General features: G+C 46.8%; 90 protein-coding genes and 1 other annotated feature (2 of these 91 cut by a window edge). Of the genes, 16 read left to right on the plus strand and 74 right to left on the minus strand.

From position 1 onward, the window contains the following. The 5 genes from NST33_RS22110 to NST33_RS22130 all read right to left on the minus strand — a co-directional run. On the minus strand, nt 1–1,376 hold the beginning of the coding sequence (locus NST33_RS22110; protein WP_339305073.1) for an SMC family ATPase. Its footprint begins 2,044 nt before the window's first position; the window shows 1,376 of its 3,420 coding nt (coding positions 1–1,376); the start codon lies at nt 1,374–1,376; its stop codon lies off the left edge, out of view. Further along, nucleotides 1,373–2,557, minus strand: a complete 1,185-nt coding sequence (locus tag NST33_RS22115) for an exonuclease SbcCD subunit D (protein WP_339178058.1) — start codon at nt 2,555–2,557, stop codon at nt 1,373–1,375. The genes NST33_RS22110 and NST33_RS22115 overlap by 4 nt, the downstream gene beginning before the upstream one ends. Nucleotides 2,558–2,616: 59 nt before the next feature. After that, nucleotides 2,617–7,044 carry a helicase-exonuclease AddAB subunit AddA gene (gene addA, locus NST33_RS22120; protein WP_221821976.1) on the minus strand — a complete coding sequence of 1,476 codons (4,428 nt, stop codon included), beginning with the start codon at nt 7,042–7,044 and terminating at the stop codon, nt 2,617–2,619. Next, nucleotides 7,041–10,544 (minus strand): helicase-exonuclease AddAB subunit AddB, encoded by a 3,504-nt coding sequence (gene addB, locus NST33_RS22125; RefSeq protein ID WP_221821975.1) that lies wholly within the window; start codon nt 10,542–10,544, stop codon nt 7,041–7,043. Before addB ends, addA begins: the two co-directional genes overlap by 4 nt. A 232-nt stretch (nt 10,545–10,776) precedes the next feature. After that, the gene (locus NST33_RS22130) at nt 10,777–12,153 is read right to left on the minus strand and encodes a class I SAM-dependent rRNA methyltransferase (protein ID WP_221821974.1); all 1,377 of its coding nucleotides are present in this window, start codon (nt 12,151–12,153) and stop codon (nt 10,777–10,779) included. A gap of 328 nt (nt 12,154–12,481) precedes the next feature. Here NST33_RS22130 and NST33_RS22135 point away from each other — a divergent pair, with 328 nt between their 5' ends. Next, on the plus strand, nt 12,482–13,483 hold the full coding sequence (locus tag NST33_RS22135; protein ID WP_339305079.1) for a Na/Pi symporter: 1,002 nt from the start codon (nt 12,482–12,484) through the stop codon (nt 13,481–13,483). Between the two features lie 63 nt (nt 13,484–13,546). Here NST33_RS22135 and NST33_RS22140 read toward each other — a convergent pair whose 3' ends face one another. From NST33_RS22140 to gpr, 18 genes are all read right to left on the minus strand, one after another. Further along, a complete protein-coding gene (locus NST33_RS22140; RefSeq protein WP_221821973.1) occupies nt 13,547–13,981 on the minus strand; it encodes an NUDIX domain-containing protein in 435 nt (144 codons plus the stop codon). Nucleotides 13,982–14,094: 113 nt separating this feature from the next. Continuing rightward, on the minus strand, nt 14,095–15,441 hold the full coding sequence (mtaB, locus tag NST33_RS22145; protein ID WP_237174351.1) for a tRNA (N(6)-L-threonylcarbamoyladenosine(37)-C(2))-methylthiotransferase MtaB: 1,347 nt from the start codon (nt 15,439–15,441) through the stop codon (nt 14,095–14,097). Nucleotides 15,442–15,443: 2 nt separating this feature from the next. Continuing rightward, nucleotides 15,444–16,208, minus strand: coding sequence for a 16S rRNA (uracil(1498)-N(3))-methyltransferase (locus NST33_RS22150; protein WP_221821969.1), 765 nt, complete (start codon nt 16,206–16,208; stop codon nt 15,444–15,446). A gap of 138 nt (nt 16,209–16,346) precedes the next feature. Further along, nucleotides 16,347–17,027: a site-2 protease family protein gene (locus tag NST33_RS22155; RefSeq protein WP_074095894.1), complete on the minus strand. Its 681-nt coding sequence runs from the start codon at nt 17,025–17,027 to the stop codon at nt 16,347–16,349. 3 nt (nt 17,028–17,030) lie between these two features. Further along, nucleotides 17,031–17,996, minus strand: coding sequence for a 50S ribosomal protein L11 methyltransferase (prmA, locus tag NST33_RS22160; RefSeq protein WP_221821968.1), 966 nt, complete (start codon nt 17,994–17,996; stop codon nt 17,031–17,033). Between the two features lie 190 nt (nt 17,997–18,186). Then, entirely contained in the window at nt 18,187–18,579 is a 393-nt protein-coding gene (locus tag NST33_RS22165) for a hypothetical protein (protein ID WP_221821967.1), read from the minus strand. Continuing rightward, nucleotides 18,572–18,751: a YfhD family protein gene (locus NST33_RS22170; protein WP_339178079.1), complete on the minus strand. Its 180-nt coding sequence runs from the start codon at nt 18,749–18,751 to the stop codon at nt 18,572–18,574. The genes NST33_RS22165 and NST33_RS22170 overlap by 8 nt, the downstream gene beginning before the upstream one ends. A gap of 222 nt (nt 18,752–18,973) precedes the next feature. Further along, the gene (locus NST33_RS22175) at nt 18,974–19,342 is read right to left on the minus strand and encodes a hypothetical protein (protein WP_017687219.1); all 369 of its coding nucleotides are present in this window, start codon (nt 19,340–19,342) and stop codon (nt 18,974–18,976) included. A 239-nt stretch (nt 19,343–19,581) separates the two neighbouring features. Beyond that, the gene (gene dnaJ / locus NST33_RS22180; RefSeq protein ID WP_062835521.1) at nt 19,582–20,706 is read right to left on the minus strand and encodes a molecular chaperone DnaJ; all 1,125 of its coding nucleotides are present in this window, start codon (nt 20,704–20,706) and stop codon (nt 19,582–19,584) included. 129 nt (nt 20,707–20,835) lie between these two features. Continuing rightward, a complete protein-coding gene (gene dnaK / locus NST33_RS22185; protein WP_221821964.1) occupies nt 20,836–22,680 on the minus strand; it encodes a molecular chaperone DnaK in 1,845 nt (614 codons plus the stop codon). 160 nt (nt 22,681–22,840) lie between these two features. After that, a complete protein-coding gene (grpE, locus tag NST33_RS22190) occupies nt 22,841–23,404 on the minus strand; it encodes a nucleotide exchange factor GrpE (protein WP_221821963.1) in 564 nt (187 codons plus the stop codon). Between the two features lie 44 nt (nt 23,405–23,448). After that, nucleotides 23,449–24,480, minus strand: coding sequence for a heat-inducible transcriptional repressor HrcA (gene hrcA / locus NST33_RS22195; RefSeq protein WP_076211670.1), 1,032 nt, complete (start codon nt 24,478–24,480; stop codon nt 23,449–23,451). A 255-nt stretch (nt 24,481–24,735) separates the two neighbouring features. Continuing rightward, nucleotides 24,736–25,206 (minus strand): N-acetyltransferase, encoded by a 471-nt coding sequence (locus NST33_RS22200; RefSeq protein WP_017687214.1) that lies wholly within the window; start codon nt 25,204–25,206, stop codon nt 24,736–24,738. 118 nt (nt 25,207–25,324) lie between these two features. Next, a complete protein-coding gene (gene hemW, locus NST33_RS22205; RefSeq protein ID WP_036668565.1) occupies nt 25,325–26,509 on the minus strand; it encodes a radical SAM family heme chaperone HemW in 1,185 nt (394 codons plus the stop codon). Nucleotides 26,510–26,716: 207 nt separating this feature from the next. Then, a complete protein-coding gene (gene lepA / locus NST33_RS22210) occupies nt 26,717–28,531 on the minus strand; it encodes a translation elongation factor 4 (protein ID WP_215076479.1) in 1,815 nt (604 codons plus the stop codon). A 145-nt stretch (nt 28,532–28,676) separates the two neighbouring features. After that, on the minus strand, nt 28,677–29,036 hold the full coding sequence (locus NST33_RS22215; protein WP_076211674.1) for a hypothetical protein: 360 nt from the start codon (nt 29,034–29,036) through the stop codon (nt 28,677–28,679). 53 nt (nt 29,037–29,089) lie between these two features. After that, nucleotides 29,090–30,385, minus strand: coding sequence for a stage II sporulation protein P (locus NST33_RS22220; protein WP_339305087.1), 1,296 nt, complete (start codon nt 30,383–30,385; stop codon nt 29,090–29,092). A 148-nt stretch (nt 30,386–30,533) separates the two neighbouring features. Next, complete coding sequence (gpr, locus tag NST33_RS22225; RefSeq protein WP_339305089.1) at nt 30,534–31,535, minus strand: GPR endopeptidase; 1,002 nt, start codon at nt 31,533–31,535, stop codon at nt 30,534–30,536. Between the two features lie 175 nt (nt 31,536–31,710). Between gpr and rpsT the strand changes: the two genes are divergently transcribed. After that, nucleotides 31,711–31,983 (plus strand): 30S ribosomal protein S20, encoded by a 273-nt coding sequence (rpsT, locus tag NST33_RS22230; RefSeq protein ID WP_024628504.1) that lies wholly within the window; start codon nt 31,711–31,713, stop codon nt 31,981–31,983. Between the two features lie 189 nt (nt 31,984–32,172). Here rpsT and holA read toward each other — a convergent pair whose 3' ends face one another. From holA to NST33_RS22245, 3 genes are all read right to left on the minus strand, one after another. After that, nucleotides 32,173–33,189: a DNA polymerase III subunit delta gene (holA, locus tag NST33_RS22235; RefSeq protein ID WP_339305091.1), complete on the minus strand. Its 1,017-nt coding sequence runs from the start codon at nt 33,187–33,189 to the stop codon at nt 32,173–32,175. Nucleotides 33,190–33,445: 256 nt separating this feature from the next. Continuing rightward, a complete protein-coding gene (locus tag NST33_RS22240; RefSeq protein WP_339305093.1) occupies nt 33,446–34,729 on the minus strand; it encodes a zf-HC2 domain-containing protein in 1,284 nt (427 codons plus the stop codon). Continuing rightward, nucleotides 34,726–35,274, minus strand: a complete 549-nt coding sequence (locus NST33_RS22245; protein WP_017687205.1) for a sigma-70 family RNA polymerase sigma factor — start codon at nt 35,272–35,274, stop codon at nt 34,726–34,728. The genes NST33_RS22240 and NST33_RS22245 overlap by 4 nt, the downstream gene beginning before the upstream one ends. 351 nt (nt 35,275–35,625) lie before the next feature. Here NST33_RS22245 and NST33_RS22250 point away from each other — a divergent pair, with 351 nt between their 5' ends. Next, nucleotides 35,626–35,928, plus strand: a complete 303-nt coding sequence (locus tag NST33_RS22250) for a hypothetical protein (protein ID WP_145323317.1) — start codon at nt 35,626–35,628, stop codon at nt 35,926–35,928. A gap of 136 nt (nt 35,929–36,064) precedes the next feature. Here NST33_RS22250 and NST33_RS22255 read toward each other — a convergent pair whose 3' ends face one another. Next, nucleotides 36,065–36,454 carry a hypothetical protein gene (locus tag NST33_RS22255; RefSeq protein WP_339178092.1) on the minus strand — a complete coding sequence of 130 codons (390 nt, stop codon included), beginning with the start codon at nt 36,452–36,454 and terminating at the stop codon, nt 36,065–36,067. A 670-nt stretch (nt 36,455–37,124) separates the two neighbouring features. Here NST33_RS22255 and NST33_RS22260 point away from each other — a divergent pair. Further along, entirely contained in the window at nt 37,125–37,577 is a 453-nt protein-coding gene (locus tag NST33_RS22260) for a hypothetical protein (protein ID WP_339305095.1), read from the plus strand. 15 nt (nt 37,578–37,592) lie between these two features. Here the strand turns inward: NST33_RS22260 and NST33_RS22265 are convergent, their stop codons facing one another. From NST33_RS22265 to NST33_RS22275, 3 genes are all read right to left on the minus strand, one after another. Next, nucleotides 37,593–40,463, minus strand: a complete 2,871-nt coding sequence (locus NST33_RS22265) for a ComEC/Rec2 family competence protein (protein ID WP_339305097.1) — start codon at nt 40,461–40,463, stop codon at nt 37,593–37,595. A 100-nt stretch (nt 40,464–40,563) separates the two neighbouring features. Further along, nucleotides 40,564–41,082 (minus strand): cytidine/deoxycytidylate deaminase family protein, encoded by a 519-nt coding sequence (locus NST33_RS22270; RefSeq protein ID WP_017687196.1) that lies wholly within the window; start codon nt 41,080–41,082, stop codon nt 40,564–40,566. Nucleotides 41,083–41,123: 41 nt separating this feature from the next. After that, complete coding sequence (locus NST33_RS22275) at nt 41,124–41,762, minus strand: ComEA family DNA-binding protein (protein WP_339305099.1); 639 nt, start codon at nt 41,760–41,762, stop codon at nt 41,124–41,126. A gap of 186 nt (nt 41,763–41,948) precedes the next feature. Here NST33_RS22275 and comER point away from each other — a divergent pair, with 186 nt between their 5' ends. Beyond that, on the plus strand, nt 41,949–42,794 hold the full coding sequence (gene comER, locus NST33_RS22280) for a late competence protein ComER (RefSeq protein WP_036615122.1): 846 nt from the start codon (nt 41,949–41,951) through the stop codon (nt 42,792–42,794). Here comER and leuS read toward each other — a convergent pair. The 17 genes from leuS to spoVAC form a co-directional block, all read right to left on the minus strand. After that, nucleotides 42,775–45,219 (minus strand): leucine--tRNA ligase, encoded by a 2,445-nt coding sequence (gene leuS, locus NST33_RS22285; RefSeq protein WP_339305101.1) that lies wholly within the window; start codon nt 45,217–45,219, stop codon nt 42,775–42,777. The genes comER and leuS overlap by 20 nt on opposite strands. 78 nt (nt 45,220–45,297) lie before the next feature. Continuing rightward, nucleotides 45,298–45,567: a binding site (T-box leader), on the minus strand. A gap of 111 nt (nt 45,568–45,678) precedes the next feature. After that, nucleotides 45,679–46,635 (minus strand): aminoglycoside phosphotransferase family protein, encoded by a 957-nt coding sequence (locus NST33_RS22290; protein WP_221821948.1) that lies wholly within the window; start codon nt 46,633–46,635, stop codon nt 45,679–45,681. Nucleotides 46,636–46,858: 223 nt separating this feature from the next. After that, complete coding sequence (locus tag NST33_RS22295; RefSeq protein WP_221821947.1) at nt 46,859–47,629, minus strand: class I SAM-dependent methyltransferase; 771 nt, start codon at nt 47,627–47,629, stop codon at nt 46,859–46,861. Nucleotides 47,630–47,758: 129 nt separating this feature from the next. Beyond that, nucleotides 47,759–48,664, minus strand: coding sequence for a S1-like domain-containing RNA-binding protein (locus tag NST33_RS22300; protein ID WP_221821946.1), 906 nt, complete (start codon nt 48,662–48,664; stop codon nt 47,759–47,761). After that, nucleotides 48,661–49,008, minus strand: coding sequence for a ribosome silencing factor (gene rsfS, locus NST33_RS22305; protein WP_221821945.1), 348 nt, complete (start codon nt 49,006–49,008; stop codon nt 48,661–48,663). The genes NST33_RS22300 and rsfS overlap by 4 nt, the downstream gene beginning before the upstream one ends. 200 nt (nt 49,009–49,208) lie before the next feature. Then, nucleotides 49,209–49,775 carry a bis(5'-nucleosyl)-tetraphosphatase (symmetrical) YqeK gene (gene yqeK, locus NST33_RS22310; protein ID WP_221821943.1) on the minus strand — a complete coding sequence of 189 codons (567 nt, stop codon included), beginning with the start codon at nt 49,773–49,775 and terminating at the stop codon, nt 49,209–49,211. After that, complete coding sequence (locus tag NST33_RS22315) at nt 49,759–50,349, minus strand: nicotinate-nucleotide adenylyltransferase (RefSeq protein WP_074095918.1); 591 nt, start codon at nt 50,347–50,349, stop codon at nt 49,759–49,761. Before NST33_RS22315 ends, yqeK begins: the two co-directional genes overlap by 17 nt. Before the next feature lie 15 nt (nt 50,350–50,364). Continuing rightward, nucleotides 50,365–50,658, minus strand: coding sequence for a ribosome assembly RNA-binding protein YhbY (gene yhbY / locus NST33_RS22320; RefSeq protein ID WP_017687186.1), 294 nt, complete (start codon nt 50,656–50,658; stop codon nt 50,365–50,367). 82 nt (nt 50,659–50,740) lie between these two features. Then, nucleotides 50,741–51,610: a shikimate dehydrogenase gene (gene aroE, locus NST33_RS22325; RefSeq protein WP_221821941.1), complete on the minus strand. Its 870-nt coding sequence runs from the start codon at nt 51,608–51,610 to the stop codon at nt 50,741–50,743. A 45-nt stretch (nt 51,611–51,655) separates the two neighbouring features. Continuing rightward, entirely contained in the window at nt 51,656–52,783 is a 1,128-nt protein-coding gene (yqeH, locus tag NST33_RS22330; RefSeq protein ID WP_017687184.1) for a ribosome biogenesis GTPase YqeH, read from the minus strand. Next, nucleotides 52,780–53,307 carry a YqeG family HAD IIIA-type phosphatase gene (locus tag NST33_RS22335; protein WP_221822062.1) on the minus strand — a complete coding sequence of 176 codons (528 nt, stop codon included), beginning with the start codon at nt 53,305–53,307 and terminating at the stop codon, nt 52,780–52,782. Before NST33_RS22335 ends, yqeH begins: the two co-directional genes overlap by 4 nt. Before the next feature lie 110 nt (nt 53,308–53,417). Beyond that, nucleotides 53,418–55,631, minus strand: coding sequence for a transglutaminase domain-containing protein (locus NST33_RS22340; protein WP_339305105.1), 2,214 nt, complete (start codon nt 55,629–55,631; stop codon nt 53,418–53,420). Next, on the minus strand, nt 55,628–56,812 hold the full coding sequence (locus NST33_RS22345; RefSeq protein ID WP_339185431.1) for a DUF58 domain-containing protein: 1,185 nt from the start codon (nt 56,810–56,812) through the stop codon (nt 55,628–55,630). Before NST33_RS22345 ends, NST33_RS22340 begins: the two co-directional genes overlap by 4 nt. Before the next feature lie 66 nt (nt 56,813–56,878). Continuing rightward, a complete protein-coding gene (locus tag NST33_RS22350; protein ID WP_221821935.1) occupies nt 56,879–57,835 on the minus strand; it encodes a MoxR family ATPase in 957 nt (318 codons plus the stop codon). 208 nt (nt 57,836–58,043) lie between these two features. Continuing rightward, entirely contained in the window at nt 58,044–58,394 is a 351-nt protein-coding gene (spoVAE, locus tag NST33_RS22355) for a stage V sporulation protein AE (protein WP_036615159.1), read from the minus strand. Between the two features lie 5 nt (nt 58,395–58,399). Further along, nucleotides 58,400–59,416 carry a stage V sporulation protein AD gene (gene spoVAD / locus NST33_RS22360; protein ID WP_076214289.1) on the minus strand — a complete coding sequence of 339 codons (1,017 nt, stop codon included), beginning with the start codon at nt 59,414–59,416 and terminating at the stop codon, nt 58,400–58,402. After that, nucleotides 59,413–59,865 carry a stage V sporulation protein AC gene (spoVAC, locus tag NST33_RS22365; RefSeq protein ID WP_047844446.1) on the minus strand — a complete coding sequence of 151 codons (453 nt, stop codon included), beginning with the start codon at nt 59,863–59,865 and terminating at the stop codon, nt 59,413–59,415. Before spoVAC ends, spoVAD begins: the two co-directional genes overlap by 4 nt. Before the next feature lie 630 nt (nt 59,866–60,495). On the opposite strand from spoVAC, the gene NST33_RS22370 reads away from it, so the two are divergent. Both NST33_RS22370 and NST33_RS22375 read left to right on the plus strand, forming a co-directional pair. Further along, nucleotides 60,496–61,569: a M42 family metallopeptidase gene (locus NST33_RS22370; protein ID WP_076214286.1), complete on the plus strand. Its 1,074-nt coding sequence runs from the start codon at nt 60,496–60,498 to the stop codon at nt 61,567–61,569. 159 nt (nt 61,570–61,728) lie between these two features. Beyond that, entirely contained in the window at nt 61,729–62,049 is a 321-nt protein-coding gene (locus NST33_RS22375; RefSeq protein ID WP_221821934.1) for a hypothetical protein, read from the plus strand. A gap of 240 nt (nt 62,050–62,289) precedes the next feature. On the opposite strand, the gene NST33_RS22380 is transcribed toward NST33_RS22375, so the two are convergent. Further along, nucleotides 62,290–62,997 carry a metal-dependent hydrolase gene (locus tag NST33_RS22380; protein ID WP_036615169.1) on the minus strand — a complete coding sequence of 236 codons (708 nt, stop codon included), beginning with the start codon at nt 62,995–62,997 and terminating at the stop codon, nt 62,290–62,292. Nucleotides 62,998–63,272: 275 nt separating this feature from the next. Here NST33_RS22380 and nirB point away from each other — a divergent pair, with 275 nt between their 5' ends. The 4 genes from nirB to NST33_RS22400 all read left to right on the plus strand — a co-directional run bounded on the left by nirB (nt 63,273) and on the right by NST33_RS22400 (nt 67,757). Further along, nucleotides 63,273–65,702 carry a nitrite reductase large subunit NirB gene (nirB, locus tag NST33_RS22385; protein ID WP_339305108.1) on the plus strand — a complete coding sequence of 810 codons (2,430 nt, stop codon included), beginning with the start codon at nt 63,273–63,275 and terminating at the stop codon, nt 65,700–65,702. Nucleotides 65,703–65,760: 58 nt separating this feature from the next. Further along, nucleotides 65,761–66,087, plus strand: coding sequence for a nitrite reductase small subunit NirD (gene nirD, locus NST33_RS22390; protein ID WP_076214275.1), 327 nt, complete (start codon nt 65,761–65,763; stop codon nt 66,085–66,087). Nucleotides 66,088–66,136: 49 nt separating this feature from the next. Beyond that, nucleotides 66,137–66,919 (plus strand): formate/nitrite transporter family protein, encoded by a 783-nt coding sequence (locus NST33_RS22395; RefSeq protein ID WP_339305110.1) that lies wholly within the window; start codon nt 66,137–66,139, stop codon nt 66,917–66,919. A gap of 208 nt (nt 66,920–67,127) precedes the next feature. After that, entirely contained in the window at nt 67,128–67,757 is a 630-nt protein-coding gene (locus NST33_RS22400) for a YfbR-like 5'-deoxynucleotidase (RefSeq protein WP_221821926.1), read from the plus strand. Here NST33_RS22400 and NST33_RS22405 read toward each other — a convergent pair whose 3' ends face one another. Both NST33_RS22405 and NST33_RS22410 read right to left on the minus strand, forming a co-directional pair. Then, complete coding sequence (locus NST33_RS22405; protein ID WP_083677409.1) at nt 67,758–68,567, minus strand: response regulator; 810 nt, start codon at nt 68,565–68,567, stop codon at nt 67,758–67,760. It lies immediately after the preceding gene. Nucleotides 68,568–68,571: 4 nt separating this feature from the next. Then, complete coding sequence (locus tag NST33_RS22410; protein ID WP_339305112.1) at nt 68,572–70,485, minus strand: histidine kinase; 1,914 nt, start codon at nt 70,483–70,485, stop codon at nt 68,572–68,574. A 141-nt stretch (nt 70,486–70,626) separates the two neighbouring features. Here NST33_RS22410 and NST33_RS22415 point away from each other — a divergent pair, with 141 nt between their 5' ends. The 3 genes from NST33_RS22415 (at nt 70,627) to NST33_RS22425 (ending at nt 73,730) form a co-directional block, all read left to right on the plus strand. Beyond that, complete coding sequence (locus NST33_RS22415) at nt 70,627–71,931, plus strand: ABC transporter substrate-binding protein (RefSeq protein WP_339305114.1); 1,305 nt, start codon at nt 70,627–70,629, stop codon at nt 71,929–71,931. Nucleotides 71,932–72,031: 100 nt separating this feature from the next. Then, nucleotides 72,032–72,904 carry a sugar ABC transporter permease gene (locus NST33_RS22420; protein WP_017687164.1) on the plus strand — a complete coding sequence of 291 codons (873 nt, stop codon included), beginning with the start codon at nt 72,032–72,034 and terminating at the stop codon, nt 72,902–72,904. Nucleotide 72,905: 1 nt separating this feature from the next. Continuing rightward, the gene (locus tag NST33_RS22425) at nt 72,906–73,730 is read left to right on the plus strand and encodes a carbohydrate ABC transporter permease (RefSeq protein WP_076214249.1); all 825 of its coding nucleotides are present in this window, start codon (nt 72,906–72,908) and stop codon (nt 73,728–73,730) included. A gap of 161 nt (nt 73,731–73,891) precedes the next feature. Here the strand turns inward: NST33_RS22425 and NST33_RS22430 are convergent, their stop codons facing one another. The 16 genes from NST33_RS22430 to NST33_RS22505 form a co-directional block, all read right to left on the minus strand. Next, nucleotides 73,892–75,220 carry an MFS transporter gene (locus NST33_RS22430; protein WP_036615192.1) on the minus strand — a complete coding sequence of 443 codons (1,329 nt, stop codon included), beginning with the start codon at nt 75,218–75,220 and terminating at the stop codon, nt 73,892–73,894. A gap of 20 nt (nt 75,221–75,240) precedes the next feature. After that, nucleotides 75,241–75,876, minus strand: a complete 636-nt coding sequence (locus NST33_RS22435; protein WP_076214243.1) for a TetR/AcrR family transcriptional regulator — start codon at nt 75,874–75,876, stop codon at nt 75,241–75,243. Nucleotides 75,877–75,936: 60 nt separating this feature from the next. Further along, on the minus strand, nt 75,937–76,704 hold the full coding sequence (locus tag NST33_RS22440) for an ABC transporter ATP-binding protein (RefSeq protein ID WP_047843824.1): 768 nt from the start codon (nt 76,702–76,704) through the stop codon (nt 75,937–75,939). 12 nt (nt 76,705–76,716) lie between these two features. Then, nucleotides 76,717–79,038, minus strand: coding sequence for an FtsX-like permease family protein (locus NST33_RS22445; protein WP_339305117.1), 2,322 nt, complete (start codon nt 79,036–79,038; stop codon nt 76,717–76,719). A 47-nt stretch (nt 79,039–79,085) separates the two neighbouring features. Next, complete coding sequence (locus tag NST33_RS22450) at nt 79,086–79,826, minus strand: alpha/beta fold hydrolase (protein ID WP_339305119.1); 741 nt, start codon at nt 79,824–79,826, stop codon at nt 79,086–79,088. Nucleotides 79,827–79,851: 25 nt separating this feature from the next. Continuing rightward, nucleotides 79,852–80,736 carry a hypothetical protein gene (locus NST33_RS22455; RefSeq protein ID WP_339305121.1) on the minus strand — a complete coding sequence of 295 codons (885 nt, stop codon included), beginning with the start codon at nt 80,734–80,736 and terminating at the stop codon, nt 79,852–79,854. After that, a complete protein-coding gene (locus NST33_RS22460; protein WP_017687156.1) occupies nt 80,733–80,996 on the minus strand; it encodes an acyl carrier protein in 264 nt (87 codons plus the stop codon). The genes NST33_RS22455 and NST33_RS22460 overlap by 4 nt, the downstream gene beginning before the upstream one ends. A 15-nt stretch (nt 80,997–81,011) precedes the next feature. Continuing rightward, nucleotides 81,012–82,061 carry an HAD-IIIC family phosphatase gene (locus NST33_RS22465; RefSeq protein ID WP_237174322.1) on the minus strand — a complete coding sequence of 350 codons (1,050 nt, stop codon included), beginning with the start codon at nt 82,059–82,061 and terminating at the stop codon, nt 81,012–81,014. A gap of 19 nt (nt 82,062–82,080) precedes the next feature. After that, the gene (locus tag NST33_RS22470) at nt 82,081–82,932 is read right to left on the minus strand and encodes a 3-hydroxyacyl-CoA dehydrogenase family protein (RefSeq protein WP_100526999.1); all 852 of its coding nucleotides are present in this window, start codon (nt 82,930–82,932) and stop codon (nt 82,081–82,083) included. A gap of 28 nt (nt 82,933–82,960) precedes the next feature. Next, the gene (locus NST33_RS22475; RefSeq protein ID WP_339305124.1) at nt 82,961–84,280 is read right to left on the minus strand and encodes an aminotransferase class III-fold pyridoxal phosphate-dependent enzyme; all 1,320 of its coding nucleotides are present in this window, start codon (nt 84,278–84,280) and stop codon (nt 82,961–82,963) included. Further along, nucleotides 84,277–85,257 carry an acyltransferase domain-containing protein gene (locus NST33_RS22480; protein ID WP_339305126.1) on the minus strand — a complete coding sequence of 327 codons (981 nt, stop codon included), beginning with the start codon at nt 85,255–85,257 and terminating at the stop codon, nt 84,277–84,279. The genes NST33_RS22475 and NST33_RS22480 overlap by 4 nt, the downstream gene beginning before the upstream one ends. Beyond that, on the minus strand, nt 85,254–86,405 hold the full coding sequence (locus NST33_RS22485) for an acyl-CoA dehydrogenase family protein (protein ID WP_339305128.1): 1,152 nt from the start codon (nt 86,403–86,405) through the stop codon (nt 85,254–85,256). The genes NST33_RS22480 and NST33_RS22485 overlap by 4 nt, the downstream gene beginning before the upstream one ends. Next, a complete protein-coding gene (locus NST33_RS22490; RefSeq protein WP_036668520.1) occupies nt 86,402–86,659 on the minus strand; it encodes an acyl carrier protein in 258 nt (85 codons plus the stop codon). Before NST33_RS22490 ends, NST33_RS22485 begins: the two co-directional genes overlap by 4 nt. Further along, complete coding sequence (locus tag NST33_RS22495; RefSeq protein ID WP_339305130.1) at nt 86,656–90,852, minus strand: beta-ketoacyl synthase N-terminal-like domain-containing protein; 4,197 nt, start codon at nt 90,850–90,852, stop codon at nt 86,656–86,658. The genes NST33_RS22490 and NST33_RS22495 overlap by 4 nt, the downstream gene beginning before the upstream one ends. Further along, complete coding sequence (locus NST33_RS22500) at nt 90,842–107,620, minus strand: amino acid adenylation domain-containing protein (RefSeq protein ID WP_339308746.1); 16,779 nt, start codon at nt 107,618–107,620, stop codon at nt 90,842–90,844. The genes NST33_RS22495 and NST33_RS22500 overlap by 11 nt, the downstream gene beginning before the upstream one ends. Before the next feature lie 63 nt (nt 107,621–107,683). Beyond that, nucleotides 107,684–108,160, minus strand: a complete 477-nt coding sequence (locus NST33_RS22505) for a DUF6790 family protein (protein ID WP_026080959.1) — start codon at nt 108,158–108,160, stop codon at nt 107,684–107,686. A gap of 423 nt (nt 108,161–108,583) precedes the next feature. Here NST33_RS22505 and NST33_RS22510 point away from each other — a divergent pair, with 423 nt between their 5' ends. Together NST33_RS22510 and NST33_RS22515 are read left to right on the plus strand one after the other, a co-directional pair. After that, nucleotides 108,584–109,009 (plus strand): Rrf2 family transcriptional regulator, encoded by a 426-nt coding sequence (locus NST33_RS22510; RefSeq protein ID WP_047843833.1) that lies wholly within the window; start codon nt 108,584–108,586, stop codon nt 109,007–109,009. Nucleotides 109,010–109,119: 110 nt separating this feature from the next. Beyond that, nucleotides 109,120–109,977 (plus strand): SDR family oxidoreductase, encoded by an 858-nt coding sequence (locus NST33_RS22515; RefSeq protein WP_339305132.1) that lies wholly within the window; start codon nt 109,120–109,122, stop codon nt 109,975–109,977. Nucleotides 109,978–110,166: 189 nt separating this feature from the next. Here the strand turns inward: NST33_RS22515 and NST33_RS22520 are convergent, their stop codons facing one another. From NST33_RS22520 to NST33_RS22555, 8 genes are all read right to left on the minus strand, one after another. Beyond that, nucleotides 110,167–110,706 carry an RNA 2'-phosphotransferase gene (locus tag NST33_RS22520; protein WP_076214213.1) on the minus strand — a complete coding sequence of 180 codons (540 nt, stop codon included), beginning with the start codon at nt 110,704–110,706 and terminating at the stop codon, nt 110,167–110,169. A 31-nt stretch (nt 110,707–110,737) separates the two neighbouring features. Then, complete coding sequence (gene imm48, locus NST33_RS22525; protein ID WP_221822061.1) at nt 110,738–111,178, minus strand: Imm48 family immunity protein; 441 nt, start codon at nt 111,176–111,178, stop codon at nt 110,738–110,740. Between the two features lie 179 nt (nt 111,179–111,357). Continuing rightward, a complete protein-coding gene (locus NST33_RS22530; protein WP_313771467.1) occupies nt 111,358–112,254 on the minus strand; it encodes a nucleotidyl transferase AbiEii/AbiGii toxin family protein in 897 nt (298 codons plus the stop codon). A 37-nt stretch (nt 112,255–112,291) separates the two neighbouring features. Then, a complete protein-coding gene (locus NST33_RS22535) occupies nt 112,292–112,873 on the minus strand; it encodes a hypothetical protein (protein ID WP_221821904.1) in 582 nt (193 codons plus the stop codon). Nucleotides 112,874–113,076: 203 nt separating this feature from the next. Continuing rightward, on the minus strand, nt 113,077–113,550 hold the full coding sequence (locus NST33_RS22540; RefSeq protein WP_100528557.1) for an SMI1/KNR4 family protein: 474 nt from the start codon (nt 113,548–113,550) through the stop codon (nt 113,077–113,079). 378 nt (nt 113,551–113,928) lie between these two features. Then, nucleotides 113,929–114,405 (minus strand): SMI1/KNR4 family protein, encoded by a 477-nt coding sequence (locus NST33_RS22545; protein ID WP_221821902.1) that lies wholly within the window; start codon nt 114,403–114,405, stop codon nt 113,929–113,931. A gap of 247 nt (nt 114,406–114,652) precedes the next feature. Next, the gene (locus NST33_RS22550; RefSeq protein WP_221821901.1) at nt 114,653–114,862 is read right to left on the minus strand and encodes a hypothetical protein; all 210 of its coding nucleotides are present in this window, start codon (nt 114,860–114,862) and stop codon (nt 114,653–114,655) included. A gap of 140 nt (nt 114,863–115,002) precedes the next feature. Further along, nucleotides 115,003–115,343: the 3' portion of a DUF2004 domain-containing protein gene (locus tag NST33_RS22555; protein WP_133385600.1), read on the minus strand. 127 nt of this gene lie beyond the right edge of the window; only the last 341 of its 468 coding nucleotides appear in the window; its start codon lies beyond the right edge, outside the window; the stop codon is at nt 115,003–115,005.

Below are 115,343 nucleotides of genomic sequence, written 5' to 3' on the forward strand. Positions count from 1 at the left end.
TGTTCTGCCGATTGCTTATAGGCCAGCATGTCAGCCTTGTTTTGTTGCAACTGCTCCGCGGCAGTATCCACACGATGTTTCAGTTCAAGCGCAGCTTGAAGTTGCCTGCGTTCCTCTGACTTCACTTCATTTGGCTTAAGGCTCTCCTGTAGTTCCTCACGCCGTTTGCGTCCACGCTGTTGCAATTCCTTTTCTTTCTCAAGCTGCTGTCCCAGCGCAGTCTGTTCGCTCTGCCCCTGTTCCAGCAGCTGCGCGAGGCGCGAGCAATCGGCCTGAAGCCCGTCCCGTTCCCGTTGCAGCTCTTTTGCTTGTTCGAGTTGCTCCAGGCGCAGCAAAAGTTTCGGTTCTTCCTCAGTCATTTGCTTGCGTGCCGTCTCAGCCATCTCCGCTTCCTGAACAGCCAGACGCTCATGTTCCAGTGCTTGCTGATGAGCTGTCTCGGCGGTGTCCTGCCGCTGTTTCTGTGTAGCCGTGGCATCTCGAACCGTCTGCAATGCAGGCAGTATTACATCTGCCGCAACGGATTGTTTCAGCCGTTGTTCGCCTGCCTCAACCTGTGGTTCCAGCGCTTTTAGCTTCTGCTGTTCATCCGTACGCGCCTGCCGTTCGTTACTTAACTCACGAATTTTACCCAGTTGTTCAGCTTCCTTCGCAGCTTCATCCAGCGCTTTGCGGGATAATGCAGACTGCTGAACAGCGGTTTGAAGAAGACGTTTCGTTTCTTGCAGCGTCTCCTTGCTGGCATTGCCAAGTCCCTGTTGCTCCGCAGCGAGAGATTGGTGAACCATGTCATTATCCTTGACCCGCCGACTTAATTTGATGGCCAATTGGTCCCCATACTTCTCCAGATGGAATAATCGTTGCAACATTTGGCGACGTTCACTGCCTTTGAGTGACAAAAACTCGGCAAACTTCCCTTGCGGAAGCACCACTGCCCGTGTAAAATCATCCATCTTCAAACCGATCACATCTTCAACACAGCGATTCACATCTGCCAATTTGTCGGCAAGTACCTGTTCTTCGCCATTAACCGTCTCTATGAATTTGCTGATCGTGTTACTCACCGACACTTCATTATTTCGTTTGAAACGTCGCTCTACCCGGAACCTTCGAGTGCCTTCCGCCGACATCAGTTCAAATGTAAAAGCAACCGACAACGAATCCTCTGCATGATTCATAATGCCTTGTGTCCCGTTCACCGCACGTTCCACTTTTCCGTACATGGCGAGTGTGATGGCATCGAGCAAGGAAGATTTACCACTACCCGTTGGACCGAAAATACCGAATAGCCCCGTCTCTGTAAGCACGGTAAAATCAATCTCCTGCATCTCCCGATAACTTTGCAGTCCGGCAACTTTTAATAGAATCGGCTTCATCTTTCCTCGACCTCCTCACGCACTCCCGGCTCATCTTCATCCACAAGTTCCAGAAAAAGCTGTACCAAACTGTCTTCCGGTTGTGCACCACCCGTCTGACGCTGATAGAATTTACGGAACAGTTCGTGGACCGGCAGTTCCGATCGTTGCTCCAAAAGTCCTGCTGCAGCCATCTCGGGATACACCGGGCGAATATGAATGATACCTTCATGTGATTTTCGCAGCTGCTGAATCTCCTTCAGGGACATCGCCTCGTCCAGCCATACTTCCATGTCGATAAAAGCCTGTGGATCACGTCCCTCATCCAGCCAGCGATATACTTCTGCCAGACCACCACGGGCCTGCCAACGCACAAGCGGACGCCCGGACGTTAACAAAACTTCCTCTACCTGTGCAGCTCCGCCCGGTGCCAGATCAACCATCGTGACAGACTTGCTCTGCCCTGCTTCCGAGAAGCTGTAAGCGAGAGGAGAACCGCTATATCGAATCACACCGTCTCCTTTGACAGCCTGTGCACGATGAAGATGCCCGAGTGCCGTGTATTGCGCACCAGTCGATAAAGACGAAGGGTCCACCGTGTAGGCCCCACCGATCTGAATCGGACGTTCCGAATCACTCTCAAGACCGCCGAGCACATAGATATGACTCATGGCCAAGTTCACGGTATCCGGGCGGAAAGAAGCTGCCAGACGCTGCATTAACATGCCCACCCGGTGGCTATATGCCTGACGAAGCACATTTTCATCCCCATCTGTTGTCAGCAGTTCATTCAATCTGGCTTCAGAAGGATAAGGCAATGCGGCAATCTGTGCAATCTCTCCGGTCCGTTGTGCATGGATGGTTACTGCTTCTGAAGTAGGCATGCCTACGAGTGTGATGCCCTGTCTGTTCACAAGCGGAGTCACAGAAGCCACCCGCTCTGGCTGATCATGATTTCCTGCAATCACCACGAGGGGTCTTCCATGCTCCGTCAGACGCGCTGCCGCTTCATAAAAAAGTTGTTCCGCCGCTGCGGGAGGATTCACCGAATCATACACATCTCCAGCCATTAATATGGCATCCGCCTGCTGCTCATCAGCCAACCTGACGAGTTCATCAACGAAATCTTCCTGTTCACGCAGTCGGCTTCGTCCTTCAAGCGTTTTTCCCAAATGCCAGTCCCCTGTATGCAAAATACGCATCGTCCGTTCCACCCCTCTCCCATATGAAATCCATGGTTTACAATTCCGATCCAGTTCTTTTACAATTCCACTGCATGTCCACCATCAAAAAAGTACAGCCATTTCCGATCAACTTTCCGTCCCAATATATCTTCAATGGCCCGTCCATACAGATCTAGCTGGAAGCGATAATTTTTGGTGAGTTCACCCAAACCACCACGATGCTCCAATACCCGATCCGTCTTGTAATCAAGCAAGACAAGCTCGCCGTCCACCTCATACAGACAATCGATAATCCCCTGTACAAGCACGGTTTCATTTTCAATCGTTGCCTGCATTTTGCTATCTTCTTTTAACATCTGTATATCTGAGTTCGTCGCCCGTTCATGTAGCCATTCCACTGGAGACTGATGTGCCGGAAGTCCATACACAAACGGAATTTCCCGTTTCACCCACTTTGCACGCAATAATTCTTTCCCTGGTTCTGTATTGAAAAATCCGGCCAGTTCTTCAGGTTCGATAGCCGCAGCATGATGGGGCAGCAAAATCTGAAGCTTAATCAACCGCTCAATCGTCTGTTCAATAAGCTGTGAATCAACGGATGATCCATCTATAGGAAGATGCTGCATCAACGTATGATACACATTCCCCCGTTCTGCCCCTGTCAGCTGCGTTGCCTCCATGAATTTCGGACGACGCAGGTGCAGTTTGAAAGACGTACCCACAGATCCCGCATCCGGAACGTTCACCGTAGGGTTTGAATCTGACCCTGATCCAGTCTCGCGCTCGTTAAATTCATCGGATACGCCACGTAGTACATGGCCTGCTTCATCTTTGGTGTAATTGATTCCTGGGGTGTTGTGAGCCAATAATTTCTCGGACTGTTCTCCCAGTTCCTCCATCACCTCTACGGACTGGATATCCTGCATCGCAAGTAACGTTTTCAACTCCGTGACAGATGTACTGGCTGCTACTTGAGTTGCTGCTTCGTAGGGGTACGTCCATGAAAGCCGTTGATCAACCTCGTGGATCAGTTCTGTCTCCTCTAGTTGAAGAGCTACTGTATCGGCACCTTCATCTTCAATGTTTTGGTTAGCCGTATCTTGTGCACTCTTCGTCAGCTCTTCTACCGTTGAAGATGTAACCAACTTCACGGGTTGAACCGCTTTTAGTGCAGCAATTCGCTCTTTCCGAACCGCAGTCATCCCGTCTTCTTCTCCGAGTGTCTGATCCACCACATGGTCACGGGACACCTGATCGGCGGAAATAATAGAGATTGCCCATCGTGATTGATCATCTGCAAGACAAGCTGAGAACGAATCATTGCTTCCAGCAAGTTCACGCAGCACAACCGCATCTGGATGTCTCATCAGGGATGGTCCAATCCAGTCCAGGTAACTCCGTCCAGCAGCAAGCAGATAGTCTGGCAATGCCAGTTCAGGGCTGTCCTTGACCTGAGACCACGCGAGCGCTTTTTTCGCGGCATCTTTTACAGTACCCAGCAAAATCATTTTCTCTTTGGGACGGGTCAACGCAACATACAGCACACGCATCTCTTCAGCAAGCAGTTCAAATTGCGCACGACGACGAATCGCCAGATTGGCTAATGTAGGATAGGCAACCCGGTTCACACGATCCACAAACCTCGGACCAAATCCCAGTTCCTTATGCATTAGAAACGGTGCGTTCAAGTCCTGCTGATTGAACATCTTGGATATGCCACCGACAAAGACAATTGGAAACTCCAAACCCTTACTCCGGTGAATCGTCATGATACGTACGGCGTTGTCCTGCTCCCCAGAACTACTTGTTACAGTCCCGAGGTCTCCCCCGTTTTCCCGCAGTCTGGAAACATAGGTCAGGAAACGGAACAAGCCGCGATTCGCAGTTGATTCCTCATATTGTCGTGCGCGATCGTACAATGCCTTAAGATTACTTTGACGTTGCAGTCCTCCTGGAAGACCACCAACCCAGTCCAAATAACCGGTTTCCCGATACATACGCCAGATCAGTTCACTTAGACTGCCTTGTCTTGCCTCAAGTCTCCACTGCTCCAATTGACGCATAAAACGAATTAATTTTTGCTGTAACTCCGAGCCTGAGATCTCCGTTATGCCCAGATCCTCACTTACATGTCCAGTAACACCAGCATCCTGCATTCCATCTGTATGCCCTGTATGCACATCGAATTCATACCCATTCTCCAGGATCTCTGCCTCGACTGAAGCTGCTGTCTCCCGCTGTCCCTGTTCCATCTCTGACCAGGCTTCCGGCCACTGTAACTGGACGATATTGGAATCAGGATCGTTATCCTGACGGGATTGCGGTACGGCATTAGTGGAGGAATTGTTCCATTCACCAGCAGCAGATACAACCGCATCATAGAATGACTGTCTTTTGTCACCAAGCCGAATCTGTGCCAGTTCCTCTTCATCCAGTCCGACAATCGGAGAACGAAGCACGGAAGCAAGCGGAATATCCTGCCTTGGATTATCAACAAGCTGAAGCAGAGACATCATGATTTCCACTTCTGTAGCCTGGAAGTAGCCCTTGCTCTGTTCTCCTCCAGCAGGAATTCCCTGCTGTCTGAATTCCTCAATCATGAGCGGAGCCCACATCAAGGTTGAACGCAACAAGATGACCATGTCACCGTAACGTGCCGGGCGCATCGTTTGCAGGGCTTTGTCATATACATGGAGGGCAGGTTTGTCCGTATCCCCAACCATCTCACGAATACGCCTTGCGATCGCCCTCGCTTCCAACTGGGCTGTTTCAAGCTCGGCACTCTCCAGTTCTGCGGAGATCGATGCATCCCCATTCTCATCCGTACTCTCTGTCAGATCAGGACCACCACCCTGACGATCGATCAGCATGAGTTCAGGTGTATACGCCTCATCGCCAAGCGTCTCTGACGGGAACGTAGCCCCATATGCCAGTTGCGCTCGTTCATCGTAAGCAATCTCTGCCACACCTTCGTTCATGAGTTGCCGGAATAACATATTGACCGAATGCACGACTTCCGCACGACTGCGGAAATTCCGTGCAAGATCAATACGTTGACCTGTACGATACAGACGATCTTCCACCATTCCATCCTCACGTGCGCTTGCTCCATACTGGCGATACTTGTTCATAAATAATCCCGGCTCGGCCAACCGGAAACGATAAATACTCTGCTTGACATCACCGACCATGAATCGGTTACCCGGGTTTTCTCTGGAGATGAGCTTCACGATATCTTCCTGAACCGTATTGGTGTCCTGATATTCATCAAGCAACACTTCATCGAATCGCGAACGGTACTCCATAGCCGCATCGGAAGGCATCGACAGTTCAGGCGTTGAATCCTCATGTCGCAAAATGTGAAGGCAGTAGTGCTCCAGATCACTGAAGTCAACTTGCCCCCGTTCCTGTTTGGCCTGTCGATAACGTTCTCCAAATGTACTAACCAGCCTCGACAGTTCCTGCATGAGTGGTGCCGCTTGCTCCAGCTCCTGCCAGAACGAAAAAGCACTTCTTCCAAACAATGAACCTTTCAGGTCGGTAACTGCCTTTTTCGCAGCCTCACGGAGTTCTTTCACCTGATCCTGTAAAGCCGGGTCCGTTTGATCCTTTTTGCAGGGTTTCAGTTTGCCAAATGCAGCGGGTTGAAACACTTCAGGCAACCTCTCCCATGGCATAATCTCAACCGCAGACAGCAGCTCTTCCACCATCACCAGATCTTCTTTTAACGTATCTGCATAAGGTGCCGGACCTTCAGGCTGCATGGAAATATGAATGCCTTGACGGAGTAGTCCTGCTGCACCACTCAAAGCAAGAGCCGCATCACGCAAAATACTCTGAACCCATGCTGAATGTCCAAGTGCCTCCACACTTTCCACCTGAAAAGCAGATGCCATCTCTGAGAGCCAATGATCCGGCCAGGAATGACTGCGGGAGAAATCATACAATCGTTGCACCAGTCGATGCATCGCATCATCATTTCGTTCTCCACTGAACCAGTCGACCAATTCGCGGAATGTACTACCTTCATCTTCTTCGCCATACTTTTCCTCAAATAGTTCTTCAAGCAGTTCCTGGCGCATGATTTCCGCTTCATTTTCATTCAATATACGAAAAGCCGGGTTCAACGGAATTTGCTGATAATAACGGCGAATGACTTCCATACAGAATGAATGCAGCGTTGTAATAGATGCCCGTCCAAGCAGCGACAGCTGTTTACGCAGATGCTCTTCTCCAGGCCGTTCTTCAAGCGCACGTTCCAGCGCTTCCCGAATCCGTTGTTTCATCTCGGCGGCGGCCGCTTTGGTAAACGTGGCTACAAGTAAACGATCCACACTGAATCCTTGGGAGGGATCTGCGATCTTGCGAATAATTCGTTCAACCAGCACGGCTGTCTTGCCTGATCCCGCAGCTGCGGCAACAAGGATGTCTTCTCCGCTTTCCGAGATGGCACTCCACTGGTCATCACTCCAGAAGCTTCCTTCCGGTTTTGGCATATTCGTCATGATGTTTCCCCTCCCTTGGTGTGAGATAACATATCCCAGATTTGCTGTTTGCCCGGTTTGGACAACAGGTTATATTCATTTCCTTCAATATTCTCATCAAACTGACAAACAGGTTTATACGGACAGAACGTGCACGCCACTTCCTGCTGAATACGATAAGGCTCAATGGCCACATCCCCATCCGTAATCCGGGTACCAATCTCGCGGATATTACTGCGAACCGAAGCAAGCAGCGTATCCCATTGCTCTGGCGTAGCTACAGCGGCGCTGCTATAAAAGCTTCCGTCCGCCTTAAGAGCAACTGGAATAATCGCTGAATACCCCTTATCCAGGGTGTTGTCCATTTGTGCGATTGCATCCCGGTCCGCGAGCAGCAAACCTTTCATTTTGAACCGTTTCAACAGTTCTTGTCCGGCCTGCTCCGATGTCATGCCATTTGCAGATTGCAACAGCGGGTTATGCACATGGAAATACAACGTTCCTCCCGGCATCGCCGTTTCTCCAAGCCATTCCTCGGCAGCACTAAGCAGCACCTCCAGATAGGTGAGCATCTGCAATGACAGACCATAATACACTTCATGAAGCTTGAGGTCCGTTTGGCTTGATTTATAGTCAATGACACGCAGGAGCAGACCATTCTCTCCTTCTGCGACATCCACACGGTCAATCCGACCCACGATCTCCATCACACAGCCGTTTTCCAGTTCAAAACGTAGTGGCGGCAACGTTTTATCCGGTCCAAAATCAAGCTCCAATCCAATCGGTTCAAAACTTCCGCGTCTGGACTGTTCACCGAGAATAACGGATGCCCGGCTCACGATGTCCTTCAATTTGCGGAAAATATAACCGTATCGCTTGGTGCTTAGCAAAATCTCCCCTTGCAGCTGTGGTGCAATCTGCTCCACGGTTTGCTCGGCTTCCTGACGACATTGGTCTGGAGTCAAGCTGCCCCAACTACGATTTTCTTCACGCAACCGCATAGCCAGTTGGCTAAGTGCAGCATGAAACAGTTGTCCGATATCAGGAGCCTGAAGGCGGTACAATTGCCGTTCTTTGAGACGCAACCCGTGCGAAGCAAAATGGGAGAACGGACAAGCGACGAAACGCTCCATTCGCGAAACACTCGTCCTCACCTCTGTGCCATACAATCTGCGACTGGTAGCTGTACGTAGTGGCAATGCCCGATTACGATAAAAGATCGATCCCATCAACCGCTCCAGCTGAGGTCTGCTTGTCTCTCGAGATACATGCCAATTGTAGACCGCCCACCACATTTCAGGGATGTCTTCTCCGCGGCGCCATTTGCGCAATTGTCCAATGAGCGCAGACAGACTCTGACCTGGATGGGTGACATAGGACCAATGCGCTTCTTCAGAGTTCGCAACCGGTGGTTGAGCGAGTAATGGCTGTTCTTGTAAACCAAACATCTTCCGTACATGGCGGACAATCTCGGAAGGAAACAGTGCTTTCCCCTCATCATCAGCAACCGGGTAACTCAGCCACAACTGGCTGCTTGCGGCTGTAAGTGCCGTATAGATCAGGAAACGTTCATCCAGCATCTGCCTTGTTGCACCTGGTCCAAGCGCCATGCCACGTTCCGTCAGTAACGCTCTCTCCAGTTCCGTTAATAAGCCATCATCCTGAGGTACGGCGGGTAATTCACCATCAACGGCGCCAAGGATAAATACGTATTTGATGTCCTGAAGTCGTGTACGGTCCATGGAACCCACCAAAACCTGATCAAGTGCCGGTGGTACCAGACCCAGCTTCAGTTCCGTCAATCCGGTCTCGATCATCCCGGCAAACAGCGTGATATCCAGCCGTTCATTCCCCATCATATCGACCATCTGATCCAATAAATCCAGCACAGCTCCCCACATCTGCCGATGTTCTCTCGAACGTTCGGGGTCCCCCTGAGCTTTAGCTTCAGCAGACATATTCTCCAGCTTCCATGGAATCTCAGCATCTTCCAGCAGTCTGTATAGTGCCTCGCACTGGGCTTTGGCTGTCTTTGCCTTTTTCATTCGTTTCTCAAAAACACCCAAGGAATCTGTAATGACCGTTCGGCAGTTCTCCATTAAAGAAAGCATCTGGTCCCGTCCTCGACTACGGCCATCCTGACCGTTGTCTTCCAGCGACAGGCTTGGTACATACTTCCATGGTTTGCCGTCGGTCCAGCGATACCCGTGAATACCACAAGCCAGTACATAATTCTCAAGCTGGTCCATATCTTCACGAGTGATGGAACCATCACGCGGAAGCAGCAGATCCGTTTTGACACAGCGAAATACATCCTCGTAACGCCAGTGGCGACGAACAATATCCAATGCGGAACGGATAAACTCGGATAATGGATGATGAAGTTCATTTCTTCTGCGGTCCAGAAAGACGGGTACGTCATAATCCCTGAATAGAGGTTCAGCTATATCGGCGTAGGTATCCAACTGACGAACAAGTACCGCCATATCCCGATAACGCGCACCTTCGTTTTGCGCCAAACGCCGCATCTCACGCAGTGCCCCCTCCATCTCAGCTCGTCGGTTCTCCGCTGCAACCAGTCGGATTCCGGAATCAAGGCCTTCACTTTTCCAACGAATTCGCCGGTCGAAACCAGCCTCCAGATGAGCAAGTCCCGGACGATCCTTGTATCTCGGTGGAATCTCCGAATCTAGCACGGTTATATCGCTCAGTATACCCAGTTCGTCAGCCATCCCTTTCAGGCGCGCATAGGCACTTGCCGTGGGATAGAACAGTTCCAGTTCCCCAGGCAGTGCGCCGTGATCATAAGGACGATCCAATGTCAGTGCAATCGTCACGGAAGAGGACTGCAACATCAGTCGACCAATCACACTCATCTCCTGTGGTGTGAATCCCTGAAAACCATCAATCCAGATCTGGGCATCCTGCAGCAATGCACTTTCCGACAAACGATCTGTCAGCTCAGTCAACGTGTCTTCATCATCAATATATAAATGGGTCAGTTCCTGTTCATAGTCACGATATATCAGATTCAAGTCATGCAACTTGTCCTCCAGAATCGGCGAAGTGGATGAGGTATTCCCTCCAGACAGCCCGTCTTCCAGCAATGATGGATCAACTTCATAACGTTTAAATTCACTATATAACTCATTTAATTCGCCTATAAAACCCAGCTGGCTGCCGGATGCACCAAACAGCTTCAATTCTTCCTTACGGCGCTGGATTACTTTGTAGAGCAGCATCTTTTTGCCTTCGGCTCCGATCGGAATACGAGCAGAACCGCCTGCTTCCTGCATTACGCGATAGGCTAGACGGCGAAAGCCCAGCACTTCTGCACGCATCGTACCTTTAATTGCTCCAGAAGACACCAACGCTTGCTCTGTTCGAAAGGAACTCTGTTCTGGAACGAGTAAAATCAAAGGTTTACCTTGCGGTTCTTGTTGAAGCAAGGTTGTAATTTCCCGGGTAATCAGCGAGCTTTTGCCGCTGCCTGCCCGGCCAATAACAAAACGAACGGACATGTCTAATCCTCCAAACTACACGTACAAGATTTTAATTCCCAGTATAACATATCTGACTTGGTTCGGAACATACGTTTGCCACTATCCGGTAAAAACGGAGATCATCTCCGTTAACACAGCCAAACAGCAAAAAGCCCGCAGCTATCACACTGTGGACTTTTTGCCAAAAGTATCATTTATTTAAACTTCACTTTATCTCACGAGAAATTAAAAAAAGTGAAACGAGACTCTTCTAATTCTTTTTACTGCGCACTTCGAAAATAGCAAATTTCAGGTAATGTCCTTCATCCACGCCCAAAATTTGCGGGTGGTCCTTACCTGCTGCCTTCCAGTCAATTAGACGCAGCACTTTGCCTGCATCTTCGGCTGCATCGGCAATCGTATCCAGGAAAAGGTCAGGACGCATGTGATACGAACAGCTGGCTGTTACCAAATATCCGCCCTCATTGACCAGTTTCATTCCTTGCAGGTTGATATCCTTATATCCACGGCATGCACCTTTGACTGCTGATTTCGTTTTGGCAAATGCAGGAGGATCAAGGATGACCACATCAAATGTTTTACCGCCAGCTGCAAGCGCTTTGGATGTATCCACTTTCTGTTCGCCTGCACGTGCACGTGCGGTACGTTCATCCAGCCCTTTCACTTGTTCACGCAAGTACTGGAATGCATCAGCAACTACGAATTCGACCCGGTCGGTGAAACCGTTCAGCTCCACATTTGTTCGTGCACTCTCAATGGCATGTTCCGAAATATCTAGACAAGTCACTTTCTTGGCTCCATACTTGCAAGCATTCAACGTAAAGCTTCCCGTGTGTGAGAAACACTCCAGTACGGTGGCACCGTCCCAATAAGGGAATGTAACTACCTTACCGCTTTTATTCACAGGCAACATCTGCTGTGTGCCATCCTGCTCGGTCGTTTGTAGTGTGATTCCACTCTTGTAGCCCCAACCCTTCATGAGCGGTTCGATGGCTGCACGATTCTCGCGTTGGTCGAAGAAGTAACCTGTCTTCTGCCCTTCCACGATATCCACTTTAATGAGTAGTCCATTCTCTGTAACCGTGAGATGTCTTGGGCAATCTCCGTACAGTGGACCTTTGGTCTGCTCCAAACCTTCCAGTTCACGAATCGAGACATCACTGCGCTCATATATGCCTTCCGGCTGCATTACTTCAATGAGTGCCTGTACGATGGCTTCACGGCAACGATCCATGCCAAGTGTAAGCAACTGTACAACGAGGATGCTGCCGAATCGGTCAACGATCAAGCCTGGCAGAAAATCAGCTTCGCCGTAAACGAGACGGTATGCCTCTCCATCCTGGATAAAACGTTCACGGTGACGCAAGCAATCGCGGAAACGCGCTGCAAAAAACGCGGTGTCCATCTGTTCGGACTCCAGCGGTTGATACGCTACAACTCTTACAGTGATCTGAGATGCGGGATTGTAATATCCTGTCGCCAGATAGCGACCTTGATGATTCAATACATTGACCAGATCTCCCGGTTCCGGGTTTCCGTCAACAGAGGCAATTTCATTGTTAAATATCCATGGATGTGCATGTTCAAGCCGCTTTTTGCGACTGCGTTCGAGTGTAACTGATGGCAAGGTAGATCCACTTCTTTCATAGTTAGTTGAAAACTAGGTTTGGTGCAAAGGAGACGCTACGGCGACGAATTGTTCCTCTGATCGCTGTTATCCCCAGATTTTTTTGATTCCCTTTCTTAAAGGGAAAACCCGGGGATAAAGGCGAGCGCTTCGCTTCTTCGGCAACAATTTCGTCTTCTTCGCTACGTTTGCACGAATCATCGTATCTTTCGAATTGGGGTGGGGTAGTTTAGGTAACTTCCCTCTGAATTCCTTTAGGCTTGTCATGGTTGTCTTTTCTTACTCATAGGATGAGTTAAGGAACCCGGACGGAAGGAATGATATTTCTATGTTTAGAGATGTGATACTGCCCCTACTCTATGGGCTTATTATCTTTTTTGGTGGCATGAAGTTGATGGAAACCGCCTTGCAGCGCATGGCAGGGCCCATGTTGGCAGGTTGGCTCAATCGCGCCACCTCTGCTCCTTGGAAAGGCATGGCCTTCAGTGCGGGCGCAACAGCCCTGTTACAGAGCAGTACTGCGGTCACCGTACTCACCATTGGACTGGCTAATGCCAGATTAATTACCTATGGACGCACACTCGGCATCATCCTCGGCACCAACATCGGGACATGCCTGACAACGGAGCTGGTGGGACTGCAGATCGGACGTGCTTCCCTGCCGCTACTCATCCTGTCTCTAACGGGCTGGGCCATGTTTGTTGTTCTTGGTGAACGCAATCTGGCCGCTCCTGAACGCACGCGCCAGACTCTGTTTAACATCCAGTACAGCTTCCTCGCAGCTGCGGGATTTGCACTTGTTATGACAGGCATTCAAGTGATGCAATCCATTGCCTTACCCTTGCGGAGCATGGGCGTATTTCAATGGTTTCTCGACCGCTCGGCCGACAGCTTGTGGTGGGGCTTTCTGGCAGGTGCCTGTCTGACAGCGCTCATTCACAGCAGCGCAGCTGTCATTAGCATGGCGATTACGCTCGCTGCCACAGGGGTATTGCCTGTGGAGATCGGCATCGCCATTGTGATCGGGTCCAATGTCGGGACCTGCATCACCGCTGTGATTGCTGCCGCGGGTGGAGCATCCGCAGGCAAATTTGTCGCAGCCTCCCATGTTGTATTAAACATTGCGGGAGCGCTGCTGTTTATGCCGCTGATCGGCCAGCTGCATGCAGCTTCGGCCTGGCTGTCAGCGGATAACGGGGCACAGATTGCGCATGCCCAGACCCTTTTTAACATCACCAGTTCACTTCTTGCTTTGCCATTCTGTTACTTGCCAATCTGGCACAAAAAACCACCGGTTCACGCCCCCGCGGCGAAGTCACCCGTGGCTTGATGGTCTGCCTATGCAGACCCACAGAACTCGCGGCTAACTGACTCGAACTAGAACTATACCTCGTTATACGTTAAAGCCTAACTTGTTCAGGGCTACACGTAAGATATCATCGTTATTATCATATCCGCTCTGCTGCTGTAAGGACCATGCTTCTTCTGGAGCATACCAATCCACACCCTTGATTTCTTCAATCTGAGGCTGTAGATCACCACTCTCGGCTTCAACGAGATAATAATGAACTTCCTTGTCCACCGGGCCAAAATCTGCATGTTGGTACGTGTAAGCAATGATATCAACCGGCTCTACAATGCGACCCACCATACCTGTCTCTTCCAAAATCTCGCGCAGTGCCGTCTGTTCGATTGTTTCTCCATCTTCCATCTTGCCCTTGGCGAGAGTTGTTTTACCATAACGATCTACGATAAGCTGAATTTGAAGACGTCCGTCTTCCCCTGTTCTATAAACAACTCCGCCTGCTGAAATTTCTTTTTTGTTCATCGTGCTCTCCCCCATCAACTTCGATATCTTTATCTTATTTTTTGCAAAAGAAGGACCTCATCTCCCCGGGTAAGCTCCCCAAGGAAATGAAATCCTTGTTTCTGACGCCTCGATCACATCGCGGCGGACTTAAGATTCTCTTCCAACACACGTACCAGCGTAGCCTGACTCTCGTTGACGCCGGCTTCAACCACTTTGACTCGGCACACTTTACCGACCATATCCATCGTTCCGTCAAAGACCAGTTGAATGTAGTTGTCGCTATAACCGTGCAGCTTGCCACTTCCCTCGCGGCCTTTGGCTTCACCTTCGGGAATAACATCCAGTACCTGTCCGACAAACTGCCCAGCGTACTCCAGTTGCATCTGCTCAGACAAGTCAATCAGTTCATGCACACGTGCATTTTTGACCTCTTCGTCCACCTGATCTTCCATCCGTGCTGCTGGTGTACCCGTACGCTTGGAATAAGGGAATACGTGCATTTCGGAAAAACCGATCTTCCGCATCAACTCATAGCCATTACGGTACATCTCATCCGTCTCACCTGGAAATCCAACAATAATGTCTGTTGTAATCGCTACATCCGGCATTGCTTCCCGAATGCGAAGCATCTTGTTGTAAAACTCTTCTGTCGTATATTTGCGGCGCATGCGTTTCAATACCGTATCATCACCCGCTTGCAGCGGAATATGGAAGTGGCGAACGAGTTTGTCCGAACGTTTGATCACGTCGAGCATACGGTCGTCAATCTGACTGGCTTCAATCGAGCTGATTCGAATACGCTCCAGCCCCTCTACCTTGTCCAGGTCCCACAGCAGATCGGTGAGATCATAATTCTCCATGTCATCACCATACCCACCTGTATGAATACCGGTCAGAACAATCTCCTTGTATCCGGCGTGTACGAGCTGATGCGCCTGTTGAATAATGCTATTCGCCTCACGGCTGCGTGAGAGACCACGAGACCACGGAATGATGCAGAATGTGCAAAAGTTATTGCATCCATCCTGAATTTTCAGGAATGCTCGGGTACGATCAGCAAAATCAGGTACATCCATCTCTTCAAACACACGGGTTTTCATAATATTACGCACCGCATTAACCGGTTGACGGGACTCCTGAATTTCATTAACATATGGCAAAATCTTGTCACGGTCCTGTGTACCGATAACCAGATCCACCCCTGGGATGTCCAGAATCTCTGCCGGAGAAGTCTGCGCGTAGCAGCCTGTAACGGCCACAATCGCCTCCGGGTTGCGCCGAATGGCACGCCGAATAATTTGACGGCTCTTTTTGTCGCCGGTATTGGTTACTGTACAAGTATTAATCAAGTATACATCCGCTGTCTGTTCATCAAAGTCCACTTGATCGTAACCTTCATTTTTGAACAATTGCCAAATCGCCTCTGTATCATAGAAATTAACTTTGCAGCCTAAGGTGTAAAACGCCACGGATGGCATAATTACATTCCTCCCATTTCTCCGGATTCATATAGCACGCAAGTTAGTGCTGCCATTCCAGCTGTCTCAGCACGCAAAATGCGTTTGCCCAGTCCAACAGATACAGCACCTGCCTGATCAGCCTCTGCCGTCTCCTTCTCAGAAAATCCACCTTCCGGTCCAACCACGATCAAAACTTCTGCACTTGCATCAGGTGCAAGCTTCTCTATAAACGGCTTCAGTGCATCTCTCAGCTGTTTACCATTTTCTTTCTCATAACAATAACATACCAGGCTATAGCCCTCAAAAGAAGATAACAGCCCTTTCCAGGAAAGCGGCTGCTCAACGGATGGAATACGATTCCGGTGACTCTGTTCTGCAGCTTCCTTGGCAATTTTCCGCCACCGCTCCAACCGTTTGCCTTCTTTCTTGGCATCATATTGCACAATCGTACGCTCTGATAGGAAGGGTACAAATGATACCGCCCCAATCTCAGTACACCTCTGGATGACTGTTTCCATCTTGTCGCCCTTGGGCAAACTCTGTGCCACGGTTACACGAATCCGTGCTTCACGGTCCATAGCCAAAGACTCTACAATATTTGCAGTAACTTGGCCAACTTCAATGGTCTCAATTTCCACGAGTGCTTCTCTGGAGTTTCCGTCACTGACAATCAGTTTATCTCCAGGTTTACCACGCATAACCTTGCCGATATGGCGTGCATCATCACCTGTGATGATCACAGCGTGTTCATTAAACTGTTCTGCAGATACAAAATATCGCTGCATTAGTCAATCCACCCATTCTGTCCTGTTATGACTGGAATTCACCCCGCCTAATGACAAGCGTGAATCCAATCGCCACAGATGATCATACAACTTTTACGTGTTTCTGACCAGTATATCAGCCCAAAACACGAAGTGCTTTTAGCGATATAATTCAATAACCAGCTTTGCCAGATCCACATACATCGTTTGCGCAAACTCATACAAAGGTTGAATCGTCACATTTTGCAACGGAGGTATAACAAGAATCAACAGGAAGATAAAAATGGACCATTGCTCCACACCTTGCAGCTTGCGGCTGATTGAAGGTGGCACTACATCTTCCAGAATTCGATAACCATCCAGCGGGGGCAACGGAATCAAGTTAAACAGGAACAGGAAAAAGTTGGTTAAGTTAAAGATAGCAAAGAACGTTGTGATGGCTGTCAGCAACCGCTCATTATCGATGCCGCCGAGCGCTCCCGAACCAACCAGTGAAGCATAGATGATTGTACCGATGATCGCCAGCAACAGATTGCTCAGAGGCCCTGCTGCGGATACGATGATGCCCATCAATCTAGGTTTGTCGAAGTTAGCCCGATTAACCGGAACTGGACGTGCCCAACCAAAGCCGGCAATAATGAGCAGCAGCACACCAAACAAGTCAAAGTGTACAACCGGATTCAGCGTGACCCGACCCAACAGCTTGGCTGTCGGATCACCGAATTTGTTGGCAAAATACGCATGCGAGAATTCATGCACCGTAAATGCGATCAGGATGGTCAGCAGGAAAAACGGAAGCTGATCGATCGGATAACGAAAGAACGAATTCCAAAAGTCCATACGTTACCCCTTTCTGGCTACAAACGCCAGCCAATCCTCATCACGGTGGATCGCACTCACTTCAAACCCGGAGGATACCAGCGCATCATGTACAACCTGCTCTTTGTTCTTCCAAATGCCGGATACAATATAGGTACCACCAGACTCAAGCGCATGATAGACATCGTCTACGAACAACAAAATGATCTCAGCCAGAATGTTCGCCACGACAACCTTAACTGGCAGTTGCACACCTAGCGCAGGGTCCTGACTCCCGAGGACGGACAACAGATCACTCTCTTTAACCGTAATTTGTTGCTCCAGCCCATTCAGTTCCACATTCTCTCTGGCACTGATTACCGCAACTGGATCAAGATCGAGCGCCAGTACATGTTTTGCTCCAAGTTTTATTGCTCCTATAGCCAAAATACCAGAACCTGTACCTACGTCAATGACTTCCTCGCCGCCCTGAATAACCGTTTCCAGTGTGCGCAAGCAGAGGGAGGTCGTTGGATGTGTTCCTGTACCAAAGGCCATGCCTGGATCAAGCTCAATAATTTTCTCATCCGGACTTTCTGGTGTATACTCTTCCCACGTTGGTTTAATCGTCAGACGTTCCGATACACGTACCGGCTTGAAATATTGCTTCCAGGCTGTTGCCCAGTCATTTTCATCCACTGTACGCGTCTCATAACGAACTTCACCTGTATCAATTCCGAATTCGGGGAGTTCCTCAATTCTCGGATTAACTTCGGACTGCAATGCAACCATATCGGTACCTTCGGAGAAGTACCCTTTGATGACCGCAAAGCCTTCCGGAATATCATTCAAAGGAACGTCGTATAACTCCCCATATGTTGTGTCCCGTTTTTTATTTAAAGTACCGGACTCTTCAATCGAAACCCCTCCAGCACCCGCTTCATGTAAAAAATTCGAAATCATCTCCACAGCTTCTTCTGTGGTATGTATTGTTAGTTCATGCCATAACATACTTGGTTTTTCCTCCTCATTTTTCAAACATCCCAACTATTGTACTACACAAGCTAGCCGGAGCACAAAGCCGCACCAGTAAAAGAAAAACAAAACAGGATATCCGCAGCCTGACTGCTCGAATATCCTGTCATCTATTCATACATATCTGTTTCATTTACTTCAGCATTTTGTATAATTCGAATCTCACTTAGCAAAAACGCCCACCATTCTGTGTGATCATCTCTGCAGCTTGCGGGAGCGAATCGTTGGATACGGACACGGTCAGCAAAATTTCTTGTTTCAGCCTGTTTGCCGAGTCCTCTTTGGGTGAATCATACACCTGACCATTGGACAACATTTCCGTTTCATCACTAATCAGGGCAAGTACATTCAGTTCGCCACTAAACCCTCCGACAACGGCCGTAGGAGAATTATCGAAGCTCTTAACATCGTTTGAGTCCAATGCAGACGCTTCATTGCCAAGGCTCTCAATACTCAATTGGTTCGGGTGCAACAATTCGAGGGCTCTGCGTGCAGACTCGGCCTCAGTCCAGCTTGTAAAAACAGCTTCGAGGGTCACTGCCGAGCGATCTTCAGTCATTAAGCTCCCGTCCCTGTCGTCGATCAGCCGCTTCACTGCGGCGTAGTGCTTCAACATCTTCATGATCCGCAGCTTCAGCGCTGAATTCCACGTCCTCATTTTTTGCGGATTGCATACGTTTCATCTTTTCCGTTTTCGTTAAAATCTTGCCTGGACGTTCATGTTCTGCCATTGTAATGCTCCTCCTTCAAATTAAAATGAACTAATATTTGTTACACCTGTAAGACTCCGATTGTAGTCCCATCCTCCGATCGCTGTTATCCCCAGATTTCTTAAACTCCCTCCTTAAAGGGAGAAATCCGGGGATAAAGGCGCACGCTTCGCTTCTTCAGATTGGTTCTACACTCTCCGTTAAAGTGTAATTATCTGTCCATCTTATATATATTTCTTAAAACTAGATCATTCCACCGGCTTGTTCGATAATAGACATAGCGCGGTGATGTACCGATTCATCTACGATGACCGTTAGTAATACATCTCTTCCTGTAGGGCCACCCTGTCCACCATCACTCATGCCGCTTGCAGAAGGGTCCGCCGCCGCCATGATTCCAGCACTGGCATTTGTTTGCATCGAATCGGGCACCCATGATGAAAAACTACCGGAAACGCCCGGCTTGTAGGAAGCCCCACTTGGTCCTACACCCGCATAACGGCTGAATCGATTAATTGACAGGTCCTCCACTCGCAATGCCTCCAGTTTTTTGGCTGCCCCTTGAGCCTGCTCCGGGCTGTGAAAGTACGCCAAAATATTTTTCTCGGTCATCCGCTTCACCTGCTTCCCTAATTTCTCGCATATCAGCTATGCATATCATTCTCGCCATGCTATCTTTCCGCAAGTTCGCTCAGAATATACCGAAATGCTCCCACAAATTACTGTCGTTCTTTGTAGCATAGATCCATGAATTTTGCCAAAATCACTGAAACACAAAAAAGGCGTACAAAAAAAGGACACCCTACGGTAAAAACCGCTGTGGTGTCCTTTTGGGCTTGCTTTATTTATTCTCAGTCGCCGCGGAAGGCGCGTTTCACTCTGTCAAAGAAAGATTGTTCATGCTCATGTGTTTGCTCTCCATCCAGCGCAGCAATTTGGCGAAGCAGATCTTTCTGCTCGTCATTCAGCTTACTAGGTGTAACCACAACCACTTTCACATGTTGATCTCCTTGCCCCATACCGCGCAGGCGTGGTACGCCTTTGCCTTTGAGTCGGAAATACGTTCCCGTTTGTGTACCAGCTGGTACTTTCAATTTCACTTTCTCGGTCAGCGTCGGGATTTCAACTTCATCTCCCAGAGCTGCCTGAGCAAAGGTAAGTGGAATTTCGCAATAAATATCGTCACCTTCACGCTCGAAGAAATCATGTGATTTCACGCGAATGACAATATACAGATCCCCCGCTGGTCCGCCACGCAGGCCGCCCTCGCCCTCACCTGTCATACGCAGTTGCGCACCATCATCTACACCCGCTGGAATGCGGACATGGATTTTGCGTTGCTTGCGGACTTTACCGCTACCACTACACGTTGTACATTTTTCTTTGATAATTTGGCCCGAACCGCTACAGTTCGAACATGCACGACGATTAACCATACGACCAAACGGTGTATTTTGCACGACTTCCTGCTGACCGCTACCTTGGCAGACCGAGCAGGTTTCCGGTTTCGTTCCAGGTTTGGCACCTGAGCCATGACAGGTATCACAGCCTTCGGTACGCGGAATCGTAATATCCGTTTCTTTACCGAATACAGCTTCCTTGAACTCAATCGTCATCGTGTACTGCAGATCATTCCCCCGTTGCGGAGCATTTGGATCACGTCGTCCACCGCCACCGCCGCCAAAGAACATGTCGAAGATGTCGCCAAATCCGCCGCCGCCAAAATCACCGCCACCACCGAATCCACCTTGATTCGGATCGACATGACCATATTGATCATATTGTGCACGCTTCTGACCGTCACTCACTACGTCGTAAGCTTCTTTAACTTCTTTAAATTTAGCTTCCGCATCAGCAGCCTTGTTTACGTCAGGGTGATACTGACGGGCAAGCTTACGGTAAGCCTTTTTAATCTCATCGTCGTTAGCCGTTTTACTAACGCCAAGCACCTCATAATAATCACGCTTTTCAGCCACTCTTCCACCCCCATATCATTCACCTTATCGCACATCGTGACAAAAGGAAAGCCAAAGCGCGGGAGCCCCGGCTATGACTTTCCCTCTAATTCGAACGTCACCGATGTTTAATTCGCGTAGAACTACGAATTAGTTTTGTTTTTTATCTTCATCCACAACTTCGTAATCAGCGTCTACGACGTTATCACGTTTAGCGGAACCTTGTTGCTCTTCAGCACCTTGTGCTTCTTGCTCTTGCGCCTGAGCTTGCTCATACAGTTTCACGGACAGTTGTTGAACGATCTCTGTCAGCTCTTCTGTAGCTGCTTTAATGTCTTCCAGGTTGTCGGAAGCCAGAACGCCTTGCAATTTTTCTTTGGCAGCATTTGCTTTTTCAACTTCGCCAGCATCTGCTTTTTCGCCAAGATCTTTGATCGTTTTGTCAACAGAGTAGATCAATTGATCTGCACTGTTTTTCGCTTCAACGAGTTCTCTACGTTTTTTATCTTCTTCAGCGTGCAACTCAGCATCTTTCATCATTTGCTCAACTTCAGCATCGCTCAAACCGCTGGAAGAAGTGATTGTGATTTTTTGAGTTTTGTTAGTACCTTTATCTGTTGCAGATACGTTAACGATACCGTTGGCATCAATATCGAAGCTAACTTCGATCTGTGGAACGCCACGTGGAGCTGGTGGAATATCACCCAACATGAAACGTCCAAGCGATTTGTTACCTGCTGCCATCTCACGCTCACCTTGCAGAACATGAATCTCAACGCTTGGTTGATTGTCTGCATATGTGGAGAATACTTGAGATTTGCTTGTAGGGATCGTTGTGTTACGCTCGATCATTTTTGTGAATACGCCACCCGCAGTTTCGATACCCAGGGACAATGGAGTTACGTCAAGCAATACAACGTCTTTCACATCACCTGTCAGTACGCCCGCTTGTACAGCAGCACCCAAAGCTACAACTTCATCGGGGTTAACGCCTTTGTGTGGATCTTTACCCGTCAGTTTTTTGATTGCTTCTTGTACTGCAGGAATACGTGTGGAACCACCAACCAATACGATCTTGTCGATATCGTTAGCTGTCATACCCGCATCACTCAATGCACGACGAGTTGGTTCAAGCGTACGCTCAACCAGACCTGCAGAGATTTCTTCAAATTTCGCACGGCTCAGGTTCAACTCCAAATGCTGTGGAACGCCATCAGCAACCGTGATGAACGGCAAGGAGATTGTTGTAGTCAATACACCGGAAAGTTCTTTTTTCGCTTTTTCCGCTGCATCTTTCAAACGTTGAACAGCTGCTTTATCTTTACTCAAGTCAATGCCTTGATCTTTTTTGAATTCACTTACGAGATAATCAATGATTACTTGGTCGAAGTCATCCCCGCCCAATTTATTGTCCCCGCTAGTTGCTTTAACTTCGAAGAAGCCGTCACCCAGTTCAAGAATGGATACGTCGAACGTACCGCCACCCAGGTCATATACGAGAATCGTTTGGTCTTCGGATTTCTCCATACCGTATGCCAAAGCTGCTGCTGTAGGCTCGTTGACGATACGCAGAACTTCCAAACCTGCAATTTTACCCGCATCTTTAGTCGCTTGACGCTGACTGTCATTGAAGTAAGCTGGTACAGTGATAACAGCTTGAGTTACCGTTTGACCCAGATAAGCTTCAGCATCAGTTTTCAATTTTTGCAGGATGATTGCAGAGATCTCTTGTGCAGAGTAGTCTTTGCCATCAATTGTTTCCTTGTGGGAAGTACCCATGTGACGTTTGATCGACATGATGGTACGATCCGGATTGGTGATCGCTTGACGTTTTGCAGTTTCACCAACAACGCGCTCTCCATCTTTTTTGAAACCAACTACGGATGGAGTTGTACGTGCGCCCTCCGGATTTGGAATTACGACAGCCTCGCCGCCTTCCATTACTGCTACGCATGAGTTTGTTGTTCCTAAGTCAATACCAATTACTTTGCTCATCCGAAAATTTCCTCCCTCAACAAATTAAAATGAATGGGTCTGATCTGACCCTTATTTAGATGTTCATGTTGCTAATCGTGCTCTATGTGTACAAACCTTTATATTAAACTTCGCCCACATTGTTCAACTATGGAGCCGACTCATTCCTTCCTATAAGGAATTATGAGCTGACTTTAACCATAGCTGGACGAAGCACTTTATCTTTCAGCATGTAGCCTTTTTGGACTTCCTCAACAACGATACCTTCTTCGTACTCGTCGCTCTCCACTTGCATAATTGCTTGGTGGAATTCAGGATTGAACGGTTGTCCTACCGATTCCATTGCCGTCAGGCCTTCGTTATTCATTACGGTTTCCAATTGACGGAAAATCATTTGGATGCCCTTGGAGAAAGATTCGACCTCTGCTCCTTCCGGTACAGTAGCCATGGCGCGCTCGAAGTTATCAATAACCGGTACCAGTTCGGTGACCAGCTTCATCGAAGCGTATTTAGCCAATTCTTCTTTTTCCTTCTGAGTACGACGACGGAAGTTATCAAAATCAGCCTGTGCACGGACATAACGCTGCTGTTGCTCCTCAGCTTCTGCCTTCAGACGTGCAAGCTCATCCTGCTCCTGATCAGCCATCTCTTCAGCTTGTGCTTCTGCAGCGCCAGCTTCATTAATAGGCTCCTGCTCAGTTGCTGTTACCTCTTGTTCTTCTGTAAATGATTGCTCCTCTTTCAAGATGTTCACCTCCTTATACGAATGAAATGGTTCATTCCCGAATCTTATTTGAAACGATGTGTTAGCATCGCCGTCAAGTCACGGGATAGTGTATTTAGAATATGAATGACACGTGCATAATCCATCCGCGTGGGTCCTAGAATACCGATCGAACCCAAAGCCTCACCGTCCAAGGAATAGGAGGCTGTAATCAGGCTGCAGTTGGCAAAGGCTTCATGATCATTCTCAGTGCCGATTCGCACTTGAATACCAGATCCACCCGGCACGGGCATCATCAATTTCATGAGTGTTGGTGTCTCTTCCAGCAGGTCAAGAATATCTTTTACCTTTTCGATATCTTTAAACTCCGGTTGAGTCAACATATTGGTGGCACCACTGAGGAACAGACGATTATCATGTTCGTTGTCAAAGGCACTGTTCAGCACCTGCATAACTTCCTCGTAACGTGTAATATGCCGTTCCATCTCTTGCCCAAGTTCAGTATAGAGACGGGATTTCAATTTGTAAATTGGCACACCAACCAGCTTGGTGTTCAACAGTCGAACCACTTTCTCCATCTCGGCTACCGAGATTTCTGGAGGAATCTGGACCGTCTTGTTCTCCACCTGACCGGTATTGGTCACAATGATTGCCACAGCTTCACTTTCGTTCAGCGGAAGCAATTGGAAGTGACGAAGGGACGTATGGAATACTTCCGGTCCAAGCAGGATCGAAGTATAATTCGTCATATGTGACAAAATATTGGATGCATGTTGAATAACTTGTTCCATGACATTGAGCTTTTCGGCGAAGAACGACTTCAGATCGTCCAATTCCTGAGGCTCCACCTGATTCCAGGGAACCAAATGATCGACGTAATATCGATAGCCTTTATGAGAAGGAATGCGTCCTGCCGATGTATGCGGCTGTTCCAGGAAACCCATATCTTCAAGGTCCGCCATTTCATTACGGATCGTCGCCGGACTATATCCAACATCTCCCCTTTTGGAAATGCTCCGGGACCCTACGGGCTCAGCTGAACGGATATAGTCATCCACTATAGCGTTCAGAATCATTCGTTGACGCTCAGTTAACATGGTGAGTATTCCCTCCTTCTGACTGTACTGTCCCATGTCGTTAGCACTCCAGTTAGATGAGTGCTAAGCGGTAATACAAAAATACCAAACTGACGTGAACATTGTCAAGTGAGTTTGATGAGTGGGCTCATCTATTTATAGTATAGACCAATGTCGACAAGTCCTAACAACTTTATTGAACATACTTTGAAGTAAAAAAGGACTGCATGTAGGGCAGAGGCTGACTCGGCTCGATCCATGCAGTCCATTTAGTTGTTAGGCTGAAACGTTAAGCTCTTTTAATACAGCGATCTCATCACAACAATCCTGCTTGCTGCAATGAACACAGTCGGTCCATACTTTCTCAGGGAAAATCTCTTTTTCCACTACGGCAAAGCCATTTTTGAGGAAGAAGGATACTTCATATGTCAACGCCATAACCTTAGGAATCTGTTGTTTCTCCGCTTCTTCTACCAGTCGGTCCAGCAATCGGGAGCCAATACCGAGCCCTTTGTGCCCTTCCGAGATACCGAGTGATCTGACTTCCACCAAATCGTTCCCCAGACGACAAAGCGATCCGCAACCCACCACTTCACCATCAACTTCGGCTACAACAAAGTGCTCCAGCTGTCGGTGCAGTATTTCCCGTGATCGCGGAAGCATGATCCCACGCTCTGCATAGCCCTTAATCATTTCATACAGTGGTTCAACATCTTCCGGCACGGCTTTTCTGCATATTACCGACATCCTGCTCTCCTCCTATTACCAAGCTTTCCAGAGGAAAGCTGACTTCGTAGTTGTTAAATTAACACGCTCTGTAAAATCAATATGAATAAATATACAACAGAGCGTATAGAATTTCAAGCTATGAATTCAGCGATATGGACCCGATAAACTCCGCAAAAACGTCATTTCCGAACAGGATGCCCTGCTCGCTCAGTCGGAAGCCGTCTGCCGTCCGCTCAAGCAACCCTGCGTTCAACATTTTGCCCAAAGGCTTCGCAAACACTTCTTCCATGGACTCTCCGAACTGTTCGCTAAAGCGTGAGGCCGAAGCTCCCTCCAACATTCGCAGTCCAACCATCAGATAATCTTCCATGGCTTCCGGGCGAGCAATCTCAAAATGATCCAGACGAGGCAGCCCTGCTCGTGAAGCTTCAACATAAGGATTTATACCTTTAATATTCATATGCCGTTCGCGGCCCACATATCCATGTGCACCTGCACCCAGACCATAGTAGTCCTCATTACGCCAGTAGGTAATATTGTGACGACTCTCAAAGCCCGGCTTGGCAAAGTTACTGATCTCGTATTGTCCATAACCTGCTTCTTTCATACGTCTCATTAATAGAAGATACATCTCCAACTCATCATCTTCATGAGGAAGTGGTAACTGGTTCTTTTGATACAGTGTATGGAAAAGTGTATTCTCTTCCACTTTCAGGCTGTAGATGGAGTAATGCGGCAGATCCAGTTCCAGCGCTTTGTCGATACTCTCATTCAACATCTCTACGGTCTGGTTCGGCAACCCAAACATCAGGTCAATGGACAGGTTATTCAAGCCTGCTTTACGAGCATTCTCCAAACTGCGATATACATCATCCGTATTATGAATACGGCCAATACCAGTCAGCAGATCATTCTGAAACGCCTGCACGCCAAAGCTGACACGGTTGACGCCGCCTTCTTTCATCGCAGCGAGTTTCTCCGCATCCGTTGTTCCCGGGTTGGCTTCCATCGAGAATTCAATATCGTCCGCCCAATTTGGGAAATACGTCTTCACGGAACGAAGAAATACCGCCATCTCATCCGGTTTCAGAGCTGTTGGCGTACCCCCACCTACAAATATGGTCTTGATCTCACCCGGTGGATTGGCCTTAACTGTATGTTCCATCTCCCGTTCCAGCGCTTCTAGATATTGCATCACGGGCTGATCTTTCAGAACGTAGGAGTTAAAGTCGCAATAAAAACATTTATTCGTACAAAAGGGAATGTGAAGATACACCGCTTGGGGCGCACCTGTCTTCCGGCTGTGTGCTGCCAATGTCATGGCAAGTCCCCCTCTATTTGAAAAAAGGAAAGCCATCCGGCTTCCCTTTCAGCTTAGTTATTTAATATTCTGTGTTGTACCCACGTTTGCAAGCAAACGTCCTACAATTCAATTTCGATACACACATTATGTGATGTACCCGAAATTGAATTCTCCTTAATCTAATTTGAATACACACATTCTGTGTTGTACCTCAAAATAGATTGTTTAATCATCAATTTTCAGTACCGCCATGAATGCCTCTTGTGGCACCTCAACGTTACCAACCTGCTTCATCCGCTTCTTACCTTCCTTCTGCTTCTCAAGCAGTTTCCGTTTCCGCGAGATGTCACCACCATAACACTTGGCAAGTACGTTTTTACGCATTGCTTTTACCGTTTCACGAGCAACGACTTTGGTACCTACAGATGCCTGGATTGGCACCTCGAACATTTGCCGTGGAATCAGCTCGCGCAGTTTCTCACAGACAATGCGTCCGCGGTTATAGGCACGGTCACGGTGAACGATGAAGGACAGAGCATCCACCTGTTCGCCATTGAGTACAATATCCATTTTCGCCAGATTGGACTGACGGTAACCGGACAACTCATAATCCAGGGATGCATATCCTTTGGTACCGGATTTCAACTGGTCGAAGAAGTCATATACAATCTCGGACAGCGGAATCTCATAGGTAATGGTAACCCGGGTTGTGTCCAGATATTCCATATTTACATATTCACCGCGTTTTGTCTGACACAGCTCCATAATGGTACCTACATAATCATTCGGTACGATAATATCTGCCTTGACGTATGGTTCCTCGACGTAATCAATCCGGCCCACCTCAGGATAGTTGGATGGGTTGTCGATTTTCATCACTTCACCATTGGTTAAGGTGACGTGATAGATTACACTTGGTGCCGTTGTGATCAACGGAATGTTAAACTCCCGCTCGATCCGCTCCTGGATAACGTCCATGTGAAGCAGTCCAAGGAATCCGCAACGGAATCCAAAACCGAGTGCACTGGATGTCTCCGGTTCAAAGCTCAGAGACGCATCGTTCAACTGCAATTTCTCCAACGCTTCACGCAGATCAACATAGTCCGATGTTTCGATCGGATAGAGACCACAATACACCATTGGGTTAATTTTACGATAACCCGGCAAAGGTTCCGGTGTTGGATTTTTGGCATCCGTTACCGTATCCCCGACTTGTGTATCGCCAACATGCCGGATACCTGCAACGATAAATCCAACATCCCCGACGTTCAGCTCGTCCACGATGGTCATACGAGGTTTGAACGCTCCAACTTCAATGACTTCAAATGATTTACCTGTTGCCATCATTTTGATTTTGGAACCGGATTTGATTTTGCCGTCAACAACACGCACATATACGATTACACCTTTGTACGGGTCATAGTGCGAGTCAAAAATCAGCGCTTTCAAAGGCTGCTCAGGATCACCAGTCGGTGCCGGAACACTTTTCACCACTTGCTCCAAAATTTCTTTGATTCCGATTCCTGATTTGGCCGAAGCCAAAACCGCATTACTTGTGTCCAAACCAATAACATCTTCCACTTCCTGCTTCACCCGTTCAGGATCTGCGCTCGGAAGGTCAATTTTGTTGATAACCGGTAAAATCTCAAGGTTGTTATCCAATGCCAGATACACGTTGGCAAGTGTTTGGGCTTCAATTCCCTGAGCCGCATCCACAACCAGCAGAGCACCTTCACATGCAGCAAGACTGCGTGATACTTCATACGTGAAGTCTACGTGTCCCGGTGTATCAATCAGATTCAATAAATACTCTTCACCATCATCCGCTTTGTAAGTCAAGGCTACTGCTTGTAGCTTGATTGTTATTCCACGTTCACGTTCAAGGTCCATCTTATCCAGAACTTGTTCCTGCATTTCACGTGAAGTGAGCGCACCTGTGTGCTCCAAGATCCGGTCCGCAAGTGTTGATTTGCCGTGATCTATATGTGCAATAATAGAAAAGTTACGAATTTTACGTTGTCTTGCCCGAATGTCAGTCATTCCTTACCCCCAGAAACAGCCTAGTGTCAATCACTTCATTATAACAGTTGAAGCACAGTGCATCAATCCCGTGATGTCTCAACTTTATAATAAAGTGTCATCATGCACTCCCGGAGGTTATATTGTACCTTAAAATTATGGTATTTTATTCAGCGACGCCGCTAAAAAGAGAGACCACCCACTTGATTCCACTGTGTGAGAGATTTTGCAATAGTCCAGCCGTTTTGTCTGCCAACACATCAACCGGAGCCTTATTTTGATCTGCCCCAAGCACTTGGCTTGGTGACTGAACAGGTACAAATGGTGGTTCTTTAATTTCCTTTTGGACAGGAGCAGTCGGAACAGATTCGGTCACCGATGAAGTTGGCTCAGTTGTCACAACGGTTGACGTGCCTCCTGAGGGATTGCCCATATGAAAGTTGCTGCCAGCCAGCTGCATTCCAAACAGAACACCCAGCAACATTAATACAGCGATGGATAACAGTCTTTTACCGAATCTGGACATGTGCATTGCCTCCTGTCACTCTCTACTATTTTTCCTTCTAACATATATGGTTTCTACCCACCCTGCGACGAGGTTTCCACACTGGCTTTGTCCACCTTCTGATCTTCCCAATACACTTGAGAAATCATGTCTGCGAGAATCTTTGATGTCCGTTGGAGCTCAGCTCCTGTATTGTCGATACCACCAATCTCAATCAAAATGCTGTTAGGTGAAAGGGTTTGGTTATACTCTCCATTGTTGGCTCCTCCGCCATCCTTGCCCCACACACCACGGGATACCCCAGGATACTTGGCTTCCAGTTTCTTATGAATTTTCGCTGCAAAGGCTTCATTCTGCCGCCAATTTGGATTTTCATGTCCAATAATGAAATATACTTTGGCGTAGCCCAAGTCATTAATAGTTGTTGTTGTTTTGCCATGACGCTGTGAATCGCGATGAATGTCTATGAGATACGTCAGATCATCATTTTGGGCGAGTGCCGCTTTTACTGTTTGACGGGAGTATTTATAGGAATAGTTCCAGTTATAGTCCTTTACTTTGGTGGGGTAATCATCCTTGGCGTGTTCTACGCCGATTCCCAGCTTCTCCAGACTGTCTGAGAGGTAGGTTCCCACTTGAAACACATTACCTGTTGATTTGCCTGATGATGGATTATCACTTTTCGTACCAAGCAGTGGATTATAGCCTTCCCGTGGATGGGAATGATAGATAAGAATTGACTTTTTGCCTGTTGTCGGTGAGCCTGAATTGTCTTTTTCGCCATTCTTCGCTGGGGGATCTTCTTTACCTTCTCCATCTCCAGGCTCAGTCGACTCAGGTGGATCCGTATTGTCCTGGCCTGGTGGAACATGCAGCTCACTACCGGGTTTTCCTCCACCTGCGGAAGCAGTATCCGTAAGACCGGGTCCGGGCTGATAATCTTCGGGAGCCTCGGCTTTTTCGTTACCAGATCCAGGACGGAGCAGAACAGGTTGGTTGGAACCCATGCCCGGCATTTCTCTCGCAATCAGGCTCTTCGGATCTTGTGGATTTACATTCGTTAGTAATTGGAAAACAAAAGAGGTGAGATTCTCACCGGATATGGCAGAGGTCTGTTCCTTCTGGGTGAGATGAGGCATCTCCATACCGAGCATATCGACGAAAAAGCGGCTTGATACGGCACTTGCAAATCCTTTCATGGAAGAAACGGGTGAATTATTCAAGCGTTTCTCTGCCATGCCCCCCAGACCCAGTACGACAAAAAACAAGGCAGATATGATCATAAGCAACAACAACGTACGGCCCATGGCCAGCACGTGCAGACATCTTTTTCTCCATTTCCCAATATTCCAGGCCAATATCTTGTTCATTCTGCTGTCTCCTTCCCTGCTGGACAACTCTTATACTTCAACTCTATGAGCCGGCCCAATTTGATAGAACAGGAAAATGAAAGATTCCAGAAACAAAAAAAAAAGAAAGTCCGATAGATTCGGACCTTCTTCTCAGCAGTTTTAAGTTTTAATGTGTATAAGCGGCTACGTTATCTGGATTCACGGCATCATGGAGCGCGGCGTTAAGTCCTGAAGCGATAACATTGGCAATTCCCTCAATAAACTCATCGATTTCCTTTGGGGTAACAATGAGGTCATGACCCAGTGGCTCCAGTACCTCTTTCACCAGACTCAAGCGATCTTGTTCACCGATGTCGTCCAGCATACCCATGATCTGTTTGGTCTGATCCGTTTCCTGGCGAAAGTGTGAGCGCATCATCTCAATAACATTATTCACAATGGTGGACGCATAACATACGGTTGGTACTCCGATGGCGATGCAAGGCACACCTAATATCTCACGAGTCAGGCCACGCCGTTTGTTTCCAATACCGGAACCCGGGTGAATACCAATGTCCGCGACCTGAATCGTTGTATTTACACGTTCCAAGGAACGGGAGGCCAGCGCATCAATCGCAATAATCGCATCTGGCTTCGTCCGGTCTACAATCCCCTGTACGATGTCACTGGATTCAATGCCTGTTGTACCTAACACGCCGGGAGCAATCGCGCTGACTTCCCGATACCCTGGCGCAACCTGATCTGGCACCAATTCGAAATACTGACGGGTTACCATCAGATTTTCCACAACAAGTGGTCCGAGTGAATCCGGGGTGACATTTAAGTTGCCCAGGCCAACAATCAAGACCTTGGATGTTTTGTTGATTCCGGCCTTAACCATAAAATCTTCCATTTCACGTGTGAACTCGGCAGCAACTCGCTCCTGTAACTCGGTATCACCATTCCGTAGTGAAGGTACTTCCAAGGTGACATAGTGACCTTTCACCCGTCCAATGGCTTTGGCTGCTTCATCATTCAGGACATCAATACGTGTAATCGTAATACCCTCTTTTTTCTCCACATCTTCCCGTAGTCCGGGAATCGTCTGTTTCTGTTCACCTTGAGCCATTTCCTTGGAGTCGATTGCCAAATCGGTACGAACTGTATAGTTTTGCAAATCCAGTGTCATTCTGTCCCTGCCTCCCTTACCGCATTTGAGCATATTGTGTGGGAAAAAGAGTTTCTTTATACAGCATGTCGAACATCGTAGGAATATCTGTTGCATTTTACATGCTAGCGTGATAGAATATTTTAAGTTGTGAAACGTTTGTATTCATGCAAATGCCTTACAGGAGGTGAATGTAATGCCAAACATCAAATCCGCTGTTAAACGCGTAAAAACGAGCGACAAGCGCCGCGCACTCAACGCTTCCCAGAAGTCTGCACTCCGTACAGCTGTTAAAGCTGCTGATGCTGCTCTGGTAAGTAACGAAGTTGATACTGCAAAAGCTGCGATTCAAGCTGCTTCCAAAAAGCTGGACAAGGCTGTAACTAAAGGTCTGGTTCATAAAAATGCTGCAGCACGCAAAAAGTCTCGCTTGGCGAAAAAACTGAACGCTCTTTCCGCACAAGCGTAAGAAGCGTTACTTATACGATCCAATGGAAAAATCCTGAACAGCATAGGCTTTCAGGATTTTTTAGTATCTGATTCGATAAGTATAAGACACAAACAAAAGCGACCTTTATTCCGATGATTTAACCATCATGGAGCAAAGGTCGCTTTGTTTGTTATTCACACTAGTAATCTATTACGTTTACGTATTCATTCACGCACCAAGTCTCAATAAGAACAGCTCCAGACCAAGCACTTTATCCACCGCTCCTGTTTTCATCTGGTAATCCAATTCGCTGAGGTGACTCAGAATCATTCTTAGACGTTCCGGCTGAAATTTACGGGCTTGCTCACCCGCAATCTTAACAGCATACGGATGCAGCCCAAGCTGACTGGCAATCTGCTGCTGGGAGTAACTTTGTTGGCCCAACTCTTTCACCTGGATCATGATCCGAAACTGGCGTGCGATTAATGCCGCAATTTTAATCGGTTCTTCCCGCTGCTTCAGCAACTCATAGAAAAGAGCCAACGCTTTCTCCAGTCGCAAATTAGCGAGTTCTTCCACCAGCGAGAATACATTCTGCTCTGTACTACGGGCAACCAGTGACTCGATATCAGCACGCTTGATTGTCCCCCCATTACCCGCAAACAAACATAACTTGTCTACTTCAGCAGACAGGGTCTGAAGACCTGTTCCTGCGTAGCTGATCAACGTTTCCGCCGCTCCGGTCTCCAGGGAAACATCCCGCTGCTTCGCAAGTTTCACTATCCAACTCAACAGCTCATCTCCACTAAGTGGAGCAAAAGCAAGAACTACTGCCTGTTTCTTGACAGCCTTTACCATTTTCTTACGCTCATCCAGCTTATCCCCCTGGGCCAGGAAAACAATCGTACTATAATCTGCCGGATTCTCCATATATGTAAGCAGACGATCAACCTGATGTTCAATCTTGGATTCTTTACCTGCAGTGAACAGGCTCGCGTCCCTTACAATAATTAATTTGCGTGGAACCAGAAAAGGTACGGTCTCTGCTTCTTCAATAACGACCTCCACAGCCGTTTCAGACAAATCATATGGAATAATCGCAAAATCACGATGTTCTTCTTCAATAACCTGTTCTTTTAACATATCCGTAAATTGCTGTATCTGGTACTTCTCCGTTCCATACAGCACATATATCGGTGCCGTTTCTCCATTACGTATTGCCTTTGTTGCACTTTTTACATCCATTCACGGCGCCTCCCTATCCCTCTTATCCTACCAGAAAAAACGCAAGACAACAAAGGGACCTTACATCCAGTTATGGATGAAGGTCCCCTGTCCTACATCTATATAAACGCTGACACCAGCAGTTCTAGAAAAAGCCGGTGCGCGGTCATACGACGTCAGTTGTTTGAACTGAGATAGGACGTTTTGTTACTTCCACTATATGCTTGTCATGCTGAAATTGTTCTTTCGTTTAGAGGAGCGCACTCCCCATTTTTAATTATTTCGCAGGAGCTCCACCTGAAACAGCAGGTACATTAAACGAGTTCTTGGCTGTTGTTCCGTCCTTGTCCGTTTCGTAATTAAATAGGGTACCATCCTTCGACCAACTCGCTGACTTCAGTGTCCCCTCTATGCTGCGTTGTTCAACCAGATTCAGAACATCCGGTTCGTTCACAGGTTTGGAGTATATGCTGATTTGATCACCAATAAGCATAACTACATAGGAGCCGTCAGGTGATTTCCATTCTTTTGGTGCTGCCGTTGTAGTCATTCCCTGATCCTGTCCTGCTGCAAATCCTTTGTTTCCGCCAGAAGCGTCTGCACCTGTACTGGAATTAGGTACAGTGTTACCTTCAACCGGAGCATCTTCAGTCATATTAGGTGTTGTATCCTGAGAAGTGAAGGATTGCGCATCTCCATTTTCGGTTTCTGTTACTCCATTCTCTTCCCCATCTGCAGAAGATTTAGGAGAATCTCCTGATCCCTGAATTCTCTGCTCAGAATCCTGGTTCTGAACCTGATTATTCTGATTATCGGTCGAAGGAGTTTTGGACGAATTATCCTGCGGTCCTTTATTCGGAGCAGGCGTTGATTCAGTAGCCGGTTGTTTAGGTGTCGGATCTGACTGAACTTCAGGCTCCTGCACCTCATCTCCACCGTTCTCTTCAGGAATTGTTTCTACGCCTTGGTTATCTGGTTCAGTTGGTGAAACATTCGATTGATCCACAAACACATCGTTGCTGCTTGGTTGGGACGAAGTGGCAGGATCATAATTTTCAATATTCTTGCTTAATGGATTTTCATCCACATTGCCGCTCTCTTGAGAAGCTCCAGAGCTCATCAACATGGAATCGGCATTCTCAATCTGTTCAGGCTGATATCCCCAGATGGCGAATCCCAATACAACTGCCGCAGCCGCTGCACCCACCGACATACGTCCTGCCATCGAGTTAAGCCATTTTTGCTTCGTTTTCCGCTCACTTGAACGTTGTAGATTCTCAAATGCAGCGGGGACAGGATTCATTTCCTGTATGGTGCTACTTTGTTCCTTCCGCGCTTCGTCAATAGCATCAAGCTGTGGCATAATCGCATCAACCAGACTAAATTTCGGGCTTACTTGCGGTAATTCTTCCAGTTCTCTGGAAAGAGCTCTGAGTAAATTAAAATTCTCGGCGCACTCCGGACACTTCGCCACATGCTGTAGCATCTGCGCGGTTTCCGCCTCGCCCAGATCATGATCCAGATAGCGGTGCATCCATTCCACCACCTCTTCGCATTTCATCCTGTCACACCACCTTTCTGATATTCCTGTAGTAGATTCTGTAATTGCTGTCTGGCTCTAAATAAATAAGATTTCACCGTATTCAACGGAAGATCGAGACAATCCGCAATTTCATTGTAGGATAAGTCCTGCAAATATCTTAGAACAATAACGGTACGATGATGCTCGGGAAGCTTGTTGATCGCATCCTGAATGTCTTGGGCCACATATGTAGACATGACCTCGTACTCCACATCCTGATTATCCTGAAAAACCATGTCATGTTCGTCAATGGAGACAGACGGCTTGGTTCTTCTGAATTTATCAATACAGATGTTCGTGACGATGCGTTGTACCCATGTTTTGAATTGGGCCTTTTCTTCGTATGAATTGATTTTGGTGTAAATTCGGATCAACGCTTCCTGCGCAGCATCCAAAGCGTCCTGTTCATTATTTAGAATGTAATATGCGGTCCGATAGACATGTTGTTCAATCTCCCGCAATAGGGTAATTAGAGCGTCGCGATCGCCCGATTGAGCGGCTCTGATGAGTTCCGGCTCTACCACAAAGGATCCCCCTCTCCCTGCAACCTTACAGACGTGATCATCAATAAAATTGTTGCAAAGTTAAGTATTTTTTTAATTTGCCATAACAAAATAACGGCGTATGTATTAGGGCCGCTGAAATCTTCTCTTAGAATAACAGAAATTGCATAACGAGTCACCAAACGTATCCAAAAGGGATTCCATTACTTACACGACTCAATTCAAATGCAATGGCATACATTATAGATAAGCACTTTTTTGGGTCCTAAAATAAAAAAAGTCGAAATTTGTCCAAATTTAAGCTGTTTTTAATGCAATTTTCATGAAAATAGTGTATTGTAAATTTACATTCATAAACACGAGGTGATGAGCATGCCAGCTCTTGCGAAAATTCAAGCTTTAAAAGAACAAATGCCCAAAGAATATCAAAGTATTTCCCACTTTGTGGAACATGCATTGGAGTCCATTGATACTCTGGTTGAGGAACATCGGAAGTACGTAGCTGCACAGGCATTATACGGCGATAAAATCGTTGGAACGGAAGAACGCTTGTACAGAGAAACCGTACTTGATGTGAGAGCACAACTGTTGATGACTCTTGAGAAAACGGTAGAAGATCTGTTGCACAAGGGCGATAAACACTGGAACAAACACTTTAAGGATGGCGTAGAATAGTTCTTATATTTCTTCTACATTTTGAAAAAATGGCCCGTTTTCCGATATTCTCCCTCGTGGAGTGTAACGGAAAGCGGGCTTTTTTTGTGCTGTGCTGTAACCTGCAATCAAATGAAGTGATTAATTGGTATATTCATCAGTAAATCGCCATCAGTTTGCCATTGAGAAACCCTAATGCTCTTATGCCTGCGGAGCTGGCATACACCCAAACCTCGATTTTGCCTTTTGAACTCGTTTCATACGTAATGCTCGATGGATCTCCCCATGCAAGGCGCACCTGAGTTATGTTCATTCCTAAAGCTACTTCTCCAGCAATGATTTTATTCCAAGTGGACTTGGACCAATTGTATTTCTTATACGGATCAGAAGAGAAGAATTGGTTGGAATCGGCAAGCATCTCCGTCACACTGGAAGGTGCACCTCCTGCGTAGGCAGAAACGGTTTTTCCTTTTGCATTACGGAAGATAATAGAGTAACTTCGATCACCGTATTTAATCTTCTCAATTTTGATATCTGATATGGTCACTTTGGTATCTCTAGCCCTTCCTCAAGGCGGGCCTAACTATTATTCGGTAAAAACAACCATAATCCTGCAACAAAAATCACCTAACAATAATAAAACCGCAACTAAAACCATACATTTACATAACTCCAACAAACCAAATACAAATGATTGCATTTAATAATCTAAAATAGAAAACATATTACAAACGAAATAGGGCGTGCAACCGTAACAAACATCTAAATGGATATGCGGGAGACTAGATGAATCTAAAAATATTTTTCAAATACTTCCTGGGATTCTTTCTACTCAGTAGTGTGTTATTCATTGCATTTAATATGATAATTTGGCATAAAAGTTGGGATCAAATTGATCACATACTCAACTTATTCAGCGCAACTATAATTAGCTTGCCGATTAGTATCTCAAAAGCAAGAGAGTGAGAGTAGTTCCTCCTAGTCAACTATACTAACTGACAGCCTAACGCATAACGATTAGAATGTGTTATTATCATGAAATTCAAAATGAAGTCGTTCGCAGGGGAACGACTTTTTTCTGTTATGGGTTAACCAAGTACTACTTTCTCAATGTCCCTCACTCCTTCTTTCTCAGCCTGTGTATGCTAAAATATACTAACTCCCTAAGTCTATCATTTGTTGAATATAGTTATTCAAGATGGAGGTTAATACTCATAATGACAAAAACCCATAGAATCAATAGGCCGCGCGGAAAAATAGTTGCAGCTGTATTAACTGCAGTCCTCATTTCACTTGCAATGGGGATATATCACTATGTCCCTATAGATGAAAGATTAGAGAATACTTACTATTATTCATTCGGGTTTAAATTTGCGGTTGGATTATTGATTAACCTCGCTATTTTACTTTTCTTAATTACGCCACTTTCCATATTGGTGGATGGATTACTTTTATACAGAAAAAAAGATAATACGTATATGAAATTGCTCGTTGCTATTGCCGCATATGTTCTATTAGGCTGCATAGGTGGGGTCACCTACTCGATATTTACACGTAACTTCAATACTTTTTCTGCTCAAACTATCCACATTGTTGTATGTTCTCTTGTCTTTTTAACCTTCCAGTTGGTATTAAATCGGCGTTTTCTTCACTCATCTTCACACCGATAAATAGATCGCGTGCCGTCACTCAACTCCAAACAACCTGTACCGAATATCAATCTTCCCATCTTTCACCCTCATCTGGACCTCACCCATCTGATCTGTCCGATAAATCTCTGACCCGGTAGCCTCCAGACGTTCCATCACTCCCGGATTGGGATGCCCATATGTATTGTTAACTCCTGCAGATATCAAAGCGGTTTTGGCATTCCAGTATTGGAGCCAGGCTTTGGTTGACGACGTTTTACTACCATGATGAGCGACCTTTAGAACGTCAATGGAGACAGATGCCGCTGAAGCATCATTTGAATCAACCTGCAACGGGCGTGTAAGTACCCTTTGTACAACTCCCTCTGTAACTCCAAGATCTGCACCTTTCTGTTCAAATTGGGCAGCCAATGAGCCATCCTGAATCATATAGAGCAGGTCCTGCTCGGCTGCTGCATCCATATCTCCGGTGAACAACATGGAAGCCCCCGCCATTTCCAGCAAAAAGACAACGGAATCATGATTCTGGTGTTCAGATACAGGCAAATTGCCTGATGCATTTACATCCATATGTGCCAGATCCGGAGCTATAAAATGTAAACTCGTCTGCTTATCAGCCTTATAGGACATGCCCTGTTGAATGGCGTACAGAGGAATTTTCCGTTCCATGGCTGTGTCCAGTAATTTATCAAAGTTTTCTTTACCGCTGGTCGTGCCATTAAACATGAAACGTTTAACCGGAATCTGTTCCAGCACAGCCTGTAGTCCTCCGGCATGATCCTGATCGGCATGCGTTACAATGACAGCGTCCAGTTGATGGATACCTCTCTTTTTCAATAGAGGAACAACGACCTTGGCTCCCACCTCATACGGATCACGCCTTGTTTTCCAAGATTGTTCGGTGTTCCCAAAACTAACCGTTCCTCCGCCATCTACCAGAATGTGTTTGCCTTCCGGGGTTGTAATCAAAGTGCTGTCCCCTTGTCCAATATCCAAAAACTGCACGATGCCGGTTCCAGCAGGCTTGGGAGTCTGATATGCCCACCATAATCCAGCAATAAAGCTGAGCGCCAGCAACCCGCACAACCATTGCTGAGCTTTACTCATTCGTACATTTGAATAATATCCTGCACCTCGCGCGGTAAATGCACTTGTATACTCCGGCCAGGCAATGCTGGCTCCTAATGTCGTTAATGAAGTTTCTTTTCCATCTACACGGTTCTTACCTTGATCCTGTGCCATGGTAGACATCGAAGAGCGAATACCCATATTCCCCATTGAAAATGAAGGTTGTCGCCTCACAAGCGGAGCCGTCTCTTCCTCAACAAACGTTGTTTCTCGCTGCTCACCGTTGCCACGATGCAACAAGTAGAGTAAGGCATACAACACGGCATAATATGCAGCTATCCATAACAAGGGCGGTGTTGCCCAGATCAATACAAAACCTGGCAGGCTGTTCATCCACTCCACGCTTACAAATGTCAGTTGATTCAGTTGCATCGCGATCCATGCGAGGGGTTTCGCCAAGGGAACCCATATAAACGACAATAACATGGCGACCGTCCCCAGAGGTAATACAATGGCGCTAATCAAAGAAACCAGCAGAAAGTTGGCCACAAATGAGAGTAATGAGAACTGATTGAAGTAGAGAATGGTTACTGGGAACGAAATCAGCTGAGCGGTTACGGTAACGGATGCTGTTGCAGCCAGAGATTTCGGCCAACTGCTGAACAACCGGTTTATCAGTGGCATATAGATCATCAAACCTGCGGTTACAAGAAAGGATAACTGGAAACTCACACTCAGCAAAAAGTACGGGTCCCACCACATCATCAGCAACGCTGCTGCACTAATCATCTGAAGGCCGTCTCTGGCGAGACCACGACGTGCCATGTACAACCCAAGCATGGACATCATTCCTGCCCGAATCACTGAAGGTGAACCTCCGGATAACAGTACATAAGCTGGCACCAGGATCAGAACAATCGTAAGTGCCGTCTCTCTGGTAAGCCTTAGCCAGGATAAAATAAGGAGAAGAGAAGCTACATATACAGCGACATGGGTCCCGGATATTGCCAGGATATGCGTTAGACCCAGTTGTGAAAACTGACCATAGGTACCCGGATCGATATCAGTAGACATCCCGATAATAAGCCCCTTCATATATCCTGCATGAGGCTCTGGAAATAACTGCTCAACCGCCGAGCCCAACTTATGCCTAGTCCAATCTGTCCACCGTAGTATGTTATATTGTCCAAGTCCCTCAGGAGCAACTGCTGTTACCGAACTGGCTCCCTTCACTTTGAACAACCAGTGGATATGCAGGGTTCGCAAATAACTGCGATAATCAAACCCGCCAAAGTTTCTTGCTTCGCCAGGAAGGGCAAAAGAGCCATTAAGTGTGATTTCATCGCCCCTCTTCCAGCCCGCTGCTACCTGTTGTTCTTCTTCCTCCAACAGTCTGACTTGTACCATCAATTGTTCATTTATGTTGAATACAGATGATGGTGCGAGATCTGTATCTGCTGACGAATCCGATGTTGCCAATATCGAAGACATCTGAATCTTAAAGTTAGCCCGATCTCCATCAATACGTACACTTGACACCAGCTCACCCTTAATTTCGGCTGCCAAACCGTCCAATTCTTTAGCAGAGATCTGAGTAGTCTTGGACAGACTGCTATGATTGCGTGCATCATTCCATTCCCAATGTGCAGCGCCTCCAATAAAGGCAACAAGTAAAAATAAAACAGACCATCCACGCACATTAATAAAATGAAGTAAAAGTGGCAGACATGCCAGAGCTCCAATTAGCCCCCAGATTAACGTCCAGCCTGTTAACGCGCATGCTATCCCGCTCCCGCACAACCAACAAATCGTAAAACTTAATAACGGTCTGCCTTTCATTTCTACCCCTCCCTCATTTCACCCGTTGAACGCAGAAAAACCCCCGGAGCCAATTCAGGCTTGCCGGAGGTTCTCCCTCACGTATTCGACCATATTCACATTAATTGCTCACAGTCATCATCGTTTCCCGCGGGGGCTGGTAATTCTCCAGCCTGCGGAACGTTATGCCCTTCTGTTCCATCATATTGGTAACCTTGCCGGTATCTTTAGGATAAGAACGATGAAACACGATTTCTGTAATCCCGCTATTCGCCAGCATATTGGCACATGTCCAGCACGGTTCGTCGGTCACGTACACGGACGAGCCTTCGCGGTCGATTCGATCTGTGAATAAAAGCAAATTTTGCTCCGCATGGATTGTGCGAATGCATCGTTGCTTTTTCACCATTTCTTCTTGCCCATCGGTCACGACCAACTCATACTCTTCCGATATCATGCAACCTGCTTCAGAACAATCCGGGACGCCGGTGGGTGCACCATTATAGGCTGTTCCCAGCAGTTTCTTTCCCTGAACAAGAACGGCACCCACATGACGACGCGAACAGCGGGAACGAGTGGAAACCATATACGCGATGTCCATAAAATACGTATCCCAGTCCTTGCGTACCTCTGTACTCATGCTGTATTCCTCCCGCTCAACACATTTTTTTATTTCTAATATTACCGGATCTGCACATAAGGTGCCATCTTCTCCAGCATCCTCATGCCGATCCCTTTGACCTTTGTCAGATCACTCACTTTTGCAAAAGGACCATGTGCATTCCGATAGTCGACAATAGCCTGAGCTTTCTTCTCTCCAATTCCGGGAAGCTCCGTAAGTTTGGAGACAGGTGCAGTATTCACATCAATCTTCCCATTGTCGCTAGCTTCCTCACGAACTACAGGTGGGTTACTGTTCGAGCCCGTCTCGGAGGTAACCGAAGGATTCGAATTCGTACTTTGCGCCACTGGTTCAATCAAAGTAGCAGTATCTGAAGGATTATCATTCATCTGATTTGGAGTTTGAACTCCCGAATCACCTTCAACCCCAACGCTCGCAAGCTCTTTAGACTCTCCTGCCTTCGCATCGTTCCCAGTCTGCAGCCCACTTGCCTCCGTTCCCGAAGAAGATGCTCCTGTATTGCCCTGAACCGAATTAGCCGACTGTACAGCAGGGAGTTCCTGCTCTATCGTCGGCTTCTCGGTGCCGAGCTGCAAGGGTTCCCAGCCACTAGGTGGTTGTTCACTTTTGCCCGACCATAATATAAGTATACTTCCAACCACCGCAGCAGCAATGGTCATCCCTTTGTTCCATCTCATTCTTCCACACCTCTCCCTGAATTCAAAATCATTCATTTCGAACACGGGCGGTGCTTCCGAACCGTTGAAACTTTCCTGATGAAACAAGTTGTTCATTTTTCATGTCATGTGAAACAGGTCCTCACGCATAGAATAGAGGGAATGAACTGCGCCAGTACCGTAAAGCATGAAAGGAGACCTGAAACAATGAAGGTTGGATTTATCGGAACCGGCAGCATGGGCAGCCTGCTAATCTATGCCCTGATCCAATCGGGTGCACTTGAGCCCCGGCAGATCGCGGCCAGCAATCGAACCCCGTCCAAAGTACGTCAGTTATCCCTCCGTTACCCCGGTCTGCATGAATCCCAGAGCAATCGGGAAACGGTGATCCGAAGTAATATCATCTTCCTGTGCGTGAAGCCGCTTGAATTCAAACATGTTATTGACGACATCCTGCCTGTCGTGAATCCCAATCATATAATTGTCTCGATCACCAGTCCCGTGCAGCTGCGACATCTGGAATCTTCACTTCCTTGCAAAGTCTCCAAGGTAATTCCCAGCGTCACACACCAAGTCGGCAGTGGAGCATCCCTCTGCATACATGGCGAACGAATGACCAGTGAAGACCGCGCTGTGTTGGAAAGTCTGCTCAGTCATATAGGCAGGCCGTACCAAGTGGATGAAGCCTGTACACGAATCACATCCGACTTCTCCAGCTGCGGACCTGCATTCATATCGTTCTTTTTGGAACAGTGGATCGAAAGTGCAGTGAAGCTGACCGGCATCAAAAGGGCAGATGCCTGCGCTCTGGCTGGCGAAATGCTCTTGGGAACAGGCAAGCTGCTCACCGAAGGAGGATACACCCCGCAAGAGCTTCAGGCTCGTGTCGCCGTACCTGGCGGTATTACCGCTCAGGCACTTGCACTGCTGAAGGTTAGTCTCGACGGCGTTTTCGACAGCCTGATCCACACGACACATGACAAATATGATGAAGATTTGTTAAAGCTGGATGAACTATTCCGAGCCGGTGAGATTAACCGGCAACAATATTAACGAGTTTGCCTGGAACGGCAATGACCTTGCGAATGGTCTTGCCTTCCAGCGCCTGCTTAACAGGTGCCAGCTCCATCGTAAAGTCCTGCATACCTTGTGCATCCAGATCCTTCGCGATTGTAGCACGAGTTACAATTTTACCATTTACCTGAACAACGATTTCTACTTCCGCATCCACTGTCATGGACTCATCATATTCAGGCCAAGCCACGTAAGAGATTCCACCTTCATGACCCAAACGGCTCCACAGTTCCTCTGCCATATGCGGTGCCAGTGGTGACAACAGCTGTACAAATTTCTCCATCGCTTCACGAGGCAGTGTGTCCGCTTTGTATGCATCGTTGATGAAAATCATCAGCTGGCTGATGGATGTGTTGAAGCGCAGATGTTCCAGATCTTCCGTAACTTTTTTGATCGTTTTGTGAGCAGTTCGTTTGAACTCATCCGTTCCACCGTCCACCGTAATCTTGTCATTGATGGCTCCTGTGTCTTCGTTAATGAAGAGACGCCATACACGTGACAGGAAGCGGTGCATGCCTTCAACCCCGTTTGCATTCCACGGTTTTGTCGCTTCCAATGGTCCCATGAACATCTCGTACAGACGCAATGTATCTGCACCGAATTCATTCACGATTTCATCCGGGTTAATGACATTACCACGGGATTTACTCATTTTCTCATTATTGGTACCCAGGATCATACCTTGGTTGACCAGTTTTTGGAAAGGCTCTTTAGTCTCCACAACACCCAGATCATACAGCACTTTGTGCCAGAAACGAGCGTACAGCAAGTGAAGTACGGCGTGCTCTGCTCCGCCAATGTACAGATCAACTGGCAGCCACTGCTGCTGCTTCTCCTTGGAGATCAGTTCCTTGTCATTGTGCGGATCGATAAAGCGCAGGTAGTACCAGCAGCTACCCGCCCATTGTGGCATGGTGTTAGTTTCACGACGTGCCTTCATTCCCGTTTCCGGATCTACCGTATTCACCCACTCCGTAACATTCGCCAGTGGTGATTCTCCTGTACCCGAAGGTTTGATCTGGTCGATATCAGGCAGCAGCAGTGGAAGTTGATCCTCAGGTACTGTCTTCATTGTTCCGTCTTCCAGATGCAGAATTGGGATTGGCTCACCCCAGTAACGCTGACGACTGAACAGCCAATCGCGCAGACGATAGGTCACTTTCCCTTGTCCTTTACCGTTCTCTTCCAACCAAGCAATCATCTTGGCAACCGCTTCTTCATTGTTCAGTCCGTTCAGGAAATCGGAATTCACATGCGCGCCATCACCCGAATACGCCTCTTGTGTAACGTCTCCACCTTGAATAACCTCGATGATATCCAGACCGAACTGCTTCGCAAATTCCCAGTCACGCGCATCATGACCCGGAACAGCCATAACCGCACCTGTACCGTAACCTGCAAGAACGTAATCAGCAATCCAGATCGGCAGTTTTGCACCATTAACAGGGTTGATTGCATAAGCGCCAGTGAATACACCTGTTTTGTCTTTGGCCAAATCTGTACGTTCCAGATCACTTTTACGAGAAGCCTGCTCCTGATAAGCCTGAATAGCTTCACGTTGGTCATCGGTTGTAATTGCTTCTACCAATTCATGTTCCGGAGCAAGTACTGCAAAGCTCGCACCGAACAATGTGTCCGCACGGGTAGTGAACACCTTGATGACTTCCTCGCGACCCTCAATGGCAAATACAACTTCTGCACCTGTCGATTTACCGATCCAGTTACGCTGCATATCCTTGATGCTTTCAGACCAGTCCAGCTCTTCCAGGTCTTCCAACAGACGCTCTGCATACTCGGTAATTCTCAGGACCCACTGACGCATCGGTTTACGTACAACCGGATGTCCACCACGTTCACTCTTGCCATCAATAACCTCTTCATTAGCCAGTACCGTTCCAAGTGCTTCACACCAGTTAACTGCTACTTCATCCACATAAGCGAGGCCTTTATTATACAGTTGGATAAAGATCCATTGTGTCCATTTATAGTATCCAGGGTCCGTTGTGCTGATCTCACGATCCCAGTCATAGGAGAAACCAAGCGATTTGATCTGGCGACGGAAATTGTCAATATTACGGAATGTAATATCTCGTGGATGTTCACCTGTATCCAGTGCATGCTGCTCAGCAGGCAGACCGAAAGCATCCCAACCCATTGGGTGCAATACATTGTAACCGCGCATACGTTTGTAGCGGGAAACGATATCCGTTGCCGTATATCCTTCCGGGTGACCTACGTGCAGACCTGAACCGGATGGATAAGGGAACATATCCAGCGCATAAAATTTCGGTTTAGCAGGGTCCTCACCCGTTTTAAACGTTTTATTTGCATCCCAGTATTGCTGCCAACTTTTTTCCATGACTTGTGGCTGATAGCCGTGTTTCGGCTGGTTATTTTCACTCATCTATTGTTCCTCCTTCAGGTTATTCGCGTTAGCTTTAATTGCAACAAAAAAACCTCAGCATCCCGTAGCGTTTGCAGCGCTAGGGACGAGAGGTTGAATTCCCGTGATACCACCCTAGTTAGCGGACGAACGTGCTTCGTCATCCACTCCCTTTGGACCTGTAACGGCGGTTAACCGATGCGGATTTCCATTCCTGAACCCAAGTTTTATACAAGCAGGTTAAACAGAATGGTGTAATCACCGCATTTCTCCAAGGCGAGTTCGCAAATCACTGTCAACCGGCTTGCACCAACCGCCGGCTCTCTGTTATGTACAGGAATTACTACTGATCCTTATCATCGAAATATGTATACAATATCGGGACCATTATACAAAAAAGCAAGCCCAAAGTCAATATTACACGTTATAATCGCCATCTTGAAGTTTATGGTTCGTACCGTTCATAACACTCGTTGCTGTTCAGGATATCCGAAAACGCTCAATGCCTTCCTCCAGATTATGAATGGTCCAATTCACATGTTCCTGATTATCATATTGACGATAAGCGCACTCCGTGCGCAGCACCAGATCAAAGTACAAGTCATAGAGACTTCTTCTTTTCAATTCACTTTCAGTGGTAATCGCATGCCCATATCCCTTCACGAATCCGGGAGTATAGTTAAAATGACTAAAGTAATGCTCCATCAGAGGATCTGCCCACAGAGAACGTTCAAAATCAATAATCGCTGTGATGCGACTTTTGTCTACCAGAACATTGCCATCCCACAGATCCCAACTGACAAGTACAGGTTCTTTGACATCGTCCAGCACATCCGATTTTTCTTCAATCAAACGTCTCAATTCAGGGTAATCGATCGAAAATGTGATTCCAGCTTCTTCCCCGTCGGTAAGAATATCATCCATCAGATTCATAAATGCTTCTTTCCATGTGGAATATCGCTGTTTTTCCTCCGAGAAATATCCAAACTTCTCGCCTCTGATCTCATTAATCCGACGATTGTACCAACCGAGCTGGTGTTCAATGGCCTCCTGCTCTTCCGCAGAATATTGATCCTTGACCTGATTATAGGGTGTTCCAGACATGTACTCCATGATAAAATAATGCGCTGAAGCCATAGTTAACGAATCATCATAGGCCAACACTTGCGGTACAGGAACATCCTGTAGCTCCGTGATGAGGCGCAGTGCCTCAACTTCGGCAATCATGAGATCCTGTTCACAGCGCATCAGATTTGTCGAAGCCGACGGTGCAATTTTCAGTACCACTCGCTGTGCGTCACTCAGTGTGATGAGATATGCATGATTGGCCCAGCCATCCACCATTTCCTTGTAGTCCTCTATACTTGCAGAGAAATGCTGCTCTATTATGGCATTCAACTGTTCTGACGTAAGTCTTGTTTTATATGTACTTTCCATTTCTACACCTCACATTGACATTTGATTTATTTCCTCAGAAAACGCTTTCTATCCGACTATTATCGCCTCCTTTACTTTAACTGGCAATACTTTTTGTCACCTCGTTATGTCTTTCCTAGCATTCCTTTATCCTATTTAAGACTATTGCTATTCATTCTCCATGGAAAATCAAAAAAAACTGTCCTTATGCACGATACATAAGGCCAGTTGTCATCTTTCCTTCTTACTTCACAGCCACGTAGAACAAGCGCTGTGCGCTGTCTCCAGCTTCTTTCCATTCAAAATCCGCATATACCTTCACGTCTCTAAAACCTGCCTTGGATAACTCCAGCTTCATCCAGTCCGGATTATATGCACGCTGGACATGAACTTCTTCAAACCGCTGATACATATCCTTGTTACCATTATCCACACGCGAAAAAATACTGAGATGATGTTCGATCTCACAGCGATCCTGGTCCAGATCACAAGTCCAGATATACGACACAGAGCGCTCATCCAGTACAAAAGGCTGCTCCTCATCATAACGAATAAGGGTATTGGGATGATGCACATCAAACAGGAACGTTCCATCAGGCTTCAGCATCTCATATGTCCGCTGGAATGTTCGAATGACATCTTCTTGTTCAAGCAAATAATTGACACAATCACAGAAAGATATCACCGAATCCACAGGGTCTGGAACTCGCCATTCCCGCATATCCTGCTGCACCCAACGTACGCTGCCCTCGCGATACAAACGATGACCCTGAGGTGTTGCCTCCATCTTGCTGCGCGCAACCGACAGCATATCTGCTGAGAGGTCAATGCCTGTAACTTCAAAACCGGAGTTCACGAGCGGGATCGTAATGGAGCCCGTTCCACAGCCAAGCTCAGCGACACTTTTGGGCATTCCATGCTTTTCCCATGCTGTTCTTGCAAACCTTATCCAGTCCGGATAAGGCATATCTTCCATTAATTCATCATACACATAGGCAAATTTCCGGTAAGACATGTCAGGCACCGCACTTTCAATTTCATTTTCCAATCCTGTTAACAAAAGAAAAAGCAGGGGCATCCGGTATTTACCCAGCCTATCCCTGCCTTATCCGAGTTCCATATTACAACTATTTAATCAGGAAGATTACTTGTCTTCACTTTGATCTGCAGGAGCAGATTCGGCCAGATACGTCCAGCTTTCCTTTTGAACCACCAGTCCATCCTTCATCAATTTGCCCAATGCACGCTTGAACGCAGACTTACTGATGCCAAAGCGCTGCTTGATGATATCCGGCGGAGTTGCATCCGAGTAAGGCATGCCGCCCATTGGACGCTCTTTCATAAAGGCGAGCAGCTTGTCTGCATCTTCGTTACGTCCAACTTGTTTGAGTTGAGTCATGGCCAGATTCACACGTCCGTCTTCACGTACCAGTGTCACCCGACATTTCACTTTTTCACCAAGACGCAGCATATGACTACGTTCGGATGAATGAATCATGCCAATTGCGCCAAAGCCCAGTACACCGCCCTCTACAAGTACAAAAGTACCCATCTGCAGTGGCTTGTATACCGTCGCTTCAACCCACTCGTTTAACCATGAAGTTGGAGCATGGAAAGACAATGGTGAAAGTTCACGTTCCCCGGCCAATTTGGCACGCAGACGTCCTTGCTTGTCATGTTCCATGATTACAAAGACTTCATCCCCCACTTGAGGACGCAGTTCTTCCAGTTCAGGCAGTTCACGAATAGGAAGCAGCAATTGCCGTCCAAGGCCCATTTCCAGGAAACAGCCCAGTCGTGGGTGAACATCAGCCACAACCAGTCGTGCCATTTCGCCGAGCATGAGATAAGGCTTTTTCATCGTTACGGCCAGACGATCTTCCGTATCAAAGAACACAAATACCTCAAGCGTCTCACCAATCTTAATATCCCGCGTTAACTCGGTGTAGTGAAGAAGTACATCTTCCGATCCTGTCGTCAAAAAGAAGCCAAACGGAGACACTTCACGTGAAACCGGCAAAGAGACGACTGTTCCAGCAATCAAACTCATACAGTTTCCACCACTTTGGCATCAGACCAGAGTCGTTCAATGTTGTAGTATTCACGCTCGTCGCGGTGGAAGATATGAACAACAACATCGCCCATGTCCATCAGTACCCAACGTGCAGAATCCATACCTTCGATACCTTTGATCGTCGCTCCGGCTGCATGAGCCTGTTTGCGAATTTCAGTAGCAATGGCTTGTACCTGTGTATCGGAATTCCCGTGACAAATAACAAAATAATCCGCCACCAGAGAAACATTAATCAGATCCAATGCTACAATATTGGATGCCTTTTTGTCGTCAGCGGCAGTAACCGCCATATTCATAAGTTCTTTCGATGATACTGTCATGAACCAACCTCCATAATCTATAATTGTGTGTTCAAAAAGATCAGTTTTCAGTACCGAGAAGATGGAATAAAGCTAGAAATGGAGTAGCGGAGCGTAGGATAACTACGTGAGCAACGGACATTTCGGCTGAATTTCATATTCGATGCTGATGATGCCGCTAGGCATCCTTCGTAATCAAAAGTGGACTTTTTGAACAACCTCTATAATTGTGCAATTAAGTCATTCCGCGACAGCATGGTCAAAGGATAAATGACACGTCGTTGCGAGATCAGCAAGCTGATCGTCGAATCGAATCCGGCAATTAAACCTTCCTCCAGACTACGTTCGGCCTGTTCGCGAATGTGTTCCACTCCCGGGAAATCTCGTCCCGGTTCAATGTAATCGGCAAGACATACCACTTTGTCCAGCAAGCTCATACCTACCCGACCCGAGGTATGCCACCGGATGGCATTAATAACTTCGGAATCCGTTACACCGTAATCACGCTTGGCTACAAAAGCACCGACTTCGGAATGCCAGAGCTGCTTGTCATGCTGCAGAAGTTCCTGGTTTAATCCGTTATCACGGATGACCGCTTCCATCTCCGCTATGGGCCAGTACTTCGCCACATCATGCAATATCGCTGCCAGATCTGCTTTCACAGGATCAGCACCGTATTTTTCAGCCAACATCACTGACGATTCCATTACACCCAGTGTATGCTTCCAGCGTTTTTCCGGCATTTGTCCGGATACGGCTTGAATCAGTTCATCACGGCTTAGTGCCATATAAACCGCTCCTTACAATGTATTGGTGCACTTCATCAGGAATCATGAAGCGTACCGAATGTCCTTTGGCCAGACGTCTGCGTACGGCTGTCGATGAAATATCGACCAAGGGCATCTCGGCCAGCAGGACCCGATCCTGTAACTCGTCTGGTAAATCATCCAGATGTAACTGGAAGCCCGGCCGACCAACACCGATAAAGGTTAAGCGTTCTGCAAGCTCTTCAATCTGCTCCCATTTGGGAAGATAGTTCACCATATCAGCCCCGATAATGAAATAGAATTCATGTTCAGGATGGCGACGCCACAGTTCCTTCATCGTATCGATGGTATAAGACACGCCGCCCAATTCCATCTCGATACCCAGCACCTCATATTGCTGCACACCCTTCACAGCCGCTTCCGTCATATCGAGACGTTGCTGTCCCGAAGCTCCGGCTCCCCGTTTGTGAGGTGGAACATGGGAAGGCATGAACCAGATCTCATCCAGTGCATGTGAGTCCCTTGCCGCTTCAGCTGCCAGGAGATGTCCCATGTGGATCGGATCAAACGTACCACCCATGATGCCGATCTTCACCCGCGTCACACTCCCTTATCTAGGTAGTTCGATTTGTTTGTTATCGCGAGATTCTTTGTACAGGATGATTGTGTTACCGATGAGTTGTACAAGCTCACTTCCCGTTTCACGGGCAACTTCTTCTGCCATCTCTTTTCTGTCCTCGTCATTGTTGTTCAACACTTGCACTTTCATCAATTCGCGCTTCTCAATCGCATCTTCGATGTGACGGAACAGGTGCTCGTTGGTTCCACCTTTACCAATCTGAAATACAGGGGTCAGGTGATGTGCCTGTGACCGCAAAAAGCGCTTTTGTTTACCGTTTAACATGAATACTCCATACTCCTTATGTTGAGCAGGACCTGATCGACAGCGCAAAAACTGTCCGGACCTGACCATTCAATTATTATTTTCACACTTCAAAACTGTTTAGTACAGCACGTCTCATCGTCTCCACAGGAGCCGGAATGCCGAGCCAATGTTCAAAGGCCACTGCGCCCTGGTATACAAACATCCCCAGACCACCGTGCACTGTGCATCCACGTAACCGCGACTCCCGAAGCAGACGGGTCTCCAGCGGATTGTAGATCAGATCACTCACAGCTGCGCCTTCACGAATTAGTGCGGGATCAACCGGCACGTCATCAACATGAGGATGCATCCCGGCAGCCGTTGTGTTGATCACAATATCAGCCGTAGCCAAGACCGTCGCAGCGTCTTCCATGCCACTCCCTGAGATTTCTCCCAAGCCATGGCCCCGCAAATCCGAAGCAAGTGCAACAGCCCTGTCCGCTGTACGATTCAGAATGTGAATCTGCTCAGGCTTCTCCAATGCAAGTGCGTATATAACGCCTCTTGCCGCTCCACCTGCTCCCAGTACAGCAATACGTTTACCCGCAAGCTCAGGCACAGCCTCTTCCTTCAACGATCGGACATAGCCAATACCATCCGTATTGTACCCTGTCAGTGTTCCACTTTCATTGACGATGGTATTCACCGCACCAATCAGGCGAGCACTTTCATCGATCACATCCAGGTACTGCATCACCTGCTCTTTATGCGGGATCGTGACATTGACACCACGATAGCCCAATGCCACAGTTCCCCGAACTGCCGCTTCCAATTGATCCGGATGAACATGCAGCGGCATATACATTCCATTCACTCCTGCTGCCTGCAGGGCCGCATTGTGCATTGCCGGTGATTTGGAATGAGCAATAGGATCACCCATAACGCCAAGCAACACGGGAAGTGAAGGGCTGCCCTTTTTATCCTCAGACATAGGTCCGCCTCCAATCCGCTCTGATGTACAGGTTCTGAGATTACATTAGATTAAGGATGGACGGATCTGTACACGAATGCCTTTTGGAGCATGCACAGCAACAAGTGCTCCAATATCGCCATTAACCTTAATCCAGCCCAGACCCGAGATGAATACATCCGATTGACTGCCGCGTTTGATGCGGAATTCATGTCTGGTCCATTCCGCCATCTCTGCTGCATCCTCACGGGTTGGCGGAGATAACAATTCTCCCAGGTGGTCGCGGTATAGATCATCTGCACGCTCCAGCTTCGTCCGATGAATATCAAGCGCAGTGCTGATAAAACAAGTGAACGACTGGCGATCACCTTCCACAAAGTCAAATCGAGCCATGCCGCCAAAGAACAGCGTCTGACCGGAATTCAACTGATACACAGCCGGTTTAAGCGGTTTTTCCGGCATGATGGCAGCGAGATCCTTACGTGAAACAATCTCGCTGAAACGCCATGGATACACGATTCCAGGCGTATCAATGATATATTTTCCATCATCCAGCGGAATGTTCACCATATCCAGCGTTGTTCCCGGATAACGGGATGTGGTCAGCTCCTGCTCCAGATCGCTGTAATCACGAATCAGACGGTTAATCAGTGTGGATTTACCCACATTGGTACCACCAACCACGTACACGTCACGATCTTCGCGATACGTTCCTACAAGCTCAAGCAGTCGGTCGAAGCCCTGATTTTGCTTTGCACTGCACAAGACTACATCCACGGTACGCAAACCCTGTTCTTTGGCTTGCTTCTGTACCCAGTTGCGAACCTTGTTCCAGTTGGTTACTTTCGGAAGCAAGTCCGTTTTGTTCACAGCAAGCAATACCGGATTGTTGCCTACAAAACGTTGCAGACCGGAGATAATGCTGCCATCAAAGTCAAACAAATCAACGATATGGATGACAAGTGCATCCTTATCCCCGATTTTGCTAAGCAGCGCCAGGAATTCGTCCTGATCCACCGTAACGGATGATGACTCATTGTAGTTTTTGATGCGGAAACAGCGCTGGCATATAACCGGTTCACGATCCAATGCCTTCTCGGGGATAAACCCTGGTAATTCCGAATTTTCTGTTTGCAGATGCACGCCGCATCCGCTGCACCTTACGGCAAGATTGCCGTTATGCGGTTCTGTCATTTCTTCTTTTCCTCCTCAAGCCATAAGCCTTTCCTGCGTAAACTCGTTAGAGCAATCCGTTCCACGCGTCGATTGAAGCGGGTCATAAAACCTTCGTCCCCAATGGAGATTGGCAGTACCAGAACGGTATATAACCCCATTCGGTTCCCTCCATAAACGTCCGTAAGCATCTGATCACCTACTACAATCGTGTTCTCAGGAGATAACTCCATCATTTTCATTGCTCTACGAAACGGTACATTCGATGGTTTGCGTGCACTATGCACAAACTGGATATCCAGCGGGGTCGCAAACAGGGATACACGATTCAAATTGTTATTTGACACAATCATCAGCTTGAAACCCGCCTCTTTCACACGTGCAAACCATTCAATCAGTTCGGGCGTAGCGTCAGCGGCTTTGGCTCCAACGAGTGTGTTATCCAGATCAGTTATAATTCCACGGTAGCCTTGAGCGTACAGCTCTTCCAGATTAATGTCAAAAACCGTGTCTACACGCAGCTTGGGCATTAACATTTTAAACAAAGAAGTCACCTCAGTTTCATACGACACACTATATCACAAATCCGTCTTTCCTGAAAATGCATACAGCGCCTGATGGCATAGGAAAAAAGGAAAAACGGGACGGGCAACAACTATGCCCGTTCCGCTTTCAGTTCCTTCCGCAGCTTCAAGGCGGTCTGATAGACGCCCTTCCAGTCGTCGGCAGTTACGGACGCTGGACTGTAACGAGTCTGTTCAAACTTCGTGAGAAGCTCATGCAATGTTGCTTCTGCAGCAGGTTTTGCCTGGCTCCAGCGGGTTACCGATTCACGAAGTGTCTCGTCTCCGCTCCGGGTCAACCCTTTGCGTTTCACATACTGAATCCAACGCTCGGTCTCTGCCACTACCTTCTGTTCAGGGGTGAGCGGTCCACCTGTCCGTAGACGAAGCAGGAAGAATCGCATGGAGAAACGATTACGCCAGAACATATATGCTACCCACAATACAATAATGGCTCCTGCAGCCCAGATAACAAAAGTCGGGATGGCAGACGATGTCTGCTCAGGTGCAGGGGTCTGCTCTTCCTCTTGTACCGGCTCCTCTTCTGGCTCTTCTTCAGGCTCATCTACAGGTTGTACATCAGGCTGTTCCGTCAGCAGCGGCATATCAAAGCCCGGCGTTGCTTCAACAGGAATCCATCCATACTCACCAAAATAGACCTCTGCCCAGGAGTGTGCATCTGCATTGGTAACGGTGTAGGTCGTCTCAATCTCCGCGCCAGGTTGACGTGGAGCCTGCATGTCCGAGTTCAGGGACAGTTGTCCAGGCGCATAACCTTTAACCCACCTTGCAGGAATGCCCTCCGAGCGCGCCATCATCACCAGCGCAGTGGAGAAGTAATCACAGTAGCCTTCCATAATGTCGAACAGGAAACCTTCCACAAAGTCGCTGCTTACTTTTCGAGATAAATCCGGATTGTTCGTGTATTCAAAATTAGTTTGTAAATAGTTTTGCAGTAATGCCACTTTTTCATACGGAGTATTCGCAGATGCCGTTATCTCGGCTGCCAGATCTGACACCCGGTCAGGGAAACGGGATGGTAACTGCAAGTACATATCATCTGCCGGATTACTGTTATACAGATCTTCAAATGACTTCGTACGAAGCTCATCTTCCACAATCACAGGGGCTTCCGATACGATAGTATATGTCTTGGGATACTGTGGTTGCTGACGATCTGTCACCACATGCAGTTCCGCCTGTTCGGCATTCCACAACATCCGTTCCGTTCTGTCCTCACCATTAATCGAGCTCACTTCGGAGATCGAATAAGCACCAAAGAGAATCGGATAGACATTATCATTCAGCATCGTTACGTTCTGAGTCACTTGTTTGGTATTCACATTACCGGATTCCTGGTTCTCCAGAGGCTGTCCGGCTTCAACATTCTCTGTTGAACCCCGTCCACGGTCATCCCAGCCCGTGCCTGTATACTCTGCACGTGTCTCACCGCGCCAATAACTGCGCTCATTGGTGGTGACAGACATGACAGGGGTATAGTCGAAGTTGAATCCTCCACCAAGCTGATTGTCTTCCCTGCTGTATCCCGATTCGGTAGCCGCCGGGATATCAAGGTTTCCATTACCAGCCTGATTGGTGGAAGTTCCGGTATAGTTACGCCAAGCTGTGTATGGGTCCGTCAAGGTGGGTGGAATCTCCGGCATATTAACGCTGGCTACAATAATCAAAGAAAAGATAATGGCAATATTGGCCAGGACTTTATAAGGATAACGGATGATTCGTTTCCAACCTTGTGGATACTGTAGCTGATAGTTACGGAAATGCTGACATACGAGCCATCCCATCCCCGCAAACATCACCCACGCGATTTCAATCCAGAGTGGGATCTGAGTGAAAGAATCGAGAATCCCCATCGAAATGATGTTAACACCCAGAAAAACAAGAATGCGACGTGTTGTGGTCACGAGTCGAAGCGCAGCTTCAAGCATCACCCATGCACACAGGGAGAACCAGATGTACGGCGTCATGTGTAATATGAATTGTTCCGCTCGGTCCGTTAAAGAGCCATAAGGGATGTACACCGTATAATCAATTAGCGTTTTATGCAAAATGTAACCAACAACGACCGCCTTGATGATCGCCCGATACATCGTTTTGAAGGGCAGAATGACCTCCAGCACACTGACCGCTGCAAGTGTCCATAACACCAGAGAAGTGGTCTCCGTGTACCACGATTCCTGCGTAAATGAAATCCACTGCATTCCAATCAGGAAAATCCAGAGCAACGACGCTGCATGATACCAGGATCGCTTGCCTGCAATACTTTCATTTCCTTTTGTACTCATACAGAACCTCCCCCCATCACCGTTGGAAGCTCCTGCAAGTGAGAAACAGTGAATGACCTCGTGCCTCTTCCACGCAACATGGCATTCCACTCCGCACTCCGGCGGGATTCACTGGTATCGATCAGAATATGACATGGAGTCATGCCCCGCGTATCGGCCCAGCGCAACAGTTCCATTATTTTTTCATCCTTCTGGGGAGAAATCACGACAAAGTAGGCTCCCTGAGGCAGTTGACGTACGATTCTTTCCACGCCGGGCAACAGATGGGTATCCTGACCGTTATATTGAATATCCACCAGATGATGCATCATCTTCTGTCGTTCCATCAGACTTTCACTGGGGGCCATGAAGGATGTCTGTTCTGACAATGTCAACAGCCCCATCCCCATTCGTTCCCTGACACCATACTCCAGCAGAGAGGCAGCCGTGGAAACGGCAATTTCGAAAGCATCCCCATGTTCATAACTTGATGCCAGCGCATCCAGAACCAGAATGGTTTTGGGCACAGACTCATGTTCAAACTCCTTGGACTTCCAGTTCCCTGTCTTTGCCGTGGCATTCCAGTGAATGCGGGAAAGTCGATCTCCGTATACGTAGTCACGTACACCATTGATCTGAGTGGTCTCTCTCCGTGAACGGGTTAACGCCGTCTGAGGACCGGATAACCGTGATTTGCGGTCGTAGAGCTGCCAATATGGAATAAATACCGTTCTTGGCAGTACACGAAACTCACCTTTGGCCTTAAACTTTCCTCGATGTTCAATCAGTCCAAATATGTCCTCGCTGGCACATTCCGTTTCTGAAAAAACATACTTTCCCCGCTCAAGTGGCGGTGTCTGAAAAGACAACTCGCCATTACCTCGCATATTGGGAATCAAACTTTCCTTGAATGACCACGATTCTCCGTTATGTCGATGCAGCATTTCACGTACAACAACATAGGGAAGCGGGAGGAATCCCGGAATCGTCAGACTCAGCTGTACTTGAACCTGGTCACCCGCATGCAGCAATTCTTCGTGGTCTGGACCAGAAGATAACCTACGAACTCCTTGAGCACGTCTTACCCCGCTAAATCCAGCAATGGCAAGATACACACAGAGCAGGGTCACCATCGACAGCAACATAAGGGATGTCTTCCCGCCCTGAAACAAAACATAAGCCAGACAGCACATCCACACCATTGCGATGCTCCATACGCGTGGGTGGCGTAACCCTCTATTGACTGTTCTAAAAAGCGGCTTCATGAACTATTGCCCCATGGAGACGGGCACGCGTACTTGCTGGAGTACGGCTTTCAAAACGGCCTCGGAACTCATACTGTCCAGTCTCGATTCGGGACGAAGCACAATACGATGAGAGATCACATAAGGGGCCATCGTTTTCACATCATCCGGAAGCACATAATCACGTTCCTGCAAGAAAGCAAAGGCTTTTACGGCCATCATGAACGATATGGCTGCCCGTGGGCTGGCACCCAGCAATACAGATGGGTGGGAGCGGGTTTGACGAACAACATCCAACAAATAGTCCATAACCGGATCACCGATAAAGACCTCTTTAATCTCCTGCTGGATTGCCGATATCTGGTCCATATGAGTCACGGATTCAAGGCGATCTACAGGCTGACCGAGCTGATGCTGTTTCAATAGGATTTTCTCAATTTCTTTATCGGGATAACCTAGACTTATTTTCAACATAAACCGGTCGAGTTGTGCTTCCGGCAAAGTGTACGTACCTTCAAAATCAATCGGATTCTGAGTTGCACAGAGCATGAATGGATGTGGCAGATCATACGTGTCACCATCAACGGTTACACTACGCTCCTCCATAACCTCAAGCAGAGCTGATTGAGTTTTTGTTGTGGCCCGGTTAATCTCATCAGCTAGCAAAATGTTGGTCATCACAGGACCTGGCCGGAAATAAAAACGCTCATCCTTCGGATGAAACACAGATACGCCCGTAATATCACTAGGTAAAATATCAGGATTACATTGAATGCGTCGGTACTCACCACGCATGGATTTCGATAATGCCTTGATTAATTGCGTTTTGCCAGTTCCCGGTACGTCTTCAATCAGAACGTGCCCGCCTGCAAGCAAAGCTGTAAGTAAAAGTTGAATTTCAAAGGATTTCCCCATAATACAGGATTCCAGATTTGAACGAACTGCGGATATGATTTGGATCGACTCTTTGCGCACAGGCATGTGGTCTAACCTCCTAAAAAAGCATACAGATTTCCTTTTATTGTACATGATCCAGAGTCACGAGTACACTCGAAGGAACTCACAATTTGTTTCCAGCCCGTCAGATTCACCGCAGTTCTCGCATGAATACGACAAAAAAGGCCCGGATAGAAGTTATCCGAAGCCTTTGTTGAATCGCAATATGTTCAAGTAGATTTCTCATTCTATGTTAGCCTTTTGGTCTAACGACCAATGCCGCGAGAAAAGAAAAGATGATCGCTGACGAAATCCCCGCCGCAGTCAGATCGAAAATTCCTGTAATCACACCCAGCCATCCCTCTTTTTCCAGCTCCGTCAATGCCCCGTGCACCAAGGAATTACCGAAACTTGTGATGGGGATGGTTGCACCCGCACCTGCAAATTTAACCAGGGGGTCATACACGCCAAATGCATCCGCAAGCGCACCTGTCACAACAAGTGTACTCATGGTATGAGCTGGCGTCAGTTTAACCCCATCCATTAGAAGCTGTCCGATAACACAGATTAAACCGCCAACAATAAATGCCCACAAGAACTGCATTACCTTTATCCCTCCTTTTCTATGGCTACGGCATGTGCAATACAAGGAATACTTTCACCCTGCTGGTACGAAATCGGAGATAATAGCGCACCCGTAGCAACGACGAGCACCCGTTTAAGATCACCCTTCTGCATCCGGTTCAAAATGTGACCATAGGTGACGGTTGCAGAACATCCGCAGCCACTTCCCCCGGCAACAACATAAGGCTGTTTCTCCCGATCATAGATCATCAGGCCGCAGTCATTAAAAACTGTCTGTTCCATGGGTATGCCTTCTTTTTGCAAAAGCTCTTTCGTAATTGGCAGACCAACGGAAGCCAGATCCCCGGTCACAATGAGATCATAATAGCCGGGTTCCAATCCCGTATCTCTGAAATGAGAGATTATAGTGTCGGCTGCTGCTGGCGCCATGGCTGAACCCATGTTAAAGGGATCTTTGATGCCCAAATCCATAATGCGTCCAATCGTGGCTTTGGTAACAACGGGACCATCACCAGTACGGGAGACCACACCACAACCTGATCCTGTGACGGTATATTGCGCATAAGGCGGCTTTTGGGAACCATACTCCGTCGGATACCGAAATTGTTTTTCCACCGTACAGTTGTGGCTCACCGTTCCTGCAAGGACATAATCTCCAGCTCCGGAGTCAACAATCATGGATGCTAACGCTAGCGTTTCCATGGAAGTAGAACAGGCTCCAAAGACTCCCAGGTAAGGCACACCCAGTTTTCGCGCTGAAAAGGAACTGCTGATAATCTGGTTCATCAGATCTCCACCCACAAAAAATTGAAGCTCTTCCTTGGTGATATTTGCATTAACCAAAGCCAGCTGAGAGGCCTGTTCGAGCAGTTTGCGTTCTCCCTTTTCCCACGTTTTCTCGCCGATCTCGAGATTGTCATAGACATAATCGAAATCAGATGACAGTGGACCCTCGCCTTCTTCTGGTCCTACAACTGCGGCTTTACCGATGATCCGCGGACGATTCTCAAACTGCCACGTCTGGCGACCCAATCGTTTCACAGGTGCCCACCTCCAAATCCCAAAAAGGCGTAAACAATCCCTACGACAAATGCTGCCACGACACCAAACACGATAACGGAACCAGCAAGTTTAAACATGTTGGCCCCTACACCGAGCACCAGTCCTTCAGCACGATGTTCCAGTGCAGCAGAACACATGGAATTGGCAAAGCCGGTAACCGGCACAGCAGTTCCTGCCCCTGCCCATTGAGCCATTTTATCGTAAACGCCGAGACACGTTAGAATAACCGATATGAGAATCATGACCGCCACTGTAGGACTAGAAGCTTCCTTCGATGTCATGTCGAAACCGGCCATAAAAGCCTCTTGAATGGCCTGTCCAATCAAACAGACCGTACCCCCAACCAGAAATGCTTTGAGGCAATTTTTCAGGATTGGACGAGGCGGCTCATGTTTTTTTGCGACTTTTTTGTACTCCTTTTCATCCATGGACAGGGACGACGATTTTTTTTCGCTTCCGGATGCAGATTGAGCTGGCAAGATACAAGACCTCCTCTATGTGAAATGGTTCAAAGCTACGGCTGAATGCCAATGTGTGTAATCCTATATTCATTGTTTGTTAATAATCGGAAGGTTATGTATCCGGCGACAGACAGCATATGTTTCCAACAAGATCATGTTGTGGAAGCAGGATGCGAATATGCCGGTTCTGAGGACTTCTAGATACGTTCTATAAATAAAGAAGAACAATCACGAGCAAGATAAAAAGAACGATAAACAGTACTTTTTCCGTGCCCTCTTCTGGAGGTTTCATTGGATATTTAGCTCCTTCCTGAAACAGACAAACAAATATCGAACATAAAGAACATCACAAAATGATGACATCTTCTCCATCTATTCATATTCATCGAAGTGTCATCAGGACTATGACTAAAGCGGATAGAATCATGAAACTTGGACACGGTAAGCGCCCAAAACATGCCTTAAATACGTGACATAAACATGGACAATCACTTGCGCAAGGTTCATACTGTAATGTGACCAGTGGTTAAATAACAACAGGCGGGTAGCCGTTCTACTGTGACCTGAAATACATACCAACAGAGGAGTTGTTGACACATGAATGAAAAAACGATGGATATGTTTCGTACGTTGACGGAATTTCCTTCCGCATCCGGTTTTGAACGTGAGCTTCGCGGCTGGATGAAAGATAAGCTTTCCGCTTATACCGATGAGTTCGTCCAGGATCGCCTGGGGAGTCTATTTGGAGTATTACGCGGGGAGGAATCCGGTCCCAAAGTTATGGTAGCCGGACACTTTGACGAAGTAGGTTTCATGACTACGGGCATTACGGAAACAGGCATGATCAAATTCCGCCCACTGGGTGGATGGTGGAGTCAGGCTGTACTGTCTCAACGATTGGAAATTATCACACCTGATCGTCGGATTACCGGAGTGGTAGGTTCTACACCTACACACTTGCTGGATGAGTCGCAGCGGAACAAACCTGTGGATCTGAACACCATGTATCTCGACATTGGGGCGGACAACCGTGCGGAAGCAGAATCTTGGGGCATCCACCCAGGTATGCAGATTGTGCCGATCTGTGAATTCACACCTATGGCCAATCCTAAGAAAATTATGGCTAAAGCGTGGGATAATCGTTACGGCGTAGGACTTGCACTTGAACTGGTTGAAGCGCTTCACAAGGAAAAACTGCCTAACACACTCTATGCTGGTGCAACGGTTCAAGAAGAACTGGGGCTTCGCGGTGCACGTACGGCGGCCAACTTGATTCAGCCTGATATCTTCTTTGCACTTGACTGTAGCGCGGCGAATGATATGACAGGTGACAAACAGTCCTTTGGACATATCGGAGAAGGCGCATTGCTTCGTATTTTTGACCCGGGTATGTTCACCCATCGCGGAATGGTGGAATATGTTCAAGATACGGCTTCATCCAATCAGATCAAAATGCAGTATTTCATCTCACCAGGTGGTACCGATGCAGGTCAAGTTCACCTGAGTGGCATTGGTGTACCATCAACAGTTATTGGTATCTGCGCACGTTATATCCATACCTCATCTTCCATCATTCATACGGATGACTACGATGCAGCCAAAGAACTGATCGTGAAGCTGGTCAAAGGTCTTGATCGGACAACGATGAATACCATAATTAATAACGCGTAATTGCTGACAAGAGACCTCCTAACAATCGGGAGGTCTTTTTTTTATATTCACAACGATATCAGTTAGACACGTAGATTAATAGGCCGAACATTATAGGGAATTATACATAAGATACAATAACGGAAGATGAATTAAACACCAAGCAGCGGGGGACCTGTTATGGCAGTGAGAAGGAATGGAAAATCGAATAAAGGCTCCAAAAAAACAAATGCCGCAAACACCCTTCTCAATGGCAACCTTAAAGGAAGAAATCTGGAACTTATCGTTGCAGCATTACTGGTCAGTGGGAAGTTAAGAGTGGATGCGGTCACGTTGTTTCGAGAAGCTACACTGGTCGTTGAACTGGTCGGACAATATAAAACGTTACAAAATATCACACCATCGATTCAAGACAAACTGGTGCAATTCCTGGATGAGATTGGTGGGGACATGACGTTGAATGATGTTATACGGGCTTTCCAACAAAGAATCAATTCTTAACGCCAAGAAATGAGGTTGAAGTGATGTCTGACTTTGACGGAAATGGGTTCGCTGAACTACTGATCATTGTCATTCTTATTGTTTTATTTGTATTTGGTTCTTCCGATATTGACGACCTGACTGATTCTCCTTCTCAATCCTGAATTGGCTAGGTTATTATTACGATCCACGATCCATTCATTATGAAATGCATACCTGTAAACGCCAGCCCACAATATGCGGGCTGGCGTTTTTGGATGGCTATAGAAATAGCGGTGAGAATGCAATCCAGGCCAAAATAAGAGTAAGCACAATGCAGACATTCTCTACAACGGCCCCACGCTTGGTCCCTGTACTCATCAGATTCACCCGTATGCGCCACTTAAGCGGTGGTAACGGACGAATACCCCGATTGGTTAGTGAATCGGCCAACAGATGCATCGCATATGCCGTGCCTCCCGCTACCCAGATCTCCGGTCCCTGCTGCTGGGTCGTGCTGTACAACAAGCCCGCCCATATTGCTGTTCCATATAAGGTATGCGTCAACCCCCTATGAGTTAGCGTGGTGCACAGCATAAGCAGGCTACCTGCAATCAGATTCCACGGGGCAAATGCGTGACCATAAAAGACCAGCCCGAGTCCAATCGCAAACATCAACACTTTGCGAAGCGAACGCGAAGGAAGGAATGACACAAGCGCAATGAGGATCGCAAGCAACAGGTTCCATGGTTTGGCATGAACATAGAAGTACACAAATACAGCTGTGGGCAACAGAATCGTCTGTAACAGCCTGATCAGACTGTTAGGCAAGGCTCTGGATACCAGCAGCGAATTTGGCTCATCAATGTCAGGCAATAACGAACCAATCAGAGCAACCGTAACTGCCGGCGCTGTCACCGGCATACCGGCCAACTGCAGAACAGAAAGTGACACGCCTGTCCCGATAATAAGGTGGGATCTTCCCATCATGATGCAAAAACGTCCTTTCGAAGAAATCGGGAACAATACGGCCCATTTCCGATTTTACAACGAAAACAAAATAAGAACAATAGTTCGCATTTCTTATTTGTATAAAAATAAATATCACTTTCTGTGATGAGGCTCACACTATTATATTTATGACTCTTTTATCTTTATTAGTGAATTAAATCACATAAACTGTCGTCAACTACTTGTATAATTTCAAATATAAACCACTAAAATTGTTGGTAATGTACAGCGTCTAACCAAGGAGGCATACACACATGAACGGAAAAAAAGAGAAACTCGTTATCATAGGTAACGGAATGGCAGGAATCAGTACCGTAGAACAAATTTTGAAATTAACTACGCGATTTGATATTACTGTTTTTGGCACAGAGCCCTACCCTAACTACAACCGCATTATGTTGTCCTATGTATTGGAAGGAAGCAAAACACTGGATGACATCGTACTGAATGATCTCCACTGGTATCAGGATTATGGTATTACCCTCCATACAGGAACAACCGTAACCCGAATTGATTCGGATACCCATGAGGTTGTGACGGAGGATGGAACTCGCTTCCCTTATGACAAAATCATCATTGCGACAGGCTCTAACTCCTTTATTCTCCCAGTACCTGGACATGACAAAGAAGGTGTTGTCGGTTTCCGCGATATCGCTGATTGTAATGTCATGCTAGAAGCTGCCAAACAGTATAAAAGAGCGGCCGTTATCGGAGGCGGATTGCTGGGTCTTGAAGCTGCCAAAGGTTTGGTACAACTTGGCATGGAAGTTACCGTAGTGCATCTGATGGAAGATCTGATGGAGCGCCAGCTTGATCCGCAAGCTTCAGCCATGTTGAAGGCGGAACTTGAACGTCAGGGTATCCGCTTCAAAATGGGTGCGCAGACTTCCGAACTACTGGGGGGCGAACGCGTTGAAGGGATACGTTTTGCAGATGATACGGTTCTGAATGTTGATTTTGTGGTCATGGCTGTAGGCATTAAACCAAATACGGCTGTAGCCCGCGAAAGCGGTATGGAAGTGAACCGGGGTATTGTCGTGAATGACTATATGCAGACTTCACTTGAGAATGTGTACTCGGTCGGGGAATGTACAGAGCACCGCGGGGTATGTTACGGCCTCGTTGCCCCATTGTTCGAGCAAGGTATGATTCTGGCGAAACATATCTGCGGTGTGGAGACCGCTCCTTATGAAGGTTCAGTTGTATCCACGAAATTGAAAATTTCGGGTGTAGACGTCTTTTCAACCGGTGAATTCATCGACAGCCCAGAGCACACCGTCATTTCGCACAAAGATGACTGGAAACGGACCTACAAAAAAATTCTGCTTCGTGATAATAAAATGGTCGGCGCTGTTCTCTTCGGTGACATTACGGATTCTGCCGAGTTGCAGAAACTGATTAAAAATCAAACCGAAATGACCGAGGAATTGTACGGTTCACTCATGGGTACAGGCTGCGGCGGTCATAAGAAAGCAACCTCTGTTGAAACGATGCCCGAGGACGAGATCGTCTGTGGATGTAACGGGGTAACCAAAGGAACCATTGTGGATGTAATTACAAACCAGGGCCTTACTACTGTAGATGAAATCAAAGCCTGTACCGGTGCAACCCGCTCTTGCGGTGGGTGTAAACCGGTTGTGGAACAGATTCTGCAATATGTACTTGGAGACAGTTTCAGCAGTGGAGCCAAACAGGGAATATGCGGATGTACTTCCATGGGACGGGATGAGATTGTAGCCGAGATTCGTGCAAAGGGATTACAAACAACCAAAGAGGTCATGAATGTACTGGGTTGGAGTCAACCTGAAGGTTGTTCCAAATGTCGTCCGGCGATCAACTACTACCTTGGCATGATTGCACCAGATACACACGAAGATGAGAAAGAATCCCGTTTTGTTAACGAACGTATGAACGCGAATATTCAAAAGGATGGAACGTATACGGTTGTACCTCGGATGTATGGCGGGGTGACTACACCAGCGGACCTTAAACGAATCGCTGACGTATCAGTCAAATATGATGTGAAAGCAGTCAAAGTGACTGGCGGTCAGCGTCTCGACTTGATTGGTGTTAAAAAAGAAGATTTGACCAAAGTCTGGGCTGAACTGGATATGCCTTCAGGTTATGCATACGCCAAATCGTTGCGTACAGTCAAAACATGTGTCGGCTCCCAATTCTGCCGATTCGGTACACAGGATTCCATGGCCATGGGCGCTCGCATCGAACGTAAATTCGAACGTCTGGATCTGCCAGCCAAGTTTAAATATGCTGTCAATGGTTGTCCGCGGAACTGTGCAGAAGCATGTACCAAAGATATCGGTATCGTTGGTAACGACGGCGGCTGGGAAATCTTCATCGGCGGTAACGGCGGTATTAAAGCAAGACTTGCTGATTCCCTATGTAAAGTGAAAACGGATGAAGAGTTGATTGAACTGTGCGGCGCCATCATGCAATATTACCGCGAGACAGGTAACTATCTGGAACGGACGTCCGAGTGGGTGGAACGCATGGGGCTGGAGCATATTCGTTCGGTGGTTGTGGATAACCTTGAGGAACGTAAAGCGTTGATGCAGCGGATTGAATTTGCACTTGAGCATGTTGAAGAACCTTGGCAAAAAGCGATTCGCAATGAAGAAGGCCAAAGCAAAATGTTCCATGGTATCGAAGTATCGGCTCGTCCATAAGTAAGTTCGCAAGATTAATATTTCCGGAATGTTAAATATAGATAAGGAGTGGTTTAAGATGACGACAAAACAATCAGGCACCTACTTCCCTGCCGGAGTAGTTGAAGAATTCCTGCCACGAATCGGAAGAGTAGTTGAAATTAAGGATCAACAGCTTGCTGTCTTTCGTGCATCGGATGGAACCATCTTCGCTGCGGATAATCACAATCCCCACCCTAAGGGTGGGCCGCTGGCTGAAGGCATCGTGTCCGGGCATTATCTGTACGATCCGCTGTATGATTGGAAAATCGACCTGACCACCGGTCTTGTGCAAGCACCGGACAACGGTCAAGTACAGATGTATCCAGTGAAGGTAGAGAACGGCCAGGTCTGGATTGAAATATAGCTCCATTGAAACGTTCAAAGATTGATGCAAAATAATGGGGGAAACCGTGATGTATACACCAAGTGTTGAGGGAATTATTGAAGCTGCGGTTAAAAAACGGGATCAAATGAACGCAAGCCTGCCACGGTATATGGTTGCAGCCTTGATGGCTGGTGCCTATGTAGGACTTGGCATCGTTCTGATCTTCAGTATCGGTGCTCCGCTCCTTGCGGCGCAGTCACCACTGCAAACCATGTTGATGGGCATGTCCTTCGGACTCGCGCTCACGCTGGTCATTTTTGCCGGATCGGAACTTTTCACAGGTAACAATATGTTCTTTACCATGAGTACGCTGGCTGGCCGAACCACAGTGAACGAAACGTTGAAGAACTGGGGGCTCGTCTTTGTTGGTAACCTGCTCGGCGCAATTCTATTAAGTCTACTTATAGTCGGTAGCGGCCTGTTTAAAACGGCCACACCGGAACATCTGCTGTTTGCCGTCTCTGCCAAAAAGATGGCAGCGCCCGTATCCGAGTTATTCTTCCGAGGCATTCTCTGTAACTGGCTCGTCTGTCTGGCGATCTGGATGGCCGCTCGCTCCAAAGAAGATATCGCCAAACTTGTTCTTATCTGGTGGTGTCTGTACGCATTTATCGCAAGTGGTTATGAGCACAGTGTTGCCAATATGACTTTGCTGTCTTTATCCTGGTTGCTGCCAAACCACCCGGATACAATCACGATGGCAGGCTGGTTCCACAACATGATTCCGGTAACGCTTGGTAATATTATCGGCGGTGCCCTCTTTGTCGGCATGGCGTACTGGTATACTTCTCCGGTACGAAAAAAGGCATAATAGTTGATCTATTGCACTTATCTACGTTAAGTAGCATAACATTTGCACAGATGAAGCCACGATGGATGACGAGCTCACGTTCAGTCACCCATCGTGGCTTTTTGGCTTCATTTTACATTCAATGTATACATCGTTAATCCGTGGTTAATATAACTGAAGTATAGTCAGTGTATACGCCCACCTAACTTGTAAAGGATGATCTCTTCTTATGGGAATTCATACGTACTTCAGATCACTGAATGATCTTGAACGCATTATTCGGACCCCTGGCAAATTCAAGTTCGAAGAACATTGTGTATCCGCCCATTCCTGGAAAGTGGTTCAGTACGCCAAAACGTTGGCCGATATTGAAGAACAGCAAGGCGTAAGCATTGATTGGAAAAAGTTATACGAGATTACCAGCAGTCATGATTATGGCGAAATCTTCATCGGTGATATCAAAACACCAGTCAAACATTATTCACTGGAGCTGCGTTCGATGCTGCAAAAGGTGGAAGAAGGCATGGTTGAACATTTCATTAATGAAAATATTCCTGAAGAGTTCCAGCCTATTTTCCGCAGACAGCTGCGTGAGGGCAAAGACCAATCGGTTGAAGGACTGATTCTCGAAGTCGCAGACAAGATGGATCAGGTATATGAAGCCTTTGCTGAGCTCCAACGTGGCAATACGGAGAAAGAATTTATCGTTATGTACCGTTATGCCTTGGTCAAAATCAAAAATATCGACCTCCACTGTGTACAGTATTTCCTGGAACAGATTCTCCCCGACATGATCGAAGAAGGTATTCGCTCCCCATTTGATATTCGCAAAATAACCGAAGAAGCTCTGGCCCAGTAATTAGCTCAAGTCAACATGGTTCTCATCATCCATGGACAGAGCTTTTTTTCGTTCCTGCAATTGTAGTCGGTATTCGCTAGGGTACATGCCCGTTTTGTTTTTGAAGATCCGGCTGAAATAGTGGGAGTCACTATACCCTACCGCTCCACCAATGGTCTTGATATCCATATTCTCGTGAGTGACGAGCATACGCTTCGCTTCATTAATCCGCAGACCTGTCATATATTTCAGGGGAGTCTCCCCCGTCACCTTCTTGAAGCACTTTCCCAGATAGTCCACACTAAAATGCATCTGTCCCGCCATGTCCTGGAGTGTAATCTCATGCATGTAATTCTGCTTCAAATACAACTTAACAGCCTCTGCGATATCCTCCGGCTTCACCTGCTCATCCAGCACGGCACTGACATGGGCAAGCGAATCCACAGCGCTCCCAAGCTTCAATTCCATCGCATCCAGCAGTGTCCGAAGCTGTTCTTCCGATAATGGTTTGAGCAGATAATCCTCCACCTTGTAACTGATTGCCTGCCGTGCATATTCGAATTCATGGTAACCACTCAGAATGACAATTTTCACATGCGGATAGGCAAAATACAGATGTTTGGCGAGTTCCAATCCATTCATTACCGGCATCTGTATATCAGTTACAACCAGATCAGGTACGGAATGTTCAATGAGCTGTAACGCTTCCTGACCGTTCCTCGCTTCACCAATCACCTCGAACCGGGTATCCAGCTCTCTGAATTTGCGCGAGACATTCCGGCGAATCAAGGCTTCATCTTCCACAATAATCGTTCTATATTTGATTGTCATGGGTTCAGTCATGCTCCTTTCGAATGGAACCGCCTATAGTAATCTGGACACCGCCGGAAGGCTTGTTCGTAATCTGCATGTGGGCTGCTGTGCCATACCATAATTTCAATCGGACCCATATATTCTTGAGTCCCATGCCGTTAATTTCGAGGTCAGGCATACGCTCCCACTCCTGTGACTGTTCGATATAATGCATGATCTTGGCAAGTGCCTCGGGTTCCATGCCAGGCCCGTTGTCTTCCACGTGGATCTGCCAGGTCTGCTGTACCGGATCCAACTCTCCAGTAATATTCAGTTTCCATGGAGGGGTATCACCCAGTCCATATTTCATGGCATTTTCGAGTAGTGGTTGTACCATTAACATTGGAACCTGAATATGTTGCATCTCATCCGGAATATGAAACTCATAGTGTAGATCATCCTCGAACCTAATCTTCATACACTCCAGATATCGCTCACAATAATCCAATTCTTGAGACAGGGGAACTCCGTTCTTACCCGGAGTAGAAATATAACGCAGCATAGACGCAATATTGGCACAGAACGCGACAATCTGCTCATTCATGCCTTCTTCCGCCATGATGCTAATATTAGTGATGTTGTTGTAGAGAAAATGCGGGTTCATCTGGGATTGCAACGCCAGTAATCTCGCTTCTGTCTCCTGAGATTTCATCGCCAGCCTGTCCTGAAAAGACTGTACAAGCTGTTGATTCAGCCGTATAAACGTATCATTCAGCTCATCCATCTCCCGAATAGAACCGGGATGCTCCAGCTTGAACAATTGACCGGAATCCTGACCCGATACCAGATCATTCTCACCCGTTTTCTGAATAATGCGCTGCAAACGATGCAGCGGCAAAGTAACCCTTTTGGAAATCAGATACGAGAGAACCAGAATCAGCATGAGAGTAGCTAACGTGGCACCGATAAACATCACAGCCATCCGATTGAGACTCGCGAAAAGGGATTGTTTGGACTGCATGACAATAACGGTCCATCCCGTCTCCTGTGACGTCATGTACGTCATCATTTGTTTGGACTGACTCAAAGGATCGGTAATCTCCTGCATCGTATCAGGTGGAAATGAAAGATTTTGAATCAAGTCCACATCATCGAAATGGCCTGCTTGAGAAACATCGGCATCCGAAGAAAGTGGATACAACCGTGTATTTTGTTCATCCACTACATAGATCCGAAGATCGTTGTTATTCGCCTGCAATTCATTCAAATGCTGGAACAGGGTTCCGGCATCCTGCAAAATCTCAACGACACCCTGGCTGACATAATTGCCATCTTTGTATACCCGGGTAAGCGAAATGTAAGGTTGATCCGATTTTCCCTCGCCGGTCGGCATGGGCAAAGCTCCGCCCTCTAACAATTGGATCACCCGCCAGCCACTCCGCTCCCAGGTTTCCTTGTACCACGGTCGCTGAGTCAGGTCTACCGACAGTTGACCGTTGAATGCACCCGCTCCCAGCATCTTGCCATTCACATCATAGATATTGGCCTGTTGGGCTGTGTTGGAGCTGCTGATGATCGCGAGAATGACATCAATTAGTGTGGTTGTATCCTTGTACAATGCCGGATCACTCGTCATTGTCTGCTCACTGCCTTCTGCTGGTGCCAAGTAGTGACTGAAGTGTTCTTTGACCAGATTGGAGTACACGATATTCATGGAAAAGTTGTTCATTTTCACCACTTCCTGATCCAAGTTACTGACGATGGATACCCCCAGTTGTCTCTGCTGTTCTTCACTTCGATGACGAATGTCACTTGCGAGAAAAACATACAGAAGCCCCGCCACAATCAGCGAAAAGATAATAAATACCGCAGAGTAATAGGCAAACAGACTTTGCTGAAGCGTTCCAAATCGATATCGCAATCCCCACACACCTCGTCCTATGATGATATCTGTCACACCATTCGAAAATGTCCACCCAACAGAACGCTTTTGTCTATTGAGCACATCCGCTGTTCACAGTAAAGTTATCCACATAAGAATACGCTTACATTAAGCGTTTCGGCAAGTGACAATTTTCTTTATATTCCGGGAGGTTCAATGATGAGAAAACGATTTCTATTTTCGCTTGCAAGTGTGCTCCTGCTCTCCACTCTGCTGCTTGCCGGGTGCAACTCAGGTAAAAGTACGGAAGGTTCGGGTAAGGTGACACTCACGTTTGGAACAAGCCAATCCGGTATTCCGCGTACAGGCATCATGCAGACGATGGCCAAGGAATATGAGCAGGAGACGGGTGTCAAAATTGACTTCCAGGTCGTACCTGACGCACAGTGGCGTGACCTGATCAAGGTGAAGCTCGCTTCTGGCGAAGCACCTGATATTTTCAATGTCGATGTGGACCCACTGAGCATGCCGGCTAACGTAAGACCGGAGGAAAATGCCATTGACCTGACCAATGAGGAATTCACAGGTCGGATGTCTGAAGAGATTTTGCCAACCGTCAGTCACAATGACAAGGTGTACGGGGTTTCTTTTGCGCCAACGAAAATCTGGTATGTGTACTATAACAAACGTATCTTCCAAGAGCTCGGTATAGAGCCTCCTACATCCTATGCCGAATTCAAGGCGATCAGCCAGAAAATTAAGGATAAAGACATTATTCCATTCTATCAGGCACCTGCCAGCGGGTGGTATCAGGTTCTGCCTTTGTTCGAAACGGGACCTAACTATGAGCAAACAACAGCGGGAACCTACGAGAAATTAAACAATAATGAGATGAAAGTCGCGGATATGACGCAACTCAAGACGGTCATTGAACAGTTGAAGGAATTTGCGGATCTCGGTTATTTCGGCAAAGACTTCTTGTCCAATACGGTAGAAGCGGGAATTGAAGCGTTTGGTCAGGAGAAGGCAGCGATGTTACTGCGGGTTCCAGGGACGGAAAAGGAAGTCTCCGAAGCGTATCCGGCAATGAAAGACAATATGGGGTTCTTCGTCATGCCGTGGGGAGATAATCAGACGATTGGTGTGAATCCGGGCGGTTCAGCTGCGATGTTTGGTAACAAAAACAGTAAACATCCCGAAGAAGTGCTGAAATTCTTCCGCTGGATTACCGAGCATGATCATCTGCAGCGTGTGTTCGATGAAGGTGAAGGCAATCTGACGATCTGTTGGCCGGAAATCGAACCAAAGCTGACACAGGACTATATTGATTATGAGAAAAATCATGAAAAAGGTACGGTCATGCAGGCCGCTGTGAAATACATTGATCCACAATGGATGGATATTGGCAAAGACTTGTCAGGCATGTTCGCCGGCGCAATGACACCGGATCAGATTCTGCAAAATATTGATAAACGCCGTGCTGAACAAGCCAAAGTGCTGAAAGATGAGAAGTGGCAGTAACCACGCATATTTCAGATAAACACAAACGCACAACAACGTTACATGTAGCGGGCGTTTGCCCGCTCATGTATTTTGGCAGGAAGGAAAGGTGTTACCGGTTATGAATGCAAACAAAATCTATCCCTGGTATTTCTCATCCGGAGCGATTGTATTATATCTGCTGTTCATCGTTGCTCCCGCCCTGCTGGGCATCTATTATTCCTTCACTGACTGGAACAGTTACAGTTCGGAGAAGAACTTTATCGGTCTGGAGCATTTCCGTACCATATTGGCGGGTGATCCGACCTATCTTCTTTTTATCAAAAACACAGTCCTCTTCACCCTCGTGACATCCATCGCCAAGACGGTTCTCGGCTTGTTTCTGGCCCTGCTGCTGGTCAGCGGTGTAAAGGCCGCCAATCTGCATCGGATGATCATCTTCTCCCCGCAGGTGCTGTCGTTCCTGATTGTTGGACTTGTGTTCAAAAGTCTGCTCGACCCCAACAACGGGTTCGTTAACGTAACCCTACGTTCCATGGGACTGGACGTTCTCGCCCAGAACTGGCTGGGCTCCCTGACCTGGGCCATGCCATCCATCATGGCAGTGGATACGTGGAAAGGCATGGGGTACATCATGGTGCTGTTCATCGCCGGACTACTCGCCATTCCACGTGATTATTACGAAGCAGCATCCATTGATGGCGCCGGCTTCGGGCAGAAGCTGTTCCGAATCACCATTCCGATGCTGATGCCTACCATTACCATCGCCACGGTGCTTAATATTACGTACGGGCTGAGAGTATTCGATGCCGTATACGTGTTAACCAACGGTGGCCCCGGTAACGCAACAGATGTCATTAATACAGCGGTCTATTCCTCTTTTGCCAAAGGATATTGGGGACTCGGAAGTGCGCTATCTACCATTCTGTTTGTCATCATGGCGATCATCTCCTTTTTCATCATTCGTTTGATGAACCGAAAGGTGGAATACTGACATGCGATTAAGAAAAAGATTGGCTTCGATCGGGTTAAATGTACTCGCCTGGCTGCTTAGCCTGGTGGTCCTGATTCCTTTTGTCGTCATTGTACTGAATTCATTCAAGTCGGACGCCGAGGCCAAAGTGCTTAAACTGACGTTGCCCGAGAAGTTTATTTTCGAAAATTACAAAATCGTCTATGAACAGGGACATTTGGGCGGTTCCTTTTTCAACAGCCTGCTGCATTCCGGGGCCTCTTCTCTGCTGTTAGTGTTTGTTGTGGCCTTCTCGGCCTTCACGTTATCCCGCAACCATTCGAGGCTCAGCAAGTTTCTGTACTTCTTCCTGATTCTTGGTATCACACTGCCGCTCAACTACATTCCGCTGATGGAAGTGATGAAGTCGATGGGCATGATCAATTCACATGTCGGCATGATTCTGCTCTATACGGCTATGGGGATTCCAATCTCGCTGTTCATTACGTATGCGTTTGTGTCTAACATCCCGAAGGAGCTGGATGAAGCCGCGATCATGGACGGATGTAATGGGATCAAGCTGTTCCTGAGAATCATTGTACCTTTGTTAACCTCGGTGCTGGTAACGGTATTTGTTCTTAATTTCCTGAGTGTCTGGAATGAGTTTACTGCCCCGCTCTATATGCTGAATACAGTGGAGATGTGGCCGATGACGCTGGCTGTATATAACTTCTTTGGACAATTCAGTGCCCAGTGGAATCTGGTCAGTGCCGATATCGTGCTCACGTCATTGCCTGTGTTGATTGTATTCCTCATTGGGCAAAAGTATATTGTAGGAGGACTAACTTCTGGGGCGGTTAAAGGATAAGCTCCACCGACAATCCAAATACACAAACGCATCTTGTCTAAGTACATCTGCTGACTCCTCAGCACAAAAAGCCCTTGTCTGCTCATCGTGTGAATAACTTCTTCGTACAGAAGAAGTATCACACGCTGCTGCGGACAAGGGCTTACGCAGTTGGATTCGAATTAATCGTGCGCCAACCCGCCAACATCGGATGGAGCCGCTATATCTGGGCTCTGCTCCAGAGATTTGATCATTTTCAAACGGGATGTGATTATTGCGATCAGAATAACAAACAGACCCGCGATGATAAACAGAAAGGCAATACCTCTGCCTGGCCCAGTTCCAATAATTTGACCAACAGACGAAGCCAGTGCTCCCCCCTCCATCAGCAACGGATTAAACACATGGTCGGCCAGAAATCCAGCCAAACTGTACGCGATAATAAACCCGAGTTGTGACAGAATACCAATGATTCCCCATACCCTGCCCTGCTTATCGTTGGCGATATTGTTTCGCACCAGCACATCTGCGCTCATATTGACAAACGGCAGCGATGACAGGAACAGGAAACCTGCGAAGATAATAAAATAAATGTTGGTGGATATCCCCAGAAGCGAGAAAGATAAGCCGCACAAAATTAGACCCATCACAAGCACACTTGCATATCTCTTTGTTATTGTAAATATGCCGATGCACAAGCTGCTAATCAGCATGCCGATGGCGCTAACAGACTGAAACGTTCCAAGTGTCTTTGCATCCGTGAATGACAGAAGCATCGGACCAATGAGTGTCTCCAGGAATCCCAGATAAAAGGTGACAAGTGAAATAATCACCACCAGCAACAATACTCCCTTGTTGGTTACAACTTCTCTCCAGCCCTCTTGAATATCGGTGATCCAGTTTTTTCCTTCTCGATCCTCACGCTCCACCTTCATGCTCTTCCGAATAACCAGCACAGCCAGAATGGCAACCAGGAATGTCAGAATATTAATGACCAGAATGACTTCAATGGTTGTTATACTAAGCAAAATGCCCGCAATGATGGGTGAAAACAGAAACTTCGAGGATTCAGCCAGTTGTACAAGACCGCTTCCTTTCGAGAACTGATCCTTATCCAGCAGGTCCGTAGCAGAGGCCTTATATGCCGGGCTCTGCAACGCGGAAAACACAGAACTAAAGGCTACTCCCACATAGATATGCCATAATTGGATATCTCCTGTAAGCATAATGGACAGAATGAAAATCAAACCGGCTGCCGACCCCAGGTCGCCGATAATCATCATCGTTCGACGGTCGAATCGGTCTGCCAGTACCCCTCCAATAGGTCGAAGCAGGATATTCGGCAGAAACGTGAATAAGGTGATCAATGCAACACTTGTTGCCGTATTCGTTTTTTCGAAGGCATACACCCCCAGGGAGAAGGCTGTAAGTCCAATTCCAATCATGGAGATGAGCTGACCGAACCATACTACCAGAAACTTTTTAAATGATTTTTGAACAGTATGTTCCATGGATGATACTCCTTTCTCGGCTAACCTTGATTCGGAAAATAAAGACGAGTGACGTAGGCGAAGCTTCCTTGTTCTGCTCCCAGCACACGTTCCATAATATGTGTGAATGCTTCAACCTTTTTTTGGAGTTCTTCCTCCTCCCATTGAAAGATGCCTCGATCCAGCAAAAATTGTGACGATACGAGCAGGAATTCGATGGATTCCTTTGGGTTAGGTGTATGAAATACCCCCTCCTGAATGCCCTGCTCTACCACCTCGGCCAAGATGGGACTTAATCGAATTACCGTCTCTACAAGACTCTTTTGGTGCATCTCCACATTATGAACACTGTGCAATTGCTCGATGAGATCATGTTTTCTGCCATCAGGCTGATTCTGCGCCATCATGATGCGAAAAATTTTGTCATGGGCATTCAGTTTGGGATCGGACACCACGTGCCTGGCCGATGCCTCCCCGCTCAGAATAAAACGCATGACGATGGCGTTCATAACCTCTTCCTTGGACTGAAAATAATAATAAAATGTACCCTTGGCAATGTTGCACGCCTGTAGGATATCCATGACCGTAGCTTTGGTATATCCCTTTGTTACGAACAGAATCTCGGCCGCATCCAAAATCTCATTCCTGCGTTCTTCCGGGTTTTTTATCAGTCTCATATCCTGGCCTCCGATACGTTCGACCGACTGTCGGTCTATTGTAGTCATGAAGTTCTTTTTTTAGAACCCCATTTCAGTCAACCATTGCGCCAAATGGCTTTCCCTTGTTTTTAGATCCTGACGCTCTCTTGCATATTTCCCAATATTTCTGTCTGCAACCAGCTTACCGTCCATCATAAACAGCACACGTTCCGATCTGGCAGCGACTTTCACATCATGGGTCACCAGCAGAATGGTTGTACCCGTTGCATTAATATCGCCCAGAATATCCATGATCTCATACGTTGATTTGGAATTCAGTGCCCCCGTTGGTTCATCGCCGAATAGAATATCTGGATTATTAATCAGCGCACGGCAGATGGCAATCCGTTGAAGCTGTCCGCCTGAGGCTTGGGTGATGTTATGCCCAGCCAGCTCATCAATCCCCATTTTTTTCATTAATGACATTGCCCGTGTATTAATCGTTTCTCTGCTGCTATTCTTGGCCAGATACGCGGAAAGTACGATATTGTCTAACAGATTCAGATTCTTGAGCAGATGAATATTTTGAAAGATGAATCCCATCTTGGTCAAACGTAGACTTGCCAGATCCCTCTCCTCAAAAGCCGATATTTTTTTGCCATTAAAATAGACACTTCCAGCACTAATCTGATCCATACCACTTATGTTGTACAGTAAGGTAGACTTGCCTGAGCCAGATGGCCCCATGATGGAAACAAATTCTCCCTTTTTTAATTGAAGGTTGATATCTTTTAAGATGTTATGTTCTTCATTCTCGCCGATCGCTACGGATTTATTCACGTCTTTAGCCTCAAGTATAGTTGTCATCGTTGATCCTCCCTATTCGACAATCATTTTGGATATGCTTGTTTCCTTGATCGATTGGATGCTAATCCATGCTGTTAGTACAATCGTGCCTGCAAGTAACAATGGACACAAAATATATGCCTGTAACGGGTTAACAACAAAAACAATATTGGAAGCTCCGAACGTCGACATAATGGCACTAACCAGCAACGGACCCAACGTATTGGACAATATCGTTCCAGTAACAACCCCTAAGATTAATATGAGAAGTGACATTACGACATACTTGAACTTGATTTTAGACAAGGCAAACCCAAGGCTTCTCAGTACAGCAATGTCGTTGTTGTCCTTGGCTACTAACATCTGAAGGAACAGTGCTGTAATTAAAATAGATATGAAGACACCGATGACCAAGGCCAGCATCGTCACCAATTTCAATTGTTGGATGGTTCCGCCTAACGTTTGATCCAAATAACCTTGAAGATCGGTTACTTTGGCTGGCGAGAAAGCCGCCTCATATTCAGCAATTTTGGTAGCCATGTCCCCGCGATTATTCAGATCCAAACTGACCACATACCACAACACACTATCCTTGTTGTAGGGCAATAAGGCCTTCGCCGTTTTCCCACCATTTGTAACGTCCTGGTATATTCCGCTGACCGTCATCATCTGGTCCTTGCCATTAACCAGCAAAGTAAGTTGCTCACCAGTCTTCAGGCGCAGCTCGCTACTGTTGGCATCCGATAACGCAATTTCATTCTCGGTTGTTGGCGCATTACCGCTAACATAAGACAATGGGAAAATACTGAAATCCCCAGTTTCCACACTCAGATTGTCGTAACTTCCTTCCGCATTTTTAATCTTGAACTGGCTTGTTACCAATGGGGAATACGTTTTGATGTCTTTATCATTTTGGATCTGGGCAACCAGATTATCGTAACGCTGCTCCACATCGTCTGTGTGCCTCAAGTCAATGCGAATATCACTTTGTCCAACACCCATATAAGAGATAAAACTTGGCGCCTGCAAAGTGTTCAGGAAGTTGACCGGCACAATCATAATAAATGAACTGACTACAAAGACGAACAACAATAATCGGAACATCTTGATTCGCTGTATCACTTCCTTCAGACCAAGAAAGACAGGTACGGAAGACCAGCGATTGCGGGACAAACTAAGCCGGTTTCGAATGATCTGTGTATCTCCCAGGCTCCCGGTACGGAGAGCATCCACCGCGGAGATGGAACGAAAACGCCGCAGTACCGTTCGACAGAACAGAACAACCATGGCAAATATTATTCCAGCGGCTAATAACGGAATCGCGAAATGCAACAGGGTTGCGGGTGCTTTTCCCATATACAACATGATGTTGGAAACAAATAGTCTGTTAACGCCAAGTGATGCAATGTAACCAAGCACGGATGCGAATCCGGCCATAAATATATACTTCATCAGATACAGTCTCTTAATATCCTTCTCTGCGATCCCTATCGCTTTCATGACACTAATCTCACGATAATCCTCTTCGATGGTCGCAAGCATCGTGAATCGGATGCAAAGCATCGCGATCAGAATCAGCACAAGACTGACCAGAATAATAACGGCTGCAATAACTCCGTCGGTCATGGCATTCAGTACCTGGAATAGCCCATAGGTTACGACTGGGCCCGCATTGGGAAGTCCGGCATTTTGGTAAGCCTGGGTAAATTCACTCGTCAGTCCGGGATCGGTCAACCGGAATTCGATGAGATACTCCATCTCTCCGATGCCCTGCTTCAATTCCTGTAAATTCCCATCACTCACAATAAAACGTTTGGAGTGCACAACCGATGGATTCATCTGAGCATCACGGACAAAATCAACGATGGTGTAAGAACGCTTAAATTGACCATTATCGATCCGAACCTGGTCGCCCACGCTCAATTTTTTTTGCTGCATGTAATATACCGGAACCGCGATCTCGCCATCGTTAACCTGAATAATCTCACTATCTAGATTCAACAAATAGTCGAAACCCTGATTCTGTGTAACAAAGTCAATGTCCATAACGCTGTTCTTTTCGGACTCTGCTCCGAGAAACAGATTAGAGCCGTCAATGTTGACCATTTCCACAATCTGATGTTGCTGGACCATGGCATTTTCTTCAGCCCATGTGTTCACTTTGGCCTGATCGATCTCTCCGGCATGCATTTGCACAAAGTGTGGTGTTTTGGATTCAGAAAATAGATATTGGATGGAACTCGTCAGTTCCATAATCATTCGTGACCCCGAAGATACCAGCAAGGCGGCCAGCAGTACAAAAATAAATAAAGCAGCCGTAATCCCTTTTTTTCTCGTTATATCGTTTCTCAGCATTCGTAGCAGCATAAACGAACATGGCTCCTCTCATCTACAAGTTGTTCCTATTTATCTGGAGTCATAAAGCTTGTCAGACAATGCGCCACCGTTGAAGGTTGATGCATCATGAACATGTGAGCACCCTCTTTGATGGTTTGAAGCTTCATGGATGTGCCAAAATATCGGCCCCATCTCAACGCGGATTGAAGGGTAACGGTACCATCCCGTTCTCCCCACAGATACAACACCGGCAATGAGAGCGGCTCATATTCAAGCGTTGCTGCAGATTCCAGCATCCTGAAATCCGCCCGGATGACGGGCAGAAAATAATTCAATAATTCTTTTTCATGTATCAGTTCTTGCGGGAGAGCTTCATAGGAAAACAGATGATCAATCAGATTTTCGTCTGACATCCGATCATAATTCTGCATCCCGTATTCGTCAGGCGTGTTGCAGGCTGATAACACAAGCCGCAGCGTTTTAGCTACATCTGGACGTTCCTGATATAAGCGCTGCGCAACGAAGTAGGCTGTAATTCCTCCCAGACTATGTCCAAATAACAGACTGCCAGGCTGTATAACATCCAGCAGCTTGCTGGTATACAGTTCTACGAGTTGCTGCATATGCTCCAGGGGTGTTTCGGTGTTCAGACCATGACCCGGGGGCGTAAACGCCCAAATTTCCGTGTCAGGAAGGTACGGCACTAGGGGCTGAAAACTGTTGGAGTTGCCACCGAGATAAGGAAAACAGACCATTTGTCTGTTTCCCTCCCCCTTTTGTAGCTGCTCCAAGTAGATCGGTTCCATCACTTATCCACCACCTTAACCAGGCTTACTTTCTTTCCAGAACATATGCAGGGAATGTCTGAAGTGAATTATCCACATTTTTACGCTTGAAGATGACATGTATGACAATAGCCGATATTGCAAAAAAGAAGAATTGCATAATTTGAACTTGCGGATTAAAGTAGTACAAATCAATTTGACTTCCTGTGGCTACAAGCCAGAATGCAAGCAGATAAAACAGAAGTGTACCTTTGGTTGCATTGAAGATATAACTTTGGAACACGATAAATGCCATAAGCTGAACAACATAGTATATGTAAGTGGTTGAGGTGCCAAATGAGGAAATCAAGTATCCCGGAAGCACCCATAATCCGAACAACAGGCCGGTAATCAGACCACTTGTTATATTATTTTTTAACTTCCCTTGCAAGAATGGAAGCAAAAATCCGATCCAGCCAAACAGCCCACCAATCAGCCCCGTCTCCTTGATCAGATTCACAATTCCCAACCAGATCATTTCAGGTACACTATATGTCAACTCAGGGACCGGTATGCCGAATAACAAAGAACCAAAGTGCATTGTTGATGCAAAGATGATGGAAATTCCAATAATGAGCGGTATCCAGAACAGGTCCTGTCTGCGCGGAACCAGCTTCATAAACATTCCTTTTAATGCTTCCGTTCCGCCCATCACATAACATGTAATTAATCCGGCAATGGAAGGTGAATACAGAGCAACGATCGCAAGTGGATGCATCAAGGTTAACTCACCTGTTATGGGTACAATAAAATCCGCAAAGAACAAGAACAAACTTGCGATTCCATAACATGTGCCAAAGGAAATTCCCAAAAACAAATACATATATTTGTTGGACGGGCTGGTTGCCGGACTTGTGACTGGACGAATGGATGCCTGATTAGCTGTAATCATAGTGCCGCCTCCTTCTCAGTCAACTTTCTCTCAATAAGATCATGCAAACGGTTAATCGTGCAGAAATTAGCCAAATCCAGATCTTCATTTGCTATCTCAATCTGGAATCTACGCTCTACAAAGTCCACCAAACGCATCGCAAAGAGCGAATTGACGAACCGCTGCTCAAAATAATTGTCATTATCATTAATTTGAGTGTCCTCATGATCCATGGTGAGGTTGTTCCCGATAAACTCCCGAATTTCCTGACGATAATCCACTGCCCTTCCCCCTTGTTATTGATGTTGCCCCTCGGGCACTAAAACCTCAATGTAATCTGGAAACTCTACAGCCTGCTGTAAATCATGATGAAACAGTACTCTTCCTTCCTGATCTGCAGATTGCTGCTTGAAACCGGCAAAGCGGTAGCTGATATTCATCATCCGGTTCCTTCCGGTATCCCTGAAGTCCGCAAGCATCTGTTTGCCCTGCTTCTGAGCTTCACGCATGATATACGTTAGCAGTACACTCCCTGCTCCCCTGGACATCACTCTACAAGACATCAGAAGCATGTTTAGCCGCCATACTTTCTGCTGCATGTGAATAAGTGCAAGCCCAATTTTGCCATACGTCCCGTATTTGTCTTCGAGTTCACACACCAATAACATATGGTCCTGCGAGGTCATCAGTTGATGCAGCTCCTCGTAACTGTAGGTAATTCCCGTTGCATTTAGCTGATTGGTGCGGACGGTAAGTTCCTCTGCACGTTGAAGGTCATCCTCAGTAGCCTCGTAGATGGAAAATTTCATGCCCAGCGTAGCCAGAAATTGTTCTGAAGGTCCTGCATACTGTTCCTCAGCCTGTTTACGGAGTGTATCCGCCTGATACATCTGCCTTCTGCACGCAGAGTCGGCTGTAATGAATCGGGGCATCAGCCTGGGGTCATCAAGCATGGTTTCATATTGATCCGCATGAAGTACCTGAATGTCAGCATGTACACTTTGCACTTCTTCCAGTTCAAAAGGTTGATCATCCACAAACAGAATGGCATCCATGCCGATATTAATGTTCTGCTGAATCCGCTGAACAGAGACGGACTTCGCATCCCAATGGATTTCGGGATACAGAAAATATTCGGCGATGCCCAGTTCGTTCAGTTTCGCCCAAGCCAGCTCTGCATCATTTTTACTGGCAACAGAATGCAAAATACCTCGCTGGTCCAGTTTTTCAATCACCTCCTTTAAGCCCGGCTTCAGATGCACATCTGCAGATTCAAGCAAAACCCCATCCCATATGGTGTGGTCCAGATCCCAAACGATACACTTGATATCCTTGAGCTTTTCCATGGTCATGCCACCCCTCATCTTAGTAGGCATAGAATCCTTGACCCGTCTTCCGCCCCCACTGTCCTGCATCAACCATTTTCTGCAACATCGGACAGCATCGGAATTTGGGGTCCTGATAGCTGTCGTACAATACTTTCAATGAATGCACGACCGTATCCAGACCAATCAGATCCGCCGTCTCCAGCGGCCCCATCTGATAATTGAAGCCCTTCTTCATAATGGCGTCCACCTGCTCGGGTGTAGCGATTCCATCCTGTACAATGTACGCCGCTTCATTCATTAACAAGTGCGAGAGGCGATTAGAAACAAACCCGGGCAGATCCTCTATGACAACTGGACTTTTATCAAGAGTTTCCAAAAACGCTACCATCTCATGTTCCGTACCCTGTGTTGTATGATGTCCTTTGATCACCTCCACCATGGATTTAACGGGAACCGGATTCATCAGATGCACTCCAATGACTCGACCTGGGTCAGGCAAAAATGAAGCGAGCTTTGTCACGGAAATACAGCTTGTATTTAGCGCAAATAAAGCATCCGGACGAACCTTGTGGGATAGTCGTGCGTAAACTTCCTTTTTCAACTCCAGGTTTTCGGTTACATTTTCAATAATGATACTTGCCTCTTCCACACCTTCATCTTGTGTCTGGAACGAGATTCGTTCCATGATCTGATCCAGGGGCACCTGACCGTACCCTTGCTTCAGAAAGCAAGCTGAACGATATTCACGACGTATAACATCAGGGGCATGTTCGATGACCGACGCCGAAATATCCTGCAAAATTACACGATAACCAGCCCTCGCGACATCCAGTGCTGTGGCGCATCCCATCACCCCTGCGCCAATGATTGCAATGAGTCGATTATGCACACCTAATCACCTCCTTATTGAGCTACCATTAGATCAGCTCGTCGTAGATCTCTTTCATTTCTGCAAGTGCTGCAGGGACACGCTCACCGAACAAGGCAACATCCTGCATATCAAGCAGGATATTCGGATACATCCGCGAGAGCGTAGATACCAGAACACCGTGCTCAGCAAGCTTGCTATTTAACAAAATATCAAAAGACATTAATTCAAACGTATAATCAGCCGTATCCGTAAGCGGCTCCGTGCAGCAGTGATAAGAAGCACAGCCAGACGGCCCCTGAACAATTAAAGGCAGACCCACCTTCACTGCTTCCTGGCAGAGTATGTCATGCATCATCTCAGCGTGGCGGTTCATGCTGTGCATCGCCTGTCCTCCATCGCGTCCCAACATTTCCAGCGTAGCTTTTACAGCAGCTGTACCTAATGGATAGCCATTAAACGTACCCGCATGAATTACTTTTTTGTCTACAAGCAACTTCATGATATCCGCTCGGCCAACCAGGGCTGACACCGGAACTCCGCCACCCGCGATTGCCTTCCCAAGTGTAGTCAGATCGGGCGTTACACCGAATAACTGTTGGGCACCACCGAGTCCCATACGGAATCCTGTTATAATCTCATCAAAAATGAGCACGACTTGGTAATGGTCACATAACTGTCTGACTTTTTGCAGATAACCCGGAGCAGGCATGACTCCGCCTCCATTTACACAAACCGGCTCCATGATTACTGCTGCAATGTCGTCTCCATGCTGGCGAAATAGTTCCTCCAGACGGGCTGCGTCATTCCATGGCAGGAGGTAGGATTGAGATTCCATGGCATCCTTTGCCCTCCCCTTTGTTCCTTTCATGTCACCAGGATAGTCTGAAGGTACAGGCGGACCTGTACGTGCAGTCTTGCCACCCATAATATTGTCCGCATTGCCATGATAATGGCCTTCAAAACGTACAAAGCGATTTTTACCGGTCCACGCCCGGGCAAGACGAAGTGCATTCTGGACAATCTCCGTGCCTGATAACCCAAAACGAATCATCTCTGCTGAAGGAACATATTGATGGATCAGTTCCAGAGCCTCTGCATCCAGATCGCAATGACTTACGGAAAGAACACGGTCAATGGTATCCTTCAGACACTCGTTATACTCCTCGTTGCCGTGGCCAACAATGAGGGCACCAAAGCGGGCATATAGATCCAAATACTCGTTGCCGTTCATGTCCGTCACTCTGCTGCGGGAAGCATGCTTGAAATGGAGCGGCGTCTCTTCCCAAGGAAGGTGAAAATTATAGTGCACACCACCAGGCAGCCATTGTTTCACCCGCTGATTGTACTGCATCATCTCCGTGATCATCCCTTATCGCCTCCCCCACTTGTCTGGTTTACTGCTTCATATCGCTTCAGTAACCTGGACCGATCTTGCGGATCATCCAGCGAATAGGCTGCAGGCAAGGTCTTATTCTCAGCCAGCATATTTCTTACGCTCTGGCCTGGACCGATATCGATCCATACCGTCGCTCCCAGATTTTGAACGCGTGCCAATGCCTGATTCCAGCGAATGGGTTGCAAAAGCTGGTTGCTCAGCAGCTTAGGAATGTCCTCGGCTCCGCGAATGAACTCACCATGTACTGTAGAGCATATGGGAAACACCGGTGCAGAGAAGGAAATCGCTGCAAGCATCTCCTCAAGCTCAGGCTGAATGAACTGCATCAACTCGCTATGATAAGGTGCATCTGCCTTCATTGGCATCATGCGAAAAGGAATGAATTCCCCACCGTAGCCATCCACCTGATCATCCAGCAGTTGAAGACCCTTCGCAGTACCTGCGACGACAAACTGTCCCGGTGAATTATAACCGGAGATCGTCACATACTCGTTCTGACGAATATTCCCGACTAATTCTTCAAGCGCTTCTTGGGTTATATCAACAACAATACCCGCTCTTCCTTTTTGCTCCTGAATGGAGCGATGCATCAACGCACCACGCTGAGCTGTAAAACGGATTCCATCAGCAAATCGCAATGCTCCCGCCGCTACTAAAGCCGAAATCTCCCCCAAACTGTGACCTACTGCATAATCTGGAGTCATTCCTGTCCGGCGAACAAATGAGTCAAATAAAACGTAGCTTGCTGTCAGCACAGCAGGTTGAGCATATTCAGAGACCGTCAATTGATCCAGGGTCCCTTCCATAACCAGTGCCTTCAAATCAAATCCGATCACCTCGCTCGCTTCCGCAAAGATCTGATTCGCCTCCGGCTCACTGTCCAACAACTCGCTGCACATTCTGATATACTGGCTTCCCTGGCCGGGAAATAGTGCACAGAACGTCATACGCCACCGCCACGCTTGTAATAGGCTTTTAATCCGTAATGCGAGATCATCTCCTGCTGCATCTGAGAAGAACCTTCAATAATCTCCAGAATTTTGGCTTCCTTATACAGCCTGGCAACAGGATATTGGTTACTAATTCCATTCGCACCATGAACCTGTAGCGCATCACTTGCAACTTCAACAGCAACTTTGGACGTAAAATATTTGGCGATGGTTGTCTCCATGGCGGCCTGCGGGTCCTTGGCTTCTCTCAGCTCGGCTGCCCGTAAACATAATGCTCGTGCTGCATGGACTTTTGTCACCGCATCTCCAATCATGCCGCGAATCAGCTGAAAATGACTCAGCTTCTGGTCAAATTGCTTCCGCTTCCTTGAGTAAGTCACCATGGCATCCAGCGCTTCCTGCGCAATCGCCAGTCCTGCCCAGGCAATGCTATATCTGCCTTGGTCCAGCGCCCCGGTTACGATGTACTCAAAACCTTCATTCAGACGTCCAATAATGTGATTCTTTGGTACACGCACCTCATGGAGATCAATCTCAGCTATACCTGTCTCTCCCGCAACCATGACACCTTCAATAGGTTTGGTCTGTACACCCTCAAACTGGCGTTCGACCCAAAAAGCAGTGCTTCGTCCCTGATTCGAGGCAATAATGATAAATACATCTGCCAGATGTCCAAACGTGATCCACTTCTTTTTCCCATTCAAAACATAACAGTCCGATTCTTCTCTCCACGCGGTCTTTACACTTTTGGCATCCGAACCAACTTCCGGTTCAGTCAGGCCAAAGGCAGCAATCCATTCTCCCTTCACCAACTTGGGCAGCCAGGACGATTTTTGCTCAGGCGTTCCGAAACGTACCAAAGTTTCACTTACAAGTGAAGTATGTACCGTTAACAAGCTGCGAACGGCTGGAAGAGCCTTGCCAAATACTTCAGTCAACAGCCCGTACGCCCTAGGACCGAGACCCATGCCGCCATATTCAGCCGGGATCGAGGCAGCCAAGTAACCTTTTTCAGCCATGGCACGGATCAATGTTCTGGGAATGGCTTGCTGCTCCTGAATCTGTTGAGCATAAGGACGAATCTCACGGGCAGCAAACAATTCAGCTTCATGAATAATCTCTTGCTCTACATCCACTTCAATCATTCGGCAACCCCCTCTTGAAGAAGAGATTCATTGAGATAGGCAGCGAACTCGGCAATTGTTTTGTATTCAAACAACGCAACCGGACTGATGTCAACTTGAAGATGCTTACGCGCACGGTTAATGATCTTGAGCGCCTGCACAGAGGAGACACCAATTTTCAAAAAATTCATCTCTTCATCGATGTCCTCTGGCTCCTGATTCAACGCTGCAGCAATCTCGCTTTTGAGAAAAAGCTCAATTTCTTCTTTTGTCATATCATGACCTCCGTTCCCTGATTCACATCTATCCAATGTACATACGGCTCGAATGGATGTGCTGGCAGATGTACAATCTGGCCAGAGCCATTCGGATGTAACTGTTCCCAATCCAGCGCAGCACCACGTACATAAAGCTGTCCCAACAATAATGCAAGCTGATCCTCCATGGTGAGTTTCGGCTCGGCAGACAGGCGGATGAAGCTCTCCTTGCCATTGTATTCAAGCTGCTGCACTGTCTGATCTGCAGCAATCATAAGTACAATGTCGGCGTTTGCCATCTTGCCAGGTGTGTCTTGCAGACTCTCTAACGTCACTCTGTTGTTCACTGGAATGGATTGGCTTGTATGAGCGCTGTGATGTTCCTCGCCATCCAGATGTAAACTGGATACAAGCTTCTCTCCTGCAGCTATTCCTCGAATCTCCTGAATGGAAGGGACCAGACGTACAAGTGTCTCAAGCAAGGTCACCCAGTAGTTCAAGGTTGATACCGTATCTTCATTAGAATCGTCTGGCCTGATTACTTGACGTGCATGAGCTTCATCTTCTCTGCCAATCTCATGCCCCCCAACCACAATACTGACACGAGCAGCTCGGTTTCTAGGCTTGAAGCCAAATTCCATCTCTTCGATGTTCCACTCTCCGGTTGAGCTGACAGTTACTGCCGCACGATACCGATAATGTTTTCTATATCTGTTCCGAGTAAAACAAAGATCCTCTGGTGCCAGGTCCGCATGTTTCTTCACATACTGCTCCGTGTTATCAATCAACTTTTTTAGAGCCTGCTCTGATTTCGCAGAGAACGTTAACAACTGGCCACGTGCCGGGGCAGCTGCACGGACAGGGGCTTTCCATTCCTCCAGCACAATGTGGGCATTCGTACCTCCCAGGCCAAATGAACTGATGCCGGCCTTCCGTGTTTTCCCTACAGGTACATCCCACGATCTATGCTCGCTAACGATATGGAACGGCGATTGCTCCAGTCGGAGGGCCGGATTCGGATTATCCATATGCAGACTTGGTGCCAGTTCCCCATGCTGCATACTGAGCAGAACCTTGGCAAGACTGGCTCCACTGGAGGCTGCAAATAAATGTCCAATATTGGTTTTGACTGAACCTAATCCAATCGAATTGTCGCTTGGATATCCCTTTTCCCGGAACAGTCGGAGCAAGGCATTCACCTCAATTGGATCTCCAATCCTTGTCCCCGATCCATGTGCTTCAATATAAGAGACCTCGCTCGGGTTTAGATTGGCATCGCGATAAGCGGCACGGAGTACCTCATATTGCCCCTGAGGGTTGGGTGCCATAATGCCAAGTGAATATCCGTCGTTATTCACCGCTGTCCCGCGAATCACACCATAAACATGCTTATTGTTGCGAACTGCCTCTGTTAGCGGCTCCAGATATACAACAACAGCACCTTCCCCCAGGACTGAACCATCTGCTTCCCGATCAAATACCTTCGTATGTTGAGTGGAAGAACAGATTCCAGCATTGCGTGATAGTTGATGAACATGCGGTGTAGCCAAAATGTTCGCTCCACCTACAACTGCCCCAGAGATACGCTTGTCCTGAATGGCCGCCACAGCTTGCGTCAGTGCGACCAGAAAAGAAGAACATGCTGTATCTATGGACAGTGCCGGCCCTGTAAAATTGTACATGTGTGAAATGGAGGCCGCTGCAATATTGGACATATTACCTACCATAGCGTGAGAATGAACAGCCTTGCCAAGACTCCGGTTCATATAATCAACAACCAGATCGAAGTATGTGCTTGGATTAATCCCTACATACACACCCACATCACGCTTATCCTCATGGTCCACGAGCATACCTGCATCCTCCAGCGCCTCATGAGCAACTTCCAGCAGCTTCCGATGTTGCGGATCCATAAATGCAGCTTGTTCAGACGGGATTTCAAAGAACTCATGATCAAACGTATCCGGTTGCTTCAGTTCCCCAATCCAGTCATCCCAACCGGGTTGCTTGGAACGTGTTGCACGCTCTAAGCTAACCCGGTCAACACTATCTACCCCGTTAACCAGATTGCTCCAGAACTGCTCTTGGGTGTCAGCATCAGGTAGACGCAGAGACAGCCCGGTAATAGCAATAGCACGATGCACATTCAGGTGATTATCTGTTTTTTCAGCTTGTTCAAAGTCCTTCGTATCTGCTGGAAGTTCCTGCAGATATTCCACCATCTCACGTACGGTACTGCAAAAAACAAGCAGTTCTTGTCCTAATTCACGCCCCATATGTGCAGACAGCTTGTCAAGTAGTTGATAGGAGAGGATGGAATTGCCTCCAAGTGCGAGAAAAGAAGTATCCATCTCAATCTTTCCTGCGGGCAATTGAAGAATTTCGGCCCAGGCTTTACGTACGGTATACTCCAAAGAGGATGCGGAAACCGTCTCGTGTTGTTGTTGAGTGTTTTCGCGAATCAGCTCTTCAATGGCCTCGATGTCCTTGGTAAATACTCCACGCTCATATTCGTTTCTCAGCATGAAGCGCTGGACCTTGCCACTCGTGGTTTTGGGAATAACCTTGATTGGGAGAACATGGGTGATCTCAATACCCAATCCAGCCCTCATACGTTGGATCAGATCCTGTCGTACATCCAGAAACTGTGGAGTTCCCGATTTGTATTTAACAAATACAAGCAACTCCTCTACTTGTTTGAGGCTGTTAAAGTGCCCGACTACCGTCAGATTGCCTCTCGGAATGCTGCTATTCTGGTACAAAATTTCTTCAAGATCATGCGCATAATGGTTCTGTCCCCGGATAAACACAATGTCCTTGATCCGTCCGCTTACAACCAGGGAGCCATCAGCCATATAACCCAAGTCTCCAGTGCGAAGCCACCCATCCACATACATTTCACGATTGATCTCTGGGAGACTGTAATATCCGGAGGTTACCGATTCCCCACGAATCTGTATTTCGCCAACGACCCGCTCATCCAGCACTTCACCCTGTTCATCCGCAATCCGGATTTGAATCCCTGTCATGGGATATCCTTCATGAACAAATTCGATCACATCCGAAGTATGACTTTCATTGCTAGGTAGCTGGACTGGCACAGCCAGTCCTTCCTGCACCAGCCGCGAACGCGAGATACGTTCAATTCGCGGCTCTTCCCCCAGTCTGGAGGTACATACACCTACTGTCGCTTCTGCCATGCCATACGCAGGAAACATCATATTGGGACGATAGCCACAAGAGCTGAATTTTTTGACAAATCGCTCGATAACAGACGTTGATATAGGCTCTGCACCATTCAAGGTCATACGCAGTGAAGATAGATCCAGCGTTGAGAGCTTGGAATCCGGGATCTTCTGAACCATCCATTCGAAACCGAAATTGGTGCAGCAAAACCATTTTCCCTGATGCTCCGTAATCTTGCGCAAGAACAGATAAGGGGACCGTACGAAGGTATAAGGTGACATCACCATGATATTGGCTCCACTCAGGACAGGTGTCAGGTGCTGTCCAAATATCCCCATATCATGGGTATGCGGCAACCAGGTAAACACATTATCTCCTTCTTCGGCTCCAAGAAATGTCTTGCATGCAATACTGTTGGCGATAATATTGTGATTTGTTAACTGCACACCTTTGGGAATTCCCGTGCTTCCTGATGAGAATTGCAGGAACACAATGTCATCAGGGGAGGTTGGGCATAGATCAGCCATCTGCTGGCCTGCGTGAAGCTGGTTCACGCTGATCAACATAAGACCTTTGAATACCGGACTTTCCGCAAGTTGCTTATACTTGGGCATGTAGGCTTCCTCGACGATAACGACCGGACGCCCGAGCACCTCCCACACTTTCGTGAATTTCTCCAGACCGGCTGAGCCTGGTTCCCAGGCAGCCGGAGGACTAACTGGGGCGACAATAATGCCCCCCAGCATACAAGCCCAAAATGTACGGTAAAATTCCTGTGACTGGTCAATCTCCAAAATAACGACCTGTCCTTGTTGAATGCCTTGCTCCTGAAGAGACTGCAGGTACTTGCGAGCCTGTATCAGTAATTCAGGATAAGATTCAAACTGTTCGTCACCTGAAGAGCTGATATAGGTCATTCCCTTTTCTGGATGAATATCTGCAATGTAGATTAGCATCTCAGCCACTGTTGAATAATGTTCTGGCACAATCAGCTCGGGTCCTCGCTGTATGGATTTACTGGACATGTTGCACCTCCATTGCCTCATTGTGAACTACCACTTTCACATCGCTACCAAGCCTGTCGTCAATCAGCTGTTTCATACGTTTGATGTCCAGACCAGTCTGACAGGAAAGATGTACATACAGACACTCTTCGTCGTAGCGAATAACCCATTCAAATTGGGCGAGTCCCGAATTCGAATCTTGGTCATCCGACGACTGAGACGACATTGGGATCGCTTCGCTGCTGGAGATGAAGCCTTGATAATTAAACAGAATCATCTGACGCGGCTCCTGTTCTGCTTGCCTGTAGGCAGTTCCCAATTGTTCCTGTATGCCACCATATTGTGCCGAGAGGGAAGAATCATGTGTAAGTGCCATAAAGTTAATGCTGTGTCGCTTCGTAAATTCCAGACGTTCCAACAGATCTTCCTGTGTGAATTCACTGTCTACCAGCACCGGAATCAGATCAAGGAATTCTCCCACATAATCATAGTAGGATTCTTCGCCATACTCCCTTCCGTAGTGCACCAGGGCTATTGGCAATTGGCTTATGTTCAGATAAGCCGCAATGATGTTGGCAAAAGTTTCAAAGCATGTCCACCAAACCTCTGCAGGCTCCTTCCCTGCAAGAGACAACTCGACAGCCATCGCTGAAGGCGACAATGTTTCTGTTTCCTTCAACTTGTTCATGACGATAGTGTTACATGTATTCCATGCCTGAAGTGAAAATTGTTTCTTCATTTCATCTTCTGATACCCCTATGGGGCCTTGAGACAGAAAATTTACATAATCCTCATAATTTCGTACTTGGTACAGAAGATCACTCTCGATCTCTGTACCTTGCGGTCTATATAATGCCTTCGATTCAAGTTGCTGCTTGATGATCTGGGCACTCATACCATCAAACGCAAGGTGATCAAAACTCCAAATCAGCTTATGCTCTGTGGCTCCTGTACGCAAAATACACAGACGCCAAGGTAGTTCCTTCAACGTATACGTTTTGTGTAACAGAGACTGAACCAGTTTGTACTCCAACTGCTCAATCGTAGCCGAAGCATAATGACGAATATCAAGATACGGGATAAGCTGTTGCAGCATGTCCGCCGCTAACGACATATCACATGGATGCCAATACAATTGTTCTTCCTCATATATTATGCTGTGCAGCAACTGATGCCGGGATATCACCCCAAGAATCAGGTGTTTTACAGCTTGTTCATTCAATTCGCCTTCCAGCGTTGTTGTAAATCCGCTTGCTCGTGAAGTGGTAGAAGCATGTGCTTGTTGAATTGGAGATAGTGGGAATCGACCCATAGGGGTCATGCCCGCCATAAAAGATGAAACCTGGTTGCAGCTGTTTATGACATGCAGGACCAGGCTGTCCAGTTGTTTCTCATGAAGTGTTATGTCCTGTGGTATGACTATCGGGGACTGAATATGCAGGCTATCTTGTGACCCAACTGACGCCGGAGGATTAATGTCTACCAATTTGGCAAGCCCTCTAACTGTCGGATATTGGAATAATTCGTTCACATTGATGGCAATTCCTTCTTTTGTCAAAATTTGAGTGAATGCAATCGCTTTGAGCGAATGCCCCCCATTTTGAAAGAAGTGATCTTCCACACCAATGCCCGGATTCCCCAGGATCTGTCGCATGGCAGCAAGAATGACACGCTCCGTTTTTGTCAGAGGTGAACTCACTTCCAGAGACCTCTGCTGCTCTTCAACCAAATGCTCGGACAATGCTCTTCGGTCCACTTTGCCATTGGCATTAATCGGAAGATGATCCATTCGAATAATTCGTGCAGGCACCATGTACTCTGGCAGTTGCTGGTGAAGTTCTCTTCGAATATACTCAACATCTGCCCCAGTATTGCTTGTATAAAAAGCGGCAATGTACAGACTTCCTGATGGTTCTGTAACTGTCATGACAAAGGCATCACGAACTCCCGAAAGACGCTCCATGCAATTGCCTATCTCCGATAACTCAATGCGAAAACCTCTAATCTTGACCTGGAAATCCGAACGTTCAATAAAAATCAGACTGCCGTCAATCATACGTTTGACGATGTCACCTGTCCGATACATTCGTTCTCCCTTGCGGAAGGGATCATCAAGAAAGTGTTTTCGGGTAAGATCCTCACGGTTAAGATATCCAATACCTACCGCATCTCCACTGATATACAGTTCACCTGGAACGTTGGGTGGCACAGGCTTCAGCTCATCATCCAGAACATACAAGGCTGTGTTAGACAGGGGATAACCTATAGGCAGTGAGCCAGTATAAGGCTCTGTTTGCTGTAATAAGTGGTAGGAGGCAAAAAAGGTTGCTTCCGTTGGCCCATATCCATTTAACAGCCTGCCCGGCCCCACGCATGCAAGCGCTTTGTTGGCATGACTCACCGATGCAGCTTCACCACCAAACATCACTCTACGCACATTCTTCAAGCAATCAGCATCCCAATCTACCAGCATATTAAACAAGGATGTCGGAATATAAAATACTGAAATCCGTTGCTGTTGGATGACATCGGCCAAACGAGCCATATCCAAAATGGTCTCTTTTGAGATTAATACAAGAGTAGCGCCGTTTATTAATGAAGCAAAAATATCGAAAATGGAACCGTCAAACGCATAGTTAGAAATTTGCAGGATACGATCCTCTGGCACGACGGTGACAAAATTGCTATTTTTCATGACTTTGGTCACATTGCGATGACTCATCACAGTCCCTTTTGGGGTTCCTGTTGACCCTGATGTATAAATGATATAAGCCGGGTCAAGAGCGGTCATGTTCATATCTTCAACGGGCTCCTGCATATTTCCCGAATCAAATGCTGCCAGTTCATCTGCCGGCACGATACAAGGAACTACAGATTGCCATGTGGAGACATACGCCGTTTCAGTCAATAACACAGCCGCATCGCAATCTTGCAAAATAAATTCAATTCTCGATGGCGGCGAAGCTGGGTCAATCGGAACATAACTGCACCCCACTTTGAGTGTAGCAAGGATACTGATCATCTGGATCGGTCCACGGTCCAGAATGAGAGCAATACTGGAGCCTGATTTTACCCCTTGTCCAAGCAACCTGGACGCCAGCCACTGAACACGTTCATACAGATCCGCATAGCTCCACTCATCGTCTTCCCAGACCAATGCTGTCTTCTGTGGATGCATATGAACTTGTTCCTCGAATAATTGGGAAATGGTCGCATCTCGCGGATACTGGGCGGCATTATCGTTGACTCCGTACAGTAGCCAGTCCTCTTCCTCCGGTGTAGTGAGCTTAATCTGACCAATTCGTTCATTATCCCCTGTTGTGATCTGAGACAGGATATACCGGAATTTATCCAGCATCAGTTCCATGGACTCCGCTTTAAACAAATCTGAGCGATAGTCAAGTTCAACCGTGTAACATTGTTTATGTTCGACCAGTGTCCAAGTCAGATCAAATTTGGCATCCACCTTACCTTCGACCCATGGTTCAAGCATCAGTTCCCCGGCTTCAGGATCATCGGTTCCCATATTAATGTAATTTAGCACCACATCAAATAGGGGGTTGCGGCTTAAATCACCGAATAGACCAAGTTGTTCCACCAGTGCTTCATAAGGATATTGTTGATGCTCATAACAGGATAACAGCTTGCCTCGCATCTCATTCAAATACGCCTCTGTGGAGCATTCTCTGTCCATGCTGGTGCGAATGGCAAGCATGTTCACGAACATCCCCATAACGTTATTGAGTTCTGGCTTCTCACGCCCCGCAACCGCTGTACCAACGACCAAGTCGTCTTGACCCGTATACTTCCAGATTAATAGATTCAAAGTTGCCATAAACAACATATAGGGTGTAAGCCCTTGTTGAGTACAGAAGTCATTGACCTGTGTGCTTAACGACTCACCAAGTTCAATGGAACGTCTGTCTCCGCTGTAGGATGACGCACCATGTCTTGGGAAGTCTGTAAGCAATTCAACAGGTGCAGGCATGTCCTTGAATTCCCGTATCCAAAACTCGGCGTCTTCAACAGATTGTCCATGTGAAGCAGCTTCATCACGCCATTCCGCATAATCCTTATACTGAATGTCAAGAGATTGCAATGTTTCTCCTCTGTACATGCGAGCAAAATCCTGCATCAGGATAGCAATGGAACTCTGATCCGAAATGATATGATGCATGTCGATGAATAAGATGTGTTCCTCTTGAGAAAGGCGAATCAGCTTAACACGAACCAATGGTGCGCAGGTCAGATCAAAAGGCTTGATCCATTCCATGACCTGCTCTAACCCTGCCGTTTCTAATTCCAGCAACTCCACAACGCTTGGAACCTGATCCTCAACAACCTGGAAAAGCTCACCATCAATCATTTCGAACCTGGTACGGAATGCTTCATGTCTCTCTACCAGTGCATCCATTATTACTCTGAATTGGGCAGGGTCAAGTTTTCCTCTTACCATATAAGAGCTGGCGAGATTGTACGCCGTACTCTCACCTTTCATCCACTCATGCACCACATACATTCTTCGCTGTGCAGAAGTGGTCTTGTATTTCTCTTTCTTAGTAACAGGCAAAATTGGGTTCACTGAATCAGAGTCGCTTGTAGCCTGATGTTCAGCAATCCATTGAACCATGTGTTCAAACACTGAATGATCAAAAACCTCTTCCAGCCCCAAATTTAATCCAAACATTTCTTTAATCCTCGACGCCAAGGAAATCGCTTTTAAAGAATGACCTCCAAGTTCAAAGAAATCATCTTCAAGGCTGACTGCTCCATTACCAAGCAACTCCTGCCACAATTGCGACAATATATGCCTTATCTCATCATCAGTCCGTTGAACCCTGACTTTCCCAGCTGGAGATTGGTCTAATGCTGTGATAGAACCCGCTGCAACCTGTGACATACCTGCAAGCTGATACAACGCAACATCATGTTGATGAACAATGGGATCAAAGGAATACGTCGGCAGGGAGATTTTTTGCTTGCGCCCCGTTCCGTTTAACTGTTCCCAATCCAACTCCATGCCAGAGCACCAGCAAAAAGCAAGTAATTTCATTAAATACACGTCTGCCTCAAGCAAACTCTGACGATCTCCAGTAAGAGCAATGACGTTTGGCTCTGAAAATGAAGCCGGGACTATTTGGTCTGTATCCTGCTGCTGATTCGAAACGATCCACAGCGTATGCCCAGCAGATTCAGAAAGCGTCTTGCGATTTAGCAGCGTAAACAGGAAATTTGGAGATAACAGTGGTGCAATGCTCGACGCAAGGTCTGTTACAGTTGCATCTGTCATCCTTCCTGTCATAGCATCTGACAATGCTCCTTCTTCTAGTGACCAATGCTCCCAATTGTATAAAAGCCCCACGGCATGTACTGGATCAAGTGCATCACTAATGACCAACCCCACCAGTTCGCCAACGCCTTGTCCACAGACAGCATCCGGCTTGATACCAAGCTGCATCACGGTTTGATAAAGAGCATATTGCACAACAAAGCACTGCATGCGCTCAAGCCTTGAATCGGTTAACGATCGCCCTATGCCTTGGCGAATGGCATACTGTTCCTTGGACTCAAAGAGGTTCAGTATCTCTTCAAAGTGCTGTTTAAATATCTCTGAGACCTGGCTGCGATACACAGAAGCATATAGTTCCCGAATCTTGCGCGCTTCCCAACTTGCATTCCCGCTAAGGTAAAACATGACCTTAGGCTTCCCATTCATCACACTTGCCTGTGTCTCGAACTCTATAGACTGCTCACTTGGCGGAATATAACCGTCCACAACGATCAGTGCTTTACGATGAATGAATCTGCTTCTTCCCTTTTGCAGAGTCCACGCAGCATTGGGCAACTGCTCCGGCAATGCATGGATCGCCTGTAGAACCGAATCGTACGTGCGTTCCAGCGCAGATTCACTCTTGGCCGAGAAGGGCAGCAGAAGCAAAGATTCATAATTGGCTTGGCTCTCTTGGACGGGTGGTTGCTCCAGAATGACGTGAGCATTGGTCCCCCCGATCCCAAACGAACTGACACCCGCTCGCAGGATACCCTTCGCCTCTTCTAATGGCTGTGGCTCCTTGTTGATATAGAAGGGACTATGCTCCAGCTCCAACATCGGATTCGTCCGATTCATGTGAATCTGTGGCGGAACCACCCGGTGATAAAGCGTCAGTACGGTTTTAATAAAACCGGCGACACCTGCTGCCGCATCAAGATGTCCAATATTGGCTTTCACAGAACCTAGAGCACAATAATTTCTACGATCTGTTCCCCATGACTGCCTGAGCGCTTCGATTTCAATCGGGTCACCCAATTTGGTTCCTGTTCCATGCGCCTCCAGATAGGAGATCTCTTTTGGAGATACTCCCGAACGATGCAGGGCAGATTGAATAACCTTGACCTGCCCGGCCACACTCGGTGCCGTATATCCAATTTTGTCCATGCCATCATTATTAATCGCTGAACCTTTAATGACTGCATAGATATGATCTCCATCTCTCTGCGCGTCGCGGAGTGACTTGAGCACAACCATTCCGCATCCATTACCAGACACAGTACCAGATGCCTGCTCATCAAACGGTCTGCAATGACCATCCTTGGAATAAATCATGCCTTCATGCCAGTGATAACCTTCTTTGAGCGGATAGGAGATAGAGACACCTCCCGCAAGTGCCACATCACACTCCCCCCGAATCAGCGATTCAGCAGCTTGGTGGATAGCGACCAAAGAAGTCGAACATGCGGTCTGTACGGCCATACTTGGCCCTCTCAGATTTAATTTGTGAGATACTCGGGTTGTAATATAGTCCTTTTCATTTAAAGTCATGGCTTCAAAAGCCTGTAGCAAATTACCGGAACGACCTAGAAATTGCACCATCCATGGTAAGCTCAGTCCACTTCCGGCAAACAATCCTATAGCTCCCTCATAACTGTAAGGATCACATCCGGCATGCTCAAGCGCCTCCCATGAGCACTGATGCAGCAGCCGTATTTGCGGATCCATCATGTTGGATTCCTGATGCGGATATTCGAAAAATCCGGAGTCAAAATACTCAGTGTCTTGCAGTACACCTTTGGCCCGTACATAATCGGGATGTTTGAAGTCTTCCGGTCGTACACCCGCAGCGGTTAAATCATCTTCATCCAGACGGGTGATACCGTCCTTACCTGCCATTAGGTTATCCCAGAACTCCTCAATATTTCTTGAACCGGGAAAATGCCCTGCCATGCCAATGACTGCGATATCCGACGAAGAAGGAATTCCGCTACTGTGTTCTGAGGCAAACTGGATACTCTGTTCTGGTCTGCTCTGTTCCACTTTGCTGTGTTCAACTGTGCTCATCACATACTCTTTGGGAGCTGTTGTCGGCTCCGGGTTCGTAACAGGATATCCAACCGAAGCGATATGCCCGCTTCCCTCTTGCACCTGTTGTGTAACTGTCGGCAGCATCTGCTCAGCCACCAGATGATTGACCAGTGATGCGATGGAGGAATGCTCAAACAATTGCACCAGCGGAACGCTTTTATCCAGATAGGCATTCAGGCGATTATTGATCAGAATAAGCCCCAGCGAGTTGCCTCCGATGTCAAAAAAGTGATCATGGATATTAACCGTATCCAGATTCAATATTTCCTTCCACGCTGCAATAAGCATCTGCTCCAGATCAACTTTTGCCCGCTCGATTCCTTGAATCGATGAGCCATAAACCAGAGCCGGGTTATCCCTCTCTCCCGTTTCAAAATCAGCCAAACGAAGGGCATTGCGATTCAGTTTGCCATTAGGCAGCACAGGCAGATTTTCCAGACGAATCAAGCGAGAAGGCATCATGTACTGTGGAAGCCGCTGCTTTAACCAGGTCCGAAGCTGTACGTCTTCTTGTTCCATAACGAACGGCCCAATCCCCGGTTTCAGACTGTAGAAAAGGATTAATTGCAATGAATGTGGCTCAGCCCCTTCTACCTTAACGACAGCCTCCCTTACACGTTCATAATTCATCGCTGCCTGCTCGATCTCGTTCAGTTCAATCCGGTAGCCACGAATTTTCACCTGCTGATCCAACCGTCCCATTAACTCAACATCCCCATCCGGCAGTATACGGGCCAGATCGCCAGTTCGGTACAAACGGCCTCCCAAAACATTGGAGTTTGCAATGAATCGGGCATTGGTCTCAGCAGCATTGTGCAGATAACCGCGGGATAATCCTTTTCCTGCAATGCACAGCTCTCCATAACTGCCAGGTGGCAGTATTTCACCTTCATCATTCAGAATATAAATCTCTGTATTGGTAATGGGCTTGCCAATGGTAATCGCGGCTGTATCATTCAATTCTTTGGTTGTTGACCAGATTGTAGTTTCCGTTGGTCCATACATGTTAAAGACTCGAGCAGGTGTAAGCCGCTTCAGATCGGTGAGAAGTCCCACAGGGACATTTTCCCCTCCGGTAAGAACACACCGCAGATTGCCCAGCGCCTGAGCGAATTCCGGATTTTCGACAAATGCCTTAATGCGTGAGACCGTGCTAAGAATGTGTGTAACACCATGTTCACGTATTCGACGGGAAGCAAGAGCCGGGTCAAGTTGCTCCTGCTCATTGGCCAGATACAACGAATATCCGGTGCATAATGGTGTCCACACTTCAAATCCGAAAATATCAAAAGATATGGTCGTCACACTGATGATGCGATCTGTCTCATGTGCAAAAATATGTCGGTGCCTGATGTCCTCAACAAAATTGACCATCGCCTCATGAGTAATCATCACCCCTTTGGGACGCCCCGTTGATCCTGAGGTAAAAATCACACAGGACAGGTCCGAAGACAGGAAGCTTCTGTCCGGGTTAACGGATGCGCGCACATCCTGGGAAGTTGAATCATACACGAATCGCTCTCCGCTAAAAGTCACTGTTCCTTCTGCATCAGGCGTACACAGCAATACGTTCATTCGGCTATCTTCGATCATATTCACGATGCGCTGCGGCGGAAAAGCAGGGTCCAGAGGCACATAAGCCGCCCCAGCTTTCAGCACCGCCAACAGCATAATGATCAACGATTCATCTCGTCTGGATAATATGCCTACAGGTTCATCCCGGCGCACACCTTGATCAATCAGCTTCCAAGCCAGCGTATTAGCTTTTTCATTAAGCTCCCTGTAGGTAAAAGAGGCTCCGGATGATACAAGGAGAGCTTTCTTGTCTGGTGTGTGTTCTGCCTGCAGCTCGAACAGCCGATGCAGACCCACCGCAGGAGTGTAATCCAGACGTGGACCAGCAAGACGATGGACTGGGTGCTCGTGAGAACGTTCGTTTCTCTCAAACAGTTCGCTCACAGACAGATTGGGCTGTTGTACAACCTCTTGGCAGAGTCCGATAAACTCCTGCATCATACCTTCAACTGTGTCCCGGCGGAACAGATCCAGCGAGTATTCGATATATCCTTCAATCACCTGCTTCTCCCTGTTTTCTTGACAGGTCAATAACAGATCATAAGTAGAGGTACCCGTCTCCACCGGAAAAGAACTGAATTGCAAACCATGAAGTTCAAGTCCATGCAAATCCATGTTCTGATAATCAAAACAAACATCAAATACCGGACTTCGGTTCAACTCACGTGCCACGCCCAGTTGTGCCACAAGCTCATTAAACGGATACTCCTGATACGCAAAAGCATCCAGTGTATGTTGTTTAAGTTCGCGTAAAAAATCAGTGTACGTACGATCAAACGTTGGAAAATTCCGCATCGCAATCATATTGACAAACATGCCTACCGTCTCTTTCCACTCCTCTTGCATCCTTCCTGCAACAGGCGTTCCTACCACAATGTCCTGCTGACCTGAGCGGTGTGCGAGAAGAAGATTCCACACACTTAGCATTACCATATACATGGATGCTTCCGATGAGGAAGCCAGCTGGTGCAAGTGTTGTGTTAACGAACGATTCAATGTGAAATGGAGACGGCCCCCTTGCATGGATCTCTGTGATGGACGCTCATGGTCAAGCGGAAGCTGCAGCACAGGTAAAGAAGGGCCAAGATGGTCCAGCCAGTACGTTTGATGTGAATTGTAGTCATTTGAAGCGAGACGCTGCTGCTGCCAAACCGCGTAATCTTTGTACTGCAATCGGACTGCATGCTCTTTGCCAAAATATAAATCATTGAAGTCACGAGTGATGATTTCGACAGATGTACCATCTGCGATAATATGGTGAATATCAAAGAATAACAGGTGCTTGCGCTCGCCTATCTTAATCAGTTCAACCCGCATAAGCGGAGCACTCCCCAGATCAAAAGGACGAATCAATGTCTCGATCATCGCAGGCAACTCTTGGTCATCTGCCACATGCAGCTCTGCATAGCCCATACTTAAGCGAACCGAAGGTTGGATAATCTGAACGATCTGACCACCCCGTATCTCAAACGATGTTCTGAGCGCTTCATGATGCTGCATCAACTTCTGCAAAGCAGCCTCAACTCTTATACGGTCCAATTCACCTTCAATAATGGTTGCAGACGGTAGGTTGTATGCCGTATTGCCTGGATCAAGCATCGCTTGTGTGAACATTCGCATCTGTGCAGAAGAGATTGGATACGCATCCATAGTGGGTGCAGATTGAATGGTCTGTTGGTCCACTTTTGGTTTCGCCATGACATAGAGATGCTCCGCCAGTTGAATAGGCGTTGAATGATTGAAAACATCAGCTACCTCAGGCTGAATTCCTAAATGAGACCGGATCCATGCAGACAAGCTGACTGCTTTGAGAGAATCTCCTCCAACCGCAAAGAAATTAACCTCTTCATCTAGATCATCGATGCCAAAAATCGTTCGATATGCATCAAGGACAATCTGCTTCAGTTGGTCTGAACCGCCAGTATAAACGGTCCCTTTTATTAGAGTAGAGCCACTTCCCTTTCCCTGATCTGCATGCTGCCTATCATCCCCGGTATCCATTCCTGCCGCCGCTGATGAGCCAGAAAGAGAAACACTGACAGGATAGGATTGTTTGTTGAAAACATAAGTAGGCAGAGAGCATTTGCGTCGTACCGTCTGCCCTTTGAACACCTTCCAGTCCGGTTCAATGCCTTCGCACCATAACTCCGCAAGTCTGCGGTTCACATAGATACTGTCCTGCTCCGTCTCCCTTACGTGACGTAGCATATTCAGTACCGTCTGGGAATCTCTTGATAGACTGTGCTGTCTGGCAAAGGAGCTTAGCGTTCGTCCTGCACCTACTTCAATTAATACAGCCCGTTCATCCTTTAACACTTCAGCCAGGTTTGATTCAAACAACACCGGCTGTAAAATATGACGGGACCAATAGTCAGGTTGTGTGATTTCATCTCCAAGCGCCCATGTTCCACTGGTGTTGGACAGTAAAGGGATCTGTGGCGTATGAAGTGAATGCTCTGCTAGATAACGTCTAAATTCCTCAGCGGCCTGATTCATCATTGGCGTATGGAATGCATGGGAAGTCTTCACACGAATGCACTTCCAGCCCAGTCCTTCAGCCTTGGCTTCCATCCGTGAAATGGCTTCAGCTGTCCCACCAATCACACTGGAACCTGTAGTATTCACCAGGGCAAGCCACATATCTTCCTCCAGTTGTGACTTCACCTGCTGTGCATCCGCCATAATGGCAAGCATAACCCCGGGTTGTTGTTGTTGCATCAGACGTCCGCGAAGTCGAACTAAATTGACAGCATCTCCGAGTTCGAACACACCCGCTACCGCTGCAGCAGCCAATTCACCAATGCTGTGTCCGATCATGCCATCTGGCTTGATGCCCAGATCCAGCAGCGACTTGGCCAGCGCATAACTTGTCATGAACAGTGCGAATTGGCTGTACTCCGTCTGGTTTATTCGCTCAGGGTGCTGATCCCCGTATACAACAGACAGCATATCTTCTCGTTCTTCCGCAGGCAGAAGGTCCAATATTTCCTGAATATAACTTCTGAAGATTGGAGCCAGGCCTGTTTGCTCTGTAGATCTGTATAGTTCTGCACCCATTCCCTGATACTGACTGCCCTGTCCGGGGAACATAAAGTATACGGGACGAGTGCCTTGAGCCGAATGGTATACGCGTGCTTTCCCCAGTTGCTGTATCAGCTTGTCCGGATTATCCTTCCATGTCTTATCCAGAATGAGTGCCTTACGATACGCAAAAACAGATCTACCTGATTGCAAGGTCCACGCTGCGTTTGACACAGATTGATCCGGCTGCTGAGTCAGATGTTCCATAATCCGTTCAGCGGTGCGGTTCAGCGAGTACTCTGTTTTGGCGGAAAAAAGAAATATATTTACGTCATCATCAGGACTGCACTTCTCCATCTCGGGAGCCTCCTCCAATACCATGTGAGCATTCGTGCCCCCCACACCAAATGAATTGATTCCTGCGCGCATGACTCCAACTTTGCCCTGTTTCCAGTCCACCCCTTGTGCATTAACTTTAAAAGGCGTATTCAAAAAATCAATTTTGGGATTAGGTTGCTCATAATTCGCTGTTCCAGGGATATATCCTTGTCCAAGACTGAGCGCTACCTTGATTAAACCAACCACACCTGCGGCTGTATCCATATGTCCCACATTGCCTTTGACCGAACCCAAATAACAAAATTGCTTTTGGTCGGAAGCAAAGGCCCGAGTTAACGAGTTTACTTCAATTGGATCACCAAGCAACGTTCCCGTACCATGTGCTTCGATATAACTCACCGTTTCCGGGTCTACTCCGGCTACCTTATAAGCATCCTGAATGACTTCAGCCTGTCCGCTTACGCTTGGAGCAAGAAAACTGAGTTTCTCTTGTCCGTCATTGTTAATTGCTGAGCCTTTGATGACCCCGTAGATATGATCTTCATCCCGCAGAGCATCGGTTACCCGCTTCAACACCACAATTCCCATACCATTGGAGAAGACGGTTCCACTGGCTGCCGCATCAAATGGACGACAGTGTCCATCTGTGGAGAACATCATGCCATCCTCAAATATGTAACCCCCTTCATTGGGCAACTCCACGGTGATCCCACCAGCCACGGCCACATCACATTCTCCAACGATCAAAGATTGACATGCCAGATGAGGTGTAACCAATGAAGTAGAACATCCCGTAAGAGCGGTATAGGCTGGCCCTTTTAAGTTCAGCTTATAAGCCATTCGGGTAGCGAGAAAATGATTGGTGCTGAGGGTGAATGCTTCGTATTTACTGCTATAGTTAGCATCGTTAAAAAGCACTTGACGGTACCATTCGAAGTCATCGGACCCGCCAAGGAACACACCCACCTTACCCGCTTCATCCGGTCTGCAGCCTGCATCCTCCAGCGCTTCCCATATTCCCTGATACAAAAGTCTGAATTGGGGAGACATCATTTTGGCTTCACCGGGAGTATAGTCAAAGAACCCTGCATCAAACTCATCGATGCCGTTGGCACGTCCTTTTGCCTTGACATAACGAGGTGAACGTAGCAGTGCTTCCTCCACGCCAAGCTCCCTCAATTCATCATCACTATAAAAGTGAATGCTTTCCCGCCGTTCAACAAGGTTACTCCAGAACTCCCTTATATCCTCAGCGCCCGGCACATTCACCGCTATGCCCACAATTGCAATGTCCTCACGCATAATGCCATCTTTTCGTTGAAACAATTGTTCCCTTTCAGTCGGTATCCGAACTCCCTCATCTTTCGGACCCAGTGCGGCAAATTGACGCAATGTCGGGCATTCGAAAAAACGAGGCACAGGGAACTCCACATCGGTATAATGCTTAAGTTTATTGTGAGCCTGAATGACAGAAAATGAATTTCCGCCCAATTCAAAGAAATGGTCATCGCGCCCTACTCTCTCAACACCGAGCACTTCGGCCCACACTTCGGCTATAACCTTCTCAAGCTCAGAAGACGGGGCGGTATAGAACGTACTGGAAGCGTGAGCATGCGTGATATCTGCCATGAGTGCCTTCCGGTCAATCTTCCCACTGCTATTCAATGGAAATTCGGATTTATGTACAAAAACGGATGGTATCATATATGCCGGTAACAAACGAGACAGATGCTCTCTCAATTCGACAGAAGGCAGCTCCTGCTCTGACAGATAGTAGGCATACAGCAAGCCGGACCTACCTTCAAATGATTTCATAACTACCACGGTCTGGATGACACCCGGATAGGATGACAGGGTATTCTCAATTTCGCCTGTCTCCAGTCTGGCTCCTTGAATTTTAACCTGAAAATCAATGCGTCCCAGATATTCGATCGTACCGCTTGGGAGTGAACGTACCAGATCACCTGTGCGGTACATGTACCTGAAATGCTCTGCATCCTGTCCTTCTTGGAAGAAAGGATTAGGGACAAACTTCTCTCGGGTCATCTGTTCCAGATTCAGATATCCACGTGCAAGCCCAACACCGCTAAGACAAAGCTCCCCTGGAATACCTAACGGCTGAAGCTCATCATGATTTCCGACGACATACCATCTGGACTCATTGAGCGGGTAGCCAATCGGTACATTGCCCAAGCCTTCGTAATGGCTTAACGGATAATGAGAAACCCATATGGTGCATTCGGTTGGACCATAAACATTTTCAAGACTTGCTCCAATGCCTAACCTGTTAAATTTCTCAATGATGTCTGGCGTGACTGCCTCTCCGCCAACAAACATCCATTTCAACGTTTCCAATGCTGACAGATCGGAGCGAAGCTCCATCGTTTCCAGAAAAAGACGGAATAACGTTGGAACAAAGTTGATGTGCGTAACCTTATGTGATGCCACCGTAGACACAATACGAGCAGGGTCTTTTTCTGCTCCAGGCTCAAGAATACTTAGTGCGCCTTCACCCATGAACCAGCCGAAAAGTTCCGTGGCGGACACATCAAAGGTATATGCCGTTTTCAGCAAGTAAACATCCTGCGCCTGCATCGGAAAACGACGCTCCAGATCAAGCAGTGTATTGACTACGCTATGATTTTCAACCATGACTCCTTTTGGCTTGCCTGTTGATCCGGACGTGTACATGATATAGGCAAGGCTATGCGGATTCAGCGCCTCTTCGAGATTTGAGACATCCCCCGTATAGGCCTGATCTCCCTCAACGTAGATGTACTGGACATCCAGAGTCTCGTCATCTTTTTCCGGCTGCATAGCCAGCACTATGGATATGTCTGCATCCGATAAAATATAGGCCTTTCTGGACAAAGGATAGGAAGGGTCTACAGGCACAAAAGCACATCCGGCTTTTAATACAGCCAATAGGGCAATGACCATATCCGAGGAACGTGGCATCTGCACGCCAACTGCCGCGTTATCACTTTTTTTAATCGCAACGATCTGCCTAGCCAATTGATTCGCTTTTGCGTTGACCTGCGCATAGGTCTGATGCTGCTTGCCTTCCATTAGAGCTACCCGCTCCGGGAAACGTGCTACTTTATCGTGAAATATATCCATAATATGTTGTGGAGTGTAGGGAAAATAAGAAGTTTGATTGAATCGGTACAGTAGGTTTTCTTTCTCATCCTGCATCAGGAGGCTGAACTCCCTGATTTTTTGATCAGAATTGGTTACTAGTTGATTCAGCAAGTATAGAAATCGTTGGCCCATTCGCTCCATTGAATCTTCACGGAACAAGCTCGGTTTATATTGCAGCTTCAACTGAGCACCTTGCGGTAAACGGCTCAACACCACCATTAGATCTCCTGGAAACGTAACCTTATCCTGATCCAGAATACGAGTTCCGAGCATATCTTCCTCATAGGAATCATAAACAAAGGAGATATCAAACAACGATGGCGATCCGGGTTGAGCCTGTAACATGCTGTCTCTGACAATGAGGTTATTGGGATATCCGATGTTCCTGTACGTATCCATCCAGGTTGTGGCTACTTGTTGCAGCAGAGGTTTTAGAGTTGATTCGAGGTCAATATGGAATCGCATAGGCAACATATGGACAAAACATCCAATCGTTTCTTCCAAGTCCATACCGGGACGATGAGAATATGGGGAGGCAAAGGTGATATCGTCTGTACCGACATATTTACTCATAAGAATGCCAAAGGCACCCATAAAGAACATAAAAACGGTTACTTCATTATCTTTGGACATCTGTGTAATATCAGCCATTAACGATTCCGAAATATCAAATCGCAGTTCATGACCAATCCCTTCTTGTACAGAACCTGCTGGAAAGTCATGTTTTAGAGAAAGAGGTTCCGCTCCCTTCATTTTGTTTAACCAGTATTCCCGCTCTTTGGAGTACTTGTTTTCGTGCAGTTTCTTGTTCTCTGCCTCAACATAAGAGATGAATCCTTCATCCAGCTTGACATCCACAGGCTGATCTTCAAGAAGACACGTATATGACTGGATAAGTTTGTTTTTCATCAGTTCAAGCGACAAGCCATCACATATTAAATGATGAATACATAAGGTCAGAATGTATCGGCTTTTATCCATCTGAACAATCATTATACGGAACAGAGGACCTCTCTCCAGCTCAAAAGGTGTCCCGATGCATTCATCCACCAGTGCTTCTAACTGTTGTTCCTTTGGATTCTCCTGATTCTCGCTACTTAGGTCCCACAAGGCAAGTGAATAATCCATATCTTCATGAACGGATAACACGGGTACATCATTTTTAATCTCAATCCGAGTACGCAGCACCACTTGCTCATACATAAGCAATTCGATGGCCCGGCGAAATATCTCCATTTGAAGATGATCAAATTGCATTGAAGCTGAGATGTTATACGAAGTGGGATCATTCACCTGACAATCAAAATAGATTCCCTTTTGTGTTTCGGAAAGTTCAACGGTTTTTTGTACCATCACGACCACACCTCATCGTTTAATTGAGATTCAAGCTGTGTAAGGCAAAAAATCAGTTACAGCTTAGTGCATTACCCAGATTCCACCAGCCAATACGGAGAGAACCGTGATAAACGTTTGATACACCACATCCATAATGAGATTCCCGATACTGTCTCCATCTGCCTTGCGATTTTTAATCATGACATAAGTATGAGACCAAAGACCACTTAATCCGTATATGTACATCGTTACCAATACACCAACCCAAAAGTTCCCCTGGAACCAGATGGCCATAATCCCCATAACTCCAAGCCCTACTTGGGAAAAACCGTATTTAACCTGAAATGGTCCACCAGGCCATCCTAACATTTTGGCTGTCTGATCCGCTCTGGCAATGTTGACAACATAACCAATCACTCCAACCAATCCAAACGTAACCACAAACTGATGAAGCAGCAATACTCTGCTAATCTCGCTCATTTCTCCGGGAAAACCTAACACATATAGGTGTACTCCCCCTGAAATTAGACCTAACAACCATAGAACCAAAAACCACATGCCTGTCCCACTCCCGTCGTTTGTTATTTGGAATCATTTGTAACTAAATGTACAATCTTGTAGTTAAACACATTATATAATCGCTTTTACATTTGTCAATTAATACATAATTTTCTAGTTTGTCGAAGGTTTTGTCATTTTTCTTCTTCTGTACGCAAACAAGAAAACCATATAGTTCCATTTAACTTGAAAATAATAGGAATTTAGCCCTATTATTACATTAAAAGGTTTGAAACCTACTTCTTTTTTAACGCTTCAAAAGAACCACAACTCATTTATTTGACATAGGTGATAGTTCAATTATCATCTGTTTGATCATCTACGATTCCAGAACAACAGCAACTATCCATTAAAATATAATATAAAGGAATTGACATCCGATCTATTTGTAACTATTATAGTTACAACGGTGGTGATTATCCCATGAGACAAATCAGCAGTCGCTTTTCCATTGCGGTTCATACCCTGTCCCTGATCGCTGTTATGCCCAATGAATGCACCGGGGATGTGATCGCGCAGAGTGTGAATACAAATCCCGTGATTATTCGGCGGATTATGTCCAAGTTGAAACAGGCTGGTCTAATTGACGTCAGACCCGGTGTAGGCGGTGCTTCCTTGTTGAAAGATCCAGCCAACATTACCCTTCTTGATGTATATCGAGCGCTTGAGGTGGTGGAGGATGGGGAATTGTTTAACTTTCACAAACATCCGAATCCGAAATGTCCGGTCGGCAACATGATTGAACACACCCTGCGTGCCGAACTCATTGAGGCTCAGACAGCCATGGAACAGCGCTTGAATCGTGTAACCATACAGCAGATGATGGATCAGATTCATGTCTCTGAATAACAAAGCTCATTATGAGCTTTTTTTAACCCTTTCGTTGTAATCACACCTGTTATAACAATTTTGATTACATCCATATGCAAACAAAACACATATCCTAGGAGGAAAAGAAAATGAAAATTTTGGTTACTGGCGCCACAGGTCATTTGGGTTCACTGGTTGTAGAGGCATTGTTGAAAAACAATTCTGCCAAGGATGTGGCAGTAAGTGTACGTAATCCAGAGAAAGCGGAAGCACTCCGCACTCAAGGGGTTGACGTGCGTCATGGTGATTTCGATCAATCGGAGACGTTGGAGAAAGCTTTTGCCGGTGTAGACCGTCTGTTGCTCATCTCAACTGATGGTGACAATGAAACGCGTATTCGCCAACATCAGGCTGCCATTGACGCTGCCAAGAACGCAGGCGTGGGTTTCATCGCTTATACAAGCGTTGTGAATGCAGAGAAAAATACCCTTTCCCTGGCGGAAGTTCACCGCGCTACAGAAAAAGCTATTCGTGAATCAGGCATTCCGTATTCCTTCCTGCGCAATAACTGGTACCTGGAAAATGAAGCAGGCAGTGTGCAAGCAGCTACCCAAGGTGCACCTTGGGTTCATGCCACCAACAACAGCCAAGTAGGCTGGGCTACCCGAAGTGACTACGCCCATGCTGCTGCAGCTGTTCTCGCAGGAGAAGGACATGAGAATACCGTATATGAATTGTCCGGCAAACTACGCACGCAAGCTGAACTGGCTGCCATTGTTGGTGAAGTGCTTGGGCAGGAAATCAACGTGCAAAACGTGGACGATGCCGCTTACGCTGACATCATGAAAGGTGCAGGTCTACCGGACTTTGTCGTATCGATGCTTGTTGATATGCAAAGTGCCATCCGTGAAGGCGCATTGGCTGTAGAGAGTGATACTTTAGAGAAATTGCTTGGCCGTCCGGCTCAGCCACTTAGCGAAGGTATTAAAGCAATTGTAGGCAAGTAAGTTTTGGATATGAGAAAGGGACACACCAACAAGTGTTGGATGCGTCCCTTTTTTTGTGTAGCTAACGATCAATACAACGGTATACAACTTGAACGGAAGACTACACATTCAATCCATTCATTGCGACTGTTGCAATTCGAGATAGGTATTTATGCTTTCCACAACAGTTCATCACTCATTGGTCACTGCTCACTGCTCAAGAATATAACGTGCGGGAATATGATCGGCCAGCCAGATATTTTCGTTTCCATGATAAAAAAGGATTCCGTCTGTGGCCGCTTGAGCAGCATTGATTTTCAAAATGACAGGCTGATCATCCCGTCTTCGTCCCACCTGATTGGCCGTATCGATATCTGCGGACAGATGTACATATTGCCTTTGCCGCGGCTGTAAGCCATGTTCCATAATAGAATGCACTGCGCGTGCCGGGGTCCCATGGTACAGGGTTTCCGGTGGCTCAGCAGATATCTTTGATATCTTATGGGGTGTCGAATGTCCATACAATGCCCGGATGCGGCCTGAACGGATTTCATGTCTCTTTTTCTCCGAGGCTTGAATCATCTGCTCCAAATCGGCTTGCGTGACTTCCTTCCACTGCGGACTTTCATGTAAAGCCACCAGCAATTGCGAGATTTCCACCCAACCCTCTTCGTCCAGTTCCAGTTCATACTCCCATGGTGCATGTCGCAGAGCGTATGAGAGTTCCTTGCTTAATTTCATCAGATCCAATGCAATCATCTCCCACATCTATTAAAACCGTCTATTTTTGCGATTGAACCGCTGTTAAAATCTCCTGAATGTTACGTTCCAATCCTTCATCGTTTTCCTGGTTGAATTGGCGGTGTCCATCAATCCCACGTTGGATAATCGTATTCATCACCGGATGAACCTCACGATCGGAAGCCACCCGAATCAGATCATCGGCAAAATCAACCGCCTGCTGTTCACTGTAATTAAACGGTTTAATGAGCATCCGAATGCTCAAGGCATGGGCCTGCGGCTCCGCTAGCTGATCCCGATGAGTGATGCCATACACCGCGCCAAAACCAAAAGCAGCCATGACCTGACGCTCCAGTTCTGTTGTCTGTTCCAAAGGCGTGCCAATCAGCTCACACATTTTGTCCACCATCTGCTCCAGCTCGTTTGCTGCCGCAGCCAGAATTACGTCATTAATATCGTCAGCGTTGATAAAATCAGTCATATTGGTTTTCTCCATTTCTGCACCGTATTTGATCCATTCTCTCAGACTCTATGAGAACATTGTATCGGAGTTGGGGTGTTCGTTTCAAATTCATCTACGAATAAAGGCGAAGTGAATGCTCCCGAAGCAGTTTTCTTACAGAAAGCTTTTAGGTCTGCTTCTTCAGTGCATGAAGATCTTTATGTATGCGTGGGGCAACTTGGTAAATGTTCATATGCGTCACTGTTAATACCAACGTGATTCATCGTTTGGCGCAGCTCCGATACAAATTCCATAAAATACACTTCAGGACTACGGCTTCCGGCATAATACTGCAAGTCATAATCGTAATTTAACCTCGAAAATACATCATGCAGATCGTCAACCAGTATCTTTTTCATATCCTCTCTCGTAATAGCTGGGTCCATGCTGCACTCGTTGGCCAGGGTCTGCATTGTCTCCTTGAGCGCCTGCTGATCGTATAACGGGTTAGACAACAGATGCTGCAAATCATACAAGTCTTTAAACCTGGGCCTCACTATCGTTTGATGCAGCTTCCATGCAATTTGGATGGAGAGTGGTACAGTGTAAGGAACGACAAAAGCTTCACCAACCATGGGTTGGTAGGATAGAGTAACAGGCTTCTCATCCAAGTCGAGGTTAAAAGATATATCAAGATGCAGTTCATCCTCATACTCATTTTCATTCCTTGGTTCACTATCAATATAAAAGGCAAGCTCCGTGTTCACCGTAGGAAAATCATCCGCCATCGCGTAGTCTATTCTTCTCCAGAAGGCATTCTCCCGAAAGCTTCGGAATATGATACCGTCATTCAGGTCCATCTCCGTTACCCGGATCATCCAGTCTGTAAATACTGCATTGGCCTGATCCTCATTCTCAATTCGACCTGTATACAGAAAGTCGATGTCATCCACATAACGAATATTGGGATTCTCCAAATACTGTCTTGTTAATAAGCTTCCTTTTAATACAAATGGACTATTCACTAGAGAAGCGCGTTTTAATAGAGCTTCTAACACAACAATGAATCTCTCATCCTCATTTAGGAGGTGCATTTTTATGTTTTTTTCTGACACTCGTTCTCCTCCTCCATTCATCGTACTCAACATCCAATTAGATCCATCCACGATCCAGTTCTTCCCGGCTGTCATAGATGCACAGTTCATATTGCTGTTTTAACAGTTCGATCTTGTTCGTATGCAAAATGGTATGGATCTCTCCCACTCTACGATAAAAATGTTCTGCACTCTCATATTCACGGACCGTTACGAATCTCACTTTGCCATCTGCATTAAGTGAGTTCCGTGAGATATGTCCGCCCGAATCCGCGCACAGTTGCTTCAATACGGCCACATCATCCACATATACCTTTCCGTGCCATTCGAAATAAGGCTTGGACTGTGCCAGCATCGGCTGATCAAAATACGTTTCTTCCTTAGCCGGAATTTCCACCTTCGTCCGAACAACTGTGAATCCGTTATCCCGAAACTTCGCCCCAACTTCTTCAATAACATTCTTCACTTCTTCGTAATTCGTGCTATGTACAATGCCTGTAATCATTGGCTGATTAATATATTCACCTTTGTCCAAGACGATCAACACGGGCTTCACGTTCTCTTGATTACAGATGTTGATAAAGGTCTCTTTCTCGTTCTGCTTCAGATCACGCATGGTTACATGATATTCAAATTCCATCAGGTCACTTCCTTACTGATTTTTGTCATCTCTCATTAGACAGATCTCTCTTCTATCTTCTGTTAATTCTCCACTCACATCGCTCAACTCAAATATTTCCACAGATCTTCTTTAAGTTTTACAATTCACGTTCAAAACGCACCCCTAATTTCTCTACAAGATACTGACAATTGGGGCATTCGTTAACATGAACTAGGAGAACTTTATTTACTCAGCAATTCAAAAAATTCTAATATATTGGTCGCGACTTTTTGTGTCACAGGAGAAAACTCCTCTGACTCTTCATGAAACCAAATAACTACAGTAGGCTCTTCTGTTTCTCTAAAATCCAAACAAATAAAATCTCCTGAAAAAAGCGCTGCAATAGGAACTACATTCATTCCCACTAAATCTTCATTATCAGTTAATCTATCACCTATTTGCGTAATAGTAACTTCAATATCATACCATCCATTAATAGGATCAGACTCACTGTCATCCAATATACATAGAAATTTTTCTATTATGTATTCTTGCTGATTCATACTAAACATATTTGTGATTGGTACAGCTCCGTTATGTTCCTTAATAAAGTGCCTATAAGATTCAGGGAATGAAACTCTGAAACTTCGCTCAACTGCATCTAATAAATCATCTCCTGGTAATGGAACAACAATCGTATTAACATCCATTCTCATATGCTTCACTTCCCATTCTCATCTTTTAACACATGCCCCACCACATGGACTTTAACCAGGAAGATCAGAATCCCCTAACAACAACTTCCTTTCGTACACACCATTAGTATAAAACTGGATATGATGCTCTTTCTACCATTTGGAAACTCAAAATAACTCGATTCCATTTGAGTGTTGTCGTCATCATTTTGGCATAGGAATCTGAAACAGGCTCTCCTGTATAGGGGTGAACTCCCAGCTCAAACAAGCACACCTTTAGGTAACAGATGTAACAACTATAGCCATTTCATCAAACTATAAAAAACTCACTCCTGACTCATTGTTCGAGTAGGAGTAAGCCTTTTAATTTTTCTCATATGATTGCATTATAGGAAGAACCTATTCTTCTAGCATATCAAGAAAACGATTAACATTATCTGCAATTTTTTCTGTAACTGGGTCATACTCATCTGACTCCTCATTATACCATATACAAACAACTGGATCGACTTTACTTTCAGTATAGTCTAGACAAACAAAATCTCCTGCAAATAGAGCTGCAATTGGTACTAATTCAGCACCTGTCATATCTCCATCAGAGAGTATCCTTTCATCCAATTGACTGAAAACAACCTTGATATCATACATACCTTTATCATGCTCGCTTGGCTTGTCCAATAAACAAAGAAAACGATCAACCACATATCTATTCGATTTAAATTCAAAAAATCTAGTTATTGGAATAGATCCATTGCTTTCCGATATAAAATCTATAAAATCTTTAGGAAACTCGATTTCAAAATTCTCTTCTACACGCTTAATTAAATTACTACCTGGAAGCGGATAAATTATACTGTTATTTTTTATTTTTAACATATTTCACCTCTCAAATTAATGTCTTGGGGCGTCTGCTCAATGTCCCTTTGTTCTTCCTCCATTATGCTTTGCAATATTATGAATACCAAAAGGTACAAGTTGCATCAATCCGCTTTCCTCATTATGGTGACAAATTGTTCTTCTGGTTGTACTTTATTTGGTAATCTAGCGTTCAGCCACTTGAATTGTACAACCTCTGTTGCCTTCAAAAGTTCCTTGGTAATATATCTTCATGCAATACTACACTTCATATCGGAGATTTCAAACCTTTTAATTTCTTCACTTTAACCGTCGGGAAAACCGCTTCGTACTCCTCAATCGCCATGAACAGTGGCTCTAGCTCTGGTGGCAGATTCGCTACATGAACAGGTTTGTTGCTACCCTTCTGTTGCAATAGACCTGCTCGTACGTTGGTCTCCCCGTTCAAAATGAAGCTACCACCCCACCAAGCAACCATTAGTTATTTTCGACACGCAAAAAGCTCTCTAACTCATAAATTAAGTAAGAAAGAGCTTTTGAATGTTAATCAAATGTTTGAATCATTTAATGTTGGGTTCGTTGGATATGGTTGTGCTATACGATTTAATTAGCCTGGTATCAAATTGCAACATCTTGGTATCCTACATCAGCTATTTCTTCATCTAATAAACGCAACCCTAAACCATTCTCTGAATCCCATGTACAACTAAAAAGAACTCCAATGTCACGTTCTTCATTAATGTCTCCATACGGAACAACAATCCCCTCTAAAGTAATCATCTTCATCAGTTGAGTTGTTGTTTCAACTAATGGATAATTCTCATTAAACGCAACATCATAACCCAATTCACTTCTTTTTTGTATGTAATAATCCAAAATAGGTTGTAATAAGTTAAATTGCACTTGTTTCCAATCTTGTATCAATGATTGATATGCCGAATATTGTTTTTCATCAAATC

The organism is Paenibacillus sp. FSL L8-0435, assembly GCF_037965655.1.
Lineage (GTDB): Bacteria > Bacillota > Bacilli > Paenibacillales > Paenibacillaceae > Paenibacillus.

What these genes read in the sequence shown, in the direction of transcription:
- NST33_RS22115 (WP_339178058.1), bottom strand. Translation starts at nt 2,557, where the DNA reads ATGCGTATTTTGCATACAGGGGACTGGCATTTGGGAAAAACGCTTGAA.
- addA (WP_221821976.1), bottom strand. Translation starts at nt 7,044, where the DNA reads ATGACGAATATGCCAAAACCGGAAGGAAGCTTCTGGAGTGATGACCAG.
- addB (WP_221821975.1), bottom strand. Translation starts at nt 10,544, where the DNA reads ATGTCCGTTCGTTTTGTTATTGGCCGGGCAGGCAGCGGCAAAAGCTCG.
- NST33_RS22135 (WP_339305079.1), top strand. Translation starts at nt 12,482, where the DNA reads ATGTTTAGAGATGTGATACTGCCCCTACTCTATGGGCTTATTATCTTT.
- NST33_RS22140 (WP_221821973.1), bottom strand. Translation starts at nt 13,981, where the DNA reads ATGAACAAAAAAGAAATTTCAGCAGGCGGAGTTGTTTATAGAACAGGG.
- mtaB (WP_237174351.1), bottom strand. Translation starts at nt 15,441, where the DNA reads ATGCCATCCGTGGCGTTTTACACCTTAGGCTGCAAAGTTAATTTCTAT.
- NST33_RS22150 (WP_221821969.1), bottom strand. Translation starts at nt 16,208, where the DNA reads ATGCAGCGATATTTTGTATCTGCAGAACAGTTTAATGAACACGCTGTG.
- NST33_RS22155 (WP_074095894.1), bottom strand. Translation starts at nt 17,027, where the DNA reads ATGGACTTTTGGAATTCGTTCTTTCGTTATCCGATCGATCAGCTTCCG.
- prmA (WP_221821968.1), bottom strand. Translation starts at nt 17,996, where the DNA reads ATGTTATGGCATGAACTAACAATACATACCACAGAAGAAGCTGTGGAG.
- NST33_RS22165 (WP_221821967.1), bottom strand. Translation starts at nt 18,579, where the DNA reads ATGACTGAAGATCGCTCGGCAGTGACCCTCGAAGCTGTTTTTACAAGC.
- NST33_RS22170 (WP_339178079.1), bottom strand. Translation starts at nt 18,751, where the DNA reads ATGGCAGAACATGAACGTCCAGGCAAGATTTTAACGAAAACGGAAAAG.
- NST33_RS22175 (WP_017687219.1), bottom strand. Translation starts at nt 19,342, where the DNA reads ATGACCGAGAAAAATATTTTGGCGTACTTTCACAGCCCGGAGCAGGCT.
- dnaK (WP_221821964.1), bottom strand. Translation starts at nt 22,680, where the DNA reads ATGAGCAAAGTAATTGGTATTGACTTAGGAACAACAAACTCATGCGTA.
- hrcA (WP_076211670.1), bottom strand. Translation starts at nt 24,480, where the DNA reads ATGTTAACTGAGCGTCAACGAATGATTCTGAACGCTATAGTGGATGAC.
- NST33_RS22200 (WP_017687214.1), bottom strand. Translation starts at nt 25,206, where the DNA reads ATGTCGGTAATATGCAGAAAAGCCGTGCCGGAAGATGTTGAACCACTG.
- hemW (WP_036668565.1), bottom strand. Translation starts at nt 26,509, where the DNA reads ATGACATTGGCAGCACACAGCCGGAAGACAGGTGCGCCCCAAGCGGTG.
- lepA (WP_215076479.1), bottom strand. Translation starts at nt 28,531, where the DNA reads ATGACTGACATTCGGGCAAGACAACGTAAAATTCGTAACTTTTCTATT.
- NST33_RS22215 (WP_076211674.1), bottom strand. Translation starts at nt 29,036, where the DNA reads ATGTCCAGATTCGGTAAAAGACTGTTATCCATCGCTGTATTAATGTTG.
- NST33_RS22220 (WP_339305087.1), bottom strand. Translation starts at nt 30,385, where the DNA reads ATGAACAAGATATTGGCCTGGAATATTGGGAAATGGAGAAAAAGATGT.
- gpr (WP_339305089.1), bottom strand. Translation starts at nt 31,535, where the DNA reads ATGACACTGGATTTGCAAAACTATACAGTTCGTACCGATTTGGCAATC.
- rpsT (WP_024628504.1), top strand. Translation starts at nt 31,711, where the DNA reads ATGCCAAACATCAAATCCGCTGTTAAACGCGTAAAAACGAGCGACAAG.
- holA (WP_339305091.1), bottom strand. Translation starts at nt 33,189, where the DNA reads ATGGATGTAAAAAGTGCAACAAAGGCAATACGTAATGGAGAAACGGCA.
- NST33_RS22240 (WP_339305093.1), bottom strand. Translation starts at nt 34,729, where the DNA reads ATGAAATGCGAAGAGGTGGTGGAATGGATGCACCGCTATCTGGATCAT.
- NST33_RS22250 (WP_145323317.1), top strand. Translation starts at nt 35,626, where the DNA reads ATGCCAGCTCTTGCGAAAATTCAAGCTTTAAAAGAACAAATGCCCAAA.
- NST33_RS22260 (WP_339305095.1), top strand. Translation starts at nt 37,125, where the DNA reads ATGACAAAAACCCATAGAATCAATAGGCCGCGCGGAAAAATAGTTGCA.
- NST33_RS22265 (WP_339305097.1), bottom strand. Translation starts at nt 40,463, where the DNA reads ATGAAAGGCAGACCGTTATTAAGTTTTACGATTTGTTGGTTGTGCGGG.
- NST33_RS22270 (WP_017687196.1), bottom strand. Translation starts at nt 41,082, where the DNA reads ATGAGTACAGAGGTACGCAAGGACTGGGATACGTATTTTATGGACATC.
- NST33_RS22275 (WP_339305099.1), bottom strand. Translation starts at nt 41,762, where the DNA reads ATGAGATGGAACAAAGGGATGACCATTGCTGCTGCGGTGGTTGGAAGT.
- comER (WP_036615122.1), top strand. Translation starts at nt 41,949, where the DNA reads ATGAAGGTTGGATTTATCGGAACCGGCAGCATGGGCAGCCTGCTAATC.
- leuS (WP_339305101.1), bottom strand. Translation starts at nt 45,219, where the DNA reads ATGAGTGAAAATAACCAGCCGAAACACGGCTATCAGCCACAAGTCATG.
- NST33_RS22290 (WP_221821948.1), bottom strand. Translation starts at nt 46,635, where the DNA reads ATGGAAAGTACATATAAAACAAGACTTACGTCAGAACAGTTGAATGCC.
- NST33_RS22295 (WP_221821947.1), bottom strand. Translation starts at nt 47,629, where the DNA reads ATGTCTTACCGGAAATTTGCCTATGTGTATGATGAATTAATGGAAGAT.
- NST33_RS22300 (WP_221821946.1), bottom strand. Translation starts at nt 48,664, where the DNA reads ATGAGTTTGATTGCTGGAACAGTCGTCTCTTTGCCGGTTTCACGTGAA.
- rsfS (WP_221821945.1), bottom strand. Translation starts at nt 49,008, where the DNA reads ATGACAGTATCATCGAAAGAACTTATGAATATGGCGGTTACTGCCGCT.
- yqeK (WP_221821943.1), bottom strand. Translation starts at nt 49,775, where the DNA reads ATGGCACTAAGCCGTGATGAACTGATTCAAGCCGTATCCGGACAAATG.
- yhbY (WP_017687186.1), bottom strand. Translation starts at nt 50,658, where the DNA reads ATGTTAAACGGTAAACAAAAGCGCTTTTTGCGGTCACAGGCACATCAC.
- aroE (WP_221821941.1), bottom strand. Translation starts at nt 51,610, where the DNA reads ATGTCTGAGGATAAAAAGGGCAGCCCTTCACTTCCCGTGTTGCTTGGC.
- yqeH (WP_017687184.1), bottom strand. Translation starts at nt 52,783, where the DNA reads ATGACAGAACCGCATAACGGCAATCTTGCCGTAAGGTGCAGCGGATGC.
- NST33_RS22340 (WP_339305105.1), bottom strand. Translation starts at nt 55,631, where the DNA reads ATGAGTACAAAAGGAAATGAAAGTATTGCAGGCAAGCGATCCTGGTAT.
- NST33_RS22345 (WP_339185431.1), bottom strand. Translation starts at nt 56,812, where the DNA reads ATGGTGTGGATGTGCTGTCTGGCTTATGTTTTGTTTCAGGGCGGGAAG.
- NST33_RS22350 (WP_221821935.1), bottom strand. Translation starts at nt 57,835, where the DNA reads ATGCCTGTGCGCAAAGAGTCGATCCAAATCATATCCGCAGTTCGTTCA.
- spoVAE (WP_036615159.1), bottom strand. Translation starts at nt 58,394, where the DNA reads ATGCAGTTCTTGTGGGCATTTATTGTTGGCGGTTTAATCTGTGTTATC.
- spoVAC (WP_047844446.1), bottom strand. Translation starts at nt 59,865, where the DNA reads ATGGATGAAAAGGAGTACAAAAAAGTCGCAAAAAAACATGAGCCGCCT.
- NST33_RS22370 (WP_076214286.1), top strand. Translation starts at nt 60,496, where the DNA reads ATGAATGAAAAAACGATGGATATGTTTCGTACGTTGACGGAATTTCCT.
- NST33_RS22375 (WP_221821934.1), top strand. Translation starts at nt 61,729, where the DNA reads ATGGCAGTGAGAAGGAATGGAAAATCGAATAAAGGCTCCAAAAAAACA.
- NST33_RS22380 (WP_036615169.1), bottom strand. Translation starts at nt 62,997, where the DNA reads ATGATGGGAAGATCCCACCTTATTATCGGGACAGGCGTGTCACTTTCT.
- nirB (WP_339305108.1), top strand. Translation starts at nt 63,273, where the DNA reads ATGAACGGAAAAAAAGAGAAACTCGTTATCATAGGTAACGGAATGGCA.
- nirD (WP_076214275.1), top strand. Translation starts at nt 65,761, where the DNA reads ATGACGACAAAACAATCAGGCACCTACTTCCCTGCCGGAGTAGTTGAA.
- NST33_RS22395 (WP_339305110.1), top strand. Translation starts at nt 66,137, where the DNA reads ATGTATACACCAAGTGTTGAGGGAATTATTGAAGCTGCGGTTAAAAAA.
- NST33_RS22400 (WP_221821926.1), top strand. Translation starts at nt 67,128, where the DNA reads ATGGGAATTCATACGTACTTCAGATCACTGAATGATCTTGAACGCATT.
- NST33_RS22405 (WP_083677409.1), bottom strand. Translation starts at nt 68,567, where the DNA reads ATGACAATCAAATATAGAACGATTATTGTGGAAGATGAAGCCTTGATT.
- NST33_RS22415 (WP_339305114.1), top strand. Translation starts at nt 70,627, where the DNA reads ATGATGAGAAAACGATTTCTATTTTCGCTTGCAAGTGTGCTCCTGCTC.
- NST33_RS22420 (WP_017687164.1), top strand. Translation starts at nt 72,032, where the DNA reads ATGAATGCAAACAAAATCTATCCCTGGTATTTCTCATCCGGAGCGATT.
- NST33_RS22425 (WP_076214249.1), top strand. Translation starts at nt 72,906, where the DNA reads ATGCGATTAAGAAAAAGATTGGCTTCGATCGGGTTAAATGTACTCGCC.
- NST33_RS22430 (WP_036615192.1), bottom strand. Translation starts at nt 75,220, where the DNA reads ATGGAACATACTGTTCAAAAATCATTTAAAAAGTTTCTGGTAGTATGG.
- NST33_RS22435 (WP_076214243.1), bottom strand. Translation starts at nt 75,876, where the DNA reads ATGAGACTGATAAAAAACCCGGAAGAACGCAGGAATGAGATTTTGGAT.
- NST33_RS22440 (WP_047843824.1), bottom strand. Translation starts at nt 76,704, where the DNA reads ATGACAACTATACTTGAGGCTAAAGACGTGAATAAATCCGTAGCGATC.
- NST33_RS22445 (WP_339305117.1), bottom strand. Translation starts at nt 79,038, where the DNA reads ATGCTGAGAAACGATATAACGAGAAAAAAAGGGATTACGGCTGCTTTA.
- NST33_RS22450 (WP_339305119.1), bottom strand. Translation starts at nt 79,826, where the DNA reads ATGGAACCGATCTACTTGGAGCAGCTACAAAAGGGGGAGGGAAACAGA.
- NST33_RS22455 (WP_339305121.1), bottom strand. Translation starts at nt 80,736, where the DNA reads ATGATTACAGCTAATCAGGCATCCATTCGTCCAGTCACAAGTCCGGCA.
- NST33_RS22465 (WP_237174322.1), bottom strand. Translation starts at nt 82,061, where the DNA reads ATGGAAAAGCTCAAGGATATCAAGTGTATCGTTTGGGATCTGGACCAC.
- NST33_RS22475 (WP_339305124.1), bottom strand. Translation starts at nt 84,280, where the DNA reads ATGATCACGGAGATGATGCAGTACAATCAGCGGGTGAAACAATGGCTG.
- NST33_RS22480 (WP_339305126.1), bottom strand. Translation starts at nt 85,257, where the DNA reads ATGACGTTCTGTGCACTATTTCCCGGCCAGGGAAGCCAGTATATCAGA.
- NST33_RS22485 (WP_339305128.1), bottom strand. Translation starts at nt 86,405, where the DNA reads ATGATTGAAGTGGATGTAGAGCAAGAGATTATTCATGAAGCTGAATTG.
- NST33_RS22490 (WP_036668520.1), bottom strand. Translation starts at nt 86,659, where the DNA reads ATGACAAAAGAAGAAATTGAGCTTTTTCTCAAAAGCGAGATTGCTGCA.
- NST33_RS22495 (WP_339305130.1), bottom strand. Translation starts at nt 90,852, where the DNA reads ATGTCCAGTAAATCCATACAGCGAGGACCCGAGCTGATTGTGCCAGAA.
- NST33_RS22500 (WP_339308746.1), bottom strand. Translation starts at nt 107,620, where the DNA reads ATGGTACAAAAAACCGTTGAACTTTCCGAAACACAAAAGGGAATCTAT.
- NST33_RS22505 (WP_026080959.1), bottom strand. Translation starts at nt 108,160, where the DNA reads ATGTGGTTTTTGGTTCTATGGTTGTTAGGTCTAATTTCAGGGGGAGTA.
- NST33_RS22510 (WP_047843833.1), top strand. Translation starts at nt 108,584, where the DNA reads ATGAGACAAATCAGCAGTCGCTTTTCCATTGCGGTTCATACCCTGTCC.
- NST33_RS22515 (WP_339305132.1), top strand. Translation starts at nt 109,120, where the DNA reads ATGAAAATTTTGGTTACTGGCGCCACAGGTCATTTGGGTTCACTGGTT.
- imm48 (WP_221822061.1), bottom strand. Translation starts at nt 111,178, where the DNA reads ATGACTGATTTTATCAACGCTGACGATATTAATGACGTAATTCTGGCT.
- NST33_RS22535 (WP_221821904.1), bottom strand. Translation starts at nt 112,873, where the DNA reads ATGGAATTTGAATATCATGTAACCATGCGTGATCTGAAGCAGAACGAG.
- NST33_RS22540 (WP_100528557.1), bottom strand. Translation starts at nt 113,550, where the DNA reads ATGAGAATGGATGTTAATACGATTGTTGTTCCATTACCAGGAGATGAT.
- NST33_RS22545 (WP_221821902.1), bottom strand. Translation starts at nt 114,405, where the DNA reads ATGTTAAAAATAAAAAATAACAGTATAATTTATCCGCTTCCAGGTAGT.
- NST33_RS22550 (WP_221821901.1), bottom strand. Translation starts at nt 114,862, where the DNA reads ATGGTTGCTTGGTGGGGTGGTAGCTTCATTTTGAACGGGGAGACCAAC.